The sequence below is a fragment of the Colwellia psychrerythraea genome, from assembly GCF_000764225.1.
Taxonomy (GTDB): Bacteria; Pseudomonadota; Gammaproteobacteria; order Enterobacterales; family Alteromonadaceae; genus Colwellia; species Colwellia psychrerythraea_D.
The window spans coordinates 230687-346029 of the sequence record NZ_JQED01000015.1; the positions used below are offsets into that span (position 1 = coordinate 230687).

A 115343-nucleotide genomic window follows, 5' to 3' on the forward strand; every position below is an offset into this window, starting at 1 on the left:
GTTCAAATAAATAATGCCGAGCAACTTTTTATTCGTGGCAGAGAAATTCAATTATCTAACGAGCAGCGACAATTACTGAGCAGCTTTAGTACCGGTATTCGCCAGCAAGTACCTGAAATTGTATCCATTGCTATCGAAGGCGTAGACATTGGATTGAAAGCAGTTAATGAAGTCGTTGCTGGCTTAACAGGTGAAAACAGTGCTTCACAACAAAAAGTACAAGCTAAATTTGAAGAGCTTAAATGGCGCATACGGGCACGTTTTAATCAAAGTGCTAATAATTATTACATCGCGCCACAAGACTTGAATAACTTAGATGAAATATTTACCGGGGAATTTGAACAAGAAATTGAAGCAATGATTTCAACATCTATCGGTTCAATATTAGAAGCAGTTGGCCAATCAATTTTAGCCAATGAGAATAACAGTGAATATGGCGGCGAAACCCGTATAACCACCTTTGATGAAAGACTAACAACACTTAGCAAAGATTTAGAGTCAGAAGTGGCAGAAAGAGCAAAAGCCTTAGATAAGAAAGCAGCACTTTTTTGTCAACAGTTAACCTATTTAGATGAACTAGAAACGCAACTTCACCAGTCTATACCAGCACTCAAAAATTATAACCTGATAGAATCTTCAAACTAAGCCCTTTACTATATTAACCTCTCCATAGCTTCAGTTAACCTAGTTACTTCTTAAAAGACATATTTTAAGCCAGCAATTAAAAACCCCAAAAACTGCGCAAAGCATTTGGGGTTTTAAAAGTAATATCAAATTAAATAACTTACCTTACATATTCGGGTAGTTTGGCCCACCCGTTCCCTCAGGCGTTACCCAAGTAATGTTTTGGCTTGGATCTTTGATATCACACGTTTTACAATGAATACAGTTTTGAGAATTAATGACAAACTTGTCACCTTCTTCCGTTTTTTCAACCTCATACACACCAGCAGGGCAGTACAGCTGTGCCGGCTCATTGTATTTAGATAAGTTAACCTTAATTGGAATATCTGCATCTTTTAGTTTTAAATGACACGGTTGTTCTTCTTCATGGTTAGTATTTGATAAAAACACAGAAGAAAGTTTATCAAAACTTAATTTGTTATCAGGCTTAGCATAATTAATCACTGGCATGTCTGCTGCCAGCTTTAATTGCTCATGATCTACGCTATCATCTTTAAAGTTAAACGGTAATTTACCACCAAAAAAGTTTTGGTCTAACGTATTATAAACACCCCCTAACATGGTACCAAACTTATGCATAGCTGGGCCAAAATTACGGGTATTGAATAACTCTTCGTATAACCAAGAGTCTTTATATAATTGTGTAAATTGTGTTAAGTCTTGCTTACCTTCCTCTGCGATGGCGTCATTTATAATTAAAGCTTGAGCAATGGCTTCAGAGGCAATCATGCCTGACTTCATTGCAGTGTGATTACCCTTAATTTTCGCAAAGTTAATGGTACCAGCATCACAACCTACCAATAAAGCACCTGGCATAGTCATTTTGGGTAACGAATTAAAGCCACCTTTTGCCATAGCTCGAGCACCATAGGAAACACGTTTGCCACCTTCTAGGTACTGGCTGATCTTAGGGTGATGTTTGTAGCGCTGAAACTCATCGAAAGGACTTAAATGCGGATTGCTATAATTTAAATCGATAATTAGACCAACGAAAACTTGATTGTTTTCTGCATGGTATAGGTAACCACCACCATTCGTTTTTTTATCTAATGGCCAACCTGCGGTATGAACAACTAGGCCTGGCTGATGTTTTGCAGGGTCAATATCCCAAATTTCTTTAAAACCTAAACCATAATGTTGGGGAGAGCTTTGCTCATCAAGGTTGAATTTTTCGATTAATTCTTTGCCTAAATGACCTCGACAGCCCTCAGCAAAAACCGTGTATTTAGCACGAAGTTCCATACCCGGCATAAATGAATCTTTTTCATTACCCTCAGCATCTAAGCCCATATCGCCTGTAATAACACCACCGACACTGCCATCGTCATTATAGATAATACTTTGCGCTGGAAATCCAGGAAAAATTTCAACTCCTAATTGTTCTGCTTGTTCAGCTAACCAACGACAAATATTACCCATGCTTACAATATAATTATCTTCATTGTGCATCGTTTTAGGCACAGCAAAATTAGGTAATTTGATACCTGAATTTTCATTATTCAATAGATAAATATCATCGCCTGTTACTTTAGTCGTTAATGGCGCATTTCGCTCTTGCCAATCAGGAAATAACTCATTTAAAGATCTTGGTTCAAACACAGCACCAGAAAGAATATGGGCTCCTACTTCTGATCCTTTCTCAACAACACAAACCATTAATTCTTGCTGTTTTTCTTGAGCTAGTTGCATCAACCTACAAGCCGTTGATAAACCTGCAGGGCCGGCGCCAACAATAACTACGTCAAACTCCATTGATTCGCGTTCCATAAGATCTCCCAGTATTATTATATATATAGATTTAAAAAATCGTAGTAAGTTTAAAACATGCGTTTGATATTCAAACAAGTGTTTGATAGTATCTTATAACAGATGCCCAAGCAAGACACTGTTATAAGCATTTCTTTAGATTGTATCTTAGTTTAAAAGTTTTCACCAAGATTACGTTGACGTTGACGTAAAGCAAGGGTATCTTTTAACTATTATTTATTTTGTAATTTAACAAACCTTTTCAGAGGCTACGATGAAAGTATTAGTTCCGATAAAACGTGTTATTGACTATAACGTCAAAGTTCGGGTTAAACCCGATCAATCAAATGTAGATCTTGCCAATACCAAAATGGCTATAAACCCTTTTTGTGAGATTGCCGTTGAAGAAGCTGTTCGTTTAAAAGAAGCAGGTACTGCAACTGAAGTTATTGCAATTTCAATCGGTGATAAATCTTGCCAAGAGCAATTGCGTACCGCATTAGCGTTAGGTGCAGATCGCGCCATTCAAATTGAAACTGATGAAAACTTAGACGCATTAAACATTGCCAAATTACTTAAAAAAGTTGTAGAAGAAGAACAACCGCAACTGGTCATTTTAGGTAAGCAATCTATTGATAGTGACAACAACCAAACGGGCCAAATGCTTGCTGCTTTAACCGGTATGCCTCAAGGTACATTCGCTTCTGTAGTAAAAGTAGAAGGCGAAAAAGTTAATGTAACTCGTGAGATTGATGGCGGTTTACAAACTGTCGCGCTTAACCTACCTGCAATTGTGACCACAGATTTACGTTTAAATGAACCACGTTATGCCTCATTACCTAATATTATGAAAGCTAAGCGTAAGCCATTAGCAGTAAAATCGGCAGCCGATTTTGGCATCGACCTGACAGCTCGCACTAAATTATTAAAAGTGACTCCGCCTGCACAACGCCAAGCTGGTATTGTGGTAGAGAGTGTTGATGAATTAGTAGAAAAATTAAAAAATGAAGCCAAGGTGATCTCATGAGTATTTTAGTAATTGCTGAACACGATAACAGCTCGTTAAAAGCTGAGACGCTTAAAACAGTTAATGCCGCACAAAAAATTGGTGGTGACATTACCTTACTAGTAGCGGGTTATAACTGTCAAAATGCTGTTGACGCGGCTTCAAAAGTAAATGGCGTAAGCAAAGTATTAGCATGTGATAATGCCGCTTATGAACATCAACTTGCTGAAAATGTTAGCTTACTGGTAACTGAATTAGCAGCAGACTATGAACATATCTTAGCAACAGCACTAACTACCGGCAAAAACTTTATGCCAAGAGTTGCTGCCTTATTAGATGTTTCACAAATTTCTGACATTATTGACGTTGAAAGTAGTGATACTTTTGTCCGTCCTATCTATGCTGGTAACGCGATTGCTACAGTGCAAAGTTTAGATAGCAAAAAGGTTATTACTGTACGTACTACAGGCTTTGATGCCGTTGCTACAGATGGTAATGCTGAAGTGGTTACCCTTGATACCGTAACCGATGCAGGTACCTCAAGCCATGTAAGCGATGAATTAACTGTATCTGAGCGACCTGACTTAGGCGCTGCAAGCGTGGTAATTTCTGGTGGTCGCGGTATGCAAAATGGCGATAACTTTAAATTACTTGATGGTATTGCCGACAAACTTGGTGCAGCCATTGGTGCATCTCGCGCTGCTGTTGATGCTGGTTTTGTTCCTAATGATATGCAAGTTGGTCAAACAGGTAAGATTGTTGCACCGGACTTATATATTGCAGTAGGTATCAGCGGTGCTATTCAGCATTTAGCGGGTATGAAAGATTCAAAAGTTATTGTAGCTATCAATAAAGATCCAGAGGCACCAATCTTCCAAGTTGCTGATTACGGTATCGTCACTGATTTATTTGATGCATTACCAGAGTTAGAAAGCAAACTATAATATAGCTCTCACTGCAAACAATACTTTGTGTGGTATTAAGCACAAAATAATATTGATATAATAAAACCACGCTTATGAAAATAAGACGTGGTTTTAATTTATCTAAAATTTGTCAAGCGAATTTGTACCAATCGAATTAATGCAAAGTGACTATTAAGAGTATTGAGTGATTTATGAAAAATAATTTATCGAGTTTAAGTGATTTAGCAGCTGCATTTGGCAAAGCACCAATAGCGCAAGATAAGTCTACGCCAGCGAGTGATGACTCATTAGTCTATTCAACAGACACGGGGCGAATCAGCCAACAAAAAGAAAAATCAATTACCCCAAGTGATGGTTTTGCTAGAGTAAGACGTGAAACTAAGGGGCGAAAAGGTAAGGGTGTTATTGTTATCAGTGGCTTAGGACTCGATAATAAAGCACTAAAAGAGTTAGCAAAAAAACTAAAAAAAACTTGTGGTAGCGGTGGCTCAGTCGTTGACGAAACCATAGAAGTCCAAGGCGATAAACGAGAGGTTATACAACAAGTATTAGAGAAAGCAGGCTTTAAAGTTAAGTTCACTGGCGGTTAGCAATGCACACAACTAAAGCCTACTCAAAACAAGTATAAAAAACACACTAAACCTGGTAATTTTTTCTACCAGATAACGCATGTGATAGTGTATTACCATCAACGTATTCTAATTCCCCACCAACGGGGACACCGTGAGCAATTCTAGAAACATTGACTTGGTGCTGCTGAGCAAGTTCGGCAACAAAGTGTGCTGTAGCCTCCCCTTCCACCGTCGGATTAGTTGCTAAAATAACTTCACTAAACTGACCCGTCGCAAATTGCTTGGCTAAAATATCTAAACCTAAATCGTCCGGCCCTATGCCATCAATGGGGGATAAATGTCCCATCAAAACGAAATACTTTCCAAAGAATTCACCCGTTTGTTCAATCGCAATGACATCCCCCGGAGTTTCCACAATACACAAAGTCGTTGAAAGTTGGCGTTTTGGACTCTGACATATTTCACATAGCTCTTCTTCAGTAAAGTTTCTACACTGTTGGCAATGACCAATATCCGTCATAGCTCTTGCTAGGGTATTAGCAAGTTTGCTGCCGCCACGGCGATTTCGTTCAAGTAACTGAAATGCCATGCGCTGTGCTGACTTCGCACCAACCCCAGGTAAACATTTTAATGAATCAATTAACTCTTGTACAAGTGGACTAAATTTCATGAATAGTAGCTACTTTAAAATATATGTGGCTAATTTTAATAAAATTAGCCACATAATAGTAGCAACTTAGTTAAATAAAAACTGCGTTTGTAAAATATATGCAGGTTCTAATATCACTGTGGTTATTAGCACTCTTTTTAACAACCTATTTGCTAATGCTAATTACTGTAGATATTTAAATGTCGCCTTGAGTTTTATATCGGTTAAGGCGGTTCCTAGTAGTACTTCAAACTCACCTGTTTCCGCTAACCAATCATTAGTGTCAATATCCCAAAAAGATAAATCACGTTTATTTAAGGAAATACTAACTTGTTTACTTTCTCCTGGCACTAAATAAACTTTGGCAAAACCTTTAAGCTCTTTTACCGGCCTATCAACACTTGATTCAACATCATGGAGGTATAATTGTAGAACTTCAGCGCCAGCTAATTTACCAGTATTTTTTATCATTGCCGTCACGGTAATTTCTTGCTCACCACTGATTTCTTTTGCTGATAAGTTGATATCAGTTAAAGAAAACTGGGTATATGAAAGACCATGACCAAAACTAAAGGTGGGCTTTATATTTTGTTGTTCGAACCAGCGATAACCAATAAATACACCTTCACTGTATAAACTCTCTGTGGCGTTGTAATCATTCAACGTAATAGGCGCTGTATCTTCGAGCCGAGCTGGTAATGTTATCGGCATTTTTCCGCTTGGGTTTATATCGCCAAACAAAATATCAGCAAAGGCATTACCTGCCTCCATGCCGCCATACCAGCCCCAAACAATAGCCTTAGCTTTTTCAGCCCATGGCATTTCAACGGCAGAGCCTGCAACCATGAAAACAATGGTATTTGGGTTCGCTGACAATAAATTAGTAATAATTTCATCTTGAGCATTTGGCAACTTCATATCATGACGATCAATCGCTTCTCTATCATCGCCATGGCTTAATCCGCCGAAATATACCACGGCATCAGCACTCTTCGCTGCCGCTAAATAACTCGCTTCATCGCTAAATAAATTCCCCGGTGCATCCCAACCCAAGACAAAATTATCATTGCCATCGTAATCAATAACAAATTGATAAACTTCACCAGCAACCAGCTCAATGTCATGACTACGCACAACATTATTCATGCCTTCGTGTGTTAATATTTTTTGGCCATTAACACTGAGTGTAAACTTCCCAAGGGCTTTAACTTTTAGCTGATGAGTGCCCGTTTGCAACGGTTTAATATCAGCCTTCATGGTAATGAAGTCAGTCGCTTTCGAGGGTGATGACTTTTCTGCTGAATCATCTATTGATGTCAGTTCTGACATCTTGTTAGGAGAAATATACTTGGCATCGACTATCCAAGACTCACTTATAAGCTGTGTTCTCGCTTGGTCAGAAAATGTTGATATATTCCATGCAGGAGTTCCTGTCCAATGGCGCGAATTAACATAATCACTAGCTATAGGCGCTAACACACTTGAGCGAGCCCGCATAACAGTAATCCTAACATCATCGCCTAACGCATTTTTCAATCCTTGTAAGGGGGTAATTTCATAAGCTGATTTAACCTCTGAAGAGCCGCCACCTTGTCCGTGTTTTTTATCTGCATTCGGGCCAATAACTAAGATATTTTTAATTAAGGGCTTAACAAGGGGTAAAATATTATTATCATTTTTTAATAACACTACACCTTGGTTCGCAATTTTTCGTGCAATCTGGCGATGTTCATCAGTATTGCGCTCACCCGGCAACCGGCTCTCATCCATCATACCTATTCGGTGCTGCAAACGTAAAACCCGCCTAACTTTATCGTCTAATACTGCTTCTGGTATCTTACCTGTTCGTATCTGTTTCAGTAACGGTTGCGCTAAGAAGTAGTCATCATAGCTTTCAACGTTAGTGCCCATCTCTAAATCCAGACCATTCATAGCGGCATCATAAGTATTGATATCAACATTCCAGTCAGTGAGTAGAACGCCATCAAAGCCCCACTCTCCTTTTAGAATATCCATCACCAAATGTTTACTTTGATTAACATTAGTGCCGTAATATTGATTATAAGCGCCCATAATACTGTAGACATTTGCTTCTTTAACCGCTGCTTCAAACACCGGTAAATACACCTCTCTCAAGGTGCGTTCATCTGGTTTAGCATTAACGCCAATGCGATTTAGCTCTTGGGTATTTAAGGCATAATGTTTTACGTTGGCCGCGACATCATTCTTTTGAATTGCGATGACTTCTGGCACGACTAACTTAGCTGCTAAAAATGGATCTTCTCCCATGTATTCGAAGTTACGGCCATATAATGGCAAGCGCGCTAGGTTCACTCCAGGGCCTAAAATAATGTCTTTTTTACGATGCCTTGCTTCACTGCCTAATACGCTACCATGTAATGTCGCCATTTCTACATCCCAACTAGCAGCAACTGACGTTAAATGTGGCAAATAGGTAGAGTCATCATCTGTCCAACCTGCGGAATCCCAGCTGAATTTTTCAATTTGATGCCTTACACCGTGTGGGCCATCAGAGAGCCATAATTCTGGTATATCAAAGCGTTCTATAGCGCTAACATGAAACTTACCACTGGCATGTACTCTTGATATTTTCTCCTCTAACGTCATTTGACTCAATAGTGACTCGACATTCTCTTCAACTTGCGCCAGCCTTTGCTGTTTATTTGTAAACTGATTTTGCGCTCTTGTCCCAGATTTCATTGAATCATCTGTTTGCTCTTTATTAGTACTCACTTCACAAGCGCATAGACTAAATACCACAATTGGTACGCTAAAGTATTTTACTGCTTTCTTCATGGCTAAACCTTATATTTGATAATATTGCAAATCGTTGAGCTGGTTAAATAAAATTCTCCCCTTCAAGAAACACTAAGGGAGGTAAAGGAGTAGATAAGTGTCGATGTCATCTGTGCTCCTTAAACTATTCTTCGTTATAATGGGAGATGTTCACTTCTCTAGCATTATTGAGCTAACTTATTAGTAAACAGCTCTAGACTATCGCTTCTTAATCGACGCTGATTTATCAGTGATTATCAATCAAAGTTAACTGGCTAAAAACATCAGCAGTGATATAACCTAAATTTTTATTGCCATTCACTGCTTTGATATCTATCGAACCGATAAAATGTTCACGCTCTTTACTGCCATCGTTATCACAATAAGCCAACATAAAGCCGAGCTTTTTCCCAACAAATAAATTAACGGGTTGTGATTCTTTATATTGGCTTGGCGTTCCCTTTTTCACAGGCAAAGCGAAATTATCGTCATACACCCGAACAGATACTTCCCAAATCACTTTATTGGGTGAGATTTCACTGCGCCGCCATACACTCGTAATATGATCATTTAATAGAACAAAGTTATCTGAGCCATCGATATTCTTCTCACCAATATCCACAGCCTGATTATCAAGCGCGATGTGATAGGCAAAAGCATTAAAGTTAAATTGATGATTACCGCCAGAGGCATCTTCATCTAGAAATATTTCTAAGCAATCATCGTCCCAATATAAATGCCGTGGGTCTGCGTGTTGATCGAATAAAACATCATCGGTTATTTCTACCAATAGATAGAGCTGCTGTTCATCCCACATGACTTTAAATTGTCCAGAAAAATCATCCGCACTTGGTTGTTCACCTAAAATTAAGCTATCGAGTGGCTGCCATTTGGCTTGCTGCCAACTAACTTCTTTTGCTACCCCATCAACAAGCATTTTTTCAGATGTTCTAAGAGCTTCAAGGGCAGAAACTTCAAGTGTTATCACTGCTAAGAATGTGCTGACAATCTGCAAAGGTGTAAAAACACTAAAATATTTGTTCATTATTCTTTTTCCTAATAATTTGTTTAGCGAGCTTAGTTAATTCATTAGCCACTAGCTCCAAAGGTCGTTCTATATCGATAACGCTAACATCTTGTTCACTAGGCAAGGGAGGTTCCATCGCTGCGAATTGGCTATCAAGAAGAGCCAATGGAAAGAAGTGATTTTTTCGCTGAGAAATTCGCTTAGCTATAACATCCTTACTCGCAACCAAAGAGAAGAAATGGCAATAAAATGGCAGTTCTCTAAATAAATTTCGCTGGGTGGATTTTAGCCCAGAATAAGCAAGTGCAACTGAATGACCTTGTAATGAAAGCAATACTAAGTGTTCGGTAATACTTAATAACCAAGGAGTTCTCATTTCATCTGTTAGCGGTTTATTTTCTGCCATATGCTTTTTAGCTTGTGGGCTATGAAAGTCATCTGCATCGACATAACACCATGAAAACTCATCAGATATGTGTTTTGCAACACTTGATTTTCCCGTGCCACTCACCCCCATAACAATAAACAAATACGGTCTTGTCTTTGATAATTGTGTCATTGAACGTTATCCTCACTGACCTTTGGCAGCCTCACTTGCAGTTGGTAGTGTTGACCTGCCTGTAGGCAAGTTAAGACATTGCCTGTAATAATATGTTTATCGAGTAAGAGTTCCATATTTAAAACTTCCTTCGTTTGCTCAATGTCAAAATTAACTATTGCTTCTCTAAAAATTCGTTGACCAGATAACTTTTGCAAACTTGCGGGTATTTTAGGTGCTACACGTAAACCACTAGCGCAACCTTTTAACCCGCATAACTCTTCAACCAAGCAACGATATAACCAAGAAGTAGTACCGGTATTAAATAAATGACTCGAACGGCCAGCTTGTTCAGGAAATTGGTAAAAAGCCCCGCGATAATAATTGGGAATATAGACAGGTAACTGTCCTGTAATTTCAGCATTATCAAGCGACGGTAACATTTTACAAAGTAACTCGAACGCTAAATTATTTTGTCCAACTTGGTAAAGTGCATAGATATAAAATATTGCCGCGTGATTATAAACCGAGCCATTTTCAGATACCCCAGGGTGTTTTTGCGTGATCCTACCAATGTCTTCCACCATGCGGGTATAACTCGGTGCCAACATCATGACACCTTGTGGAGTAATTAATTGCTCAGAGATTGCCTCAATCATATCAAGCTGCTGATGTTCATTTGCTGCACCACTGAGCATGGACCAACTTTGCGGATTAAGAAATATTTTTCCTTCTAAGTCTTTATCGGTACCAAACACTCGGCCATCATCGGTAATACCCCGAGCAAACCACTGCCCGTGCCATAAATATTTATTTACTGCAGCATTAATGGCCTTCGCAGCAAAACGATATTCATTATACTTTTGTTGATTAATGTCAATATTGTATTCATTACAAAGATCGCACCAAGTATTTAGCGCATAGGCTGTTGCTAAAGATAACCAAGTAGAAACGCCCTGGCCTTTATAACCAACCATATTCATTGGGTCACACCAATCTCCTTGCTCAATAAAACTCAAACCTCGACGATCGGTGGCATTAAGGAGGTAATCCAATGCTAATTCTATATGGCAGATAAAAGACTGTTCTTGGCTTGAGTCAGCAAAAGTGATCATTTCACTTAATAAACTGACATCAGCCGTTTCATTTAAATAGACAGACAAACAAATAGGCAGCCAAACACCATGATCGGCATGGGGTACTTGATTGATATATTTTAGCTTTGCATCACTATGTAACAGTACACCTTCTGGCATAGCACCATTTATTGCTTGCTGAGATACCGCTAAGATATAAGCTTCACGGGTCTGCTTTGAATTAATAAATGCCATGCCCATATTATCTTGAATATAATTACGAGTTTGTGGGTCGGTACTTAGACGATTAACATCTCCATGATAATACATTTGTCGTGGTAGCCAATGGTTAACAAAGTCGTCAAAACTGTCATTATTGCTATTTATGGTCAAGCAGGCTTCGCTCTGCGAAATATATTCATGGTAAGTTTTAATTGCTTTTTGTCTTTGTGAATGGCCGAGATACTTTTCTCTTAGTTCATCGATTTCACTAGTGTCCTTTACTGGGCCAAACAAAAACTGATACGTTTTATGTTCATTAGGTAACAACGGTTGCTGAAATTGCATTACCGCAACAGGTGTTTCATAGCGCGCTTCAACATTTCCCAAATTCTCTGCTACTAATGCACTGGGCTGATGTAGACCCCCCTCACCTTCAAAGTCTTTTTGGTTGGCATGCCAAGCCGTAGGAGGGGTATCACTTAAAAAAAAAGTTGTGTCTTTTAACTGCTTATTAGCAAAATAATCAGCCACTTTTTGATAAGGCGTCACAGAATGAGCGACAATAGCATTAAGTGATTTATCAAACGTTGCCGACTGGTTCATCCACGACATATAACCAATAGAAAAATAAGGGTAAACACTTATATTTTTCTTAGTTTCTGTTAAGTTTTTTACCGAAAAAAGCCAACATTCAATCAAGTCTTCTTTAGTTAAATTAACTTTTATTGTTATCTGCAAGCCAAAATGTTCAATTAACCAGGTAATATCGCTGTTACCTAGCTCAAAGGAAAATTTATCGAGTTGAACACGCTTAGGCTCATAAGGTAGTGAAATGATTTCACCACTATCTTCATCTTTTAAGTAAAAGAAACGACCAGGATGATGACTGAAATAGCTATGCTCTGGTTGAATAAAACTTTTAGCTTCCATGTTTGGCGCATAGGAATACTTAGCTGGCTCAGGCTGCATAAACTGTGAGTTAACATACCCTCGGCAATTTACTTGCATCACCATAGCCCGATTCCATAAATACCCCGTTGCATTAGGCAGTTTAATAGGACTAGATAGTTTTATTCTACTCAATCCATCAAGCTCAGTATCAATAGTGAACAAAGGTAACTCAGACATTAGTAACTCCTGTTGTACCTTTTTCCTGTAGAAGTAATTCCTCTTGAATGTTCTGTAACTGTTTATTATCTAACGGATAAAAATAAATTATAGGTACTGAAATTGCAGCAAAAACAGCAGGAATTAACGTCATCAACAATACAATGCCTTCTTGGGATGCACCTGATTGCACTTGATTTGCGACATAACCAAGTGAAGCAAGTAACCAACCAATCATAGCGCCTGCAAAAGCTCCACCAAGTTTTTGAGCAAATGCCGCAGCTGAAAAAATCATAGCCGTTGCTCGTCTTCCTGTTCGCCATTGAGAAAAATCTGCCGTATCAGCGTACATAGAAAAAACCAGTGGAGATTTAGGCCCTAATGCTAAGCCAATCATAATTTGCAAAATGAACATTAAAACAACATTGTCATTTGGCACAAAGTAAAGAATAAGTGAAAGTCCTGCCACACAAGCCATCAACAGCATCAGTAAACGTCGTTTATCAATAAACTTGGTAAGTAGTGGCGTAGAGGCTGCACCAACAGCCAACGCAATCATGTAAGCCATAGCAAAACGGCCAATTAAGTCAGGGCGTTCAACATAATATTTAAAATAAAAAGTACCACTGCTACCTCTTAAAGAAATGGTCATCATGATAATAAGCGCGAGCACAAACAAAACTTTCCAAGGTTTATTCTGTGTTAGGTCTTTTAAATCCTGCAGTAGCGGTGTCTTTTGCTCTAGCGGGGGAAAAACGCGCTCGCTAGTAGATAAAAAGGTGATAACAAAAAGAAGTGCGGCCACTAAACCATAGAGCAACATAGTATACTGCCAACCTAAAGCCTCATTGCCCTGCCCTAAATAGTTGACCAGTTCAGGTGTCATATAAGCAACTAGGCTACCTCCAGAAAATGCGCCAATAAAACGGAAGCTAGTAAGTATAGTTCTTTGCTGGCTATCAGGGGTGATGACACCGAGTAAGGCGCCATAGGGCACATTAATAAAGGTATAAGCTAACATCATGAAAATGTAGGTGACGTAAGCCCAAATAAGCTTATTACTATCACTCACATCAGGAACTGTGAAGGTTAGAACACCTGCAGCCACCATAGGGATTATTCCCCAGAGTAAATAGGGCCTAAACTTACCAAATTGTGTTTTGGTACGATCGGCTAATGCCCCCATCAATGGATCAGAAACAGCATCAATAAGCCTAGTTACTAACATCATAGTACCTACCGCAGCGGCAGGTAGGCCAAAAATATCGGTATAGAAGATGAAAAGAAATACATCAAAAACCCGCCAATAAAAATTTGAGGCTACATCACCACAGGCATACCCCACTTTTTCACCTAATGTCAGCTGATGTTTTGCTATTTTTTTTATCATTTTTTAACTCTTAATAATCACGAAAAGTTACATATTCACATCTAGTTCTCGATCACCATAATTACATTTCATCATATCAAACAAGATAAAATGTAAGCGCTTACAAATATACAAGCATTTCAGCTTTTATCAACAAGAAGTTATTACCACAATTATATAAATCAACATAACCACATAAATATCAGTTAGTTAATTAGATAAGATTAAATACCATCTTGGGTGATAATTGTACTTTTAGTGTATAAACTTTAATTTAATTTAAAATAATTATTGACCTACATTTATTATTAACTTACTTTTATGTAAGCGCTTACATAAAATAATGAATTACAACTTGTCATATTTTAGTGATTTGTTATATTTTTCTATGTTGCCATGTAAGCGCTTAACCAATACATATAACTATAAAGTGGTCCACTACACTGGGGATGTAACATGAGTCAGAAAATATTTACTAAAACAAGAATTGCAACTAGCCTATCATTGATATTAGGCGCAACTGCATTACCTGTATTATCAGCAGAAGAAGCTAGCTTAAAAGATAATGACGACATTGAAGTTATTGCAGTAACAGGTATTCGCGGTAGTTTAACTAAATCAATGGATATTAAACGGACCTCAAAAGGTGTTGTAGATGCGATATCAGCAGAAGATATGGGGAAATTTCCTGATACTAACTTAGCTGAGTCATTACAGCGTATCTCTGGTGTTTCTATTGATAGAGAAAATGGTGAAGGCTCTAAAGTCACAGTACGTGGTTTTGGTCCTGACTATAACTTAGTTACCCTAAATGGTCGCCAAATGCCATCTTCATCAATCGACTCAACGAAAGCTTCTGATTCACGGTCATTTGATTTTGGTAACATTGCCTCGGAAGGTATCAGCTCGGTTGAGGTTTATAAAACAGGCAGAGCAGCAATAGCAACAGGGGGTATCGGTTCTACTATTAATTTAGTTACCCTCAAACCGTTAAATCTTGGTGGTCAACAGGCATCAATTGGTGTTAAAGGCGTTCATGATACTTCCAGCCAAGATGGTGACAGCTTAACACCAGAGCTTTCAGGCCTATACAGTAATACCTATGCTGATGGTAAGTTTGGTGTTGCTCTTACAGGTAGTTATCAAAACCGCCAAAGTGGTTTAGCACGTGCTGGTGTCGATAATGGCTGGCGTCCACAAACAGGTGGGGTCGGTGGTTGGGGTGCTGTAGGTGACGGCCCTGAACATATCAATGCGCCAGCTGATGGTGTTATTTATGCTGTACCTCAAAATGCGCTTTATGGTTTTAGTGAAACAGAACGCACACGTACCAATGGCCAATTAACCCTACAGTATCGACCTGTTGATAACCTAACCGCAACTTTTGATTATACTTACTCTAAAAATGAAGTTGAAGTAAATCAAAATATCCACTCGGTATGGATGAACTTTGGCCATAATGCGAGTGAATGGACCGACCCTAATAGTTCTAATGTTGCTGCACCAATATTTATATCGGAAAATAATACCGGTGTTTCAAATGACTCCCCTCCTTTTGGACTTAACGAAAATGATTTAAACCATGCCGACTTAGTTAGTCAGGTAGAGCAAAGTGCGTCAGTAAGTGAAAATCAATCTGTTGGCTTAAATTTAGAGTACTTAGTTAATGATAATTTGTCATTTAGCTTTGATTACCACAATTCAAGTGCGGAATCTAAACCAGACAGTATTTATGGTAACAGTAATACCATTCAAATGGCGACTAACATTCGTGGCGAAACTGCTATAGATTTTTCGTCAAAATTCCCTGTTGTTTCCGTTAAATTTCCTAGCGAACTTAACGCTGCTGATTACGCGAATGCAGACTATCCAAACCCAAACAACTCATTATCAGGTACCAGTGGCTTAACACCTGATGGAGTAAGAACTACCGGTACTAGTTTCAGAAATAGCTATATGAAGTCTGAGATTGAACAAGTACAGTTTGATGGTAGTTATACCTTCGATGCTGGCGTTGTTGAGAGTATAGATTTTGGTATTGGCCATAATAAAGTTGAAAACCGTAACGCTTTTGCTATAGCTGAACGTGCTACTTGGGGTGGCGTTGGTGATTATGACGATGTTCCTAATGATATGTTATTAGCAAGTCAAAGTACTATGGTTGACCGCTTTGATAACCTGCCTGGTGATAAAAGCAATATGATTAATGCTTTTTGGGACGTAGACTTCCAAACAATGGCCGATATTGTTGGTAGTAATTACGGCGTGCCACTAAATGCAGATGGTTCTCCAGCTGATCCAGCTTGGCCTTGTGGTACAACAGTTTGTGCTCCGAGTACTTATGCAACCGATAGACGCACCGTAGAAGAAACCACCAGTGCTTTCGTGCAAGCGAATTTAACCTTTGAAGTTGCAGAAATGCCATTAAATGTAACGGTTGGCGTGCGTTATGAAAAAACGGATGTAACAGCCACCACATTGCTGCCTGATATTGAAGCTATTGGTTGGATTTCTGATAATGAGTTTGATATTCAACGTGGTGATGCAATTTTCTATGAGGGAACAGGGGATTACGATTACTTTTTGCCAAGTATGATGCAATTTTCTATGAGGGAACAGGGGATTACGATTACTTTTTGCCAAGTATAGACGTCGATTATGAGATTGTTGAAGATTTAATTGTTCGTGCCTCATTCAGCCAAACTTTAACCCGTCCGGGATATGGCAACTTAACCGCAGGTGGTCGATTAGATGGCGTAAACATTGAAGAAGCGACAGGTAGTCAAGGTAACCCTGGATTACTACCAATTGAATCGACTAACTATGATATTTCCTTTGAATATTATTATGGCGATGCGAGTTACGCTTCCATTGGCTACTTCAGAAAAGATGTCGACAACTTTATTGCGTCAACCTTCACTAACTCATCACCTTTTAATGTGACAAGTCCAGTACAAGGTCAACGTTTTGATGAGGCCGTTGCCGCTCTACCAGCAGCCGATGCGAATAACAGTGCTGCTATTCGTGGTGAAATCCAAAATCAAAATCCCAATGATGATTACATCACACCACCAAACGCAGAAACGGGTGAAGGTGCGAAAATATGGGGTCACCCGACTGAGAATGATATTGTTGACGTAAGGTTCTCACAACCAATTAACCAAGATGAAAACGAAGTAACAGGCTTTGAATTTGCCATTCAGCATTTATTCGGTGAATCTGGTTTTGGGACCATAGTTAACTACACTTATGTTGATAGTGATCTTGAATATGACAACGGGGATATTAGCGGAGAAGGCCAATCACCATTACTCGGCTTAAGTGACTCGGCTAACTTTGTTGGTTTCTATGATAAAGATGGCATTCAATTTCGAGTGGCTTATAACTGGCGTGATACCTTCTTAAACGCGACATCTGATGCTGTCGGCCCTAACCCGGTATATACCGAAGCATATGGCCAATGGGATGTTAATTTAAGTTATGAGTTTAACGAAAACCTTACGGTATTTGCTGAAGGCATCAACATAACTGATGAGACAACGAGAATGTTTGGTCGTCATGAATTGATGACTTTAAATATTCAACAAACCGGTCCTCGTTATAATATAGGGATGCGTTATAAGTTCTAAGCAATATCTGCTAATGAACATAACACTAAACTTAACCAACCAGTCGCTCTTAGTAGTGGTTGGTTGGTTAACCCAGAAGTTGTTGACCTGAAAAGGATCTTAGCCAATAGTAGAAAAGCCGTACAATACTAACCATTAACCATTACTGTGATTTTTGTTATGAATAAAGCCTTAAAAAATATAGTTATCGTTGGCGGTGGTACAGCTGGTTGGTTAACTGCTGCTATTATCGCAGCACAGCACAATAGTCATCACCCAGACGGTGTAAACATAACCTTAATTGAATCACCCGATATAAAACCTATTGGTGTTGGCGAAGGAACTTGGCCAACAATGAGAAATTCCTTGGAAAAGATAGGTATCTCTGAAGATGATTTTTTCCGCTGTACAGATGCATCTTTTAAACAAGGCTCACAATTTATTGGCTGGAATAATGGGCAAGTAAACGATAGCTATTATCATCCATTTATCGCTCCTCATGGCTTTGGTCAAACGAATATTTCGGCAAATTGGCAACAATTTAATAGCCATATACCCTTCGCTCATGCGATTAGCTTTCAACCCTACTTGTGTGATCACGGTTGTGCACCAAAACAACCGCAAACACCTGAATATGCTGGTGTCGCTAATTATGGTTATCATTTAAATGCAGGGAAGTTCGCTGCATTATTACAGCAACACTGCATCGCGAAACTCGGCATTAAACACATTAGTGACAATGTCATTAAAGTTAACGGCGAAGTAAAAGAAAATATAACCTCAGTTACCACCAAAAATAATGGCGATATTTCAGCACACTTATTTATCGACTGTTCAGGCAGTAACGCTTTATTATTGGGGCAGCATTATCAGGTTCCCTTTATCAATAAAAAAGATATTTTATTCAATGATACGGCATTAGCTGTGCAGGTACCTTATAGTAAACCTGATGCCCCAATTGCCTCACATACTATTTCAACTGCACAAAAAGCAGGTTGGATATGGGATATTGGCTTACCTACCAGAAGAGGTGTTGGTTATGTCTACGCAAGCGATTACCTAACTGACAGTGAAGCAGAAACAACGTTACGGGATTACTTGAAGCAAGACTTGCCCGCAGAAGCCGTTAAAGAGGCTGTCATTAGAAAAATCTCCTTTACGCCTGGACACAGAGAAAATTTTTGGCATAAAAACTGTGTTGCTGTTGGCATGGCGGCAGGTTTTTTAGAGCCTTTAGAAGCATCTGCTTTGGCACTAGTTGAGCTATCAGCCAACATGATCGCTAAAGAATTACCCGCTAATATGAGCATAATTGAGATCACGGCAAAGCGCTTTAACCAACGTTTTCATTATCGTTGGCAGCGTATTATCGAATTTTTAAAGTTGCATTATTTATTAAGTAAAAGAACGGATAGCCCGTATTGGCTAGATAATCAATCAGCTACATCTGTGCCACAACGTTTACAAGAACTTATCAAATTATGGCGCTTTCAAGCGCCCTCTTATAATGACTTTAGCGAAATAGAAGAAATCTTTCCGGCAGCTAGTTATCAATATATTTTGTATGGCATGGGTTTTATTACTGAGAAGAGAACGACCAGCAACCTTTATGATAATACGGCACTTGCAGAAAAATATGCCTTTGAAAATAGGCAACTTTGCGATAAATACTTAGCTGGCCTACCCAAAAATCGTCAACTAATCAACCATATACTTGCTCGTGGCAAAAACAAGAATATCCACAGCATCTAACAAACTGGAGTCCACATGGCTAATCACGTTTTATTAAATAATATTGATCATCACGATTTAAAAATCATCACAGATAAATCAGACCAATATGGTAATAACACTATGTATAGTGTGGTTTATCCATTCGAGTTTAAAGAACTACAAGCCGATTACCCGATTTTTTTCCATAAAGATAATACCTCTAATAACTATACAGCATTAGCATTATTTGGCTTTGACGAAAACGAGAACCTCTTTCTACAAAATGAAAAGTGGCACGCCAGCTATATTCCACTTATGATTCAAAGAGAACCTTTTTTAATTGGTCAACAAAATCAAATAGAACAAGGTGAGACGGTCAATAATCAGGTAATTCATCTGGACTTAGATAGCCCAAGAGTCAGTAAAGAGCATGGTACTGACATATTTTTACCTAACGGCGGGAACAGCGAATATATTAGTAAAATAAGCTCAATACTTAAGGCAATTCATGACAGCAAAATATCAACAAAATTATTTTTTGATACTTTAAAAGAGCATGATCTATTTGAGGCTTTTAATTTAGATATTCAATTAAAAGATGGCTCTAATAATCGCTTATCTGGTTTTTATACCATTAATGAGGATAAGCTTAGAGCGTTATCTGGTGACGTTTTAACACAATTAAACAAGTCAGGATTATTAATGCTGATTTACATGGTTATTGCCTCACATGCTAATCTCAATGCGATGATTCAGTTAAAAGACCAATAACGCTATCAAAGCTCAACCAAATAAGTAAATCATAAATAACTTGGGTTTTTGACAACTAGTTATTAACCCAAGCTATTAACTTAGCAGGTATTTGTTATCACCAAGATATTTAAAAAAATAATCAGCAACTGCGCTCAGGTCAAAGAGGTGTATGGTTGCACGCCAGATAATATCCCACCAGAAATATTATCTTCTCATGAGCCCTTAATACTTAAAAAGTTAGTCAGTCATTGGCCTTTGGTAAAGTTAACTGAAAGCTCAGTCAAAAGTAGTGTTGATTATCTAAAACAATTTTATCATGGACAGCCCATAGGCGCTTTTACTGCCGAGCCAGAGATCAATGGTAGATATTTTTATCGGCATGGCTTATCACAATTAAATTTTTGTAAACAATATAATCAACTGGATACCCTACTGGACGAACTGTTAGCACAGCTGTCTGAACAACTTAATGATAAAAAAGTACCAGGAATTTATGTTGGGTCGGCTAATGTTGATCAACTACTACCGGGCTTTCGAGTTGAAAATGATCTGAGTGCTTTAAGTAAATTTAAACCACTGATGAGTATTTGGCTGAGTAATCAAAGCCGTATTGCCGCTCACCATGATGTCCCCAATAACATAGCTTGCTGCATTGCCGGTAAAAGGCGCTTTACTTTATTTCCACCAGAGCAACTAGAGAATTTATATATAGGTCCACTGGATAATACCCCTGCAGGACAAGCTGTCAGTTTGGTTGATTTTCATCAGCCAGATTGGGTTATATACCCACGGTTTAAAACGGCTTTACAACATGCCCAGATCGCAGAACTTGAAACCGGTGACGCCTTATTCTTACCCAGTATGTGGTGGCACCATGTAGAAAGCCTGAGTCCGTATAATATTTTAGTTAATTACTGGTGGCAAACAACAAGCTCTCATATGGGAGCACCAATAGATGCAATGATGCACGCGCTGTTAAATATAAAAAACCTACCCATTGAGCAAAAAGAGGCATGGTTTGAAATGTTTAAATTTTACGTATTTAACAATGACTCTGCTGCATTGTCGCATATCCCTAAAGAACAGCTTGGTGTATTGAATCCTATGGATGATAAGTCATCCAGGCAAATTAGATCAATGTTGCTAAACAAGCTTAATAAATAGACTTAGTTTTAACTCAATCTTTTAGAGAAGCATTTTATTGAAAAGGTCATACGCTATGAATACAGATAAAATAAAAAAAGTGGTAATTGCTGGTGGTGGAACTGCAGGCTGGATGGCTGCGGCCGCAATTTCAAAATTGCTAGGAAAAAATTTAGAGATTACCTTGGTCGAATCTGATGAAATAGCCACTGTAGGCGTTGGTGAGGCAACCATCCCAACCTTACAATACTTTCATCAGCTACTTAACATCAAAGAAGCTGACTTCCTCAAAGCCACTCACGGCACCTTTAAACTCGGCATTAGTTTTGAAAACTGGCGCGATAAAAATGAAGATTACATTCATGCTTTTGGCACCACAGGAAAAGATTGCTGGGCGGCAGGTTTTCAGCACTTTTGGCTTAAAGGTCAACAAAAAGGCATTGCCGGCGAATATGGTGACTATTGCCTTGAAAAAGCCGCCGCAAGTGCTGAAAAATTTGCCCAACTCCCTAATAACGGTCTTAATTATGCCTATCATATTGATGCAACATTATATGGTCAGTTTCTACGAAAAATGAGTGAGCAACATGGCACTAAACGTATTGAAGGAAAAATAGATAAAGTTAATCTACACCCAGAGTCAGGCTATATCGACTCACTTACTTTAGCCTCAGGTAAAGTCATTGACGGAGATTTATTTCTTGATTGTACTGGGCAACGTGCATTATTGATTGAACAAGCTCTGCATACCGGCTTTGAGGATTGGTCGCATTGGTTACCTTGTGATTCAGCCATAGCAGTACAAACAAAATCTGTTGATAACCCTATCCCTTATACTCGCTCTATTGCTCATGATTTTGGCTGGCAATGGAAGATCCCTCTACAACATCGTGTTGGTAATGGTATCGTTTTTAGTAGCAAGTTTGTCACTGATGATGAAGCGAAAAGTACCTTGATGAATAATCTAGTTGGTGAAGCAATCACAGAGCCACGGGTGATAAAGTTTAGAACCGGCACTCGTCGCCAGCACTGGAACAAAAACTGTGTCGCAGTTGGCTTATCAAGTGGCTTTTTAGAACCATTAGAATCAACCAGTATCCATCTAATACAACAAGCAATAGTGCGCTTAATGAGAATGTTCCCTCACACGGGGATCCAGCAAAGTGATATCGATGAATTTAATAAGCAGACTAAATTTGATACCGCCAGCATTAGGGACTTTATCATTTTGCACTACAGTGTCACCAATAGACAAAATAGTAACTTTTGGCGACATTGCCGTAATATGCCAATACCCGAAACCCTAGCTAACAAAATTAAGTTATTTAAAGAAACAGGTCGATTTTTTAGAGAAAACAACGAATTGTTTGATGATTCATGGATGCAGGTGATGATTGGTCAAGGTTTACTACCTCGAAACTACCATCCCATTGTTGATAATATGTCTGATGATGAGCTAAAACGCTTTCTTGAGCATATCAAAGCCAATGTCGATGGCACCGTTAATCAGTTACCTAATCATGCCACTTTCATTGAACAATTTTGTCATGCCTAAGTTTTATTAAAGCTAGCCATAGAGGAATTTGAAGTGTGCTTAAAGCAATAAATATGTTGGTAACTGTTAATTTATCCTTAGTTATTTGCATCATTGTTACTTTAATTAACGCTTCTCATGCCCTGACTAATACTGAGCGTACTGACAATTCTGATAACAAATTTAGCTGGCCTAATGGCGCTAAAGCAGCTGTTAACTTATCCTATGATGACGCGCTAGCAAGTCAATTAGACCATGCTGTCCCTGCTCTTAATCACTATGGATTCAAGGGTTCTTTTTATCTGACCCTGAGCGCAAAGTCAGTCAACGAAAGACTCGAAGACTGGCGTGCAATTGCCAAACAAGGTCATGAATTAGGTAACCATACAATTAACCACGCCTGTCGTGCGTCTTTACCCAATCGACAATGGGTAGAAAACAATAATAACCTTGATAACAAAACAATGGCGCAGATGACAAAAGAAATTATCAAGGCCAATGAGTTATTAAATGCGATTGACGGTCAAAAAATCAGAACATTCACTCTTCCCTGTGGCGACAACATTGTTGAAGGCAGAGACTTACTTCCTGAAATAGCCCCTTACTTTGTCGGCATTAAAAGTCATGAAGGTGTTATCCCCGCCTCGATGGTATTTTTTAATCCAATGAATGCGCCCGTCATTGCACCTTCAAACGTAACTGGTCAAGCGTTGATAGCGCAAGTAAAACAAGCCGCTAAAAACAATAGTATTGTAAGCTTCACTTTTCATGGAATTGGCGCAGATCATCTCGCAATTTCAATTGATGCTCACCAACAACTTTTAGACTACCTAGCAAAAAATAAAGCAATTTACTGGGTTGATACTTTTAGGAATATTAGCTTGCATATCACTCAAAATAATTGATACTGCCTTTTAGGCAGATATTGTCACTATTCATTAAGGACGTAAGCAGTGAAAGTAGAGATAGAAACCTACGAGTTTAACAAAGAGCTTTTTTTCTACGATCTTGTTACAAGCTTCTCCATTTCACTTTGTGGCTGCCCAGTTATATTTGAGGAAGACTTGAATATTTATCACTCAGCTAATCAAGTATTAAGCTTTCCTGGAGCTTTCGCAGAGAGTAAGCATATGGTGCCCTTTAGGTTAAGGCAACAGGCAAGTAAAGGAGATTTAAACAAAAGTAGACATATTGCCTCCTGCTGTATGATGTTAGCCAATACCGCTTATGAGTCAGTGAAAAACTTCAATGATGGCTCTGAAATATTTGAGTTTTTTAGGCATATTCGAAATGCATCTTCACACCTAAATAGGTTCCAATTTAATCATAAAGAGCCCGCACACCCAGCTAAGTGGAGAGGTGCTGTTATTGATAATAGACAAAAAGGTGAAAACAACCCTCTATTTGGTCAATCTTGCTTTGGTCGCTTTATTGGTGTCGCCGACATTCTTGATTTGTTAATGGATATAGAAAGAAAGATCATTTTATCATTAGAAGATCCCCAGTAATTATTCACAATAACCTTTAACTTGATAATATAAAAAAATTAAAGGCTTGGGGCTTTGGGACCTTTGATTAACACTGCATCTTCACCAATAGCCTCACAACCTTCACCTGTTTCAGGGGACACAGAACATTCATACACTCTGACATAATCAATAGCTAAGGATTGAGGAAATATGCTTTCATCAATGCCCTTTTCATTCACATTAGCGGCCCAAGCACCACCCACAGCAAAATTTAACAGCAAATGAAAATCTTGGTCAAATGGCGCACTATTTTCGCCGTTAATTAAAGCCCCCTCACTATTCATATATTGTGAATACCAACCTGTATCACGTTGTGTAGCAAAATGGATATCATCAACATACCAACGAATTTCTCCTTCTTGCCACTCAACCGCATATTCATGAAAGTCATCTGTTGGATTTAAGCCAGCAGGTAAATGAAACGCTTTTCCTGCGTAAACATTCTCTGGCCAGGCTCGACCATAATGTAACGTACCATGGATTCTTGATTCTTCTTGCCCTTCGCTTGAGCCACTTTCATCAGACTTAGCTTTTAAGTTGACCGCTTCCATAATATCGATTTCACCGGAGCCTGCCCAACCACCATATGCCCACTCGGTAGGCAACATCCAAATAGCAGGCCAAGTCCCTTGTCCTTGCGGTAACTTTGCACGAATTTCAAATCGACCAAAGGTCCAATCTCCTTTGTTTTTGCTGCGCAGTCTAGCTGAGGTATAAGGTAGCGTGCGGGTATTATTCGTATTATAGTTTGGATCATCATCTTGCGTTGAAGGGCCCGTAAAGTTCTCCTTCAAAGCAACTATCTTTAAAATGCCTTGCTCAATAAAGGCATTCTCAGTTCGGTCGGTATAGCACTGTTGCTCATTATTACCACCACCAAAGCAGTTCACCTCAAACGTCCATTTAGCCAAATCAATGTTTTCGTCATCAAACTCATCTTGCCAAATTAGTTGCCATTGCTCGCTGATTAATACAGTTTTAATAGGGTCTTGAGAATGCAAAATATCAAGGTCCCTAGAAGTATCTATATCAGCAGTGGTAGATTCTGCAGGCACTTCTGATTCAGAGCTACTTCCATCACATGCAGATAAACTAAGAGCAACACACACTACAAAAAATCGTTTTGATAACCGTGTCATTGATGACCTTCCCTCTACACTATTTTAGTTATTATATTAAGGAGTTTAGAAGCATCCCGAAAGCTCCATAACAATTTGAATCTTAACACTTTCCATAAGTTTAATTTTTTTTAGAAAAGACTATCATTTCATATCAAACAAAATGACAGTCTTTACCTTCATTAAATTATGACTCAGAGCAAGTAATTTCACTGGTTAAGTCAACTTGACTCTCAGTTTTAATATAAATATTGCCAAGTGTTAAACTAAAGTCCCCTGCACTTGTCAGCTTGAATGGCGTAAATACTTTAGCCATATCTGTTCCCGATGTTTTAAAGCAAGATAAAGAAATGTTAATTGTGTGCCATTCTTTTAATGTGTGTTTTTTTAATACCTTAGTGATATCTACACTACCTTGGCATTCTTGCTCACAACTCATTTCAACCACTACAGCTTCACTCGGAAATTGCTTAATATTTACATCAAAACTTAACACGCCATTCGCTTCATTAAATGCGCGTAGATCTGAAGGAAATGCTGATGTTAAATGAATACTTCCTATACCTGCATTTTTCCAACTCACCATAAGTGAGTCTTCTTGAACGTTGCGATCTGTTGTTTTTACCGCAATAGTTTTTAAAGCTAAAACGCTAGAAGTTAATTCCGTACTGCCTTTTTCATCAGATAGAAACAGATGTAAAGGAGCTTTAGCACTTCGATTAAATAACGCTTTTTCCGTTAATTCACTCTTTGATTTCGACGAAGATTGCTCTGATAAATCATCAGTTAACACATTGTCTGCACCATATACCAAGCCAAATCCATAGGGTAATAATGGCGCATAATCTTCATCAAATCGATTAACTGTCGTTTGTTCTGAATCTGCAGGCCATGAGTAAGAAAGCTTGCCGACAAAGTCATAATTCACATTACCATTAGGATGCGTGAATAATACATCTGCAACCCCATTTCCTTCTGAACCCGGCAACCACGCAGCGATAAAAGCATCAGAGGAATTAAGTTCCGCATTCACCCACATTGGGCGACCACTAATAAATACAGAAACAACAGGAATACCTTGAGCTTTTAACCGCTTTAACAGCGCTAAATCTGATTTATTACCACGCTGATATTCGAGGTTGTCTAAATCACCATTACCCTCTGCATAAGGCTCTTCTCCAAAAACAACAATAGCAACGTCAGGTTTCTCCTTAAATTCACCTGCAACATTTAATTGTACTTTGCCCCCACCAGCATTCACGGCTTGTTTAATACCTGCATAGATTGAGCTGCCTCCAGGGAAATCAGTATTAGTATTACCTGTGCCTTGCCAAGTAATGCTCCAACCACCTGATTGTTTGCCTATATTATCTGCTCCGTCACCAGCAACTAATATATTTTTATTCGGTTTTAGTGGTAATAAATTATCTTTATTTTTAAGGAGAACTAAAGACTCTCTGACGGCTTGACGAGCAATGGTACGATGTGCGGAAGCACCAATTAATTCAGTTTTACCTGATAATGGCCGATTTTCAGGACTCGGTTTACTAAATAACCCCGCTCGAATTTTCACGCGTAAAATTCGACTTACCGCATCATCAATCCTCGATAGACTGATTTCCCCCTTGTTAACTTGCGCAATGGTGTTTTCATACAATGGTTTCCAAGCATTTGTTGGCACCATAAAAATATCTAGACCTGCATTAACCGCTTGTGGGCAACTTTCATTGCTACAACCTTTGACTTGTCCGTGACCATTCCAGTCACCAACAACAAACCCATCAAACCCCATACGCTCTTTTAACACGTCGGTCATTAAATATTTATTGCCATGACTTTTCACACCATGCCAGCTATTAAATGATGCCATAACTGATTGTGCGCCAGCCGTTAAGCCACCAACATAACCCTGGGCATGCAATTTAAATAAGTCTTCTTCACTTGCCAGGTTATTACCTTGGTCATCGCCACTTTCTGTGCCGCCATCACCAATAAAGTGCTTAACGGTACTAATAACTTGTTCATCCCCCAAAAAATCTTCGTCTACTGCGCCCTGAAGACCGTTAACAATAGCAGCCGCGTATGCTCTCACTATTTCTGGATCTTCAGAATAACCTTCATAAGTTCTACCCCAACGATCATCACGAACAACGGCAACGGTTGGTGCAAAAACCCAATCAATTCCGGTAACCATCACTTCTCTTGCGGTAATACTGGCAATACTTTCAATGAGCTCAGGATTATTAGCTGCACCTAAGCCTATATTATGAGGAAATAAGGTAGCACCGATAACATTGTTATGACCATGTACCGCATCAGTCCCCCACATAGTAGGAATTTTACTGCCATCAAGCGAGTCATCGATAGATGCTTGATAAAAATTTTCCGCTAACTTTATCCAATCAGCTGGTGTTGCATGTTTATTGTTTTCAGGAAATGCACCACCACCATTTAAATACGAACCAAATCCATACTTACGCATGTCTTCAACGCTAATATCTCTTATTTCAGGTTGGATCATTTGTGCGACTTTTTGCTCAAGTGTCATAGTTGCTAATAATGATCTTACTCTAGCTTCAATATCAGCATCAGTTTTCACGGCAATATCGAGTTCCGGCCATATTTCTAAGGAGAGTGATATTTGTGCTTGCTGTGATATTACAGCTGCCTTTTCATGTAATATGGTTGAGTCCACTTCTTGTTTATTACCGTTACACCCAACTAGCAGCGATGTGATAGTTAAACAAAGTATGCTCAAACAGGCCCTTGCATTAAAATTATTAATTTTTATTATGTGTTTCATATGATTGCTTCTTACTTTTGACAATTATTATCATTAATTATTAAAATTTATCGGATAAAAAAATAACAGTATTTAACGGGTAACTTCTTTTACTTTGCTGCCAGATAAGCCGTAATAAGCAATAAAGAAGTAACATAAAATGGGTAAGAAGAATGCAGGCTGAACACCTATACTGTCAGCAAGAAGGCCTTGAAATAGTGGAATAATCGCGCCCCCAACAATAGCTAAACATAAAATGCCTGAGCCTTGGCTGGTATGCTGACCTAAACCATTAATTGCCAGACTGAAAATTGTTGGAAACATAATAGAATTAAAGAGTCCAACCAGTAAAATTGCCACCATAGCAAGTGTACCAGAGGAAAATATAGCAATTAAAATTAACAAGATGGAGATAGTAGCATTGATGAATAGGACCTTACCTGCAGCTACTTTCTGCATTACGACCGCCCCAATAAACCGACCGACCATGGCCCCCCCCCAGTAATAAGCAATATACTTTGCTGCTTCTGGTTCATCTAAGGCTGCAATACTTGGTTCAGCTAAAAAACTTACCAAAAAACTACCAATGGCAACTTCAGCGCCAACATAAACAAAAATACCAACTGCACCTAGTACTAAGTGACTATATTGCCAAGCACTGCCTGTATCTTTAGTTAAGTCTTTTTGTTCTTGTTCTTCATTTACCGATAAGTTTGGCAGCTTTAACCAAGCAAAAATTGCTGCAAGCACTAGCAACATTGCAGCTAAAAAAATGTAAGGAAGCTGTACTGCTTCTGCCGAGGCTTGCGCAGACATTGACTCTGCCGCATGATCCAAAATTAAGAAAGCACCAAAAAATGGTGCTACCGTAGTGCCTAAAGCATTAAAAGCTTGAGTCATGGTTAAACGAGATGAAGCTGTTTTGGCATCGCCTAGCATACTAACATAAGGATTTGCGGATACTTGTAATAAGGTAATGCCGCTAGCCAAAATAAATAGTGCCATCAAGAAAACAGGATAACTGTGCATACTTGCCGCAGGATAAAAACATAAGCAACCAATAGCAGCAATAACCAAACCTAATACTATACCTTTTTGATAGCCAAGCCTTTTAACTAGCATACCTGCTGGCAGTGAAACCAGAAAATACGCCCCAAAAAAACAAAACTGTACCAACATGGCTTGGCTATATGATAAATCGAAAACCCCTTTTAAATGTGGAATTAAAATATCATTTAAACAGGTTATAAAGCCCCACATAAAAAACAAGGAGGTTAATGACGTTAGTGCAAAAGTATAGTTATTTTTTTGCGGTACATCACTCACCTGATTGAATGTACCTGTATTTGAATGCATTGCCATAATTTCCTCTTTAATATTTATTTGCTTTAGGTTTTAACTTTTAATGGTATGACTTACTTAACGACGGTAACGGTTAACACCCGTTATATCGCAAGACAATTAAAAGCTTATTTTTAAGCGACTTAACTAAGCAAAAGCTAAAAACCAATGAAAGTTGTTGACCTCACTCTTATAAAGCTCTAATCTAAATGTAAGCGCTTACATAATTACATTAAAGAACATCCTGATATTTTTATCAACCTTTTTATAAGTGCTTACTTAAAAATATAATCATAAAAATAAAACACAGATAATAGCCAAATTAACTTGGCTTAAAGAAAAAGGTATATCATTCATGACTGTCAAACTAACTCTACCCGCTCAATCTGAAATGTTATCAAAAGATTTCATTTATGGTGTAGCAACCGCTTCATTTCAAATTGAAGGTGGCAAAGACTCTCGACTTCCATGCATTTGGGATACTTTTTGTAATACCGCAAATAAAATTGCCGATGGTTCAAATGGTGAGATAGCATGTGATCATTTTACTCGCTGGCAAGATGACATTGAGTTAATTGATTCATTAGGCGTTGATGCATACCGATTGTCTATCTCTTGGCCACGTGTAATCAACGAATCAGGTGAAATAAACCAAACCGGCGTTAATTATTATCTCAATATTTTAAAACACTTAGAGTCCAATAATATCAAAGCATTTGTCACGCTCTACCACTGGGATTTACCACAACATTTAGAAGATAAAGGCGGTTGGTTAAACCGCGAAACGGCCTTTAAATTTAGGGACTATGTAGATTTAATTTCAAAGGCTTTTAGCAATAAAGTACATGCCTACGCAACACTAAATGAACCATTTTGTAGTGCTTTTTTAGGCTATGAAGTCGGTGTCCACGCGCCTGGTATTGTCGGTAAAGAATTTGGCAAAAAGGCAGCACATCACTTGTTACTTGCTCATGGCTTGGCTATGAAAGTATTAGCTATAAATAGTCCTAACTCGTTAAATGGTATCGTACTTAATTTTACTCCCTGTTACCCTGAGTCAAAGTCTTTAGAAGATATCAAGGCAACGACCTTCGCAGATGATTATTTTAATCAGTGGTACATCAAACCATTATTTGACGGAAAGTATCCTCATATTTTATCTCAGCTTCCCGCTGAACATCAGCCTGTTATACATGACGGAGATATGGAAATAATTGCCCACAAGATGGATTTCTTAGGAGTTAACTTTTATACCCGAGCAATTTATCGTGCCGATGCCGATGAGCACTTTATACAAATTACTCCACCAGAGCCACGTACCGATATTGGTTGGGAAATATATCCCAAGGCTTTCACCGAATTATTAGTTTCCCTTAATGAAAGGTACAGACTGCCTCCAATTTATATCACTGAAAATGGTGCGGCAATGGCTGATGAAATCATCGATGGTGTCGTAAACGATCAAGATCGAGTAGATTACTATCAACAACACCTAAATGCCGTTAATGATGCTATAGAACAGGGTGTATCAGTTAAAGGCTATTTTGCTTGGAGTTTAATGGACAACTTTGAATGGGCTGAAGGTTATTTAAAACGCTTTGGCATTGTGCACGTAGATTACGAAACTCAAATAAGAACAATTAAAAATAGCGGAATTGCCTATAAAGCTTTAATAACAAGTAGATAAAGCTAGTATTAAACCTAAATGATTGGAATTTATATGACTAAATTACCCTTTTATGAAAAAGTAGGTTACGCCATGGGCGATGCCGCAGCAAATCTAGTCTGGCGTGGCGCATTAGCCTACCTTGCTGTTTTTTATACTGACACTTTTGGCTTAACTGCTGCTGCAGCAGCAATGCTATTTTTAGTCGTACGTTTATCTGACGGTGTAACTGATATTATTATGGGGATGATAGCTGACAGAACAAATACTAAATGGGGGAGGTTTCGTCCTTGGATTTTATGGTCTACGCCTTTTTTAGCATTATTTATGATCTTAAGCTTCACCACACCAGAGTTAAGTTATACAGGCAAGCTTATATACGCTTACGTGACCTATATTGGCTTAACGATAGCATACACACTAAATAACGTCCCCTACTCAGCATTAATGGGGGTAATGACACCGAGTGATACAGAACGCACTAGTCTATCAGGTTTTCGTTTTGCAGGTGCATTCGCAGGCGGTTTGCTCGTGATGGGTTTTTTACCTGATTTAGTCGCATATTTTGGTAACGGCAATGATGCTATAGGGTATCAATATACCATGTATTTATTCGCTGCAATCTTGATAGTATTAATGGTTATAACATTTACTAGCACTAAAGAACGTATATCCCCAGAAGTAGACGAGTCAGTGAGCTTAAAATCAGAGTTAACTGATTTACTGAAGAATTTACCCTTTATTATTTTACCCTTGTTATCGGTAACATTATTTTTCTATTATCGCGATATTTATAGCGGCATATTTTTTGTAATTGTCATGTCTGCTATGTGGTTATTGATCAAAAAATTAACTAAAGAACCCGTTGATAACATGAGTGGTACACAAAGAGATATGCTTGATTTATTGACCAATAAACCTTGGTTAATTCTGCTAGGTATAGGTTTTTTAACCATGATGTTCAACGGTATAAAATATGGAACTATTGCTTATTACTTTAAATACCAAGTAGGCGATGAACTCATCGCAGGTAAATATTTTATAGCCTTGTTAGTGGTATCCATTTTAGGCGCACTATCAACAGATTATTTTTCAAAAAGGTTAGGCAAGCGTAAATTGTTCATCGTGTCACTTATTCTCAGTGGTTTACTCACCGTTGCCTTTTTTTGGGTACCTAAAGGTAACCTGAATGCAATATTTATTTTAGGCTGTAGTGCTGAATTTTTCGCAGCAATGATGCCAACATTATTCTTTACCATGCTGGGTGATTCTGCAGATTATTCAGAATGGAAGAATGGTCGTCGTGCAACAGGCCTTATCTACTCCGCAGGAACATTTGTTCAAAAAACAGGCGGAGGTTTTGCTGGTGCATTAGTGTTAGTGGTACTGGCTGGTTATGGCTATGACGGCATGGACAAGTCTACGATTGAAGCATCTTTACCGGGCATGCAACTGTTAATGAGTTGGATACCAGCAACCTTTGCTTTTGCTGGTGCGGCATTAATGTTTTTCTACCCATTAACCAGCAAAGAGAATCAACAAATTGGTGCTGAATTAATTCAGCGCAGAGCTCAGTTAATCACTGTTTAAGGATTATCAGCAGTTTACTGTTAAATATACATATTCAAATCTCATAACAACTGAGTAAACAATAGGTCAAATATTAATGATTAGTGTAAGAGAAAAAATTGCTTATGGCTTAGGTGATACCGCCAGTAATATCATATTCCAAACAGTAATGATGTTCTTGTTACTTTTTTATACTGATGTTGTTGGTTTATCTCCAGCAGTTGTTGGTACTATGTTTCTATTCGTACGGATCATTGATGCCGTTACTGACCCTATTATGGGAAACTTAGCTGACAAGACCAATACAAAATGGGGACAATTCCGCCCTTACTTATTATGGTTAGCATTGCCTTTCGCTTTGATCAGTATTTTAGCCTTTACCACACCTGACTTAACCGGTAACGATAAAGTTATCTATGCTTTTGTCACTTATACTCTTCTTATGATCGCTTATACGGCAATCAATATCCCTTACTGCGGTTTAGGCGGTGTTATCACTGCAGATGCAAAAGAGCGAGTCACAGTACAATCTTATCGTTTTGTTTTTGGTATGTTGGGAGGGGTTATTGTAGCTTCAGCCACTATGCCGATGGTGGAATGGTTCGGTGAGGGTGATGCCGCTAAGGGATATCAGTTAACCATGGTTGCCATGAGTACTTTCGGGGTCCTCTTATTTTTATTGTGCTTCTTAGGAACGAAAGAGCGAGTAAAGCGTCCAGAAAACCAGCATTCATCGATGAAAGAAAATCTGCAATCACTTTGGAAAAACGACCAATGGCGCATATTATGCCTAGCTTCCTTATTTTTACTCACAGGACAAGTATTACGCCTTACACTTGCCGTTTATTACGTTAAGTATTTCCTCGGTCGTGAAGATTTAATAACGCCATTTTTAACCTTAGGTGTCATAGCAAGTATGATAGGTTGTGCGGTCGCCCAGCCGCTTGCTAAGCGTGTTTGCAAAATAAAAGCCTATATAGCGCTGCAAACTATATCTGCAGTCATCTGTTTAGCAAGCTTTTTGATATCTCCCGACCAAATTATTCTTGCATTTGTCGCTTTTATCGCATGGAAATTCTTTCTTGATATGGCGACACCACTGTTGTGGGCAAAAATGGCAGATACCATTGACTATGGTCACAAAAAAACAGGCATTAGGGTTACGGGTTTAGTTTACTCAGGCGTAATATTTTTTATCAAGATGGGCATAGCTATCGGTGGTGCACTTGCTGGCTGGTTGTTAACTTTTTACGGTTATCAAGCCGATGTAGAGCAAAGCGTTGCCACTAAGCAGGGTTTATTATTATCTTTTACTGTGTTACCTGCTTTAGGCTCACTTGCCGTCGCTTGGGTAATGCGAAAGTACACCTTAACAGAGCACAGAATTATCCAAATCCAAGGGGAAATAAAGGCTACGTCTAGTTAAGATATTGGTAAACATGCTAGAATTTTGTCATTACAGTTCAATGCATTTACCACTAAATTGCTCAACTTAGGAATAACATGGCGACAATATACGAAGTTTCAAAACTAGCAGGTGTATCTTTAGCAACCGTCTCTCGTGTGATAAATAAAAACTCACGGGTCAGTGACAAAACCCGACAGAAAGTATTGGCTGCTATGAGTGAACTTGGATACAGACCAAATTCCATTGCACAGTCTCTAGCATCAAACAGAAGCAATAGTGTTGGCATATTAGTATCAGAATTACATGGTCCATTCTTTGGTCAAATGATGGCGGGTATTGAGTCCGAATTAAGGGCAGCAGGAAAACACGTTATTATCACCACAGGTCACAGTGAAGAAGATAAAGAAAAAGACGGCGTAGAATTTCTAATAAGTAGAAACTGTGATGCCATTATATTGCACGTTGAAGCGGTGAGCGATGAGTATATTATTGAACTAAGCAAGGGCAAAACGCCTATTTATTTGATGAGCCGTTTAGTAGAAGGTTTGGAAGAACAATGCATTAGCTTGAATAATGAATTAGGTGGCTACTTAGCAACCAACTCTATTATTCAGCAAGGACATTCAGCCATCGCTTACATTGCAGGCCCCCAATTTAAGGCCGATTCACAGGACCGTTTAGCGGGTCATAAACGTGCGCTTGCTGAAAATAATATTGCTTTTAGCGATACGCTGTATTTTGAAGGGGACTTTAAGGAAACAGGTGGCCGTGACGGCTTAAAGTACTTTCTCAGTAGTAAACAGACATTTAGTGCCTTAATTTGTGCCAATGATGAAATGGCTTCAGGCGCTATAACCTTCGCTCGAGAACAGGGTTTTTCCTTGCCTAAAAACCTATCAATAATAGGCTTTGATAATATTATTTTTGCACAACATACCTATCCTAAGCTTACGACTATAGATAACCCAGTAAATTTAATGGGTCACATGGCTGCAAAGTTAGTGTTAAAAAACATTTATCAACAAAAGAATATATCAATTACCCATTCTTTTGAGCCAACACTCATTACCAGAGATTCAGTTGTTTTCAATTCCTAAAACAGTTGAAGAATAAATACATTTGAACGAGAAGTAAGACAAAGATGATGAATTCACAAGATACCCAAGTTATTAATTTAGTTGCTGATATTGGTGGCACCAATATCAGACTAGCGATTACTGATAAAAATAATAATATCAACCAAATTGAAACTTATCAGTGCCAGAATTTTCCACATTTAACCAATGTAATTCATCACTACTTGAAAGAAAAGTCATTACTGAACGCGCGAGTTAACGCTTGCTTAGCCATAGCTTGCCCTGTAGATACAGATTCAATATCTATGACAAATTTACCCTGGAAGTTTTCACAAAAACAACTTAAAGAAGAGCTTAACTTAAATAGCCTGACACTAATAAATGATTACACGGCAATCGCCATGGCTATTCCCTTATTAAATGATCAGCAAAAAATAAAAATAGGTCGAGGTGAAACAGCAGAGAAACAACCGATTGCGGTCTGTGGTCCTGGCACTGGCCTAGGCGTTGCAAATTTAGTCAATATTAATAATCATTGGTATTGTCTAGGCGGTGAAGGCGGTCACACTGATTTTGCACCTGTGGATGACTTAGATATAAAAATATTCCAACAGTTAAAGACCACAAAAAAACGACTTTCTTATGAACAACTACTTTCTGGTTATGGTTTAGAACAAATATATCAAGCATTAGTTGTTATAACTAATCAAGAGTCAGTAAGTCCACAGCCAACGCAGCTATCAGCTAAAGAAATTAGTACTCAAGCAATAGCTGGGAATTGCCCTGTTTGCCAACAAGCATTATCACAATTTTGTAAAGTTTTAGGTAGCTTTGCCGGCAACTTAGCGTTAACTACCGGTTCATTTGGTGGAGTGTATATTGCCGGGGGTATAGTACCTAGATTCACCGAATATTTGGAAAATAGCGAATTTAGGAAGAGATTTGAAACTAAAGGTCGTATGTCTCATTTAAATGAGGAAATCCCAACTTATGTTATTACTGAAAGCCAGCCGGGCTTAATCGGTGCCGCCGCTTATCTAAATCAAATAGTCTAAAAAAAGAATATTGAGTACAGTTCAAAAACAAAAAAGCTCAAGATTATCTTGAGCTTTTTTATGGTTGAAAACCTCTCTAGAAAAAGAAGTTTAGAATGGCATTTTCATACCTGGTGGTAATTGCATACCACCAGTAAGCGCACCCATTTTATCTTTGTTTTGCTCTTCTACACGACGCACAGCATCATTTACTGCCGCAGCAAGTAGATCTTCAATCATGTCTTTATCATCGTCCATTAAGCTTTCATCTAGCTCTACACGGCGTACACTATGACTGCCTGTCATAGTTACTTTCACCATGCCTGCGCCAGCTTCACCAACAACTTCCATTTGCGCTAACTCTTCTTGCGCTTTCGCCATTTTGGCTTGCATTTGTTGGGCTTGCTTCATTAAGTTGCCCATTCCGCCTTTCATCATGATATTCTCCAATATTGCTAGGTTGACTATTTTATATATTATATTCAGCTATTTTACCTGAAATGCATTGTGTTTTGAATGCAAATGAAATGAATTTATCCCACGAGAATAAAACCAAGTACAAAACACGCGTCCACAGTAATGATTTCATTTTAACGTGGTGAAATACTCTCTTCATTCAGACTTGCCTGAAAATTTTCCTGTAAGGCAATCACCACAACATCCTCTTTCAATAAGTTTTTGGCATACTCAAGACGTTTGTCGTTAATTTGAGCTTGGATCTGGTAAGGATCGGCAACCGTTTCTTCCACGATATTCAGTGTAACGGTAACTTCTCTAGATAAAAACTCACAAATATAGCTCTGCAATTGTTGGTGAGCAACTTCAGTGCTTAAATGTCTAGTTGCCTGATCCAATTGAAGAATTAAATTATCATCAGTTGAGTTCTCACTAATAGTTGCATGTATTGCTAGTTGGCGAATACGTGCGGTAAGCTGCATTGAATCAATCATGTGCGCCCACTTATCGACTTGATTCGCTTTAGTTACTTTTGCGGGATCTATACTATCTTGATGAAATGGTACCTTAGGCTCAGGCGCATTGACTAAGCTTTCAGTTGATGCCGCTTCCTCTACTACAGGGCTATTCTCTTTATCAGTGTTAGTTGCATTAAGCTGACGCAGAGTTGCGTCACTGGACTTTTTTGTTTGCTTCTCCAACTCTTTCTTACGACTTCGCAACATATTTCGAGTTGCAAGAACAGAGCCTACGTGACTCTGGGGGCTAAGCTGCCCTTCTGACTCATTAGACACAGCGGCTGTTATATTATGTTGCTGTTTATGACTTTCTAAAGCAGCTGCTTTCTCAGGAATAATAACTTCTTGCGGATCTACTTTTTCCGGGGGTGCTTGATTTACGAGCTTGTTTGAACTTTGCACAAGCTCATCAGCTTGTTGTTCAATAGCGAGCATTTGCTCGTTTAACTCAGCGTGCTGAGCATTATCTGACAGAACAACAGAGTCGGCAATCTTAGCTTCCATTATATTGTCAGTAACGGCTTCTACTTGCACAGCATTAATCACATCAACATCATTAGAAAGGCTTTCCGTCGACTTTGATAAATCAACATCATCGAAGTTAATTGCTGCAACTTTTTCAACATATCCACTGGTTGATTGTTCAGTAAGTTGTGACTTTTGCATTGGTTTAAAAGCAAGTAGTCGCAATAGCGTCATATCAAAAGCGGCTTGTTCATCAAAAGCGTACGGTAAGTCTTTACGACCATTAATACTGATTTGGTAATAAAGCTGTACGTCTTCAGCAGACATCGCTTGACTGAACTTTTTCAATAAAGCTAATAAGTCTGCAGGTAAATCAAAATGTTGTTCAACTATTTGCATTAAAGCTATTTGATGAAATAACTGAATTAATTCCGCAAATAATCGGCTATAACTTGGCGCATATGAGGCTATCTCTTGAGATAGAGCCAGTAAAGCTTGGCTGTCTTGTTTTAGTAAGGCAATTAACAGTTGATAAACCCAGTTTTGATCTATGCCACCGAGCATTTGTTGCATATTAGTTAAACTAATACTTCCTTGCCCTTGAGCAATAGCCTGGTCAGTTAAGCTGAGTGAGTCTCGCATACTGCCGCGCGCTGCTTTAGCTAACAAAGTTAAACAACCTTGCTCATGGCTTACTTGCTCTTGGGACAATATCTCAGCAAGCTTATCTTCAATTTGTTTAACCGTTAGCGCCTTTAAGTGAAACTGTAAACAACGTGATAATACGGTAATAGGTAATTTTTGTGGATCGGTTGTCGCTAGAATAAACTTAACATGCTCAGGAGGCTCTTCTAACGTTTTTAATAATGCATTAAAGCTATGACGAGATAACATATGTACCTCATCTATCAGGTAAACCTTAAATCGACCTCTGCTAGGCGCATATTGAACGTTATCTAGAATCTCGCGAGTATCATCAACCTTGGTTTTTGACGCGGCATCTATTTCCAATAGATCAACAAAACGACCTTGGTCAATATCAATACAAGCGTCACACTGTCCGCAAGGCTTATCTGTAATACCCAGTTCACAGTTTAAGCTCTTAGCGAAAATCCGCGCTATAGTGGTTTTACCAACTCCTCGTGTCCCCGTAAAAAGGTAAGCATGATGCAAACGCTCTTGAGATAAAGCATTTGCGAGCACATTAACGACATGCTCTTGACCCATCAATTGTTGAAAGTTCTTAGGGCGCCATTTTCTTGCTAGGACTTGATAACTCATATTAAATTACTTTTCGATTCTCAGACAAACTACTCGCCTTGATATTGTATCAAAGAATAAGGAGTAATATTTAGCTCTGCAAGGCATTTTTCACCACCTAAGTCTGGTAAAGAGATAACAAAGCCTGCTTCCTGTACTTTTGCACCTAAACGACGAATTAGTTTTGTTGTTGCACCTATGGTGCCACCCGTTGCTAATAAGTCATCGATAATCAGAACATTATCGTCAGGGGTTAATGCATCTTGATGAATTTCTAAAATATCTTCACCATACTCCAACTGATAAGCTTGAGAGTGTGTAGGTCTAGGTAGCTTCCCTGGTTTTCTGACAGGAATAAAACCTATATTTAAGGCTAACGCTAACGGTGCACCAAAAAGGAAACCACGTGCTTCCGTACCAACGATTTTAGTGAAGCCTTTGTCTTTGAACTTGTTCTCTAAAAGCTCCATCACAAGCTTAAAAGCTTCTGCGTCTTCTAATAGGCTAGTAACATCACGAAACATGATGCCTTCAACAGGATAGTCAGGAATAGTATGGATTGCATTGATGAGTTGTTGTTGCTGTGTTTTATTCATAATACCAAGGTAAAACCATTATTTTTGGTTTCTAAAAGTAAGTTAATAGATAGATATGCTGAGCATAAAACAATTTCCCCATCTTTTATACCGATAAAATGGTTAGTTAGATAAAATTATGAGTTAGCTATCAGTGTATTGCTCTCAAAGTTAATATCTGAAAATTCGGATAAAATAGTAAGAAATCTTTCTTCATCGATAGGTTTATCAATAACTTTATCAAAAAGGTTATACTCTGCGAGCTCTTTGACGGTGTGTGAACCTTGCGTAGTCATGAAAAACACAGGGATTGCTGAGAATAACTGATTAGACTTAAGGTTTTTGGTAAGCTGTACACCATTCATCAACGGCATTAAATGGTCAATAACAAAGAGTTGATAATTTCCTTTTTGTGCTTTTCCTAATGCATCTAAACCATTAACGGCTAGATCAACATTGTGTCCTTGTGAAATAATAAGTGATGCAAGTTTTTCTTGAACAGACTTATTATCATCAACAACTAATATATTCATATACAACTTTTCAATTTTTGAAACTAATTTGCCGCGAATATTACCCTATAACAATTTCAGTATATAGGGCAAACATGCATATTTTACGTAACAAAATGATCCTAATGTAATGCTAAATTAGCACGAACGTATAGTTTAAGTGCCAAGGCGCTATTTACTTTGACAACTTAAGTTTTTGACGTTTAGAAGTGGAAGTACTATTTGGATTAACATAAACATTACTTGCATTAGGTCTTGCGCCTTCAACCCATGGTGATACAGGTGCGCCTTTGTCGACTTTCTTCTTAGCATAACCCTTTTTATTCTGGCTAGGTTTCGAATTAGCAGTAGTACCTTTCGAAATAGAAGAAGCTGGCTTAACAATTTTCCCGGTTCTTTCAACATGATATTTTTTATCAATAGCCTGTAAAAGATTTCGCAAGACTTGATCTTTGCATTCGCGATAGTGTTTATGATCAATTTTTCTTGAGAATGCACTTAGCTCTGGTTTACTGATTCGAAAGTCAACTTCTTCTAATAATGCAATGACTTGCTCTGCTTGCAAGTTCAGTGCGATTTTAAGTTTGGTTAAAATAATATTATTCGATAATCGCTTTTCTGGTACTGGCGGAGTTCCTGCTTTTTTACCACGCTTTTCATTGATAAAACCATTCAAAAAAACAGCTAATTTAGAATCAATTAATGCAACAAAATCACTATCATTGTCTTTTTTAAGCCATTGGCTTATCTGTTCACGAGTAACATCCTCGCCTGCGGAGGCAAAGATTGCCACCATTTTTTTATCATTAAAGTTAAAGGTATAACGCAAGCGGCGTAAAACATCATTATTGTTCAAAGTGATATCCCGTAGAAAAGCATGTGGTAGTTATTATACACACTAACCACATGCGCTAATACACTTGCTAATGAAATACTTGATGGCTAAAGTTCATGTGCTTACCTGAAGTCATAAGAGCATGAAACCCCTCCTGATCGACACAAAGTAATGTTTCATGATCACCGGCCTCAAGATATACATTTAACAGCTTATCAAGCTTTTCATCACAAACCATATTCATATTGTAGGCATCTGCTGCTGGAGGTATTGCGCCTAAATTACAGTCAGAAAATAGCTGGTAAACATCTTGTTCTTTCATCAGGCGATACTGTCCATGTAAACGCTCATTAAGAGCTGACAAACTAATTTTATGATCAGCGGGCAAAATTGCCATTAGCTTTCGGTCCTCATGGTTTTTCAGCAAAACGACTTTAGCAATTTCACTTAATGAAATATTTGATGAGATAGCGGTTCCAATAGAGCTATTTGAATGAAAATGGCCAATTTCTTGATAGGGAATATTTTTATCGATTAAATAGCGGGTCAGCCTTGTTGATATGTTCATAATAACCTCGATTACGTTAGAAACCCATATTACAGTATAGCTAACAAACCGTAATTCAGTAGCAAGTTAAAGGCTTTTATCAAAGTGTTTTGCCTCAATATAAAAAACGAGCCTGAAGCTCGTTTTTGTTAGTTAGTTAGTTAGTTAGTTAGTAAAGAGTGAATTAATTAGCCACCACATTTTTTACTTTTATCTTTTGACTTGCCTTCGCCACACTTTCCTTCACCACATTTACCTTTTGAGGTACTTTTCATTTTACCTTCGCCACATTTTCCTTCACCACATTTACCTTTTGTGGCACTTTTCATTTTACCTTCGCCACATTTTCCTTCACCACATTTGCCTTTTGTGGCACTTTTCATTTTACCTTCGCCACATTTTCCTTCTCCGCATTTACCTTTTGCGGCACTTTTCATTTTACCTTCGCCACATTTTCCTTCTCCGCATTTACCTTTTTTGGCGTCTTTCATTTTACCTTCGCCACACTTTCCTTCACCACACTTCCCTTCTTTATGGTCTGTGACTATAGTGACTAACTCACCAGTCGCGAATGGGTTTGACTCTGCTTTAGCAATATTACTAGTGAAAAGGCCAAAGGCAAGTAAACTCATTACCATTGCCATTGATGATTTCTTAACTATATTCATAATTTATTTCCTTTTATCAGTGCTTATCTTGAAGTTATCTCATTATTATTGAGATTTAGTTATATGACTTTTAACATAGACCTGCAAGTGTTAAAAAAAATTTCATATTTGTTGAATTATAAACAATAAAAAGCCAGCAATCTCCTTAAAAGATAACTGGCCTTTTTAATAACATTAATTTAGTCGATAAAAACTAAATTGTAACGTTTTTACGTCTAGCTGTGTCAACAATAAAGCTTTTCCAACCCTTTGCAGATTTACGTGCACTTGGATCTTTCATTGCTTTTTGAATTGCCGCATACGCTTTCTTATACTTTTCTAAATAGAAGTATGATTCTGCGATACTCATATGAATACGGCCTTGATTAGTAACACCAAGTTCAATGGCCTTATTCAAAGCAACAATTGCTTTAGCAAACTGTTCATCTTGTTTTAACAACATACCCTGTTTACGATAATGTTTAGGATCACTAGTCATTTTGGCTAATTCACCATAATAACTTGCTGCCTTATCAATATGTTGTGCAGAATGCCAAGCATTAGCTAATGTAGAGATATTTTTATCATCTCGCTTAACTAAACCAGAAGCAATATACTTCTCTAATAACTGAGCTGCCTTATAAGGAGCTTCAGCTTGAGAGTATAAACTCGCTAATGTCTTGATTTGACCTTCTTTATCCAAATGACCAAGTTTGTATGCTAAATCAAGTGTTTGAACTGCTTTATCATAGTCTTCGATCAGCAAATAAAACATTGGTAATTGTGTCCACCACTGCTTATTTTCTGGAAAGACCTGTATTACTGTTTCTAAAACATTTACAGCTTCTTTATACATTTTACGTTCATAGTAAGATGTAATTTTTAAAATGTAAGGGTTTTGATTCGGTTTATCACCAAAAGCAGCAATCGCTTTATCCGCAGGTTCAATCACCTTATCTAATTGCTTTAATGAGTAATACGCATTTGCAATCTTGACATAGGTTTGACCGTCATCTTTACCAGAGAAATCCATCCAAGCATAAAAACTTTTTAATGCACCTTTATAGTCTTTGGTTTGCATTTGCATGTCACCCAATAACTTTAAAGATTCACTGTGGTCGCCTTCATTAAGAAGGTCTGGTTCTATAGCTTTTTTTAGATATTCAATGGTTTTCTGATCATTTTCACCTAACGTTGCGTACATAACAGCGATCATACGTGCTACATAAGCTTTGTCATAAGGTTTTGAAGCTTCAATGTCCAACAAAATAGCTAAAGCCCCTTTGATATCATCAGCACTATAAGCTTCAAAAGCTTTTTGCACTTTTTTACCAACGCGAGGACCAACTAGTTGTGTAGGACGTTTCTTCTTCTTCTCAACCTTCTCAGCACCAGCAGCTTCAGCATAATTTGCGAAAGGTGCTTGCGCAACAAGAAGTGAGGCAACTACGACAAGAGATGTTGATAATTTTTTAAATTCTACATTTTTAAACATAACTATTAACCTCCCATTTTGAAGTCAAGTTGCACAGTTAACCCTGGACGTCGTTGAGCTTTACCTTCAACAACTTTCGGTTTGTACTTCCACTTTCTAAGTGCACGTTTGGCTTCTTTGTCAAATACACGCTTAGGTTGAGCTTCAATTACTTTAACATCTTCAACACCGCCGACTTCATTGATGGTAAATGAAAGAATAACAAAACCTTCTTTACCATCTCTAGCAGCCTGAATCGGGTACTTAGGCTCGATACGAACTATCGGTGTAGCGTCGCCATCTCTTCCCATACCAGCACCAGGAGCAGACAAACCTGTTGAAGCACCTGCCATCTGAACACCTGGCATATTGAAGTTTAAACCACCCGTATTATTGCTAGCTTCAGGCTCCGGTGTTTGCTGCTTTGGTGGAGCTTTCGGCGGCGGAGGTGGCGGCGGCGGTACACGTCGACGTTGTTCTGCTGCAGACTTTGGCGGAGTAGTATTCACTTCTACTATAATATTTTCTTGTTGCTCTTCTTTGTTTCTATCACCGCTAGAAACAAGAAAAGCCATAAAAGCAAATAAGCCAAAGGTAACTACAGCGCCTAGTAGTATTGATACTAAAAAGCGAACCATATATTACCCCTTCGCAGCCGCGATAGAAATACGATCTATACCAGCCTCTTTAATTGCATCCATTACTTTAACAACAATACCATGCTTGGCATCTTTGTCAGCTTGAATGATCACAACATCGGTAGGTTGCTCAGCAAGTAATTTTTCAATCCTTGCACCAACACGTTCAATATCTACTCGACCTTTATCTAACCAAATCTCACCATTATCTTTGATTGCAACAAAGATATTGGCATTTTTTTGCTTAGTTTGATTAGCCGCTTTAGGTTTATTTACTTCAATACCAGCTTCTTTTACAAATGAAGTGGTTACGATGAAGAAGATCAGCATGATGAACACGATATCTAACATCGGTGTCATATCAATTACTGCTTCTTCGTCCTCACGAATACGTTTACGTGCCATGAAAATATCTCTCTAGTGATGAGGTAAACTGTCAACCAGTTTAGCCTTTGCTAGTTTAACTTTAGCGTCTAATCTTGAACTAAAAAACACACCTGATAATGCAGCTACCATACCCGCCATAGTCGGAATAGTTGCTTGCGATATACCAGCGGCCATTAGACGCGGATTACCAGTACCTTGTTCAGCCATAACTTCAAATACGCCGATCATACCTGTTACTGTTCCCAGTAAGCCGATAAGAGGACACATTGCCACTAGGGTTCTAATGGTGATCATACGCTGTTCAAGTAACTCGTCTGCTTCGGAGATCCAAGTCTCTCTAATTCGATGTGCATACCAAGAGGTAGTATCTCGGCGTGCATCCCAACGAGCGATGATATCATCTCTCATAGTTGGGTAGACTGATGCTAAGAACCAATAGCGCTCTATCATCAATATCCACATCAATAAGAGTGCGAAGGCAACAACATAAAGTACGTTACCACCCGTCGCAATAAAACCCCTGACAGATTCCCAAAGCTCTATCAGGAATAACATTATTTAGACCCCTTCTCTGCGATAGCAGCGATTAAACCAGCGCTCTGCTCATCTAATTTTTGTAAAACTGACTTACTCTTACCAGCAACAACCGAGTGGATTAAGATAAGTGGAAGAGCACAAATTAGACCTAATGCTGTAGTTACAAGTGCAAGAGAGATGTTACCAGCCATAATTTTCGGGTCACCAGTACCAAACAAGGTAATTGTTTGGAAAGTCATGATCATACCGATAACTGTACCTAACAAGCCCATTAATGGTGCAATAGCAGCAAACATCTTGATTAAGTTTATACCACGGTCAACTTTCGGTGTTTCACGAAGGATAGCTTCATCGAGTTTAAGTTCTAATGTTTCAGCATCAACTGATTGGTTATCATAGAAAACTTTAAGTAAACGACCAAGAGGGTTGTTTTCGTTTGGCTTATCAAGGTTTTTCTCTTGAGATTTAATTTTAGAGCTCATACCACCTAAAACGATTAAACGTTCAAGCGCAATGAGACAACCTAAAATTAATAATACCGTGATTGCATAACCTACTTCTTTACCTTCGTGGAAAAACTCTTCTAAATCTTTCTTACGCGTTTCTAAAGATAAGATACCACCTCGAGAAGGATCTACGTAAACAGCTGCATAACCAGACGTTAATCCAGAGAAGTTAGCCGCAGTTTCAGTAATATATCCTGCTGGTTGCTTAGGTAAAGGTTGAACTTGAGAAACTTCATCGTTATACGTTAAGTAACCATTACCTGATACTAAGTTAAACGTACCAACACGTGTAATCGTTTCTGTAGATTTAGTGCCATCTAGGTTAGTAACATCAACGCTAAATTCCGAAATTTTACCTGACTCAGTCATTTCAGTTTGCAGGGCAAACCATAATTCTTCCAAATCAGCAATGCTTGGGATTTCTTTTGCATTGGCAATACGGTTAAGTGCTTCACCACGATTAGGGAATTCAGCACTTACGATTGAAGTACTGATTTGACCGAATGCATTGGCTGCTGCTGCACGTGAAACACCAAACATTTCACCTAAAGTACCAGTTGCATTATCTAACTCAACTTCTTTTTGCGCTAAAGTAATTTCATTAGCTGCATATTCTTTAGTTAAACGTTTGTTACGAACGTTTTGATCTGCTAAATCTTTTTTCGCTTTATTTAATAAAGCAGTCTTATCTGCGCGATCAGATAAAAATTCAGCTTCACGCTTTTTATCAAGTTTAGCTTCTGATACACGGTCAGCTTTAACTTGTTTAAGTAAATCATCTAATTGATTTGCTTGTGTTGTTGCTACAAAACCAGTCGTCAATGACGCTGCTAGCAATACAAAATTAATAACTTTTTTCATTATTTTGCTCCTGCTGCAAATACTGGTAATTTAGTTAGATCCATTGGAAGTTGTTTACGCGCCATACGAATAGCGTCGGTAACAGGCTTTAAGTATTCATCGCCTAGCTCTTCCCATGCACGTGTATTATTGTTCCATAACCAAGAATGCTTAGCATCTAGTGATTGTGCAACAAAGGCAATACGACCCATATGAACGAAATCAGCGGTAAGTGTACGACCACCTAAATCAATCTCACCTTGGTAAGCATCAAAAATAGTACCGTAACCCGCTTCTATCTCATAAGCTTCAAGTACTAAACGGAATTGCTCAGAAGTAGTAACGTTTGAATCGTCCATTACCGCGCGAAGGTTTTCAACACGAGCTTTACGACGATCAATGTTCATTGGAACATCTAACTTGATGAATGTCTCAAGCGTATCAATCATCTTGTACATTAATGGTACAACACCTTGCTTGAACTCATCGATGCTATCAATTTGTTTTTGTAATGAAGCAACATTGGCTTTTTGATCATTAACCATACGTTGTACATGATCGTTATAACCACGTAATACGTCAGCTTCGTCAACAGTGTTACGGTACTCAGCAAGAAGATCTTGCGTTTGTTCGTAAATGCTATTTATTTTAGCTTGTGACTTCGCTGATTGCTTGAAGATTTTTGCTTCAGCTTTTTGAAGGTCTGTTAATGCATCAGCAGCAGCAATATTGCTGCCCGCTAGTGCTAGTGCGCCAACCATCGCTGTGGCGATAAGGCTTTTCTTACTTACTTTGGACATAGTTCCCAACCATTGCTATTTTAATTTTGATAATCCGAATTAAACAAATTATGTTCACCCGTTAATTACCTCAAATATAAAAGTCTGTCGTTTTTATATGTAAATTTTTATGAATACAACAAATTAATAATCCCAAATGACAGCAGCGCTGTCAAGGTGAGACTTTAAAAGACGATATCATGCGTTTTTTATTAAACTACATCTCTCTAGAAGTAAGACAATAACCTAATGTTATAGACTGACAGCGAGTAATAGACTAATAAAAAACTATATCTTAAATTCTAACAAAATTACTTAAATTGAGACGAATTGAATCATAATTTAAGGGACAAAAATTTTGTAGAGTATGTTTTACTAACATCTTCGTAGTAAGTCAAATTTATTTGCGTTAAACGAGTAATAAACGAGCAATTCTATGCTTATTTACCAACTTGCTAATTTAAATATATGACTAAAAAATTCGAATAAATCACAAAAAAAAGCCCTACTATTGAGTAGGGCTTAGTAATTTATTGTGCTATTTAATGGTTAATAATACTAACTACAGATTAGAATCTAGCAGTAGCTTTAACATATAAATATTGACCAGCTAAATCATAAGAATAGTTTACAGTATTCGAATCATCATAGTTAGACAGGTAAGGAGGTTTAACATCAAATAAGTTACGTGCACCAGCTGAGATGGTGTATGTATCATTGATGTAATAAGTACCTTGAATGTCAGTGTAAACTACTGAATCAGCAACTGTGTCTAACGTAGTATCAGTAGCACTAATATCATCACCTTCAGACTGGTAACGGAAAGTCACATTAGCTGAATAATCGTCAGTAGAGAAAGTAAAACCTAAGTTAGTTCTCCATTCTGCGAATACGGCTGGGTTACCTTCCCATTGGTCAGCTGCAACCATTCCTGCAGCTTCAACAGTTTCACTACCTGCTGTAAGCGTGTAGTCGTAAGCCATTAAATATGTACCATTTAAGGTAGTTCTGAATTCACCACCAGCAACATCCATATTGTAGCTAAAGTCAAAATCTACACCTGAAGTTTCAAATGTTGACAAGTTAGCGTTAGTTACCAATACACCTGAAAGCACTTCACTTACATTACGACGAGGTGATGTAGGATGTGGAGGAGTATCTAAAGGACCGTATTTGCTACCTTTGATCAAGTCACATAATGGGCTTGAGAAATCAACACTGTTGTAACATTCATTAGCAATGTTATCTACACCAGCGGTACCGATACCTTGCTCAATTTTGATATCAAAGTAATCAAGAGCAACTGAGAAGTTTTCAATACCTGAGTATACAATACCTACCGTAATACTTTCTGATTCTTCTGCTTCTAGGTCTGGATTACCACCAACGATAGCGTTTGATTGCGTATCAGAGTTAAAGTCTGCTGGAAGGCCATCAGCTGCACAGTTAGCTTTAAGTGTTGCATTAGAGCTTAAGCCATAATCCCAACAAGGATCAGTATAGCTAAGTGCTGATTGTTCTTGAGGATCAAATAACTCAGTAATGCTTGGTGCTCTAAAGCCTTCAGCAAATGTTGCACGAGTTAATAAGCCATCAACAGGTTCCCACTCAAAACCAAATTTAGTGTTAGTAGCAGTATCTTCTAAGTTACTGTAATCAGATGCTCTTACCGCTGCAGTAAATGTTAAACGTTCTGCAAAAGGTACGCCTGCTAATAATGGGAAGTTAAATTCTGCATAAACTTCTTCTACAGAATAATCACCTTCAGTTCTTTCACCAGCTTGACCGTATACTTGGCCTAATGCTTCTGCACCATCTGGTTCATTTAAGTAATACTCAGTACGACGCTCGTAACCAGCAGCCCACTGAACAGCACCGCCTGGTAATTCCAGCTCACCAAGGTCACCAGATAAGTTAGCCATGAACTGAGTCGTTGTACCTTTACGTACTGGAGAGAAGGTTACAGTAGCAAAATCATTTTGCTCTTGTGTCATGGTGTTTTTAGCAAACGGGTTCCAGTAACCAACGGCTGCACAGCCATCATCAGCGGCACATGCCGTTGGGTCTAACAACAATTCAGTATTTGGACGGTTTAGCTCACCGGTGTTAACGCGGGTATCAACAAAGCGAGAGTAGTTGTATGAAACATCCCAACCCCAACCATTGTCAAATTCACCTTCTAAACCACCAACTACACGGTAATCATTGGTATCTTGTTCAAAACCACGACCACCACCTTCAGTGATACGACGGTTAATTGAAACATCTACACCATAAATATTGTCAGGGTGAGCAGCTGGTACTGGAGCACTCCAGAATGTTGCAGCTGGTGCCATTCTTTGACTTGATTGACGGTTTGAATAACCACCTTCAGCAAATGCTGTGATTGAGTCAGATATTTCATAAGTAGACGCAGCATTTACAGAGAATATTTTAACAGGAGTAACTAAGTAACTTGTTGCCGCATAGTTAAAACCATGATCAGCAGTATTAAATGGTACAGCTTTACCATCAAGAGTCACGTATCTACCAGCTTCAAGCCCCATAGGGTTTACTTCTGGAACGTTAACACGACCAAAATCAGAATGAGATGAACCACCACAATATGGTGTAGATCCTACGCCATCATCCCAAAGTGGACATTCTGAGTATTTTCTATCTGCTTGAGTAACTTCTTCACGGTCAGTGTAATCTACTGAGAATACAACATTACCTTTATCATTTGAAGCACCGGTTACGATTGAAAACTTAGCAGTATCACCATCGCCTTCACCCGTTACATCGTATTGTGCTGTAACTTCAAGACCTTCAAAATCTTTTTTGGTAATAAAGTTAATTACACCAGCGATAGCATCAGAACCATATACTGTAGATGCACCATCACGTACAACTTCTACACGTTCGATAAAAGAAGTTGGAATAGAGTTTAAATCGCCAGAGTTAAAACGACGACCATTGATAAGGATCAAAGTACGACCTGAACCTAAACCACGAAGTGATGCTGTTGCAAAACCAGCACTAGCGTTATTCACGTTAGAACCTAATTGTGCACCGTTAATTGCAGGAATTTGTTTGATGAAACCTTCTAATGAGGTAACACCTGATGCTTCTATATCAGCTGAAGAAAAAATACTTACAGGACTAGCTGCTTCCATATCTGTACGTTTGATACGTGAACCAGTTACTTCAATTTTCTCAACGTCTTCTACGCCTTCTTCTGCGGCAAAAGTTGGTGCTGAAATTGCTGCTGCAGCCCCTGCGCCGAACATCATTGCTACGCGGATAGCCTTAGCTACTTTACTATTGTTATACATGTTTACTCCCTGGATCACCTAAGTGATTGGTTGTTTATTTGTTTGTTTTTTCTTATATAAAGACTCAAAGCTATGCTGCCTTGTTAATCTTTTATCAAGTTGTATACCTGATCTGTCGGCTAAGATAGTAAACGGGAATTACAGGAATCGTCAACACCAATTGCAACCTAATGGTAATGTTTTTAACATCTGGACACATTATGACACAACAATCCATGTGTTTTACCATCAAAAAACAAACAAAAACAAACCATGTAACATGTTGTATTTATTACAATAAACACAATTGGATACAATATAAAAAACTAACTCAATCAATTTTAAAAAAAAATGTAAAAAAAATAGCCTATTAAAATTTACAAATCCATAACAATCATAAAAAATGATTATTTACAAGCACTTAATTATTTAGTTAAAACTAACCAACTGTTTAACATTTATAAAATTGCACAAATGAACAACCTGCTTTATTCTTAATAAACAATAGGATAAGTCACTAAAAAAAAACACCATGTACATTTATAATTACAAAGTTATCATTTTTCACATATGACAAATTTCATATATTTTTCACTTATCTGTATTTAGGTACTTCCCCGACATTATTTTTCTTCGATTGGAACTGCGCTATAATCATTTTTCACATAACTTTATTACTCTACCTATGACTCAAAATAGACATGAAATTGCTATTAAGCGTTTATCAGCACTGCTAGAGCATGTATCTGTTCAAGCCAAAAAAACTGATCACTTGAACAGCAATCAGAAATCTCATCGATTGATTGAAAATAACAATCTTTTCTCGCAACATTTATTTACCACTGAAAGTGATAAAACTTCCTTATACGTTGAAGAAGTTAAAAAGCGGCTAAATGAATTTTCACGCTTACACGCGTTAAGTAGAGATAATACTAATAAGGCTGAATTTGCCAAATCTGCGCTTCTACAAATAGAACAGCAAATTTCTGCACTCATGAACGCTATACAAGCTAACGAAACTATGCATCAAGCTGCGCAAGCAAGTTTTAATGCAAAGAAAAATATACGAATAAAATCGGCTCAAGCTTCTCAGTTAAAACAGACAGATAAATATAATAAAATGGCCAAATCTGTTTTGCTATCAAGCCACCAATTGTATCAACAGCTCGCAGAGCATCATGAGTTTGAAAGAAGACTAAAAAATATGATCACTGAACGAGAGCAACAACGAACTCGCTCCAAAAGTGCTAATATTGATAAACTTTCACAGGAGGTACTTGCGTTACATCAACGGTTAGGCAGATGCCGTAGAGCGATAACTGCTATTGAACGAAACATTGAGCAGGCAGAAAAAAGTAAACTCCGATAGCCAATTAATCATCAACTTATATATTAGCATTTTGTTTTAACTAAGGTTATTCTTCACCTAAGCTTTATATCATTTATTCCATTATTTAAATAAGAGGTTCAATGAAAATTTCAGAAGATATTCATAACTATTATGAAAAACTAGTTATGCAACATTTTGTTACGGCTAAGTTTGATGAAAAGTATGATCTAGATTTTATTGCTGATTTAACCTGCGTGGTTTTAAATCAGCTACCTACACGTTATATTCGCCATGAAGTTGATATGGCATTTTACTTACCTCCTTCAGAGCGTTTTGAAATGGAAAGCAAAGTAAAAAATGCCATTGCTAAGGCACTTGATTTTATGGATGTAATCAAAGATAACACCTAAGGAAACTCAGCTTAAGCAAACGTTGCCTCTGCTAAATCAGGTGCATTAGGCTAATTGAAAACCTTATGCGCTTGATATTATTATTATAGTTCCTATCGTAACTTAGTAATAGCTCCTTTGCTCCCTACCTCTCACATTTTTGAACTCTTCTTAACCTTTACCCGACATTCTACCTTTCCCCTTACTCCTACAGTATAGACTTTTCACCATTACAAATATTACCAATAATTCTATTTCATCCACACTGGTACCACCTGTCGAAAAACAAATCCTGATATTTATCTCATTTGTAGTTAAGTTTTTTAAAATAGACATATACCCCTCTAGTTTTAAAGTACAAAAAAAATCCCTAACTTTTTTAAAATTAGGGATTTTTACTCAGTAATAAAATTAGGCTAGCATTCTAATCTAATCTTCAAATTAACAAGAGACTTAGCCATTAACCTTAGCTAAATTTAATGCTAATTACTGTTAGAAGTTAACAGTTACACCAGCATATGCACGACGACCAACTAAGTCGTACATTGCATCATTAGTCCAACCTTTTGGTAATTTATCAAAAATATTACGAAGGCCAGCATTCACTTTTACATTTTCGCTAACAATGTAGTTAAATGATAAATCATGAGTAGTAACAGAAGGAATATAACCTTGCTCTAAATCTTCAGGTGAACCACCACCTGGTGATACATCGTAGGTTACAACACGGTCAATATAACGAGACTGCCAAGTAACAGATAAATCATCTATGCTGTAAGTTGCTGACATACGTGCTTGCCATTCTGGATCACCCGTTTCACCAACTTCAACATTAATTTCATCTGGTCTATCTTGGAACTCAAACTGTTCTAATTCAAGTAGCTTATTAACAAATAAACTTAAGTGTAATTCACCTGGAGCACCAAAACTATCAAGTGCAAAGTTATAGCGCATTTCAACATCAATACCTGAAGTATTGTAGGCTGAGGCATTTAAGAAACCAGAACGAACTAAGTCAATATCTTTTGTTGTTGGGTCACGATCAATCGCAGCACAATACACAGCATCAGGTCCACCCGTTGCATCGACACAGTTATCAGCAATATCTTGTGAATCTACTTCGATAATTGCATCTTCAATCTCAATATCATAAAAATCTAATGTTACTGAGAAACCTTCTAAGTAACTTGGCGTCCAGACAGTACCTACTGTTAGTGACGTCGACTCTTCTGGTGTTAACGCATCATTACCACCTGACATGGTATCGATACTTACATTATCATTTGCTTGGAAACCGACAGGAATACCTAGGGCAGCACAGTTAGCTACACGATCTGGATCGTCAAAGATGTTATCAGCATCACACGGATCGCTCACACGAGCAAACCCTGGTGATTGTGGGCTAAAGGCTTCTGAGATATTTGGCGCACGTACTGCTGAACCGTAAGTACCACGGAAACGCAACTCATCAATCGGGGCATATACCATACCTACTTTCCACGCATCAACTGAGCCAGCATGAGAGTAATCAGAGTAACGATATGCACCATCGATAGTTAACTCTTCAGCTAAAAATGCTCCAGCTATCAGTGGTAAGCTAACTTCAATAAACATTTCTGTTACATCATACTCACCAAACTCATCAGGTGTTGCTGAGTTAGTAGTAGCACCACTTTTCGTTAATTCATCAGTAATTGTTGACGATGACTCAGTGCGGTATTCAAAACCAGTAGCAATACCTATAGCACCACCGGGTAACTCGAAGAAAGCGCCAGTATCACCAGCTAAACTACCACCAATCACTTCTTGTTTGATAACATCCTTACGCGTTACATCAGCAGAAACCCAATCTAATGCTTCAGGAGATGATTGTGCAAAACCAAATGGGTTATATGCAACACAACTACCTGCATCTACTGTAGCAGGGTCTGAATAATCATCACCTTGTGCACTTTCTAACTGACTACGACATACTGCTTTTCCAGTATCAGGGTCGATAACTGAGTCAATACCGGCGGCTAAATTACCCGGAATTAAATCATTTTCACTTACTCGGTTGTTGCTAGTTTCGCCATAGACATAAAATAATTCATAATCTAAGTCTGTTTCACCTAAAGAGAAGAAGCCATCGAAGCCGCCAACAAAACGGAAAAGTTCACGATTATGGTTAGAAGAGCGATTACCAAGCTCTCCAAAAAACTTAGCCATTGAAGCGGTACCTGTACCACCAAGTTCAGCTCTTGCTTCATCACTTAAGAAGGCATTATCTGCTACATTAATGTCAATATTACCGAATCGGAAACTTGGTTGGAATTGTTGCTGTATATCGGCTCTGGTATATTTAAAGTCACCGAAGAAGTTGATATTCTCTGTGATTTCATAGTTTATGGTAGAACCAACTGTAGTACGTTGTACGCCAGGGATATAATTCTCGTATTGCTCAGTAAAGAAACCACGGTCACCACAACCAGCTTCCATCTCACCGAAAGCAAAGCTATTATCTAATCCACGTGTACAGGCATCTTGTCTATTGCCGTCTTTATCAAAGGTGAAACGATCACCACTAAACGGGTTCATCACACCAAAATCATTGATCATTTCTGAACCAACGTTAGGACGACGGAACTTATCGAAAACACCATCCTCTTCGCCTTCATTATCAGGGTTAATCACAGTGCCCCAATTATCCCATTGGCGAACGGCTGCTGACATTACTTCTGTAGTATCTTCAATGCCTGCAAAGAAGGTAATATTACCTCGACCATCAGCTATATCGGTACCGCCTAACACATTAAAAGTATAGTTTTCAGTGCCTACACTTTCAGTTGAATTAGCACCAGTTAAGTTAAACTCAAGACCATCAAAGTCTTTTTTCAAAATAACGTTGACAACACCTGAAACGGCATCTGAGCCATAGATAGCAGAAGCACCACCGGTAATAACCTCAACTCGATCAATTAGTGCAGCTGGGATTGTTGATAAATCAACCTGCGCAGAGCCAGGAGAGCCAGCAACATGGCGCTTGCCATTAATTAATACTAATGTACGTTTAGTTCCTAAACGACGTAAATCAACAGAGCTAACACCCGCTTCAGCACCATCATTGTTGTTACCAATAATAGTACTCGTTGCGCCAAGTGCTGGTAATTCCGCTAACATACTACCGAGATCAGGATTACCGAAACGCACTAGCTCTTGCGCATCGATAGTTAATGTAGGAGATGGTGTTGATAATTCTGCTCTTTTAATTCGAGAGCCAGTAACAGAAATTCGTTCTACTGATTCAAGCTCTTCAGTTTCAGCTTCAGCTGAAAAAGCTGGCGCTGAGATTGTTGCTGCAGCGCTAGCACTAACTATCATAGCTAACCTTATTGCCTTAGCTACTTTACTATTGTTATACATGTTTACTCCCTGAATCACTTAAGTGACTGGTTATTTTTGTTTATTTGTTTTGAAAAGACCCAAGGCTATGCTGCCTTGTTTATCTTTTATCAAGTCGTTAAACCTAATCTGCCGATTAGGATAGTAAACGGGGATTACCAGAATCGTCAACACTATTTGTTACATATTTGTAATATATTTACATTACATTACACATAACAAAATATAATCACATCTCATAATTCAGACAAGAAAACACAATAAACACCTGATATAAAACAATAAAAATTAAAATAGAAGCAAAGAAGCCAGAAACAATTAGAAACAACCAGAAATACCTGTAAATAAAAGATCACTAAGTTAACATTTGAATAACATTTGGTGCGTTTTTATTTTTTTCTCCATAAAAACATTGAGTTAAAAATTTTGCTAAATTATCGTTGGTTATTCACTGCAATTACAGGCTCACACATGGAAACAAAATAAATACAATAAAAACAATTACATAAAAACCAGCTCAACAAGAATGTAAACTTACAGTTACAAAATAGTATTTTAGTAAACAACGAAATTTCTGCATGTTAGCTTTAACTTAGCACTAAACCTGAAATTGTTAGCTTCTATCTACTAACAAGACATTAGTGCTTGTTAATAATTTCAAACAGATTTCATATTAAAGATAATACAGACATGAAGGAGTGAACCTGCTCATTTCAAGCACAGCAAATTACATCTAAGGAACTCAGACAGGAAAGCATCATAGAAGAGGAGTGTTTTACTCACCTTTGGACTTGTTAAGCAAATTTATTTGCTCAATTGAGCAATATATTAAGCGAGAGTAAAAACTGAATATCATCAGTTTACTTTGTTCAAATAAATATTGAATAACTTTGATTTATTATTGCTTTAAAAATTAGCACTGCAAATAATTTTTAATGGGGTTACTTACAGTATGGTAAACTAGTTATGATATATTCGCGTTATAATGAGTTTAGAAAAATAATCCAAATAATATGAATTTACTGCTAAACGTTAACTACGAAAAGTATAAAAGAAAAGTATTAGAAGACTAGATAAAAGTGATTAAATTTTTAGAGTCTCAGGGAGAGATTAAATTAAATTGGTGGTAACCCAATCAGCCAACACCTCGGCACATGAGTCGTCTGCTGCGGTTGCTTCCTTCCGGACCTGGCCGAGTTCACAGAGTATCATTGCGAGGGGACCGAAAGGGTCACCATAGAGGCTTTAACACATCACTGTCTTAAAGCGCGCAAATTATCGCTAATCATTTAAAAAGATGCAAGAAGAAGTTATAAAAAACAATTCGGTTGATTGTTTTTCACACGCATTGCCTAAATTAACCTTCATTATCAACTCGTTTAGCAAGCTTTTCATTAATTTCTAATAATACCGATTTAATAATTAACAGGTTTTCTTTGCCAATACGTAACAAAAGCTTATCACTATCATCTAGTGCTTCCAATTGAGGATCTTGGTATTTATACATAACACTGGTTCGAGTTACTTCCATTGCAGATTTAGGTAACTCCATATCGAGTACTCTGGTTATTGCATCTTGCAATGTATAAGTAAAGTCTTCTTCATACCCCAATTCTCGGTATGCTTCATCAACCAATGGCTTCATATCAATATACCAATTAACTAACGTAGTACTATCAACAGAACGAAGTAAGTCAACATATAAATCAAAACGTTTGCTTGTTTTACTATCCCATTGCCATACGTTTTTCTCTCCTTCAACATTCACTGATTGTTCATCAACAGAAAATTTATCTTTGGGCTGAACAAAAAGACTATGCTCATAAGCCAAAAGACCTTGAGAAAAGTTATCGGTAAAGACAACAAAGCGACGAATAATATCCTCAGTGACCAGCAGAGGAATCAACTCATTCCGCCAAGTTAAGTCAGGCAACTTTTTTTGCAACCAGTCATCACTCTCATTCAGTTCAGGTAACGTGATAACAATTTCTTGGACAGCAGGTTTATCTTCTTCTACAAGCTCTGTAGGCGGTCTTTCAACAGGTTCTTCTTCTATTACTGGCTCCTCAATAGGTTGAGGTTCAGGCACGACAGGTTCTTGCTTTAAAAGCTCACTTGAATCTATTGGGCGCTTTTCCGTTTTGCCGCCAGAAAACTGCCAAAAAGCTACAACCACTAATAGAAAAGTGACAATAAAAATAATAAGAGGACCTGAGTTTTTTTCGCCCTTGCCCTGATCAATTTGTTGTGTAGGTTCTGAATTTTCCATTGTAATCCGAATTATTGTGTTAATGCTAAGTAGGTATTATTGCAACGCTTTTTACCTTGCGATGCAACCATCAAAACGATTTTTTATTGCTTTTTATGTTCTATTTTGTATTTTCTACAATTTCATTATGAGTATTAACTTAAAAATAGCCGACTTCTTTCAAGAAGGCCATTTATATATCCGAAGAAAATAAAACAACATTACTGAGCATCAGATTGGTTTTCAGGTAATGCTTTAATAAAAGCAGGTAGTTCATTACAATTTTTGACTATTTGATTAATTAGTGGATAAGCACTCATGTCAACATTAAATCTATGAGCATTATACACTTGCGCTACTAAACAAATATCAGCGACAGTCACTGTATCAGCAAAGCAGTATTTCCCTGCACTGCTCGTTAATTGCTTTTCTATTGATGTAAAACCAACATTCATCCAGTATTCCACCCATAACTGTTTCGCCTCATCCGTAATAGTTAATGAATTAGTTAAATACTGTTGCACCCGTAAGTTATTGAGGGGATGAATTTCACAAGCTATATCTAGTGCTAACGCTTTAACTTTAGCTCTACTTTTTGCTTCAGTTGGATATAAAGCACTTTCGCTGGTAACTTGTTCTAAGTAATCAATAATAGCCAATGATTGATTTAAAGAAAAATCGCCATCAACTAAGGTAGGTACTAAGTGGTTTGGGTTAAGCTTACTATAAGCACTGTCGTGTTGTTCACCACCATTTTTAACAAGGTGTACTGAGATTGACTCAAAGGCAATACCTTTTAAGTGCATTGCAATTCTGACACGATACGCTGCTGTTGAGCGCCAATAGCCATATAGTTTCATAGTGTTTCCTTGATAGAATTCTTATTTTTTAAAGCAAAAATGCTAATTACCTGAGCAAGCTAACTACAATAGTTGACCTGTACTGATAATTAGCATTACTTGATCGCTAACAGGCTAGTTTAAAGCCAATTTCAAAGCTTACAACAACTCAATATTATTGTGCTTTATATTCAACTACTTTTTGATCAATTGCACCGAAAATACTTGCACCTTCGTTATCGAACATTTCAATACGAACAGTGTCACCAAAGCTCATAAAAGGGGTACTTGGCTTACCGTCGGCAATTATCTCCAACATACGGATTTCAGCTAAACAACTTGAGCCCACTGAACGATCATAGTTTGAAATTGTACCAGAACCTACCACACAACCCGTTGATAATGTCCTTGTTTTTGCGGCATGAGCGACTATCGTTGGAAAGTCAAATGTCATGTCAACCCCACAGTTAGGCTGACCAAATAACGTTTCATTCAAATGTGTAGTTAATGGTAAGTGTAGTTTTTTCCCATCCCAAGCATCACCTAACTCATCAGGTGTCACTGCTACAGGAGAAAATGCACTTGATGGTTTTGAAGCAAAAAAGCCAAAACCTTTCGCTAATTCACCCGGAATAAGATTGCGAAGAGAAACATCATTTACCAACATTAATAACTTAATATGACTTGAGGCTTGCTCGACTGAGACCCCCATTGGCACATCATCAGTAATGACAGCAACTTCTGATTCGAAATCAATGCCATACTCTTCACTCGCAATGGCAATGTCATCTTTTGGGCCAATAAATGCATCTGATCCGCCTTGATACATTAGAGGATCTGTCCAAAAAGTTTCAGGCATTTCAGCATTTCTTGCTTTACGAACTAATTCAACATGGTTTACATACGCACTACCATCAGCCCATTGATAAGCTCTAGGTAAAGGTGATTCACAAGCTGTCTGGTCAAAAACTAACGTATCAGTGATTTCATTGTTATTTAACGATTGGTAAACTTCATCTAGTTTTGGCGAAATCACACTCCAATTATCAAGAGCAGCTTGTAAAGTTGCTGCTATATGACTAACCACTACCGCTTTATCAAGAGCGCGATTAACAACAACTAGTTGACCATCGCGTGTATTATTCTTAAGTGTTGCTAGTTTCATTCTTAAACCTTTTTAATTAAAACTGTGTCAGTTTTCGAGACATTTAAAGCATTAAAGTATGTTACGAATTTTTTCACTGACAACCAAGCAATAAGCACAGCTTAGTAAAAACAATTCGGAAAATTATCTTTACGGCTTTTATTACACTGTCAATAGTTAGCTATTCAACACGCTTACGCTTTGATAATACCCGTTAAATTTTAACTGTCTTTTTATTAATATCGTATTCACGTAATTTATTGGCAATCGCAGTATGGCTAAGGCCAAGCTTTTTAGCGAGTTGTCTAGTACTTGGGTAAGCGGGATACAACTTACGTAATAAGTCGGCTTCAAAGCTTTTTACTGCGGCATCTAAAGTGCCTTCAAATTCTTGCTCTAAATAACCATGTTCACGGGTATAAGCAGGTAATTGTAAGTGAGTTGTTTCTATTTCATCACCTTCAAGTAAAGAAGCTGCACGAGTTAGTACATTTTCTAACTGACGAATATTACCAGGCCATGGGTAGTGCTCGATAAAATCACGACAATCATCACTTAGCTTTAAGTGAGTCCGACCTATTTGCTGTGCAGCTTTAACAATAAAGAATTCAGCAAGTGGCAAAATATCACTACGACGCTCTCTAAGGGCTGGCAATGTAAGGCCAAATACGTTTAACCGATAATAAAGGTCTTCTCTAAAATCACCTATTGAGACAAGATTTAGCAGATCTTTATTGGTGGAACTTATGATTCGTACATTCACAGTAACTTCTTGTTCAGAGTCAACACGTCTAAAACTTCCGTGTTGAATGACTCGCAATAGTTTACTTTGTAGTTTGGCTGACATTTCTCCAATCTCATCAAGAAACACAGTGCCACCATCGGCAAGTTCAAAGATACCGCGCTTACTGGAATCTTGTTCTTTTTCACCAACACCAAATAGCTCAGATTCGGCAACATCATCGGGCAACGCTGCACAGTTTAATGTCATAAAAGGATGTTCTGCTCGTTCACTAGCACCATGACATGCCCTTGCTAATAACTCTTTACCCGTCCCTGTTTCACCCATAATTAAAATTGATGAGTCGAGTGACGACATACGCTTAGCTTCTCGAATAACTTTTCGCATAGCACTTGAACTTGCTTGAATACCTGAGAAAGTATTTTCATTAGGTTGTTTAAACACATTCATTTGTTGACCAAGTCGTGCTTCAGATTTTAAAATGAGTACCGCGCCAGCAAGTACTTGTTTTTGTTCTTCATCAGCAACATGAATTGGCATAATATCAGCAACAAAGTCATCACCTTGAAATTTCAACCGTCGTGTTTGAGCGAGAACATCATTGGCATCTAACCAACGGTTAAAATTAAAACCTTTCAGCCACAAGCTTATATGTTGACCAACGAGAGAGACTTCTCTTTCACCAATAATACTAGAAGCAATTGTGTTAACAATACGGATATTGCCCTTTCTATCTATTGAGATAAAAGGGTCAGGGAAGGTTTTAATTAAGGTAGCAAGTTCGTTTCTTTCACGCTCAGAAGGCATGTAAGGTGCAGTTTTAACATCACCTACTCCTTCAAGTAAGCGTAATTGCGGCATAAAAGTTTGCAAATCAGAAAAATCTAAACTGGGAATATTGATGAATATACGCCCAGGCTGCATTAATTCAATACCACGTACATTAATGCCATGTTCGACAAATATACCTAATACTTTTTCACCCATGCCGACTCGGTCATGACAAGTAATTTCCAAACGCATTCAATAGCCCTTAATCAAGAATTTAACTCAAGAATTCAACTCAAGAAAATAAATCTAGAGTTTCAAGAAAAGACTATTGTAAACTAATTTTTACGATAATAAAGCACAACATTAACCAAGTTACATTTTGTATAACATGTTGCGCCTTAATTTAACTAATTAGACGAGTAAAATGGTTTAATCCCCTAACTGATCTGTTTTCGCCGCACAAATAAAGTCATTCTTATGTAAACCACCAATGGAGTGTGTCCACCAGGTCACTGTAACTTTACCCCATTCAAGCAATATTGATGGGTGATGGAACTCACTCTCCGCTAATTCAGAAACTTTATTTGCAAACGCCCACGCCAATTTATAATTTTTAAACTTATATTCACGTTCAAGCATCATGACATTATCACGAACTAGAGGCACCCAATCAGGAATTAAGCCCATTAGCTCTTTAAGCTCTTCATCACTTACTTTTGGTGCATCGACATGACAAGCTTCACAGACTTGGCTCGCTAATTTATTATTTGATTGTTCAGTCATTATTTATCCTTAATCAATTTTCTCTGTTTATTAGCAACAATTATTATTAATAATTGTTGAACTCATAATGAGTTAGTATGGTGTTTATTATTGCAGCATTAACTAGCTGCTTTCACCGGAAATTTAGCCTCATGTAAACCAAGCGATTTTGCTTCAGCGACCAGTGCCATAATATCCTCAACTTCAAATTTTCGAATTTCATCTAAGTCAGAAACTTTAGTTAACATATAATAAATTGGCTGCATGATATCAATGCGATAAGGGGTTCTTAAAACATCTAAGATATCAAAAGGCTTACGATCAACATCCTTATTATTCAGGGCATAATCTGTTTCACCAGGGGAAGAAAGCACCCCTCCTCCGTATATTCGCAGCCCTTTTGGTGTATCAAGTAAACCAAATTCAATAGTGAACCAATATAAGCGAGCTAAAAATACGCGCTGCTCTTTAGTCGCATTTAAGCCCATTTTCCCATAGGCTTCAGTATAATTGGCAAATGATGAGTTGGTCAGTAGTGGGCAATGACCAAATATTTCATGAAAAATATCAGGCTCTTGTAAATAGTCCATTTCTTCCCGACTGCGAATGAACGTTGCGACAGGGAATTTCTTTTCTGAGAGCAATCTAAAAAATTCACCAAAACCTATTAATGCAGGAACTGGGTAACATTCCCAACCCGTAGAGGTTTTTAAGACTTTACTTACTTCATCAAGCTGAGGTACTCGGTCAGCTGATAAGTTTAATTTCGCTAAACCCTCATGATATTCATCACATGCTTTATCTTTAATACACGCTATTTGACGAGTGAATAACTCTTGCCATATTAGATTTTCTTCTGCAGACCACTTTATGAAACCATGTTCATCAGGCACCTTTGAAGCATACTTTGTTCCTTTTGCCATGTTACTTACCTTTCTTCTTAAGCGATGTTGTTATCGTTTTATATAATAATTTTTATCGTTAACACCTTAACGTTAGGGCGATACGAGTTTAATTTTTATTTTGTTACTGCATTCATCTTAAGACATCTAGGGAGATAAAATAAAGCAACACGGAACGGTCAAAAAACAAACAAAAGTTTTTGTTGTACATGAAAGGTTACATGATTAATTACAGCACAATATTATTGTGCTGCTATTTCTTTGAAGAGCTGACTAAAGACTTAATTTGTTGAGCTATTTTTTTACGAACTTGCGTTAACTTTGGCTTTTCTTTAAAAGGGATTGGTCGGCATAGCTCCATAGTTTTGGCGCCTAGCCTTGCTGTAAGCATTCCGGCCCCCAGCCCTTGTGCAAATCGGGCTGATAATTTACCTAACAATTCAGCACCCAACATATCACTGCCAAAATCAGCAACTAACTCACTTGCGCCAGCATAAGCCATATTAACAAAGACTTGTTTTATTAACTTAATACGACTCCAATAGCCTAATTTCAAGCCGTAAAGTCCTGCTATTTTATTTATCATGCGTAAGTTTCGCGATAACATAATCAACATATCTATCAAAGCAACAGGGCTTAACGCAATTAATACCACCGCTTCGGTAGAAAATTTTGCCACCTCATTTATTGCTTTTTCATCAACCTTACTTAATACAACTCGAGAATAGAGGTGGACTAACTCACTAGAGCTGTAATCTGCTGTTAACGCATCATGCCAAACTTGCTGTTCTTTAGGGCAATCAAAAACCAAGTCGCAAGGTAAGTTAGCGCTAATGTTTTCACAGAACGCTTTCCCTCGCTCATTAGAATTTTCTGATAACGACTCAGACTCTATCAATAACAGCTCGGTTGCCTGTTGTTTCATTTTTTGACGGTTTTTAAATTGTCTTAGTCCTATAAACTCACGCCACAAATAATTTCCGCTGACCAAAGTCAATGAAGCTAACAGTAAGGCATAAAGGCTAGTGATTATTGGAGATTGTCCGAAGCCTACAATGAAAAAGTCAACAGCTTCAATAGTGAACAAAGTGACAAACAAAAGCCCAATTATACGCCATAACCATGAGCCCTTCCCGCCCCTGACAACATCAATTTCTTGATAAAGTTGTTCATCACTAAGCTCCGTTTTTATTAGCTCATCGAGTCCGTCGCCATCGTGCGTCGTAGGAAAATAGCTATCATTTTCAAAGATAACTTGCTCGGTAAAGGTAGAGTCACCATCTTTAAACAGGCTTTTATCTTGCTCGGTAACAGCGTCACTTTCGCTAAATAGAATTTGCTGTTGTTGTGAGTTTTCATTGTTTTTAGTGGTCATATCATTTTATCTGCTAGTAAAAACTGTAACACTTGATCCATTCGCACGTGTGGTAAACATTGCTGTTTATTAAGCCCACTCAAAGGTGCAAACTCCATAAAATTAAAGCTATTCGATTGCCAATAATCATCGTTAGGTAATTGACTAGGAACAGCCCCTGGAAATACAGTTATTTTTTGGCCGAATAGACCGGTCGACTCTTCCTCGTTAACATGATCCATACTTTGACCTTGAATAACGGGTACATCGAGCCCTTTATGCTTACTCATACCAGTTTGAGTCGCTTTTACTGAAGCAATAGCTAATGTTTTAACTTGCACTGATTCATAATTTAAATGTTGTTTATTTTGATGAATCAACTGATTAAGCAATGCGACTAGAGGCTTGTGTTGCTCAGGAGTAACGTGATCAGCTTTAGTTGCACCAAAAAGCAGTTTATCTATTTTGGGTGAAAATAGGCGAGAAAATATACCTGACTTACCATAATTGTAACTTTCTAAAATCATTGACATTGCTAACTCTAAATCAGCAAAACTCTCTTTACCTTGGTTCAATGACTTTAAACAATCAGCCAGAACTATTTGTCGGTCAAAACGGAGAAAATGCTCACGATAGAATTTACGTACTACTTGCTCTTTGTATTCTAAGTATCGTGACCTGAGCATGCCTATAAAGCTGTCATCAGGTGCATTTTGATAGTCATTACCATCAATGGTATCTAAACCTGGGAAAGGGAAAAACTCTAAAATAGGTGCACCAGCTAAGTCACCAGGCAATATAAAACGACCAGGTTGAATAACGGACAAACCGAGTTGATGACGAAAAGTGTGTAATAACACGGTATATTCTTGCGCTAATTCCGATAAGAGCTCTTCACTTGCGCAAGCAAAAGGGTCAATTTCACTTAATTTAGCTAAGAAAGATTGACTGTGCTCTGCTCTTGGTAAGCATGTCATTAATGAATGAGTCTGCTGTGACCATTCTTGATATGTTTGCTTAAGCATAGCTAAATCAAGTAGCCATTCACCTGGATAATCGGTGATATCTAATGTCAGTGTCGCCATATCAGTGGCATATTTAAGCAGTGAGTTTTTCGGCTGATACCGAATTGCTAAACGTAATTCGCTGATACCATGAGTCGGCTCAGGCCATGTTGCAGGCTCAGACGTTATCGCAGAAATAGCTGAGTCATAATCAAATCTTGGCACATGAAAATGTTTTTGTGGTACACGCTTAGCAGCAATAAAATTACCATTATGAACAGGATCAAAAAAACTAAGTTTACTACCATTACCTTCATTAATTAATTGATTAACCAGAGAAGTAATGAATGCCGTTTTTCCGCTACGACTTAAGCCCGTTACCGCTAATGTTATATGTTGATCTATAGTGCGATTAAGTAACTCATTTGCTTTTTGCTTTAGCTTATCTAAGCCACGATTTTTTAGAGTCGATTTACTTATTAATGCCATAAGGAATTGATAACTTATAAATTTTGATAGGGTTTATACGTAATTTTATCATAAGGTCTTTTAACTAGAATTTCACCTGATCGATTGATTTTTATTAGAAATAAACTACTTAGAGATAAAATAAAGAAGCACAAACTCTTTTAAATAGAAAAGCTGCCAATTGACAGCTTTTTTGATGTTTACAACTTATTAATTTCCCTAGAAACGGTAAATTCTGCCGAGGTAACATATTGCTCCATCGCTTGTACTTTTCCTTCTAGTGAACGAAACTTACGACGAATATCATAAAGTGCTTGTTTAGGGGGCTCACCTGCTTGCCAGATTCTAGCTTTTACCTTAATTGATTCATTGCTAACATCACCGTTTTCCTTTCCTGGTTGACGATGTCTCGCATACTGACTTTCACCTTGCTCATGATTTCCACTCATGGTTTTTTCTGGCTTTTTATCGAGAATAAACCAAGCTGCAACGTAACCTAAGATAAGAAATGGCATGCCAAACAATACGCCTGAAACAACAAGTATCCTAACTAACCACGTTTCCCAACCAAAGTAGTCTGCTATACCAGCACAAACCCCAGCTATTTTTCCTTGCTCGGCGTCACGATATAACTCACCTCTTTTTCGATTCATAATTTGGTTCTCCAGTTTGGGGTCTCCACATCTAAAATCGCTTCGAGGGTTTGAATCCTATCAGCCATGCTATCTGCAACTTCTGACAATTCCGATAATTGAATATACTCTTCTTGAGTCAAACCTTGGCTAACTTGCTTTTTACTGCGGTAATGCAAAACCAACCATATTGGAGCAACAATAATCATAAAAATAATGACGGGTGCGACAATGATCTCTTCCACAATAATTCTCCTTTATTCTACCGATAGTTTTATTTATATTTCTTGATGCAGTGATGCTACGTTTGATCGTTCTTCATTTTAGCTTTCAACTGAGCTAATTCATCATCAACTTTATCATCAGATTCAAGATCTGCTATCTCATCTGCTAGTGATTTACTGCCTAAATCATATGACTCAATTTCTGCTTCAATATCATCAACTTTACGTTCATAATGATCGAAACGATTTAAGGCATCGTTAACACGCGTACTGTGAATATTCTCTTTTACTTTTAAACGAGAACTTGCTGATTTTTCACGGATAACAATAGCTTTTTGGCGTGCCTTAGCATCGCTTAGCTTTTCTTGTAATTGCGAAATTTCATCTTGTAACTTACTGAGATGCTCATCGGTATGCGCTAACTCTTCAACTAACGCTTGGGCACTTTCACTACTTTTATTCTTTTCCATTAAAGCCGCACGAGCCAAATCTTCTCGGTCTTTATTTAAAGCCAATTCAGCTTTGGCTTGCCATTGCTCAGCATCCTGCTCTAACCGACTCACTTGACGAGCTAATTCTTTTTTATCTGCCAATGTTTTAGCTGAGCTGGAACGTACTTCAACTAAGGTATCTTCCATTTCTTGTATGATCAAGCGTACCATTTTCGCTGGATCTTCGGCTTTATCTAATAAATTATTAATATTAGAGTTAATAATATCGGTGAATCTTGAAAAAATACCCATAACAACTTCCTCAACTGATGGCTAAATCATGCCAAACTGTATTTACTTTGCTTAAACTAAGCATTAACTTAGCGCTGAATTACTTCTTGAAGACATTCATTATTCACGCCAACTTTCCATACAACAATAATCATTTGTTTTTTAAAGCTTTATTTTTATTAAAAAAAGGCTTTCAACCTATCAAGTTATAAAATACACTATTTGTTAGTGAAATAAACCAACATTTGAATTTATTATGGCGCGTTTTAACCAACAAGATAACCTTCTTGGCCAATCAAATAGCTTCTTAGAAGTACTAGAACAAATATCCCAAATTGCGGCTTTAAGTAAACCGGTGCTTATCATTGGTGAACGCGGTACAGGCAAGGAGCTAGTCGCCGCACGTTTACACTTCCTATCAAAACGATGGGAGCAGAACTATTTAAAACTTAATTGTGCCGCATTAAATGAAAACCTGCTTGAAACAGAGTTATTTGGTTACGATAGTGGTGCATTTACTGGGGCAAGTAAGCGTCACGAAGGCCGATTTGAGCGTGCAGATAAAGGTACACTCTTTTTAGATGAAATTGCCAATACTTCAGGACTAATTCAAGAAAAGTTACTACGTGTCGTTGAATATGGTGAATTTGAGCGCGTTGGTGGTTCTAGGACAATTAATAGCGATGTTCGTTTAATTGCTGCAACCAATGAAGACTTACCCACCTTAGCTGCCTCAGGACAATTTAGAGCAGATCTATTAGATCGCTTGGCTTTTGATGTTATTACTCTGCCGCCACTAAGAGAACGCTTAGATGATATTATTATGCTCGCAGAGCACTTTGCTATCAACATGGCCCGAGAACTAGAATTTGAATTATTCAGTGGTTTTACCGAAAAAGCTAAACGCAGCCTACTAGAGTATCACTGGCCTGGAAATATTCGTGAATTAAAAAATGTCGTAGAGCGAAGTGTCTATCGCTGTAACAACCCGCATTTACCCGTTCATGAATTGATCATTGACCCATTCGAGTCTCCCTTTAGGCCAAACCAACGAATTAAAACCCATGATAGAGTCAGTGAACTTGCTCAACAGAGTACTGCAATCAATAATAATGTAGTTGATGACTCTTTAGCACCAGCAACTGCAACAATGGATAATGCTAAAGTGACAGCCACAATTGTGGCTCAACAGTTCCCTCAGTCACTAAAAGCATTATCACAGGACTTTGAAATAGAATTAATACAATCAGCGTTGGCCCACTGCCAATTTAACCAAAAGAAAACCGCAGAGGCACTCGAATTAACTTATCATCAATTACGCGGTTATTTAAAAAAATATAACTTGCTTGATGGCAGTATTAACGATGAACTCTAATTCAATATTCTCGCTAACAATAGCGGCTTTCATTAGTCTTTTAATGGGTTGCAACGAAGGTAATAAGTTATCGTTAAGTGAGCGAAGCATAATCTACTGTTCTGAAGGCTCACCTGAAACATTTAATCCTCAGCTAAGTACATCAGGGACTACTTCCGATGCTACAGCTAAGCAACTGTATAATAGCCTCATCGTTTATAAAGGTAAAAATAATACCTTAGGACCATCATTAGCAAAATCTTGGCATGTAACCCGCGATGGCAAAAAAATAACCTTCTATTTACGCCAAGATGTTAGCTTTCATCAAACGCATTATTTTACCCCAACAAGGTTATTTAATGCCGATGACGTTTTATTTAGCTTTAATCGAATTTTAAATAAAGATCACCCCTTTCATCATGTGTCAGGTAACCAATATCCTTTTTTTCAAAGCGTAAAATTTTCAGAATTAGTTGAAAAGGTAGAAAAAATCAATGATTTTACTGTTCGTTTTATTTTAAAGCGTAACGATAGTTCTTTCTTAGCTAATCTGGCAACTGATTTTGCTGTCATTTTATCTGCAGAGTATGGGCAAATGCTCCAAGACAAAAGAGCAGAACATGAAATCGATATATCGCCTATCGGTACAGGGCCTTTTAAACTGGAAGATTATCGTGTTGGCTCACTAATTCGATTCTACCGCCACGAATCATATTGGCAGGAAAAAGCTAAAATAGAGCAGCTTGTCTATGATATATCACCCAGTAAAACAAGCCGACTAACTAAGCTACTAGCAAAAGAGTGTGATGTGAGTAGTTATCCTATCGCACATGCAAAAATAGCAGAAAGAAGTGATTTACAATTAGAATCAATTACGTCATTAAATGTTGGCTACTTTGCTTTTAATACAAAAAAAGAACCTTTCAATAATAAATTGGTTCGCCAAGCCATCAGTTTGGCTATTAACAAGCAGGCCTTGATTGAAACAGTTTACCAAGGGCAAGCCGCATGGGCTAAATCTATACTACCTGAAACATCATGGGCTTACGATAAAAACACGCCAGAGTTAGGTTATGATCCTGTTCGTGCTAAATCGTTATTAGAAGTCGCTGGTTATCCACAAGGATTCATCATGGACATATGGGCAATGCCCGTTCAGAGGCCATACAATCCAAATGCTGTAACGATGGCAAAGCTTATTCAAGCAGATCTAAAGAAAATTGGCGTGACTGTAAAAATTATTAGCTACGAATGGAGTACTTTTTTACGTCGATTGTCTCAAGGTGAACATCAAAGCTTTTTACTAGGCTGGACTGCCGATCACCCTGACCCAGATAACTTTTTTACCCCGATACTCAGTTGCTCAGCGAGTGAACTTGGTAATAATCGTACCTTTTGGTGTAATAAGGAATATGACCAATTACTGGAAAAAGCACTTCAAACAACGAATATGGATAAAAGAAAAGGCTATTATGCTAAGGCTATGGCAATAATTAATGAAGAAATGCCTTTATTACCTATCGCCCATTCAAAACGATTTCAAGCCCGCGGTTTTGATGTAGAAGGTGATATACTTTCAAACTTTGGCGGCATCAGTTTTTATAATGCAGCCAAAAATACAATAAATAATGAAGCTAAAAGTATAGTTCAATCTAAAATAGCAGAGGAGGCGAGTAACTAATATGCTTACCTTTACCTTACGCCGTTTAAGTTTATTCATTTTTACTATGTTGGTATTAACCTTATTATCTTTTAGTTTAAGCTTTTTATTCCCTGGTGATACCGTTATTAATCACTCAGGTCAAATCAATGCCTCTACCACAGAACTAGCTCATCTAAATCAAGTCTATCAGATGGACAAAAATATATTTCACCAATATCTTGCATATTTATCGCATATTCTTAATGGTGATTTTGGCCAATCTATGGCGAGTCAATCACCAATTAGCAATGAAATAAGAAAATTGTTGCCTGCTACCATAGAACTCAGTTTAGTTGCTTTACTTATCGCCATGTTAGTTGGTATCCCTTTAGGGTTTATTGCGGCAATTAAGCATAATAAAACCAGTGACAATGTTATTTTATCCCTCGCCATGCTGGGTTATTCCATTCCTGTTTTTTGGCTGGGCCTATTAGCAATCCTCGTATTTTCAATTGGTCTTGGCTGGTTGCCCTCAGCTGGCCAAATTAGCCTTTTATTTGAAATAGAGTTTGTAACCGGTATTCAATTTTTTGACATCTTACTTAGCGATAGTCCTTATAAATGGCAAGCATTTCGGGACGCTAGTGCCCATATGATCCTACCGGCCTGTGTTGTCGCCTTAGCACCTGCGACTATCTTTATCCGTTTATCACGTGCATCAATGATTGAAGTATTAGCCGCCAGTTATATTAGAGCAGCTCGCGCCAAGGGCTTAAGCTTTCAACAAATAATCTTTCGGCACGCTATACGCAACGCATTGATACAAATAATCCGCCATGTAGGTTTACAGTTTGCTAATTTAGTCACTATCGCTATGGTAACTGAAGTCATCTTCAGTTGGCCTGGAATTGGCCGTTGGCTTATAGATAGTATTTATCAACGTGATTACACTGCTATTCAAAGTGGTTTATTGGTGCTTTCATGCTTTATCTTTATTGTTCATATCTTAACCGACTTTATTTATGCCGCTCTCAACCCATTAGCGCGAGGAAATAAGCATGGCTCGTGAAAAGATTTACCTTGAGGAAGTATTTCCCTCTCCTTTCATGCAGTTGTGGGGGATTTTTCGTAAAACACCCGTCGCAATGATTGGTTTTTGTTGTTTTATCTTTTTGATTTTTTTAGCAATATTCGCTCCAGTGTTAGCCCCCTACACCCCAGTAGATGGCAATTTGGATATGATATTATTACCACCAGCTTGGCACGCAGATGGCAATGTAAGTTATTTATTGGGCACTGACGAGCTTGGCCGTGACATGTTATCTAGACTTATGTACGGTACTTCACTTACCTTTGGTTTAAGCTTTATTGTTGTTATTTTTTCTCTGGTTATTGGTGTTGTTATAGGCTCTTTATCGGCATTAACCAGAGGTATCAAGTCAAGTTTTTTAAATCATTTTCTCGATGTTGTATTGTCCATCCCTTCACTTTTACTCGCGATTATTATTGTCGCTATTCTAGGGCCAGGCATCAGTAACACGGTATGGGCAATAGCCATTGTTTTTATTCCACAATTTATTCATATTACTCGGTATGCTGTAAAAGAAGAGTTTAGAAAAGATTATGTGCTTGCATCTCGCCTAGATGGAGCCAGTAACTTTCGAATCCTATACTACTCAGTATTTCCTAATATAGTAGAGCGTTTAATGAGTCAGGCAACGTTAGCTCAATCTGCTGCGATATTAGATATAGCGACATTAGGTTTTTTAGGTTTGGGCGCACAAATCCCCTTACCTGAGTGGGGCGCTATTTTAGCCAATGGTCTTGAACGTTTTTATATAGCACCTTGGACTGTATATTTACCTGGCTTAGCCATTTTATTTGCCGTAGTTGCCACTAACTTAGTGGGTGAAGGTATTCGTCATGCACTCAAGTTGCGAAAGGAAAATTAATGGTATTATTAACCACTAAGATAACTGAAAATAGTGTTGATTTATCTTTCTTAACTTTTACTACACAATTTAAACAGAGCGCATAAGTAGAGCTTATGAATTTACTCGACATTCGAAATTTATCCATCGAACTTGATACACCCAGTGGTCGTGTCTTGGCCGTAGATAGGGTCAGCTTATCAATTAAAGAAGGAGAAGTGCGAGGGTTAGTGGGTGAATCTGGCTCTGGAAAGTCACTTCTAGCGCAAGCAATTATAGGCGTTTTAGAAGACAAGTGGCATGTCCATGCTGACCGATTTCATTGGCGAGGAATCGATTTATTACGGCTAAGTATTGATGAGCGTAAAGCCCTTTTATGCCGTGATATTGCGATGATATTCCAAGAGCCTATGAGTTGCCTTGACCCAACCACTTTAATAGGTGAACAACTAAGTGAAGCGATTAATACCTCTCAGCTAACAGGGTATTTTTGGCAACGTAAAAAACAACGCAAAGAAGCGGTCATAAAGTTACTACATAAAGTTGGGATTAAAAAGCATGATCAATGCATTAATAGTTATCCCCATCAACTGACCGAAGCTATTTGTCAGCGCGTTATGATAGCGATAGCCCTGGCAGGTAGACCTATATTACTGATTGCAGATGAGCCTACAGCGGCTATGGAGAGTACAACCCAAGGGCAAATTTTTAGGCTATTAGCTAATTTAAATCAATTAAAGAATATGTCTATTTTATTGATCAGCCATGACTTAGAAAACCTAACTCACTGGACAAATACCATCACCGTTATGTATAGCGGTCAATTTGTTGAAGCGGGTAGTACAGAACAGATATTCAACAAACCTATGCATCCTTATACGCGCGCTTTAGTTGATAGTAGTACCAAGGCCAATTTGCAGTTACCTAGTAAATCAAGACTCATGACTTTACCAGGTAGTATCCCTGTACTTCAACATTTACCAATAGGCTGTCGACTTGGTCCTAGGTGCCCAAGAGCACAACAAAGCTGTGTATCTGCACCCAAGGTGAGTAACTTTCATGGCCATAAAGTTAGCTGTCACTTTCCTTTGCTAAGAGAACCTGGAAAAAAAGAATCAATAAAACACAAAACTGTAAAGGGAAAAAGATAACATGAGTGTTTTATTAGATGTTAAAGACATCACAAAGTCATTCAAACTTAAAGGCCACTGGTATCATAAACGGAAGTTTAACGCTTTATCACCATTATCCTTTACAATTGAAGCCAAAAAAACCTTAGCAATAGTTGGCGAAACAGGCTCAGGTAAATCAACCTTAGCGAAGATATTAGTTGGTGCAGAAACTCCAACTACTGGTGAAATTTACCTCAATGGTCAGTTGTTACAGAACCAGCATTTTAAGCAAAGATGTCAGCATATCAGGATGATATTCCAAGACTCTGGTACCACATTAAACCCTAGCCTAACTATTAAAGAGTTACTTGATGAGCCGCTGATACTTAATACTGTATTAAACGAAAAGCAGCGCAATCAACTTATTCGTACTACTTTGCAAAAAGTAGGTTTGCTTGGCGATCATATGAATTTTTACCCTCATATGTTCTCAGGTGGGCAAAAACAAAGAATATCCCTTGCCAGAGCCATTATTTTACAACCTCAAGTTATCATCCTAGATGAAGCCCTTGCAGCCCTAGATCCTTCCTTACGCTCGCAAATGATTAATTTGCTACTCGATTTGCAGCAACAGATGGGGTTAGCGTATATTTTGATTTCTCACAACTTAGGTATTGTTCGACATTTCAGTGATGATGTAATGATAATGTCACAAGGTGAAGTGGTTGAATCAGGAAAAACCATAGAAGTCATGCGAAACCCTCGTCATAAAATGACACAGAAGTTAATGATGAGCCAGAATTTTCAGCTTAAATAACATACAAAGTCATACACTACACTTCTACAAAAATGCTGATTAACCAGAACTCGGTTTAAGATATATTTAGCCCATTGAAACATCCACATAAACTATTCCGATGAGTTTCTGGCTTGATAGTTTTCCTTAATTCAAGCTAAATTTCGCGTCAATAGCAAGTCTATTGCAAGTAAACTTAACGTAGAAGTTAGGAAAAATAGCTGCTAGATAAACATTTGTTAAGCCGAGTTCAGTTTGATTAACTTAATTTACACCTTTTAGCTTATGCTCTATTGATAAATAAGGCACAAAAAAACCAATAGTAGGTTACTACTATTGGTTTTTTAGTTGCCAAATGCGACTAATGGTATTACTTGTTAGTAAACAGCTACGGGCTCAGCAACTTGCTTACGGGTAATTTTAGCACCTACCTTTAATGAATTAACAAAACTTTGGTAAGCAGACTGCGCTAACTGAGAAGTCTGTTGTTGGGCTAAGTTAGGGTTAGCAGCAGTTTCATTTACACCTACAGCCGTAACTTCAACAAGGGCGAGATCGCCATTACTTAATGCAACAGTTGATGCGGAAATAACGCCACTAACAGGATGGGGTAGAACAAATGCTGCGCGGCTGATACTTTGATCAATTTCAGGGCTATAACGAGCAACATTCACTTTGCTAACAAAACTTGTATTAAGCGCTGTAAGTTGTGCTGAAATATCTGTTCCAGCATTATAGTCTGCTAATAATGAGTCAACTGTCTGTTGAGCTTTCTCAGTAGCCTTTTGATTAACTAAAATGTCTTTAATTTGCACTTCAACTTCAGATAAAGGCTTAACGCTAGCTTCTTGCAAAGTGTTAAGACGTAAAACAATAGCTACATCATCATTCACTTCAATCAAGTCAGAGTTCATATTATCTTGCAAAACTATATCTGAGAAAGCTGCTTCAATTACTTTAGCTTGATCAAAAGGAGCTGAGTTGCCAGCACGTAATAACCAAGGAGAGGTTTGAATAGTAGCATTTACCTCAGCTGCAGCGTCTTCTAAGCTATCAGGAAACTCAAAGCTGATGCGAGCCATTTCTTGCTGCAAAGCAAAGAATTTTTCTTGTGCTTGATCATTACTCAACTTAATACGTAAGTCAGCTTGTATGTCGGCTAAATCTTGTACAACTTCTTCTTTATAATCAGTTAACTTCAGAACATGATAACCAAAGCTAGTTTTAACCAATGGACTAATGTCACCAACTTTAGTCAATGCTAACGCAGCTTCATCAAAACTTTCTTCCATTACGCCCGGCTCTAACCATTCTAAATCACCACCATTCTCGCCACTAAAAGTATCATTTGACACTTCTTTAGCAAGTACTGCAAAATCTTCACCTTGTTCAAGGCGACTCAGTACTGCTTGGGCTTGAGTTTTCGCTGTTTCATCATCAGTATCTCCATCACTAAACTCAATAAGAATATGTGAAATACGACGTTGCGCTGCTTCAATATAACTAGCTGAGTTTTCTTGATAATAGTTAGCGATATCAGCATCAGTAACTTTAATGTCTTTAGCAAGATCAGCAACATTTAAACTAATATAGTCCACTTTTACCTGTTCTTTATTTTGAAAGCGAGCTTGATTTGCTAAGTAGTAACTATTTACTTCTTCTTCAGTCAATTCGATCGTTGCTTTAAATTGCTGTGCAGAAACGGTAGCAAATCGAATATCACGTGTTTGATTTTGTAACGCAAGCTGCAATTTCTCTTGGTAAGGCAAACTAAATTCAGTAGAAATCAATGCTTGGCTTAATTGACGACGTGTCATTTCTACACGAAGGTAATCTCGAAAGTCAGAAGATTGGAAAAAACCCGCTTGATTGATAATGGCTAAATAGCGATTATTATCAAAAGCGCCATCAACTTGAAATTCAGGCATCTTACGGATAGTTTCTTTCAAACGAAGGTCAGATACACGAATAGCAAGAGCTTCGCTATTTTGATCAATCAACTTTTCGTTAATTAAGTTATCTAAAACACCTTGGCGAAAGTTAGCCATGTAATTAGCATCATTTGACAAGGTATCAAACATTTCACCAAACTGCTGCGCCATACGACCACGCTGCGCTTGATAAGCTTTGTTAAATGCCTGTTGGCTAATAGCCTCACCATTTACCGTTGCTACTGACGTATCAACTGAATTGGTATAAGATCCAACACCAGCAACAGCAAAGGTTAGGATAATCAAACCAAGAATAATTTTGGCAGTTAATCCCTGCGATTTTTCACGAATATCTTCTAACATTTATTTCTCTTTTTTTATGCCTAAAATTACTAGACTTAAGTGTCTTTAAACTAACGTTGCTCGCGATTTTAACAGATGATTAGCATTGCTTGAAGCACAACATGAGCTAAAAGCAAATTTATTATAAAGTTTTACTTTTTACTTAAAGTCAAAAGTAAAAAACCACCTAATAAGGTGGTTTCTAATACGCGGTATAACTCAGTCCAAGTGAAGACTAGTTACATGCGTCTTTTAATGCTTTACCAGCTTTGAAAGATGGGATCTTTGCAGCTGCAATTTGGATAGTAGCACCCGTTTGTGGGTTACGACCAGTACGAGCAGCACGGTCACGTACAGAGAAAGTACCAAAACCAACAAGAGCAACTTGCTCGCCATCTTTTAATTCATCAGTTACAGCGCCAATAAATGAATCTAATGCACGACCCGCAGCAGCTTTTGAAATGTCTGCACCAGCAGCAATTTTCTCGATTAGTTGAGATTTATTCACAATGTATACCCCTTCAATTGTTATTATGCAACGCTATCCTTTTTAATAATGTATCCATTCAAAATTAGATTTTGTTTGATTACTTGAAGCGTTGAGTTTAGAAAATATTTTGCTCTCTAGTCCCCACCAATTCATCTATATAACATAGGGAGTAAGGGGTCTAGCGATATAAGCGTAGTTAACTTACCATAGTTTCAGCGTTTGAAAAGCGAAAATTGCTTTTTTTTGCAATATTTCTAGCTTTTTTGGCCTTTTTTGATACAAATCATCAAAATAGGCCAAGCTTTAAGCTAATTATTTTTCTACTTTCCATTGTTCTACAGGCTGTTCAAGCGCTAGAGCCAATACATCATCAATCCATTTTACAGGATGAATTGACAATTCGGCTTTAACATTTTCAGGAATTTCTTGTAAATCACGTTCATTTTCATGCGGTATAATAACTGTTTTTATTCCACCGCGATGTGCAGCAAGTAATTTCTCTTTTAAACCGCCTATAGCTAATACTTCACCTCGAAGAGTTATTTCACCTGTCATAGCAACATCTGCTTTGACCGGATTACCTGTTAGGCTTGACACTAATGCAGTACACATTCCAACCCCTGCACTAGGGCCATCTTTAGGAGTTGCGCCTTCTGGAACATGAACATGGATGTCTCGTTTTTCATAGAAATCTTCGTTAATACGAAGCTTCTCTGTACGACTACGAACGACAGTCATCGCTGCTTGGATTGACTCCTGCATAACATCACCTAGAGAACCGGTATAGGTTAGTTTACCTTTACCTGGCACTGAAGCGGTTTCTATAGTAAGTAATTCTCCGCCAACCTGGGTCCAAGCTAAACCGGTAACTAAACCTACTCGATTCTTATCATCTGCTTTACCGTAATCAAAACGTTGCACACCTAAAAACTCACTAAGGTTTTCTTGGTTAACTGTCACTTTACTTAATTTTTTATCAAGTAAAATAGACTTCACTGCTTTACGACATAACTTAGATATTTCGCGCTCTAAACTACGTACACCAGCTTCACGCGTGTAATAACGAATGATACCTACGATTGCACTGTCATCAATATCTATTTCTTTAGCTTTTAAGCCGTTTCGCTCAATTTGCTTATTAACAAGATGATTACGTGCAATATTAAGTTTTTCATCTTCTGTATAACCTGATAGACGTATAACTTCCATACGATCTAATAACGGCCCAGGAATATCCATACTATTTGACGTAGCGACAAACATGACGTCAGATAAATCGTAATCAACTTCTAAATAATGATCATTGAAAGTCGTATTTTGCTCTGGATCTAAAACTTCAAGTAATGCAGATGCCGGATCTCCGCGCATATCTGAAGCCATTTTGTCAATTTCATCTAGTAAGAAAAGTGGATTCTTAACACCTACTTTCGATATTTTTTGAATTAACTTACCCGGCAAGGATCCTATATAGGTGCGTCTATGCCCGCGAATTTCAGCTTCATCACGGACACCACCTAAGGCCATTCGAACATATTTACGCCCAGTAGATTTAGCTATTGATTGACCCAAAGAGGTTTTACCAACACCTGGAGGTCCTACTAAACACAAAATAGGGCCTTTTAGCTGGCTTACTCGTTGCTGTACGGCCAAGTACTCTAAAATGCGTTCTTTTACTTTATCTAATCCATAATGGTCTTTATCAAGCACTTCTTGAGCAAGCGAAAGGTTACGCTTTAATTTACTACGTTTTTTCCAAGGCACATTTATCATGCAATCTATGTAGCTACGTACTACAGTTGCCTCAGCAGACATAGGTGACATCATTTTGAGCTTTTGGAATTCGGCTAGTGTCTTTTCCTTTGCTTCAGCAGGCATTTGCGCATCTTCAATTCGCTTAGCCATTTGCTCAAGCTCATCAGGAGTTTCTTCACCTTCATTCAATTCTTTTTGAATGGCTTTCATTTGCTCATTCAAATAATAATCGCGTTGACTTTTTTCCATTTGCTTTTTAACACGAGTACGAATTTTCTTTTCAACTTGAAGTAAGTCGATCTCACCTTCCATTAATGCCATTAAATGCTCTAAACGAACATTAACATCTATAATTTCTAATATTTTTTGTTTGTCTGCCAATTTTAATGGCATGTGAGCAGCCATGGTATCTGCAAGTTGCTCTGCATCATCGATACCTGATACCGAAGTGAGTACTTCAGGTGGTATTTTTTTATTGAGTTTGACATACCCTTCAAACTGAGAAATAGCTGAACGAATTAATACTTCAATATCATCGGTAAGTTCTGCATTCACATCCACATATTCAATTTCAGCACTGAAGTACTCTTCCGTTTCAACAAATTTATTTATTGTTGCGCGTTGCGCCCCTTCCACCAGTACTTTTACAGTACCGTCGGGAAGTTTTAGCATTTGCAAAATAGTGGCAACAGTACCTGTACTGTATACATCTTCAGCAGAAGGGTCATCAATAGCAGCATCTTTTTGTGCGACAAGAAATACTTGTTTATCGTTTTCCATGGCTAAATCTAAACAACGGATTGACTTCTCACGACCAACAAAAAGTGGAATAACCATTTGCGGGTAAACAACAACATCTCTTAAGGCTAAAACGGGGATCTCAACGACACCAGATAATTCTTTACTCATTGGCTACTCTTTTTGGGAATTGTTTAAATTGATAGAAAAATAAAGCTATAGAATCTATATGGGGCTAGGCTGTTAACTTTCAACAAGAGATAAAAAATAAAGCACTAAACATACTCATTATTAAGTAATTAAGTGTAACTCATGGATCAAAAAAGCCTCAAACAGTAAGTCATTATTATCGGTAATAATGGCTTACTGTTTGAGGCTAATATACTTAAAGCCAAACTTTACATCAAGGTGTCATAGTTACTCAGAAGCAGCTTGTTCTTGCTTGCTATCATAAATAACAATCGGTTTACTCTCACCTTTGATTGTATTTTCATCTACAACTATTTTGCTAACATTTTCCATCGACGGTAATTCATACATGGTATCAAGCAAAACAGCTTCAACTATAGAACGCAAGCCGCGAGCACCTGTTTTTCGGTCCATTGCTTTACGAGCGATAGCATGTAAAGCATCAGCTCTAAACTCTAACTCTACATTTTCCATATCAAAAAGTGCAGTAAATTGTTTAGTTAATGCATTCTTGGGCTCTTGTAGTATTTGAATAAGAGCAGCTTCATCTAATTCACGTAATGTTGCTAACACAGGTAAACGACCGATGAATTCAGGAATTAAACCGTATTTAACTAAATCTTGTGGTTCAACATCAGCTAAACGATCAGTTAAAGATACTTCTTGATCTTTGCCACGCACTTCAGCACCAAAACCAATACCAGTACCGGTATGATTGCGTTGTTCAACAACTTTGTCTAATCCTGCAAATGCCCCACCACAAATAAAGAGTATTTTAGATGTATCTACCTGCAAAAACTCTTGTTGAGGGTGCTTACGACCACCTTGAGGTGGCACCGACGCGACAGTACCTTCAATAAGCTTTAATAATGCTTGTTGAACACCTTCACCTGATACATCACGGGTTATCGATGGATTGTCTGACTTGCGTGATATTTTATCGATTTCATCAATATAAACGATACCACGTTGTGCTTTTTCTACATCGTAGTCACATTTTTGCAATAATTTTTGAATGATGTTCTCAACATCTTCGCCCACATAGCCAGCTTCAGTTAATGTCGTTGCATCCGCCATAGTAAATGGCACATCTAATAAACGAGCAAGGGTCTGCGCTAATAATGTTTTACCACTACCTGTTGGGCCTATAAGTAAGATATTACTTTTACCAAGCTCAACGCCATTATGATTATCACCATTGCGCAAGCGTTTATAGTGATTATAAACAGCAACAGCTAACACTTTTTTAGCATGCTCTTGACCAATAACATAATCATCAAGACTTTCACGTATCTCGATAGGAGAAGGTAATGCTTCTTTACTTTCTTTTGGCGAAATTTCAGAAATTTCTTCGCGAATAATGTCATTACATAACTCTACACATTCATCACAAACAAAGACTGATGGGCCAGCAATTAATTTACGCACCTCATGTTGGCTTTTGCCACAAAATGAGCAGTAAAGTAATTTACCATTATCGCCACCACTTTTAATATCGGTCATGCCCTACCTCTAAACTTTTAATACCAATAAATCCATTTATTACTCAATCTATACCGCTAAGTATACACCGAAATCCTATTTATCGTTACGTTGTTCTAATATGGAGTCTACTAATCCATATTCAACCGCTGCTTCTGCACTTAAAAAATTATCTCTGTCTGTATCTTGAGATACTTGCTCTAAGGTCTGCCCTGTATGCTCAGCCATTAACTTATTCAGTTTTTCTTTTATGAATAATATCTCTTTCGCATGTATTTCAAAATCTGAAGCTTGGCCTTGAAAACCGCCTAAAGGCTGATGAATCATTACTCGAGCATTTGGCAAACAATAACGTTTACCTTTTTCACCACCTGACAATAAAAAAGCTCCCATGCTTGCTGCTTGGCCAATGCAAACAGTGCTAATGTTAGGCTTAATAAACTTCATTGTGTCATAAATCGCCATACCTGCAGTAACTGAACCACCCGGCGAGTTTATATATAAAAAAATATCCTTATCAGGGCTTTCAGATTCTAAGAATAGTAACTGAGCAATGATAAGATTAGCCATATGATCTTCAACTTGACCACAAAGGAAGATTACACGCTCTTTTAACAGCCTTGAATATATATCATATGAACGCTCACCTTTAGCTGTTTGCTCAACAACCATAGGTACTAACGCACTTTCGATACCGCTCGCACTGCTTTGCGATGAAACTTGAGATGATCTTTGTGATGTAATGTGAGAATTAAACAAGAGTATACCTTCCCTTTATAGATAAAAATGGCCTGTATGTTGCCATACAAGCCATTAAATTTAAGCGATTGCTTAGTTAGTTGTCAATGTAAAACTAATGAAAAGTAAGCTTTACTTAGCTTCTGGGTTCATTATCTCATTGAAACTAGCTTTTTTGTCTGAAACTTTAGCTTTTTCAACTAAAAGCTCAACAGCTTGCTCTTCTAAAGCAACATTTTGCATTTGTTGCATAAGCTCGTTGTTGTTAGCATAATATTCAATTACTTCTTTCGGGTCTTCGTAAGCAGAAGCAGCAGAAGCAATTAATTCGTTAACTTTAGCATCATCAACTTTAAGTTCGTTTACTTTAATCACTTCACCTAAAAGCAAGCCAACTTTAACACGGCGTTCGGCTTGCTCTGTGAACATTTCTGCAGGCAATTCTGGTAAGTTTTTAGGATCCATTTGACCTTGGAAACGTTGCATCGCTTGTTGACGTAAAACATCAACTTCTTGCGAAACAAGTGCCGCAGGTAAATCAATTTCATGTCCAGCTAATAAACCATCAATAACTTGAGTTTTAACTTTAGCTTTAACTGCTTGAGTTAATTCACGTGCCATATTTTTACTTACTTCAACACGTAATGCTTCAACGCCACCTTCTTCAATGCCAAAAAGTTTTGCAAACTCTTCATCAATTTCAGGTAAAATTGGACCTTCAGTTTTATGAACGACAATATCAAACTCTGCATCTTTACCTTTAAGGTTTTCTGCATGGTAATCGTCTGGGAAAGTTACCTTGATAGTTTTCTCTTCACCAACTTTCATGCCAGTAACTTCTTTCTCAAAACCAGGGATCATTCGACCAGCGCCTAGCTCTAATTCAAAACCTTCTGCTTTACCACCTTCAAACTCTTCACCGTCTACACGACCAGTGAAATCAAGTGTTAATTTATCACCTGATTTAGTTTTACGTTTATTTTCTTTCCACGTTTGGTGCTGTTTTTGAAGCGTAACAAACATTTCATCTAAATCAGCATCAGTCACGTCTACTTCTGGACGCTCAATAGCGATTTTTTCTAAATCTTTTAATTCAACAACAGGATAAACTTCAAAAGTTGCTTCAAATTCTAACGCTTTGCCATCTTCATTGCTTTTAGCAACAAATGACGGACGACCAGCTGGGTTGATTTTTTCTGCAACAATTGCATCAACAAAGTTACGCTGCATGATTTCACCAGCAACTTCTTGACGTACTGATTGACCATAGCGTTTTTGAATTACTGACGGTGGCACTTTACCTGGACGGAAACCGTTAATACGCTGTGTTTTACTAATTTGACGAAGACGATTTTTTACTTCTACATCTACTTTTTCGGCCGGAACAGAAATAGTCAGACGACGTTCCAAACCTTGTGTAGTCTCAACTGAAACTTGCATTTAAATACCTCAAAAACTTAGCGTATTACGCTTTTTACGCATCAATTAATAACCAACAAATTTGATAAAATTTATCAAATTGATGACAAAATGATGCCCTGTTACAAAAATTATGACGACGAATTATAGCGAGCCCCCAAAAAAGTTGCAAGGTGTAAGTTTTAACCTTGAGTATTTTATCTGTTATTCTGCGATACAAGTACACATATGCATAAAACACTATGTTATTTGGAGCTACAATTATTCAGAATAATTTATGCCCTTATGCATAAGACGTAACCCCACAGAGACTCTTCAAATTATTGCTGCGTGCAGTATGTTATAAGACAAAAAATGAACATGAGTATTAAAGAGTTAAATGATTTTTCTAAGGAGATGCAAAAAGTGATTATAGTGAGGTAATAAGATACTTTTAAGGAAGTTTAATGCTATGAAGAGAAGTGGTCGGTGATGCAAGATTCGAACTTGCGACCCCTTGGACCCAAACCAAGTGCGCTACCAAGCTGCGCTAATCACCGACATATTCTTTCTATATTCCATTAGTAGGCACTAATGAAGTAAAGATGGGGTGGCTAAAGGGACTTGAACCCTCGACAACCGGAATCACAATCCGGGGCTCTACCAACTGAGCTATAGCCACCATAACACTTTTTATTTTACCACACATAGGATGGCACGCCCTGTAGGATTCGAACCTACGACCCACGCCTTAGAAGGGCGTTGCTCTATCCAGCTGAGCTAAGGGCGCACATTACCTACAAAGCACATCCACTTTATTAAGTATTAAAGTGGTCGGTGATGCAAGATTCGAACTTGCGACCCCTTGGACCCAAACCAAGTGCGCTACCAAGCTGCGCTAATCACCGATTTATGCTGCTTCAACTAACAGTAAACTGCCTCGTTTCAACGGATGCGGATATTACCGAGTTGCTTACCCTCAGTCAAACCTTTTTTATAAATAAATAACTGTTCGGTCATTTTTAGCACAAGTCGTTGCATTCTTCTTCTAGTCACAGCCTTTGCTGTCCTTTATTTATGCGGGCTAGTTTACTTGCTGATTTTATCTCATAGCAAAGCTATTTAATCATTAAATAAAGTAAACCTACAATACAGGTGTCGTTTATGGCAAAATAACGGTGTTTTTTTTATCACTTAAAACCAAGGTCAGCAGTAGAGTTATGAGAGCATCATTGATCGATGGCAAAGCAATTGCCAAAAAGCTTAGAGATTCAGTAAAAGAAGAAGTTAATTTACGTATTAGTAACGGCAAAAGAGTACCAGGCTTGGCTGTAATTTTAGTAGGTTGCGATCCAGCCTCTCAAGTTTATGTTGGAAGTAAACGTAAAGCATGTGAAGAAGTTGGTTTTATTTCTCGCTCTTATGATTTACCGCGCACTACCTCTGAGCAAGAACTACTAACCTTAGTAAGTGAATTAAATAACGATGACTCTATCGACGGTATCTTAGTACAGCTACCTTTGCCTGAAAATTTAAATGCAGATTTAATTATAGAGCACATTAACCCTGTAAAAGATGTGGATGGCTTTCATCCCTCAAATGTTGGAAAACTAGTACTGAGACAACCAGGATTAAGACCTTGCACACCTAAGGGCATTGTGACGCTAATAGAGTCAACAGGTATAGATCCTAAAGGTTTAGACGCTTTAGTTATTGGTGCTTCAAACATTGTTGGTCGACCTATGGGGTTAGAGTTGTTATTAGCCAAGTGCACCGTAACGACAACACACCGTTTTACTAAAGATTTAGAGGGTAAAGTACGAAATGCCGACCTTATTGTGGTAGCCGTTGGTAAGCCTGGTTTCATTCCAGGTGAGTGGATTAAAGAAGGCGCCATAGTTATTGATGTGGGCATTAACCGATTAGATAATGGAAAATTGGTAGGTGATGTTGATTTTGGTGCAGCTAAAGAAAGGGCTTCGTTTATCACACCGGTTCCAGGCGGTGTTGGACCAATGACTGTTGCTAGCCTTATTGAAAACACGCTCATTGCTTGTCAACAATCTGATAAATAATACTGCGATAAATTATTATCTTATTAACGTTAAAGTTAATAAAAAAAGGGTGAACACTAAGAACAAGTGTTCACCCTTTTACATATCTAGACTTGTATTTAACAGTGTTTAAATCACTATTTACGCTTGACGCCACGTAGTCTTACCAGCGCTATCTTCCAAAACAATATTCATAGCATTTAGTTTATCACGTGCATCATCGGCTAGCGCCCAATCTTTATCTACTCGTGCTTGATTACGTTGTACAATAAGTGCTTCAATTATTGCCACTTCATCATTATCATTATCCCCTTGCAAGAAAGCAGCGGGGTCAAGCTGTAACAAACCTACAATCTCACCTAAAGCGACTAATGTTGACGCTAATTCTATCGCTAAATCAGTATTATTTGCGGCTTTAGCTACATTCAACTCTTTCGATATTTCAAATAATACCGCTAATGCCTGTGGTGTATTAAAGTCATCATCCATTGCTTGGCAAAATTGTTTAACAAAACTTGACTCTTTATCTAACACAAAATAACGCTCGACATTCACATCACGTAGAGAAGTATAAATTCGTTCTACAGAAGCTCTCGCTTGCGTTAAGTTATCAGTAGAATAATTTAACTGGCTGCGATAGTGACCTGTTGTTAAAAAGAACCTTACAGTTTCGGCATCATATTGCGCTAAGACATCTCGAATCGTAAAAAAATTGCCCAGTGATTTAGACATTTTTTCTTGGTCTACTTGCACCATACCTGTATGCATCCAGTAATTAACATATGGTGTATCTAGTGCACAACAACTCTGTGCTATTTCATTTTCATGATGGGGAAAAGTTAAATCTGAGCCACCGCCATGAATATCAAAATGATGTCCAAGCTCTTTAGCATTCATCGCTGAACATTCAATATGCCAACCCGGACGGCCTTCCCCCCAAGGAGATGACCAACTTGGCTCTCCTGGCTTAGCTGACTTCCAGAGTACGAAATCAAGGGGGTTACCTTTATTCTGATCTACTTCTACACGCGAACCTGCTTGCAATTGTTCTAAATTCTGTCCACTAAGTTTACCGTAGTTAGCATAACTAGAAACTTTAAAAAGAACATCACCCTGCCCTGAGTTTTCTGCATCATCACCGGCAACATAAGCATGTTTCTTAGCAACCAAGGTTTCAATCATTGCAATGATTTCATCCATGTGTGTAGTAACTCTCGGCTCTAAATCAGGCCTAGCCATATTAAGTGCATCAAAATCTTGATGCATTGCCGCAATTGTACGTTCAGTTAACGCTTCAGGGGTTTCATTATTTTCATTAGCTCTATTGATAATTTTATCTTCAACATCGGTGATGTTACGGACATAGTTAACATCGTAGCCAGAAAACCGTAAATAACGAGCAATATTATCAAAACTAATGTAAGTACGACCATGGCCTATATGGCATAAGTCATAAACGGTGCAACCACAAACATATAAGCCTACTTTACCTGCATTTATTGGTGTAAAGGTTTCTTTTTTACGACTTAACGTGTTGAAAATTTGCAACATGATATTTTATGACTCCTACTGAGTAGCTTTTATTAGATTAGGGGTAGATTGTACCTGAACATATCTAAAGGATCATCAAGACTCATACCAAATACATTAATTAATTGACAACATAGCGAGAATTAAAAGGCATATAGGCAAGGCATTAATTGAAGTGAATAGTTTTCCATTGTCAAAAATCAATAACGCAGTATAAAGCGTTTATAAACCAGCCCTTTGGGGAAAACTGAGCAAAACATACCCGTCGTTACATTTGTTTTTAAGGACACTACATGGATGTAGCTTATTAGATAATGCAGGAGCATATTCTCCTGAATAACCATTAACAAAAAATGTGCCTTGATTATAATTCGCTCTGGTTTCCTGAAACGAGCATCTTCAAGTAGAACGGGTATATTGATGCAATTGGTATAATGCACTTTATAGCAAGTTAGCGTACAATTATGGCAATTAATTTTTTGAGAACTTGAGTAGAGATAAATATGATTACACTAAAAACAAACCTTGGCGATATTAAAATTGAATTAGACTTTGAAAACGCCTCTGTTACTGCACAAAACTTCCAGCAATATGTTGAAGAAGGACACTACAACGGCACCATTTTTCACCGTGTTATTAAAGGCTTTATGGCACAGGGTGGTGGCTTTGCTCCAGGCTTAGAAGAAAAAGAAACTCGTGCTAGCATTAAAAATGAAGCGAACAATGGCCTAAGCAATAAGCGTGGCACTTTAGCAATGGCCCGTACTCAAGAGCCACATTCTGCTTCAGCACAATTCTTCATTAACTTAACGGATAATAATTTCTTAGATTTTACCAGTGAGTCTGTGCAAGGCTGGGGTTATTGTGTTTTTGGTGAAGTTGTTGAAGGCATGGACATAGTAGATAAAATGACTTTGGTTGAAACAGGCAACATGTATGGCCATGGCGACGTTCCAAAAGATGATATCTTAATAGAGTCAGCTATCGTTGAATAACGTTAGAAACCAGTAGTGATTGAAAATAATAAAACAGCAGTAACTTATTTTATTGCTGATTTACACCTTAGCGAAAACAGGCCTGATATCAGTGCCTGTTTTTTGCGATTTTTAGCAAATGATGCTATTGAGGCTGAAAAGCTTTATATCCTTGGTGACTTATTTGAAGCTTGGGTCGGTGATGATGATGACAGTCCTTTCCTTAAGACCATCGCTGACGCACTTACTAAGTTAAGCCAAACCGGAACAAAAATTTATTACATTCACGGTAATAGAGATTTTCTAATAGGTAAGCGTTACGCTAAACAAGCAAGTATGAAACTGCTTCCTGAAGTCGATACTATCGATCTTTATGGCCAACATGTGGTGATTATGCATGGCGATACCTTATGTACTCGCGATGTCGATTATCAAGTATTTAGGAAGAAGTCCCGTTCTTGGTGGTGGCAAGCAACGATTAAGAGTCTGCCATTATTTGTACGTAAAAAAATAGCAGCAAACTATAGAAAAAAAAGTGCCTCTGCTACCTCAGTGAAATCACAAGAAATCATGGATGTTACTGATAGCGAAGTGGTTAAATGTTTGCAAAAGTATCAAAGCCAATTGTTAATTCATGGCCATACGCATAGACCAGCAATACATGAAGTTACTGCAAATGATAAGCCTGCCAAACGTATCGTTTTAGGTGATTGGTATGAGCAAGGTGCATGGCTAAAGGTAACCACTTACTCTATTGAATTACTAAACAGACCGTTGACATGATGAGAACTGTGAGCATTACGGTTATTGATTTCTACAATATAACGGTCGTGGGAAATATAACGGACACAGAATTTGTCCGTTATATTTTTAAAATATTAAAGTTTACACCATAGTAATGAACAATTTTGTTAATTACTTAAACGGGTGTGCCAGAGTGGAATTTAAAGTCTTCATCTGGTGATGAAATTAACTCAGCTTCAACCTTAGCGAAATAAGCTACCCTGTCACTAATATCGTTCCCCGCGACCTGCCTAGCTAGAGTCAAATAATCTTGATAATGACGAGCTTCTGAGCGAAGTAAAGAGATATAAAATTTATTCAAATCATCATCTAAATGTGGCGCTAACTTAGCAAACCTTTCACACGATCTCGCCTCGATAAAGGCACCTATAATTAACTTATCAACCAAAGCATCTGGCTCGAAAGTCTTGACATGTTTTAACATCCCTTTAGCGTAACGACCTGCGGTGATGCCATCAAATGGAATATTTCGCTTTACCATAATCTCTAGCACTTGGTAAAAGTGATGTAACTCTTCTTTGATTAACAAGACCATCTTATCAATAAGATCTTGGCTAAAGGTCGACTTCCCCTGAGAGTCACTATTCTTAGGTAGAATAGCTTTTGATAAGTTGTTTTTATTTGCAAGTGATGCTAAATCACCTCGCTTTCGATATAAAAAGTCTTCATAAGGTTCGAACCATTCAAGCAACACCTTACTACTGTCTTTATCTACGGCATATTTTCGAATGAGGTACATAGCGGTTTGCCCAGCTTTTAGCTCGCACGCTAAATGATCTCTTAAAATAATGGGTAAGTTTTCTTTCTTCTTAGCTTCATTTATCCAAGCATCAGGCGTTTCACACGATAAAAATTTTAATATAGGTATAAGTAATGTTTCTGCTTCGGTCATCTGTTTATCTCTGTGCTGAAAGGCTAGGAAGTCCAATTTGAGTGAATTTCAATTATCGTGCTATTTTAAAAGTCTATTTCTTGAGATACTAGCATAATCTGTTTTTTCCCCTACATAGATCAAATTTATGCCTTCTTTAATTAAAAAAACGCTTACAAGTAAAAATGCAGCCCAGAAACTTGTTAAAAAACACGATAAGCTGACCCATAGTGAAAGTATGAAGGTAATTTCTCATGTACAACGCGAGTGTGATGATTGGATAATTAACACACTTATGCTGGATAATATTGACGTTCCCTTTAAGTACAAACGAAAAAAGCTATACCAGAGTTTACAAGGACAACGAGTGAATCTTACTTATTATCCTGAAACTGAAACTATTGCAGGTTTTACTATTGAGGTGATGTCTGTCGTCAGAATCAAAATTAGCTAGCTTTCATTAAGGCAGGAATTCCCTTATCGCATAAGATTATTAAAACCACTTTCTATAGAGCTTTATTGTTTATTTTTCCACCAACCCTTGACGAATCATCTTATATCTCTCATAAATAAGGGTGTAATAATAAGAGTACTAATGACTTAATCATTTATTGTTGTTGTTTTAGCCTAAAAAGTACTTTCCGAATACTTACGTGCGAGAGGATTGATTATGATACTAAATCACATATGGGGGCTTTACGCTCACCCTAAAGAAGAGTGGCATGTTATTGAAAAGCGCCACGAAAGTTTAAGTTACAGTTTAATGCACATTTTAACCATAGCGCTTATTCCTACGATTTGCTCTTACTATGCCACCGCCTATATTGGCTGGACTATTGGTGTAGGTAATCCAATTAAGATAAGCGTCGAAAGTGCACAGCTCATGGCCGTTAGCATGTATTTCGCTTTAGTTTTTGGTGTGTTCGCCTTAGCTTATTTGATTCAGTGGATGGCGAAGACATTCGACTCTAAACCTGATTTTGTTCAAGCATTAGAGCTGGCCGCATATACTGCAACACCTTTGCTTATGGTTGGCATCACAGCTTTATTTCCTGTTTTATGGTTTGTGGCTTTAGCAGGCATTGCGGCAGTAGCTTACTCCATCTACCTATTATATTCCGGCGTTCCTATCATGATGAATATTCCTGAGGAGAAAGGTTTCATCTACTCAAGTTCAGTGGTTACCTGTGGTTTAGTCTTATTAGTTGCTCTAATGGCATTTACTGCAATTATGTGGACTATGGGATTTGGCCCTGAATTTATTGCCTAATTTTGATTCAATAGGATAATAGGTTTAATAGTATAAACATCGTTAAATAAAAAGCCTTATTTCTAAACAGAAATAAGGCTTTTTTATTTAAATTAAATGCAGAAGAGACTAAGTTACTTCTCTAGTTTGTATGAGTACTACTCTGCGCCTTCATTATGCATATCAATAATAGAATCGGCATTTTTATCTGATTCTTCTTTAGTTGTATTATTACGAAGTGCGTCTAACCTTTCTAAATATGCTTGGTCAATATCATTTGTTACATAGTTTCCATCAAAGACAGAAGTATCAAACATATTGATTTCAGGATTACCAACACTTACTGCAGAGACGAGATCTTCAAGAGACTGAAATATTAGTTTATCTGCGCCAATTAAATTACAAATATCATCTAATTCACGACCATGTGCAATGAGTTCATTAGCACTTGGCATATCTATACCGTATACATTAGGGAACCTTACTTCTGGTGCTGCTGAAGCAAAGTAGACTTTATTTGCACCTGAAGTACGTGCCATATCGATTATTTGTTCAGAGGTAGTTCCTCGAACAACAGAATCATCAACAAGTAAAACATTTTTGCCTTTAAACTCTGCAGAAATGGCATTAAGTTTTTGACGAACAGATTTTTTACGTTGCTCTTGGCCAGGCATGATAAAAGTACGGCCAATGTAGCGGTTTTTAACAAAACCTTGTCGATAAGGTAAGTCAAGCTGCTTAGCTATTTGCAAAGCAATATCACATGAGGTCTCAGGGATAGGAATAACAACATCAATATCAACATCCTGCCATTCTTGAGCTATTTTATCACCTAGTTTAGCTCCCATTTCAACACGAGAAGCATAAACTGACATTTTATCCATGGTTGAATCTGGGCGAGCAAAGTATACAAACTCAAAAATACATGGGCGGTAAACAGGATTTTCAGCACATTGCTGGCTATGAATTTGGCCATCTTCAGAAAAGAAGATTGTTTCGCCTGGAGCTACATCACGTACAAATTCAAAAGAACATGCATCTAGCGCTACTGACTCAGAGGCAACCATATATTCAACACCTAGTTCAGTCTCTCTTTTACCAAAAACTAAAGGGCGAATTCCATTAGGGTCACGAAAAGCAATCATCCCATGACCAACAATGAGAGCGACGGTCGCATACGCGCCACGTACACGCTTATGGACTTTAGCAACGGCAGTAAAAATATCATCAGGTGTTAACGCAATATTTTCACTTTGTTGTAACTCATGGGCAAGAATGTTCAATAAAACTTCAGAATCTGAAGTCGTATTGACGTGACGACGAGCCTCATCAAATAACCATGTTCTTAATTCTTCAGCATTAGTTAAATTACCGTTATGCGCTAATGAAAGACCAAAAGGTGAGTTTGCATAAAAGGGTTGTGCTTCTGAAGAACTAGAAGTGCCCGCTGTTGGGTAACGTATATGGCCAATACCTATATTACCTTGCAAGCGAAGCATATGACGAGTGTGAAAAACATCTTTCACTAATCCATTGCCTTTTCTTAGCCTAAAAGTATTATTATGAATTGTTACAATACCTGCAGCATCTTGCCCACGATGCTGAAGTACAGTTAGTCCATCATATAAATACTGACTAACAGGAGTTTTACCGACAATACCAACAATACCACACATGAAATTCTCTCCACAAAAAAAATATTTGCAATACTTACTTCGCTAACTCATTAGCTTTGGATGGTATTAACCATCTAATAAATATTGAATTATAAGATATCGAAATAACACCTTATAAATTATCGTATACGGATTTATTCCGCTTGAACTTAGTCATTTTAAATAACAACTAAGTTATATAACTTGATGACCCTTTAAGGTATTCAAAAAACCATTCAACTACCAATTTAAACTCAGGAATTAATTGGGAGCTTTTCCACCACTGTGTATTTTCGGCTCCGGTAAAAGCATCGACAAAGAATATCACAGCACTGATAATGAGTACGCCTCTAAGTGCCCCAAAAACTAAGCCTAACACGCGATCTGTGCCAGAAAGGCCTGTTTTACTTACCAATTGCCCAATAAGGTAATTAACCAAAGCACCAAGTACTAAGGTTGAGATGAAAAGAATGGAAACAGCTGCGGCATTGCGCAAAAAGGGGTCTGAGATATTCGTTAACAAATTAGCAAGGTTTGCGTAAAACGTACTGGCTATGAAGAAGGCACTGATCCAAATAACTAAAGATACTGCTTCTTTTACAAAGCCACGTATTAAACTGACTAGTGTTGATACGCCTATAACGGCCATGATGGCGTAATCTATCCAAACCATAACTTGAATGTCTCGTTGAGTTTATCTAAATTAGAGGCGCGCATTCTATCAGAATTAGCGAAATAATGCCTAGCATTTTATAAAAGTTCGCTATTTATTTGGTTCAAAGTACGCGACTTTACCTTGAATTCCAGTTAGGTCCTTCAAAGCTGGGAGCTTTTTAACCATCGCTGTCTTAATTAATTCAGGGCCTATTATTACCTTAGTTAAAGTACCTTGCTTTGTTTTGATTGGCTTAGTAAAGGCGATATAGCCTTTTGACTTTAATTTCTTCAATAATTGGGCTACATTACTTTTATCTTTAAAGCTGCCTAAATGAATCACCCAAGCTTCTTTAGCAACGGCTTTTTCTGGTAATGTCTTCTTTGGTTTGCTCGCTACTTTAACAGGCGGAGCCACTACAGGTTTTGTTTCTTTCTTAACAACTTGCTTAACTTGCTTGGTTGGTTCAATAGCAGTTTTCTCTATAGCAGCATTATCAATTGCTTCTTCATTAGAAATAGGCGTCACTTTTTGTCGCACTAATTTTTCTTCAGGAAAAGGTTTGTTAGTTAATCTCCCAGAAAACACCTCGGCTTTGGGAATGGCTTCAAAATCATCTTGGTGTGATTTTTTTTCTCCGTCGAGTACATCTGGTAAGAAAATAATAACAACAGCTGCAACGATAATAGTTCCGACAAGGCGATTTTGAAACGGTGTAGACAAGAGACACTCCTAATTTATAAGACTCAACTACTCAATAGTTAGTTGAGTTCTAATTTTCGAAACAGTAAAAAATGAGCCAAACACAAGAATTAGGTCAGATGGTTGAGCCTGCTTATTCGCCATTTTAAATGCCTCATCAACATTGTCAAAACAATTAGCCGCATTTGTAAATAACGCAATCTCACTTGCCATGACTTCTTTTGTCGCAGCCCTTGGCACGTCTAATGCACCGGTATACCAGAAGTCGACTTCTTCTTTTAATGAGTCTAAACTCGCACTTATATCTTTATCGCCTAGCATGGCAACTACAGCATAAACGTTTTGGTAGTTAGCTTGCTCTTTTATTTGCTTTAGGTAACTGGCAAGATACCGAGTAGCTTGTGGGTTATGACCGACATCAAGAATAACATCACACAACCCCTTCTGCTTAATTAACTCAGTCCTTCCTGCTACCTTCGTTGTTGAAATAACGTCATTGACAAAATCAGAGGTTAATTTCAAATTAAGTTTTTCTAGCACCATGAGTGCTGTAGCGACATTATCACGTGGAACATATGTAGCATTGAGCTCTGTTAACTGAGTTTTTTTCGATTTCCAGTCCCAATGAGATTGAGCACATTGAATAGTAAAATCCTTTTCTCGTCTAAATACTCTTTCAACTTGGTTTTTCTGTACCTCGTTAGCATGTTTTACTACCGACTTAGGTGCATTAGTATCACCAATAACAATGTCTTGATCTTGTCGCATTATACCTGCTTTTTCAAAACCAATAGTTTCTCTGTCATTGCCCAAAAAGCTTTGATGGTCAAGGTCTATTGTCGTAATCACCGCTATATCAGCATCTATGATGTTGGTTGCATCAAGGCGACCACCAAGACCAACTTCAAGAATAATAAAACTTGGTCTAACATCCATCAAAACGAGCAATGCTGCTAACGTTGTATACTCATAGTAACTAAGAGAAATATTTTCTCGAGCATCTTCTATTCGTTTAAATGCATCAATAAGCGGTTGGTCACCTATATCCTGTTTATTTATTCGAAGACGCTCATTAAAGTGCTCAATATGAGGAGAAGAATAAACAGCAACACCTTGCTGTGAAAAACATTCTTCGCTATTGAGTAAGGCATTTTCAATAAAAGCACAAGTTGTACCTTTACCGTTAGTGCCTGCAACCGTTATGACCTTAGCAAAACTTAAATCAATTGCTAAAGATTCTGCGACTTTGCCAATACGAGATAAACCAAGATCTATTTCAGTACTATGCAAGTTTTCTAAATAATAAAGCCACTGATCGAGATTAGTGAAATCTTGATAGTGGCTTGAATTGTATTTTGACATGTATTCATCAACAAGTGATTAGAATTAAATAGCTAAGAATCGATATTCGCTAAAATTTATTACGAAACAACGCTAACTTGACCCATAAACTTACCTAACATACGCGCTAAAGTTGCTTTCATTTCTCGACGATCGATAATCATATCAATTGCACCTTTTTCTAATAAAAACTCACTGCGTTGGAAGCCTTCAGGTAATTTCTCTCTAACAGTTTGCTCTATTACACGTGGGCCAGCAAAACCAATTAATGCTTTTGGCTCAGCAACATTGATATCACCTAACATAGCCAAACTTGCTGATACTCCGCCCATAGTTGGGTCAGTAAGTACAGAAACATAAGGCAAACCTTTTTCACTCATTTTAGCGAGAGCGGCGCTAGTTTTTGCCATTTGCATTAAAGAGAAAAGCGCTTCTTGCATACGGGCTCCGCCACTAGCAGAGAAACAGATAAATGGTAAATTGTGCTCTAAACAGTACTCAACACCTTTGACAAAACGAGCGCCTACAACAGATGCCATTGACCCACCTAGAAATGAAAATTCAAATGCGGCAACAACAACTGGCATACCGTGCAATTCACCTTTCATTACAACAAGAGCATCTTTTTCACCGGTATTTTTTTGCGCAGTACTAAGGCGATCTTTATACCGTTTAGAATCTTTAAACTTTAAGACATCTTGTGCTTCAAATTCTTCACCTAATTCCATACGATTATTTTGGTCAAGGAAGCTATCAACACGCTTACGTGCACTGATTCGCATATGGTGGTCACATTTAGGACACACTGAAATTTGACGATCTAATTCAGCTTTATAAAGCACGGCGTTACATGAAGTACACTTACTCCATACACCTTCAGGAATGCTACTTTTTTGCGTCGTTTTTGCTTTCGGGAGAATTTTTTCTATCCAGCTCATAATATTATTTTGGCCTGTTGCATCGAAATTTCTGTCGGTTTATTGATGGAGACAGTCCATCAAACTCTATTCTAAACCGCACATTAGACCATAGTATAACCTATTGAATATAGAAAAAACTGGTCTGTTCAGTAATTAGTTGTTATTTAGCTAAATTTCTACCTATAAAAACAGAGGTCCTAGACGACTTTTAGGCAAATCAAAGTTTTCTGGGTAATCAACATCAACAAAGTATAACCCTTCTGGGGGGGCAGTTACACCTGCAACACAGCGGTTTTTAGCTAATAACACTTCTTTCATCCAATGTGTCGTTTCTTGCGATTGCCCCACCCGCATTAAGCTGCCAACAATGTTTCGCACCATATGATGCAAAAAAGCATTTGCTTTAATATCTACAACAATATAATCGCCCTGCCTAGTCACTCGACAATGTTTAATTGTACGAACTGCAGAGTGTGACTGGCAATGCACCGTTCTAAATGAAGTAAAGTCATGTTGACCAATAAGATAATCTGCGCCTTGCTGCATAAGTGTTTCATCTAACGCGTAGTGACAATGGCTGATGCCATGACTTAATATCGCAGAACGAAGCGGCTTATTATAAATGATATAGCGATAGTTCCTAGCAGTGGCACTAAAACGAGCATGAAAGTCTTCATCAACCTCTTTCACCCAAGCAACGGCTATATCAGAAGGTAAGTGAGTATTTACGCCTAAAGTCCAAGCAACATCTTTGCGTTTTTTTGAAGTATCAAAATGAATTACTTGATTAGTTGCATTAACCCCCGTATCAGTTCGACCGGCACAAACGACTTCAATTTTTTCGTCTGCAATTTTAGATAATGCTTTTTCTACTTTTTCTTGAACCGTAATAGCATTATTTTGCCGTTGCCAGCCACAATAATTTTTACCATCATATTCAATGCCTAACGCATAACGCATGCAACCCTACCTTTTAGTGGGAGATTATTTTCGCTGCGCATTATCCTTTATTTTATGCAGTTAGGCTATTGCTTGTTAATTTATCTTAATTCCTGATTAAAGAATCTAATAATGCTTGCGCTTCAAGTTGCTGAACTTCATCTCCTTTAGAAATCACTTCTTGCAAAATTACTTGGGCATTTTCTTCGTCATTCATTTCTATATACATTTTTGCTAAATCTAGTTTGCTTGACATTGAGCCATCTTTATCAACATCAACGCCACTCTCATTTTGTGCAAATTGACCTAATCCGACATCAATGTTGGTTTTTTCATAAGGCTCTGACACATCACTCTCATCTAAAGTATCAGAAATTAGCTCATCTACAGAAAGAAATTCATTTTTTTTCTCAACATTTTGAGAACTCTCAATACCATCTTCAATAAAGCTATCGTCAATTAAGTCATCACCAACCTCATCACCAAGGCCTCCATAGGTTAACTCAAAATCATCAGGCTCTGTTGGAGTAGTCGCTGATTCTTCTTCAATATTTGCTAATAGCTCATCAAAGTCAACATTTGCTAATTCTTCTATAGCGTCTAACTCTTCAACATCTTCTGGTTTTTCTTCTTCTGAATCAACAGTCTCAGCTAATAGCTCAGCTAAAACATCTTCATCGGTAAAGTCTGGTGATAATTCTATTACCTCACCTGAAGTGTCTGCTGCTTGATTAGGTTCGCTGTCTAAAGATTCATCAGCTAATAATCGGCTTAGTTCAGCTTCAGTAAAACCGCCATCAACTTGATTGTTGCTCATTTCATCAATAGATGAGCTGATTAAGTTATCCCCAACATCATCATTTTCACCATCATAAATGCTATTTTCTACTTCATCTTTACTGTTGGTCTCTGCAATTAATGCATCAATATCAAGGTCATCATCAAGAGCTTCAACTTCAGTCTGTGATGGTGTTTCACTCGCTAATTCAATAGCATTATCTTTCGCTATAATATCGGTAAAATCAGCCGTAAGAAACGGGGTGACATATTCAGCAGTGAAAGCGGAAATCTTATCTTCATTCTCAGCTTTTTCCTTTTGAATTTTCAGGTCTTCGGGGCTTAAAGTAGTATTTGTTTCTGCTTCAATAGTTGATTCAGCTAAATCTTGTTTGATCGTTTCCTGTGCTGCTGGAGCATTAGCAGACATTGATTCAAACAACGCATCAATATCATTTGGATCTGTTACGTCTGCACTGTCATCAACTGAATCAGTTACAGGAGCATTATCCGAATCGTTTATTGAATCTAATAGCGCATCAATATCATCTGGGTCTGAAACGACTGCACTGTCATCAACTGAATCCGTTACCGGATCATTTGCCGAATCGTTTATTGAATTTAATAACGCATCAATATCATCTGGGTCGGTTACATCTGCATTATCATCTATTGGATCAGTTACCTGCTCGGTTACCGGATCATTTTCCGAATCGTTTATTGAATTTAATAACGCATCAATATCATCTGGGTCGGTTACGTCTGCATTATCATCTATTGAATCAGTTACCTGCTCAGTTACCGGATCATTTTCCGCATCGTCTATTGAATTTAATAACGCATCAATATCATCTGGGTCGGTTACGTCTGCATTATCATCTATTGAATCAGTTACAGGATCATTTTCCGAATCGTTTATTGAATTTAATAACGCATCAATATCATCTGGGTCGGTTACGTCTGCATTATCATCTACTGGATCAGTTACCTGCTCAGTTACCGGATCATTTTCCGAATCGTTTATTGAATTTAATAACGCATCAATATCATCTGGGTCGGTTACGTCTGCATTATCATCTATTGAATCAGTTTCCTGCTCAGTTACCGGATCACTAACAGAATTTAATAATGCATCAATATCATCTGGATCTGTAACATCTGCATCGTCATCTATTGAATCAGTTACCGGATCACTGACAGAATTTAATAACGCATCAATATCATCTGGGTCTGTAACATCTGCATCGTCATCTATTGAATCAGTTACTTGCTCAGTTACCGGATCACTGACTGAATTTAATAACGCATCAATATCATCTGGGTCTGTAACATCTGCATCGTTATCTATTGAATCAGTTACCTGTTCAGTTACCGGATCACTAACAGAATTTAATAATGCATCAATATCATCTGGATCTGTAACATCTGCATCGTCATCTATTGAATCAGTTACCGGATCACTGACAGAATTTAATAACGAATCAATATCATCTGGATCTGTAACATCTGCATCGTCATCTATTGAACCAGTTACTTGCTCAGTTACCGGATCACTGACTGAATTTAATAACGCATCAATATCATCTGGGTCTGTAACATCTGCATCGTCATCTATTGAATCAGTTACCTGTTCAGTTACCGGATCACTGACTGAATTAAGTAATGCATCTATATCATCTGGGTCAGTAACTTCCGCAGATTCATCTTTTACCTCAACGGGCTCTTCATCAGCCATGTCTTCGTCAATAGAATCGTCTAGACCTCCAAGTAGATCGTTTAGATCCTCTTGACTGAGCTCTCCCCCTTCAAGTACTTCATTCTCTGATTCTTCACTCTTATCAACGTCATCATCTAAACCAGATAATAGAGAATCTAAATCATCTTGAGCTAACTCACCACCATCAAGAATCCCTTCATCACTATCATCATCTAATAGAATATCCTCAAGTTCATCCAACCCATCATCTTCATCTAAATGAATAACGTCATCTTCACTTTCTATTAAGTCTATCGACAGGTCTTCATCCAAATTCAATTCATCATCCAATGACAAATCAAGCTCATCATCTAATGACAAGTCGAGCTCATCATCCAAATCCAACTCATCATCAAGAGACAAATCAAGCTCATCGTCTAAGTTCAACTCATCATCTAGAGATAATTCTTCAGCTTCGCTTTCTTTTTTAGCTGCTGGTACTTGTTTTTTACTGTCTAACTCATTAAAGAAAACTTCATCTGAAGCTTGCTTACGTCGTTTAAACAAAAAGGCTAATAATGATAATATTAGAACCGCTGGCATTGTGCCCATAAGGATTTTAAACCACAAGCTTGAGGTGATGTCTTGTTCAGCCAACGCTGCTTGTTGCCTCTCTAATAATAGCTCTTGCTCTCTGGCTTCAGCTTTTGCTAATAAAGTCTGCTGCAACTTAATCATATCGTCCATTTGCAGCTTGATTTCTTTGCCTTTGGCTACTTCATCCTGCATAACTCCCAGCTTATCGTTAAACTTGCTGAGTCGCTGACGTAAATCATCATTTTCTTTTAGAATAGCTTGTAAACCATCAATAGAATCTGAAATATCGTTTTGGATAAGCTCTAATCGTTCTTGTTGCTGGCCGTCAATTTTTTGTAATTGATCATTAATCTCAGTTTTTACCGTCTCTAAATCTTTTTTCTTAACGATGGGCTCTACTACAACTACTTTTTTAGTTGATTTTGGCTGGGCTTTTTTCCAAGCCTTACTATCATTTTCAGATTTTTTCTTCGCACTATTCGTATTTATTGCCATCATGTTATTAAATGATGGAATTTTTAGGTATTGCCCTTCAACCAAATAATTAATATTACTATCGACAAACGCTTGCGGATTTTCTTGATATAACGCCTGCATGACTTGATAAACACTCAAGCGGCTATCTGGGCGGATCCGTGTGGCAATATTCCACAAGGTATCTTTTGAGGTGATTGGTCCATATTTGTCATAAGGAAATACATCACTGCTTTTAGGCCCTCGCATGCGAATACCGCGTTCTTCTTCAGCAGTAACAGGGAAGTGAGCCGAAAGTATGCCAATAATAATCGCCTGCCATAGGCACAGACGTAATAAATGTTGCATAAGGATGTCCTAATTAAACTAATTTAAGTTATGGCGTTGATCATTATATTTATTACGCCAAAAAAATATCGCATTACTTTATCTGACTAAGAATAAAGCTTTTCTGGAAGGTAAAATGCAATATTTATTCCATAAAAACCATTAACTAACAAGATAATAGCAAATTCAGTCAATAAGTCTCCAATTATTGTAACTCATCTGTCATCACGACTTTGATAAAGCGGAGATATATCAATATTACCCCACTAATACACTTTATTCCGATAATAAAGTCAATGCTGCAGTAAGGCGACTGATTTAGCAAAAGCTTAGGAGCTAAAACTAAAAAACTCGTCGATAACGGTATCACTACGGTTAACGACGAGTTTCTTTATCTAACGATTAAAGTAAAATTAGCTTAAATGATCTTTTGCCAATAGTTCAGCAATTTGAACACTATTCGTTGCCGCACCTTTGCGAACATTATCCGCAACAATCCACATATTTATGCCGCAATTATGGCTGATATCTTCGCGGATACGACCAACAAAGGTATCGTCTTTGCCGCTAGCATCACCAATTTGCGTAGGGAAGTCTTCATCATTACGACAAACAACCACACCTGGTGCCTGCTCTAATAAGTCTTTAACCTCTTCAGCTGAAATAGGAGAGTTTGTTTCAATATGCAAAGATTCACCATGACCATAAAACACTGGAACACGAACAGCTGTTGGATTAACAAGTACGTTTTCATCACCTAAAATCTTTTTAGTTTCCCACACCATTTTCATTTCTTCTTTGGTGTAACCATTATCTAAGAAAACATCAATTTGTGGGATAACATTAAACGCTATTTGACGTGAGAAGTTTTTACTTTCTACTGGCTTACCACTCAACAAATTAGCAGTTTGTTTCGCTAACTCATCCATAGACTCTTTACCACCGCCAGAAACTGACTGATAAGTACAAACATTCACACGGTTAATACCAACTGAATCATAAATTGGCTTTAGTGCCACCATCATTTGAATTGTTGAACAATTCGGGTTAGCGATGATATTGCGATTACGGTACTCAGCGAGTGCACCTGGATTAACTTCAGGCACAACAAGAGGAATATCGGCGTCGTAACGAAATTCAGACGTATTATCAATAACAATACAACCAGCTTCAGCAGCGATAGGGGCAAATTTAGCTGAGGTTGAACCACCGGCAGAAAAGAAACCAATTTGAGCTTGGCTAAAATCGAATTCACCAGCATTCAATACTTCAATGCTCTCGCCATTAAATTCAATAATTTCACCAGCAGAACGGGCACTTGCTAGAGGGTACAACTTATTAATTGGAAACTTTCGCTCTTCAAGAATTTCCATGATAGTTTTACCAACTAACCCTGTTGCGCCAAGTATGCATACATCAAATTTTTGTGCCATGTTCCTCTCTCTCTTCAATAGACTTTCTCATAAAAATGAGTTGTCTCGATAGTTTAAATTAATTTTTAGTAAAACCTAAGCGATGCGGTACATCACTATAAGCAGTAGATGATAAGTTGACCGTAACAGCAGAAAACTCCCGTCGAACAGGGTAATTTTTTCGCAAACTGTCAAAACCTTGTACCGATAACTGTTGACGAAATATTGCATCGTCTCGTCTAACATCGTAAACCATTTTAACTAGCTGGTTTAGTAATATTTGATCAAAAGTTTGATTAATATCAATTACAGGGATACTAGCCGACGGTAAAAAATTTGCTAACTGATATTTCGGCGCAATCGCCAATTGTTGACATAATGCCTGATAGAGCATTTCACTACCACGAGCTTTTCCTTCTAAGCTATAACCGGCAATATGTGCAGTGGCTATTTCAGTGAAAGGAATTAAAGCTTCAAGAACGTCAGGCTCTCCTTGCCAAACATCAAGGACAATTTTTACGCCATGACCTGCCACTTTAAGTGCCAATAAAGCGTCGTTATCAATAACATCACCTCGACAAGCACTCACTAAAATTTGATCTTCTCGTAATTTGGCAAGCTTATCTGCATTTATCAGCTTATCTGTAGGGTATTCTCCACCTACAATTTTTGGCACATGCAAAGAAATAACATCACAAGCTAAAGCGTCCTCTAGTGATACATAAACTCGATTATCAATAGGGATATGGCCATTAGCTTGCGCTTGTTTTATTTCTCTTTGCTTTCTTTCTAATAACGGGTCGCATATTTTATGCTCAATACCTAAAGCTGTGAGCTTTTCACTTAATCGGGTCCCTGTATTACCGCCACCAACAATACCAACGGTTAAGGAGGTCAATGTAAGCAAATAACGCTCTGCTAAAACGACTAATGCACTTAATACATATTCCGCAACGGATATCGCATTGCAACCTGGCGCTGAATGGAAGGTAATATTTCGTTTCGCGAGATAGCCTAAATCGATATGGTCGGTACCTATAGTGGCACTACCGACAAAAGAAATATTATCGTTCAAATGGAGTAACTGCTCATTAACTTGCGTAATTGAACGTACTAAGAGCACATCTGCGTCCGCAACTTGTTCTGCGGTTAACGTGCGACCAGAAAAAGGGATTAACTCACCTGATTCACCATCCTTAATACCTGTATTAAGGTGACAGAGTTCACTAAAAAACTCCTTGGCAAATGGCATATTTTCATCAAAATAAATCTTCATAAATGTTAACTATTTGACTAAGGGCATTAAAGTAGCCGATTATACGCTCATTTAGAGCATAAGTACTAAATTTAAACCTACAGCGCTAAAATTTTTCGTTGGGTATAAAAAAACCACACTAAAGACGATTTAGGTGGTTTAATATGACTGATAAAAAGAGCCTCAAACTGAAGCTTAACGCCCAAACAGACTTATTTATATTTTTTCATTACCAAAGTGGCGTTGGTGCCACCAAAGCCGAAACTGTTAGACATGATAAGATTTAAGTCAACATCACGTTTTTCAGTCACAATATCTAAGCCTTGTGCTTGCTCATCTAAATTATCAACATTAATTGATGGTGCAACAAAGTTATTTTCCATCATCAAAATTGAATAAATAGCTTCATGAACACCAGCAGCACCAAGTGCATGACCTGTCATTGCTTTTGTAGCACTAATTGCAGGAGAATCCTCACCAAATAGCTCTTGAATTGCGCCCAATTCTTTCACATCACCAACCGGGGTAGAAGTACCGTGAGTGTTTAAGTAATCAACTTTACCTTCAACACCTTGCATGGCTTGTTGCATACAACGAACAGCACCTTCACCACTTGGTGCTACCATATCATAACCGTCAGAAGTAGCACCGTAGCCTACTAGTTCAGCGTAAATATGAGCGCCACGAGCAAGGGCATGTTCTAATTCTTCAACAACAACCATACCGCCGCCGCCAGAAATAACAAAACCATCACGATCTGCATCATAAGTACGTGAAGCCAACTCAGGTGTATCATTACGACCTGCAGATAATGCTCCCATACCGTCAAACATCATAGCGAGAGACCAATGAACTTCTTCACCGCCACCAGCAAAAACAATATCTTGTTTGCCTAATTGAATAAGCTCCATTGCATTACCAATACAATGGGCACTGGTTGCACAAGCAGAGCTAATTGAGTAGTTAACACCTTTAATCTTAAAAGGGGTAGCTAAACAAGCGGAGACAGTACTGCCCATAGTTTTAGGCACTGCATAAGGACCAACACGGCGAATACCGCGATTACGAAGCGTATCGGTAGATGCAACAATATTCTCCGATGATGCCCCACCTGAACCAGCAACAATACCTGTACGTACGTTTGATACTTGGTCCTCTGTTAATTTTGCATCTTTAACAGCTTGGTCCATAGCTATATAGGCATAACCAGCAGCATCACCCATAAAACGAATGGCTTTACGGTCAATGTGGTCTTTGGTTTCAAGATCGGGTTTACCCCAAACTTGGCTACGTAGGCCTTGCTCTGCAAAACTTTCAGAATGAGAGATACCTGATTTACCAGCTTTTAATGAGGCCAATACTTCTTCAGCATTGTTACCGATACTTGAGACAATACCTAAGCCTGTTATTACGACACGTTTCATTTAACTAACCATCTATAATTATGAAATTTTGCGCTATTATACAAGTAATAGCCACTGAACTGGTATTACTTGTTGTTTATCACAACAAAAACCAGCGTACACTTGTACACTATAATATGATATCCATTCTAATATATCTATGACATTTTAACTTATCTATCGTTATTTTCTGATCTAAATCTATATTTCGCGTAAAATATTCAAGGTAAAATAACAATATCATCTTGTACATAGTCAAGCTACCTAAAGAATCTTCCATGAAAAAACTAGATAAAACAAATAATAGCAATAAATTATCCTACCATAAAGACGGTACACCCTATTGCCAGAATTTCGATGATATATATTTTGATAGTGAGTCAGGCTATTTACAAAGTGATTTTGTTTTCATTCAAAAAAATCAAATTTGTTCCCGTTTACAAGCAGCAAAAAAAACCTTTACAGTAGCCGAAACAGGTTTCGGAACTGGCTTAAATTTTTTGTTAACCTTACAAGCGTACCAAAAAGCTCAGCAAGCTTTATCACAGCCGCTGGCACCCTTGCATTTCATCAGTGTAGAAAAGTACCCGCTAACAAAAGCACAACTAATACAGTCTTTGTCTCTTTTTCCACAGCTGCAGCCTTTAACATCGGCATTGACTCATAATTATCCTGATTGTGCTACTGGAGAATTCCCACAAAGTTTTAAAGCGACTTTTCTAAATGGTCAGGTAAGTTTAACCCTGATATTCGAAGATGCCGCCCATGGTTTTTCTTCGTTGAAGTCTTTACAACATGGTTTAGTCGATGCTTGGTACTTAGATGGTTTTTCGCCTGCAAAAAATCCTGAAATGTGGAGTAAGGATTTATTTTCACAAATTGGCCGGTTATCGAAAGAGCAAGCGACTCTGACAACCTTTACTGTTGCTGGTTTTGTTAAAAGACAGCTGCGTGATATCGGCTTTCGTCTCGAAAAGATACCTGCGCAGGGTAAAAAGAAAGAAATGATGCTTGGAGTTATGCAAAGTAACCCTCTAACCAATAAGGGTTACCAATTAAGGCCTCGTATTATTAAGCCTCAGCATGTCAGCATTATTGGTGGCGGTATCGCTTCAGCATGTGCTGCTTATGCGCTAACTAAACAAGGAGTAAAAGTAACCTTGTACTGTAAAGATAGTTCGCTTGCTCAAGGCGGATCGAGCAATGCGATTGGTGCATTATACCCCTTATTACATCAGCAAAAAGACGATATAAGTTCCTTTTATCAGCAAGCTTTTTGGCGTGCTAAATCGCTATATTCTGAGATCGCCGAGCAAGGCTATTCATTCGCGCATCAATGGTGTGGACTGTTAGAGGTATCATATAAAGAAGCACTCATTAAGAGACAACAAGCATTTGAAGAGTTAAACACTTGGCCTACTAACCTCATCCATGGAGTTAACGCAAAACAAGCTAGCGATCTCGCTAATATAGATCTGCCATACGGTGGTCTTTTCATGCCTAAGGCAGGTTGGATATCACCGCAAGAATTGGTGAAACAAGTATTTAATGCTGCTAAAGCCACAAATCGATTAAAGGTAATGACAGACACCCATATCACTAAAATACGTCAGCTTGCCAGCACCAACGAAAATGGACCTTCTTGGTCGCTAACAAGTAACCAAGGTGAGTATAACGCCAGTGTATTAGTGATATGTGGTGGAGCTGATGCAATCTCAATTGAACAATTAAAGCCGTTACCGCTAACCGCTACACGTGGTCAAGTAACGAGCATGAAGAGTAATAAACAGATAAGTAAACTTTCTACCGTTATTTGTCACAAAGGGTATTTAACCCCTGAAAATAAGGGTATTCATTGCATTGGCGCAACCTTTCAGAAAAATGATACTAACATTACAACGGTCAAAGCTGATGATGGCTATAACTTAACTATGCTTGATAAGTGCTTACCTGCATTATCATCAACCATTAATTGGCAAGAACAAGATATTTCATCGAGTAAAGCAAGACTTCGTTGTATGTCACAAGACCACTTGCCCCTTGTCGGTGCCGTACCTAACGTGAAAGAGCATATAGCTGCTTACCCTCATCTAGCCAAAGATAAGAACTGGAAATATAAGCAAGCAGCTCCGTGTATTGATAACCTCTATCTTTTACTAGGACTCGGTGCTAGAGGATTGTGCTCAGCTCCTTTGGCTGCGGATATATTAGCAGCAGAATTATGTAATACCCCCTACCCTTTGGATAACCAAATGTTATTCAATCTAAGCCCTAACCGTTTTATTATCCGAGATATTATTAAAAGAAAAGTTACTGAAGAATAAGTAACTTTGCATTAAGTACAAGCTAAATAGTTTTATTGACTTAATCATTAACGTTTCAACGTATGCGGATAAAATAAAATACCTTTGCACTAAATGAGCTAGTTCATTTAGTGCTCACCAATCTACTATGATACTTAATAATATCAATTGAAACGTTTGTTATAAGTTTGTCGAAAACATCTTGGTTATCAATCACTAATTATTTAGCTAACAAGACAAAAAATAAACAAATAAGCTTGAGCTAAATCAACTTTCTTTATTCATTATTTCTCTATGGTACTACTACAATAGCCAAAAGGAATCTTTGACATGAAAGCCATTTTTTTACTCTACGTATCACTGGCATCATCCCTACTGTTAATAAGTGGTTCAAATACTGCCCATGCGCAACAATTAAACCTATCACAATCAATAAACCAAGCAGGTTTACAGCGTATGTTATCTCAACGCATGGCAAAAAATTACATTTTACTTAGCCAAGAAATTGATACTCAATCCGCTGCAAACGAACTTGATGAAAGCTCAGCATTGTTTGAAGAGAATTTATTCAAACTTAATGCATCGATTAGCAATACAGATTCCAAGCTTGCTTTGAAAAAACTAAAACAGAGTTGGTATGGTTTTAGGCAGTTTGTATTAAGTGACGCAAATGTACAACAAACGGCACAAGTAGTTCACAGAAGCACACTATTACTAAAATCAGCCCACGCATTAGTTTTGAGTCTTGAAAGAAGTTCTCGCGCTCAAAGTGATCATCTTATTAATGTTTCAGGTAGGCAACGTATGCTTTCACAACGCTTAGCCATGCTCTACTATGCGAGCAATTCTGGTATAGAAGAAAAAAAATTCCAACAAGAAATGCACAAAACCTCAAGACAATTTGGTCAAGCATTAACAAAACTATTGGCTGCAAAAGAAAATAACTCTGAAATTAATGAAGCCTTAGAAGAAGTAAATAATCAATGGAGTTTCTATAAAACAAAATTTAATGGTTCAAACAAGGGTCGCTTTTCACCGAAAACCATTCAAGTAGTTAGCGAATCGCTGTTAAAAGAAATGAACCGAATTACAAAATTATATGAAATAGAAAGTATGGCACAAGCTAAATATTCTACTTGGATAAAACCCGCCAATTAACACAGATGCCCGTTTACGTTTTAGCTGTCAAAATAGCTAAGATGAATATAGTGATTTTACTCAGGGAGAAATTTTAAACAAGGCAATCGCTCACCATATAGTGAACGATTGCAATATTTTCAGTTACTTAAATGTAACGTTTTGTTGGATAGCCAGCCAAAAGTTATTCACAATGGCGTAGTCTTGTGGCGCTAGTTCAGTTTTGGCTAAGATAATTTTTTCACTTACCCCGTCAATCAAATCTGCTGAAATAGCCTGGCTCTCATCGCCAAATTCGGTCGCAACTAAGGAAATCAATCCACGTAAATAGCTACTTGCAAATAAAGTATCGCTATCAATATCATCTAACTCGAATAAACCATCAAAATAAAGGTAAATGTCAGCAACGATTGTAAGTTGTTCTGTTGGCATAGTTGAATTTTTTGTCATGTATATCACTTTAAAAAATATTAAGTTTGAAGTTGAAAAAATCGAGTAAATTTATTGTGGGCTTGCCAGTGGATAAAGCACTTGATCTTTATAACCTGTAGTGACAGGTACAAATCCCGAAAGTTCTTGGTCTAGCAAAATATCACCAGTATCACTAATTAACGGCTTATTGTTCAACGCTTCTAATTTAGCCTTAGTTGCCAGAATAATAATATTATCACTGCCACCGGGTTGCGCTAAAATAGTACGGATAATACGTGGACTTAACTGCTGGTTTCCACGACCAAAGACATGTCCTTGCCCGCCAATCAAGGTAATAACAAGCTTGCTGATATTGTCGTAGGCAGTAATCGCTTGATAGAGTTCTTCTTCTGTCACATCAGAATCTATAAGTGATTGCTCGCTAACAATATCTACGCCTAAAAGAGTGTTATCTAAAGCTAATTCATTCATTAAAAAAGCAGTAGTAGAACCCGAGCCTATAATGAACTGCCTGTCATCATTATCATTCATTTCCTCAATAACATTAGCTGCAATATCTTGCAGCACAAGCTCGTCACTTTCTTTTCCACCTGATTTAACCGCCTGCACATAGCGCAGCTCACTTGGAATTTTCATCTCACTATAACGCTTTGCCTTAACGATACCTTCTCTAAACAAGCTTTCGTCAATGTCCATGACATCACCGGTAGTTAAAGTGACGAGTTCCTTGTTAACCATCAATTCGATTATTCTGCCTGCGGCTTTTGGCGTTATAGCATAAACACCAGAGTGAATTTTACAGCCCGCCGGTATGCCTAAAACAGGCACTTGCTGATAATCATCCTCTCGAGCAACCACATTGGCAATATCTCGAGCTGTTCCGTCACCACCGGCAAATAAAATAATGTCGACACCATGGGCTAATAAAGCTTCAACAGTTAACTGGCTATCATTACTTTCAGTATGCTTTTGCTCGGTTTGGTAAAGTACTTCGACTGTAAAGCCCAAATCACGAGCACATTGCTCACCCATAAGGTCGTTAGCGGTATAAATCACAATATCATTTTTGTATGGCAGTAGTACCTCAAGGGCTAAGGCGGCACGTGCATTTGCTTGTGGTTTTGCACCTAAGGCTAATGCATGCATTGCCATGCCATCACTTCCTTTAAGAGCAACACTTCCACCAATACCTGCAATAGGGTTGATGATAAACCCCAGTTTAAACTGTTTCATATTCATGTTCCTTTCCACTATTTTCTTTCTTTTCACCAAACTGCGCAGCTGTTAAAGGGTACGGTGTCTGGTAAAAACTAGTTAGTGCTTCAATAAATTGTTGTGCTCGAGGAGGGAAACCATTCTCGATGAACATTAACGCTTGCTGATGAACTTTTGCTTTAAAGCCGCTAAGATCTCCTTGATAGCCATTAAGGTTATCGGCAGAAGTATGAAATTTTCGCTTTGCTGCAACATTGAAAGCCCACTCAATTGCTTGAGGGATAACTTCCACTTGTTCAAATCTCTTTTGCTGTTTTTCATTGCGGCCATCTGGAATATACCAATAGCCAAAATCTTCTAGCAGTCGCCTTTTCGCACCCGCTTGGCACCAGTGGGCTATTTCATGAAATGCACTGGCATAATATCCATGAGCAAAAATTATTTGATGAAAAGCACATTTTTCATCTGCAGGAGCATACAATGGTTCATCACCACCTTTGATTAAACGTGTATTGTATTGTTTAAAAAAAAGGTTATCGAAAAGGGAAATAAGATCTTGATAGCAGTGCTGCATAGATTTAGCAAATTAGCTGTAATTAATGTCGGCTAGTATAACGAAAAATGGCGATTGTTACATTGCCATTTCCATTTTTTTACTATGATAGAGCCCATATCAAAAGCTTTATAGCACGTTATTAATAACAGCATCACCAAACTAAATTGCTATTAAACGAAGTTTCATAAAAGATTATGCTTCATCTTCGACATTATCTTTTCCTTGAGTTTTCTCTATACTATCAAGCTTATGATGAATAGCTGATTTAATCATCATATAAGCACTGATGGGTGCCGTGAGTAATAAAAACAGTGAAATAAGTATTTCTTTTACACTCACCCCTGCTTGTGTGGTGCTAAAAAATATCATAGCTGCAGTTAACAGGGCAGCCATACCAAGTGTTGTTGCTTTAGTTGGGCCATGAAGTCGCATAAAAAAGTCAGGCATTTTTACTAAGCCAATCGAACCAACAAGTACAAAAGTACCGCCAATTAATAATAATATTGAAATAATCCATTCAGTCATAACTTCCCCCTTATTCTATAATATCGCCACGAAGCAAGTATTTACATACTGCAACCGTACTTACAAAACCTAACATAGCGATTAACAGAGCTGCTTCATAATATAATGCGGTTCCCATACTCATGCCATACAAAATAATCAGTGCAATACTATTAATATACATTGTATCAAGCGCAAGTATCCTATCGGGTACAGAAGGACCTACGAGTAAACGCCATATATTTAATAACAATGACAAACCGATCATAGCGAACACAATTAAAATAACAGTTTCTAGCATTGAAATATCTCCTTTAAAGGGGTTTCATAACGTTGCTTAATTGTGTTTATTAAGGCCTGCTCATCTTTAAGGTCTAACACATGTATTAGTAAAAATCGTTGTTCACAACTTTCACCTTCAGTAAAACGCTCACTGCATGGATACACTTCAGCACTGACAGTTCCCGGTGTTAATGACACTGTACTTGCCAATATTGTAATTGGCATACTGTGTGTTAAATCCAGCGGCACTTTGATAAAGCCTGGAGTTAATTTTTTGGTCGGGCCTAAAATCAAAATTGCGACCTGAACATTCGCCGTAATGATGTCATATAACACTAGCAGTATATGACGTAGCGCTAAAACAGGTTTTATTACTAAGGGTTGTTTAGTGCTAAAGGGGCTAGTCGCCAACGGAATAACTATGGCTAAAATAACGGCCAATACAATATGTCCCAGCGAGACACTATTATTTAATAATAGCCATACAAAAAACAATAAAAGGCTCAATATAGGAGCAGGTAGCCATTTAAATCGTGTTTCTAACCGCATTACTGGCCTCCTGAAAGAATAACTTTAATGTGGTAATTAAAATCGTGCAATTGGGTCGCAGCACTTAGTGCATATTCACTTAATGGTCCGGCAAAAACACTCATTAAAGGCGCCCCCGAAATAAGAATGATCAGAGCCACTAGCTGCATTGGGTGGACACGTTCTTTTGCTACACTTTCTGTGACTTTACCCTGATGATGCCAAAAAACAGTACTACCTGCTTTTGAAACCCCAATTAATATAGCCAAACTTGCAAGTAAATAGAGCGGCCAAAATATAAAAGTATATTCAGCATTCAATGTGGCTTTAAGCAGCCAAACTTTACCAATAAAACCAGAAAGTGGTGGCATACCTATCACCGCAACACCTGCAATCAAAAAGCCAATACCAAGTAACCTTGGCTGAGAAACTGCCGGTCCTGCGATAATACGATCAGCAACATTACCACGTTGGCGACCAATTAAATCAGCCAAAATAAAGAGTGCTGCAGTGACCAATGTTGAATGAACTAAGTAATAAATAGCTGAAGAAGTAGCCTCAACAGATTGTACGGCCACTAAAGCCACTAAAGTTCCCACAGACACTATCACCAAATTGGCGGCTAGCTTTCTTATATCTTTACTGGCTATAACACCTAAAGTGCCCATTGCAATGGTGGCAAGCGCCAACCACCACAACCAAGTTTGTGCCATATGACTTAGCTCACCCGCTTCATCACCAAAAATTAGGGTATAAACGCGCATCATTGAATAGACCCCCACTTTGGTCATGATGGCAAATAATGCTGCAACAATTGGCATTGCCGTAGCATAAGTATTTGGTAGCCATAAATGTAGTGGTAATAAGGCGCTTTTTAAAGCAAATACGACCAACAATAACATACCACCGATTTTAGCGAGATAAACATCATCACCTTGCAAAACGGCTACTTTTTGAGCCATGTCCGCCATATTTAAGGTGCCTAAGACACCATATAATACTCCCAGAGAGATCAAGAACACCGCCGAACCCACAAGGTTCATAATCACATAATGTAATGCTGCTTGGGTATTCTTTTTATCCCCACCGTGCATTAACAATGAATACGAGGAAATCAGTAATACTTCGAAAAATACAAAGAGATTAAAAGCATCACCGGTTAAGAATGCGCCGTTAACCCCGAGAATCAAAAAGTGCACCAGTGGATGAAAAAAGCGGCCCTTTTCATCATCCCCTGCACACGCATATAAAACACATACGATGCCTAACAAAGCAGTTAAACAAGCTAATAATGTAGATAAGGGATCAGCAACGAGTACAATACCAAAAGGCGCACTCCAATCACCAATAGCATAAACTTGTGTCCCATCAACTTGCACTTTTAATAATAAAGCCACTGATGCAATAAATGTAATTATGCTTAAAACGACTGACGTTGCTCTTCTAATGGTTATGCTTTTACCACAAGGCGGCATCAATAAAATAACAGCTGCCAACATAGGTAGTAATACAGGTAAAGAGGTCAAATGCTGGATCATACTTTACCCTTTTTACGTTCGTCCGATAACTCGCCATCTACATGATCATTTCCTAAATCAGCTCGGCCTCTGATAGCTAAAATAACCACAAAGGCAGTCATAGCAAAGCCGATAACAATAGCGGTTAGTACAAAAGCTTGTGGCAGTGGATCGGCATATTCTGTTCCAGATCCAAGTACGGCAGCCTTGTTGAGGCTAAGTCGTCCCGAAGAAAACAGAAATAAATTAACCGCATAAGAAAGCATGGTTAGTCCTAATACGACGGGAAAAGTTCTTGAGCGCAATATTAAAAATACGCCACAAGACACTAAAAGCCCAACGCATGATGCGTATAGTATCTCCATTAAACATGTACCCCTTCTTTTGGCGCATTAGCCGTAAGTTGACCTAGACTAGCCAAAATCATTAACGTTGCTCCCACTACAGTTAAGTAAACACCTAAATCAAATACCAGAGCGCTGGCAAGTTCAATTTTTCCAATGAATGGAATATCAAAATAATCAAACCACGTAGTCAAAAACGGTCTTTCAAAGAACCAACTGCCAACCCCAGTAACTAGAGCAATCGTAATACCAGATGCAATAATCTTACGGTAATTGATAGGCAGTCGTTCGGCTATCCAGTTTGACCCATGAGCGATATACTGCAAAATGAACGCAATAGCAGTGACTAAGCCAGCAATAAAACCGCCACCAGGGAGGTTATGTCCACGCAAGAAGATATAAAATGACACCATCAACGCCAAAGGTAGTAATGACTGTGAAATACTAGCTAATAAAATAGGGTAACGCTCTTTTGCCCAAACCCGGCCTTCACTATCACTTCTCGGCATAATTAAAGGTAAGTTGGCTAATAATTTAGCAATACCTAGCGCGGCAATTCCCAACACGATGATCTCACCTAACGTATCAAAACCACGAAAATCTACCAAAATAACATTAACAACGTTCGTACCACCACCACCGGTTTTAGCATTTGCTAAGAAGAAATCAGAAATAGATTCAAGTGGACGTGTAAGTAAAGCGTAACAAACACTACTTACCACAATACCCAAAGCAGCTGAAACCCCTAAATCACGTAACACATGAATAGAACTAGACTCTTTTGGTGAGTGTTGCGGTAAGAAAAACAGTGCCAGCATAAGTAAAACAATAGTGACAACTTCAACCGTTAATTGAGTTAATGCTAAATCAGGCGCTGACAGTCGAGTAAATGCAACAGATACCATTAAGCCAACCACCGAGATCATCAGCAATGAGATAACGCGTGAACGATGCCAAATCACAGTACTAATGGCACCAATCATTAATAATGCTGCGCCAACTGCGTTATGAACATCAATTGGAGTAGGTTGTTTTTGACCACCTAACTGGCTCATTTCAAATAATGGCCCACCTGCAAGGATCAATACAATGGCAAACATCAACATTAAATAACGTTGTAAAGAACCATTTTCAATAGCGCTAATTTTACGCTGACACCATTTGGTCACAACATATATAGTGCTATCGAAGAGCTTTTTAGCATCCAATGTTGGCAGTGATGCTTGATATTGGTAGAGGTAACGACGTTGTGAATACAGCAATATACCACCGGTTACGGCAATAGCGCTCATCAATAGCGGTAGATTAAAACCATGCCATAGCGCAACTTTATACTCTGGCACATAGCCACCAATGACCGCGAAAGACGCGGCTTTTAAAATATCGTCGACGACAAAGTTTGGGAATATTCCCACGACTAAACATAAGGCAACAAGTATCTCGATTGGCACTCGCATATAGCGTGGAGGCTCACTGGGTTGTTTCGGTAAATCAATGGGGTCGCCATTAAAGAAAACATCATGAATAAAACGAGCCGAGTAAGCTACCGCTAAAGCGCCTGCTACGGTGGCAAGCACAGGAATAAGCCAAGACATAGACCCGAGCAATTGCTGATGCAGGGTTTCAGCAAAAAACATTTCTTTAGATAAGAAACCATTTAATAGTGGGACACCGGCCATCGCTGCCGCAGCCACCATAGCAAGTGTTGCCGTGTATGGCATAAATCGCCACATACCGTTGAGTTTTCGCATGTCACGGGTACCCGTTTCATGGTCAATAATACCCGTTGCCATAAATAATGAGGCTTTAAAGGTTGCGTGGT

General features: G+C 38.0%; 93 protein-coding genes, 4 tRNA genes, 1 other RNA gene and 2 pseudogenes (2 of these 100 running past the window's edge). 32 read left to right on the top strand and 68 right to left on the bottom strand.

Features of this window, described 5'->3' with window-relative positions; genetic code table 11:
* Nucleotides 1-645: the 3' portion of a YggN family protein gene (locus ND2E_RS13505; protein ID WP_033093324.1), read on the top strand. The gene continues 162 nt to the left of window position 1, outside the view; only the last 645 of its 807 coding nucleotides appear in the window; its start codon lies off the left edge, out of view; it ends in the stop codon at nucleotides 643-645.
* 144 nt (nucleotides 646-789) lie between these two features.
* Here the strand turns inward: ND2E_RS13505 and ND2E_RS13500 are convergent, their stop codons facing one another.
* Nucleotides 790-2451 carry an electron transfer flavoprotein-ubiquinone oxidoreductase gene (locus tag ND2E_RS13500; RefSeq protein ID WP_033093325.1) on the bottom strand — a complete coding sequence of 554 codons (1662 nt, stop codon included), beginning with the start codon at nucleotides 2449-2451 and terminating at the stop codon, nucleotides 790-792.
* Nucleotides 2452-2704: 253 nt separating this feature from the next.
* Here ND2E_RS13500 and ND2E_RS13495 point away from each other — a divergent pair, with 253 nt between their 5' ends.
* The 3 genes from ND2E_RS13495 to ND2E_RS13485 all read left to right on the top strand — a co-directional run bounded on the left by ND2E_RS13495 (nucleotide 2705) and on the right by ND2E_RS13485 (nucleotide 4952).
* The gene (locus ND2E_RS13495) at nucleotides 2705-3457 is read left to right on the top strand and encodes an electron transfer flavoprotein subunit beta/FixA family protein (RefSeq protein WP_033093326.1); all 753 of its coding nucleotides are present in this window, start codon (nucleotides 2705-2707) and stop codon (nucleotides 3455-3457) included.
* Nucleotides 3454-4380 carry an electron transfer flavoprotein subunit alpha/FixB family protein gene (locus ND2E_RS13490; protein ID WP_033093327.1) on the top strand — a complete coding sequence of 309 codons (927 nt, stop codon included), beginning with the start codon at nucleotides 3454-3456 and terminating at the stop codon, nucleotides 4378-4380. The genes ND2E_RS13495 and ND2E_RS13490 overlap by 4 nt, the downstream gene beginning before the upstream one ends.
* Nucleotides 4381-4553: 173 nt before the next feature.
* Entirely contained in the window at nucleotides 4554-4952 is a 399-nt protein-coding gene (locus ND2E_RS13485; RefSeq protein ID WP_150113729.1) for an SUI1 family translation initiation factor, read from the top strand.
* A gap of 46 nt (nucleotides 4953-4998) precedes the next feature.
* Here ND2E_RS13485 and recR read toward each other — a convergent pair whose 3' ends face one another.
* The 6 genes from recR to ND2E_RS13455 form a co-directional block, all read right to left on the bottom strand.
* Nucleotides 4999-5604: a recombination mediator RecR gene (gene recR / locus ND2E_RS13480; RefSeq protein WP_033093328.1), complete on the bottom strand. Its 606-nt coding sequence runs from the start codon at nucleotides 5602-5604 to the stop codon at nucleotides 4999-5001.
* Between the two features lie 162 nt (nucleotides 5605-5766).
* Nucleotides 5767-8400 (bottom strand): glycoside hydrolase family 3 C-terminal domain-containing protein, encoded by a 2634-nt coding sequence (locus ND2E_RS13475; RefSeq protein WP_033093329.1) that lies wholly within the window; start codon nucleotides 8398-8400, stop codon nucleotides 5767-5769.
* 226 nt (nucleotides 8401-8626) lie between these two features.
* Nucleotides 8627-9424 carry a sugar-binding protein gene (locus ND2E_RS13470; protein ID WP_052056407.1) on the bottom strand — a complete coding sequence of 266 codons (798 nt, stop codon included), beginning with the start codon at nucleotides 9422-9424 and terminating at the stop codon, nucleotides 8627-8629.
* Nucleotides 9408-9965, bottom strand: a complete 558-nt coding sequence (locus tag ND2E_RS13465; RefSeq protein ID WP_033093330.1) for a gluconokinase — start codon at nucleotides 9963-9965, stop codon at nucleotides 9408-9410. Before ND2E_RS13465 ends, ND2E_RS13470 begins: the two co-directional genes overlap by 17 nt.
* A complete protein-coding gene (locus ND2E_RS13460; protein ID WP_033093331.1) occupies nucleotides 9962-12370 on the bottom strand; it encodes a GH36-type glycosyl hydrolase domain-containing protein in 2409 nt (802 codons plus the stop codon). The genes ND2E_RS13465 and ND2E_RS13460 overlap by 4 nt, the downstream gene beginning before the upstream one ends.
* A complete protein-coding gene (locus ND2E_RS13455) occupies nucleotides 12363-13739 on the bottom strand; it encodes an MFS transporter (RefSeq protein ID WP_033093332.1) in 1377 nt (458 codons plus the stop codon). Before ND2E_RS13455 ends, ND2E_RS13460 begins: the two co-directional genes overlap by 8 nt.
* A 435-nt stretch (nucleotides 13740-14174) precedes the next feature.
* Between ND2E_RS13455 and ND2E_RS22160 the strand changes: the two genes are divergently transcribed.
* The 8 genes from ND2E_RS22160 to ND2E_RS13425 all read left to right on the top strand — a co-directional run bounded on the left by ND2E_RS22160 (nucleotide 14175) and on the right by ND2E_RS13425 (nucleotide 23977).
* Nucleotides 14175-16367 (top strand): TonB-dependent receptor, encoded by a 2193-nt coding sequence (locus ND2E_RS22160; RefSeq protein ID WP_223303575.1) that lies wholly within the window; start codon nucleotides 14175-14177, stop codon nucleotides 16365-16367.
* Nucleotides 16355-17347, top strand: a complete 993-nt coding sequence (locus ND2E_RS23295; protein WP_263281877.1) for a TonB-dependent receptor domain-containing protein — start codon at nucleotides 16355-16357, stop codon at nucleotides 17345-17347. The genes ND2E_RS22160 and ND2E_RS23295 overlap by 13 nt, the downstream gene beginning before the upstream one ends.
* Before the next feature lie 159 nt (nucleotides 17348-17506).
* The gene (locus tag ND2E_RS13450; protein ID WP_033093518.1) at nucleotides 17507-19078 is read left to right on the top strand and encodes a tryptophan halogenase family protein; all 1572 of its coding nucleotides are present in this window, start codon (nucleotides 17507-17509) and stop codon (nucleotides 19076-19078) included.
* A 15-nt stretch (nucleotides 19079-19093) separates the two neighbouring features.
* Nucleotides 19094-19810 (top strand): SapC family protein, encoded by a 717-nt coding sequence (locus ND2E_RS13445; RefSeq protein WP_033093333.1) that lies wholly within the window; start codon nucleotides 19094-19096, stop codon nucleotides 19808-19810.
* Nucleotides 19811-19957: 147 nt separating this feature from the next.
* Nucleotides 19958-20956 carry a cupin-like domain-containing protein gene (locus ND2E_RS13440; protein ID WP_052056409.1) on the top strand — a complete coding sequence of 333 codons (999 nt, stop codon included), beginning with the start codon at nucleotides 19958-19960 and terminating at the stop codon, nucleotides 20954-20956.
* Between the two features lie 55 nt (nucleotides 20957-21011).
* Nucleotides 21012-22490 carry a tryptophan halogenase family protein gene (locus ND2E_RS13435; RefSeq protein WP_033093335.1) on the top strand — a complete coding sequence of 493 codons (1479 nt, stop codon included), beginning with the start codon at nucleotides 21012-21014 and terminating at the stop codon, nucleotides 22488-22490.
* A gap of 35 nt (nucleotides 22491-22525) precedes the next feature.
* Nucleotides 22526-23374: a polysaccharide deacetylase family protein gene (locus ND2E_RS13430; RefSeq protein WP_223303576.1), complete on the top strand. Its 849-nt coding sequence runs from the start codon at nucleotides 22526-22528 to the stop codon at nucleotides 23372-23374.
* 48 nt (nucleotides 23375-23422) lie between these two features.
* Nucleotides 23423-23977: a hypothetical protein gene (locus ND2E_RS13425; protein WP_033093336.1), complete on the top strand. Its 555-nt coding sequence runs from the start codon at nucleotides 23423-23425 to the stop codon at nucleotides 23975-23977.
* Between the two features lie 86 nt (nucleotides 23978-24063).
* On the opposite strand, the pseudogene ND2E_RS0121405 reads toward ND2E_RS13425, so the two are convergent.
* The 3 genes and pseudogenes from ND2E_RS0121405 to ND2E_RS13415 all read right to left on the bottom strand — a co-directional run.
* Nucleotides 24064-24999, bottom strand: a pseudogene (locus tag ND2E_RS0121405) (glycoside hydrolase family 16 protein); the annotation flags it as partial.
* Between the two features lie 304 nt (nucleotides 25000-25303).
* Nucleotides 25304-27919 (bottom strand): glycoside hydrolase family 3 protein, encoded by a 2616-nt coding sequence (locus ND2E_RS13420; RefSeq protein ID WP_081962006.1) that lies wholly within the window; start codon nucleotides 27917-27919, stop codon nucleotides 25304-25306.
* 72 nt (nucleotides 27920-27991) lie between these two features.
* Nucleotides 27992-29260, bottom strand: a complete 1269-nt coding sequence (locus ND2E_RS13415; RefSeq protein ID WP_033093337.1) for a sugar MFS transporter — start codon at nucleotides 29258-29260, stop codon at nucleotides 27992-27994.
* Nucleotides 29261-29594: 334 nt separating this feature from the next.
* Here ND2E_RS13415 and ND2E_RS13410 point away from each other — a divergent pair, with 334 nt between their 5' ends.
* The 5 genes from ND2E_RS13410 (at nucleotide 29595) to ND2E_RS13390 (ending at nucleotide 36013) form a co-directional block, all read left to right on the top strand.
* Nucleotides 29595-30926 carry a GH1 family beta-glucosidase gene (locus tag ND2E_RS13410; RefSeq protein ID WP_033093338.1) on the top strand — a complete coding sequence of 444 codons (1332 nt, stop codon included), beginning with the start codon at nucleotides 29595-29597 and terminating at the stop codon, nucleotides 30924-30926.
* A gap of 33 nt (nucleotides 30927-30959) precedes the next feature.
* Nucleotides 30960-32495 (top strand): MFS transporter, encoded by a 1536-nt coding sequence (locus ND2E_RS13405; RefSeq protein WP_033093339.1) that lies wholly within the window; start codon nucleotides 30960-30962, stop codon nucleotides 32493-32495.
* Between the two features lie 76 nt (nucleotides 32496-32571).
* Nucleotides 32572-33900, top strand: coding sequence for a glycoside-pentoside-hexuronide (GPH):cation symporter (locus tag ND2E_RS13400; RefSeq protein WP_033093340.1), 1329 nt, complete (start codon nucleotides 32572-32574; stop codon nucleotides 33898-33900).
* 77 nt (nucleotides 33901-33977) lie between these two features.
* Complete coding sequence (locus ND2E_RS13395; RefSeq protein WP_033093341.1) at nucleotides 33978-34979, top strand: LacI family DNA-binding transcriptional regulator; 1002 nt, start codon at nucleotides 33978-33980, stop codon at nucleotides 34977-34979.
* Nucleotides 34980-35023: 44 nt separating this feature from the next.
* Entirely contained in the window at nucleotides 35024-36013 is a 990-nt protein-coding gene (locus tag ND2E_RS13390) for a glucokinase (protein ID WP_033093342.1), read from the top strand.
* Between the two features lie 90 nt (nucleotides 36014-36103).
* Here ND2E_RS13390 and ND2E_RS13385 read toward each other — a convergent pair whose 3' ends face one another.
* The 14 genes from ND2E_RS13385 to ND2E_RS13320 form a co-directional block, all read right to left on the bottom strand.
* Nucleotides 36104-36433 carry a YbaB/EbfC family nucleoid-associated protein gene (locus ND2E_RS13385; RefSeq protein WP_101345277.1) on the bottom strand — a complete coding sequence of 110 codons (330 nt, stop codon included), beginning with the start codon at nucleotides 36431-36433 and terminating at the stop codon, nucleotides 36104-36106.
* 149 nt (nucleotides 36434-36582) lie between these two features.
* Nucleotides 36583-38712: a DNA polymerase III subunit gamma/tau gene (gene dnaX / locus ND2E_RS13380; protein ID WP_033093344.1), complete on the bottom strand. Its 2130-nt coding sequence runs from the start codon at nucleotides 38710-38712 to the stop codon at nucleotides 36583-36585.
* 29 nt (nucleotides 38713-38741) lie between these two features.
* Nucleotides 38742-39287, bottom strand: coding sequence for an adenine phosphoribosyltransferase (apt, locus tag ND2E_RS13375; RefSeq protein WP_033093345.1), 546 nt, complete (start codon nucleotides 39285-39287; stop codon nucleotides 38742-38744).
* A gap of 116 nt (nucleotides 39288-39403) precedes the next feature.
* Entirely contained in the window at nucleotides 39404-39799 is a 396-nt protein-coding gene (locus tag ND2E_RS13370; protein WP_033093346.1) for a response regulator, read from the bottom strand.
* A 154-nt stretch (nucleotides 39800-39953) separates the two neighbouring features.
* A complete protein-coding gene (locus tag ND2E_RS23535; RefSeq protein WP_033093347.1) occupies nucleotides 39954-40634 on the bottom strand; it encodes a YehS family protein in 681 nt (226 codons plus the stop codon).
* 67 nt (nucleotides 40635-40701) lie between these two features.
* Nucleotides 40702-41181, bottom strand: coding sequence for an aminoacyl-tRNA deacylase (locus tag ND2E_RS13360; protein ID WP_033093348.1), 480 nt, complete (start codon nucleotides 41179-41181; stop codon nucleotides 40702-40704).
* A gap of 167 nt (nucleotides 41182-41348) precedes the next feature.
* Entirely contained in the window at nucleotides 41349-41828 is a 480-nt protein-coding gene (locus tag ND2E_RS13355; protein ID WP_033093349.1) for an HvfA family oxazolone/thioamide-modified RiPP metallophore, read from the bottom strand.
* A 193-nt stretch (nucleotides 41829-42021) separates the two neighbouring features.
* The gene (locus ND2E_RS13350; protein WP_033093350.1) at nucleotides 42022-43302 is read right to left on the bottom strand and encodes a tetratricopeptide repeat protein; all 1281 of its coding nucleotides are present in this window, start codon (nucleotides 43300-43302) and stop codon (nucleotides 42022-42024) included.
* A 5-nt stretch (nucleotides 43303-43307) separates the two neighbouring features.
* The gene (locus tag ND2E_RS13345; protein ID WP_033093351.1) at nucleotides 43308-43919 is read right to left on the bottom strand and encodes an energy transducer TonB; all 612 of its coding nucleotides are present in this window, start codon (nucleotides 43917-43919) and stop codon (nucleotides 43308-43310) included.
* Nucleotides 43920-43922: 3 nt separating this feature from the next.
* A complete protein-coding gene (locus ND2E_RS13340; protein ID WP_033093352.1) occupies nucleotides 43923-44324 on the bottom strand; it encodes an ExbD/TolR family protein in 402 nt (133 codons plus the stop codon).
* A gap of 12 nt (nucleotides 44325-44336) precedes the next feature.
* Nucleotides 44337-44861, bottom strand: coding sequence for a MotA/TolQ/ExbB proton channel family protein (locus ND2E_RS13335; protein WP_011044507.1), 525 nt, complete (start codon nucleotides 44859-44861; stop codon nucleotides 44337-44339).
* Nucleotides 44861-46210 carry a MotA/TolQ/ExbB proton channel family protein gene (locus ND2E_RS13330; RefSeq protein WP_033093353.1) on the bottom strand — a complete coding sequence of 450 codons (1350 nt, stop codon included), beginning with the start codon at nucleotides 46208-46210 and terminating at the stop codon, nucleotides 44861-44863. The genes ND2E_RS13335 and ND2E_RS13330 overlap by 1 nt, the downstream gene beginning before the upstream one ends.
* Nucleotides 46210-46989, bottom strand: a complete 780-nt coding sequence (locus ND2E_RS13325) for a DUF3450 domain-containing protein (RefSeq protein WP_033093354.1) — start codon at nucleotides 46987-46989, stop codon at nucleotides 46210-46212. The genes ND2E_RS13330 and ND2E_RS13325 overlap by 1 nt, the downstream gene beginning before the upstream one ends.
* A 548-nt stretch (nucleotides 46990-47537) precedes the next feature.
* Nucleotides 47538-50282, bottom strand: a complete 2745-nt coding sequence (locus tag ND2E_RS13320) for a TonB-dependent receptor plug domain-containing protein (protein WP_033093355.1) — start codon at nucleotides 50280-50282, stop codon at nucleotides 47538-47540.
* A 664-nt stretch (nucleotides 50283-50946) separates the two neighbouring features.
* Between ND2E_RS13320 and priC the strand changes: the two genes are divergently transcribed.
* Both priC and ND2E_RS13310 read left to right on the top strand, forming a co-directional pair.
* Nucleotides 50947-51630 (top strand): primosomal replication protein PriC, encoded by a 684-nt coding sequence (gene priC, locus ND2E_RS13315; RefSeq protein ID WP_033093522.1) that lies wholly within the window; start codon nucleotides 50947-50949, stop codon nucleotides 51628-51630.
* A 101-nt stretch (nucleotides 51631-51731) separates the two neighbouring features.
* Nucleotides 51732-52001, top strand: a complete 270-nt coding sequence (locus ND2E_RS13310) for a late competence development ComFB family protein (protein ID WP_033093356.1) — start codon at nucleotides 51732-51734, stop codon at nucleotides 51999-52001.
* 471 nt (nucleotides 52002-52472) lie between these two features.
* On the opposite strand, the gene ND2E_RS13305 is transcribed toward ND2E_RS13310, so the two are convergent.
* From ND2E_RS13305 to pspA, 13 genes and pseudogenes are all read right to left on the bottom strand, one after another.
* On the bottom strand, nucleotides 52473-55382 hold the full coding sequence (locus tag ND2E_RS13305) for a TonB-dependent receptor plug domain-containing protein (RefSeq protein WP_033093357.1): 2910 nt from the start codon (nucleotides 55380-55382) through the stop codon (nucleotides 52473-52475).
* 1109 nt (nucleotides 55383-56491) lie between these two features.
* Nucleotides 56492-56589, bottom strand: an RNA gene (ffs, locus tag ND2E_RS22660) — signal recognition particle sRNA small type.
* 129 nt (nucleotides 56590-56718) lie between these two features.
* On the bottom strand, nucleotides 56719-57630 hold the full coding sequence (locus ND2E_RS13300; RefSeq protein ID WP_033093358.1) for a DUF3014 domain-containing protein: 912 nt from the start codon (nucleotides 57628-57630) through the stop codon (nucleotides 56719-56721).
* Nucleotides 57631-57830: 200 nt separating this feature from the next.
* Nucleotides 57831-58469, bottom strand: a complete 639-nt coding sequence (gene maiA / locus ND2E_RS13295) for a maleylacetoacetate isomerase (RefSeq protein WP_033093359.1) — start codon at nucleotides 58467-58469, stop codon at nucleotides 57831-57833.
* A gap of 154 nt (nucleotides 58470-58623) precedes the next feature.
* On the bottom strand, nucleotides 58624-59613 hold the full coding sequence (locus tag ND2E_RS13290; RefSeq protein WP_033093360.1) for a fumarylacetoacetate hydrolase family protein: 990 nt from the start codon (nucleotides 59611-59613) through the stop codon (nucleotides 58624-58626).
* A 193-nt stretch (nucleotides 59614-59806) separates the two neighbouring features.
* The gene (gene tyrR, locus ND2E_RS13285) at nucleotides 59807-61357 is read right to left on the bottom strand and encodes a transcriptional regulator TyrR (protein WP_033093361.1); all 1551 of its coding nucleotides are present in this window, start codon (nucleotides 61355-61357) and stop codon (nucleotides 59807-59809) included.
* A 177-nt stretch (nucleotides 61358-61534) separates the two neighbouring features.
* On the bottom strand, nucleotides 61535-61888 hold the full coding sequence (locus tag ND2E_RS13280) for a 4a-hydroxytetrahydrobiopterin dehydratase (protein WP_033093362.1): 354 nt from the start codon (nucleotides 61886-61888) through the stop codon (nucleotides 61535-61537).
* A 98-nt stretch (nucleotides 61889-61986) separates the two neighbouring features.
* Nucleotides 61987-62796: pseudogene (gene phhA / locus ND2E_RS13275) on the bottom strand (phenylalanine 4-monooxygenase); the annotation flags it as partial.
* Nucleotides 62797-63022: 226 nt separating this feature from the next.
* Nucleotides 63023-64144 (bottom strand): YcjF family protein, encoded by a 1122-nt coding sequence (locus tag ND2E_RS13270; protein ID WP_033093364.1) that lies wholly within the window; start codon nucleotides 64142-64144, stop codon nucleotides 63023-63025.
* The gene (locus ND2E_RS13265; RefSeq protein WP_052056413.1) at nucleotides 64141-65616 is read right to left on the bottom strand and encodes a YcjX family GTP-binding protein; all 1476 of its coding nucleotides are present in this window, start codon (nucleotides 65614-65616) and stop codon (nucleotides 64141-64143) included. Before ND2E_RS13265 ends, ND2E_RS13270 begins: the two co-directional genes overlap by 4 nt.
* Nucleotides 65617-65795: 179 nt before the next feature.
* Nucleotides 65796-66248: an envelope stress response membrane protein PspC gene (pspC, locus tag ND2E_RS13260; protein ID WP_033093365.1), complete on the bottom strand. Its 453-nt coding sequence runs from the start codon at nucleotides 66246-66248 to the stop codon at nucleotides 65796-65798.
* On the bottom strand, nucleotides 66245-66472 hold the full coding sequence (gene pspB, locus ND2E_RS13255; protein WP_033093366.1) for an envelope stress response membrane protein PspB: 228 nt from the start codon (nucleotides 66470-66472) through the stop codon (nucleotides 66245-66247). Before pspB ends, pspC begins: the two co-directional genes overlap by 4 nt.
* A 56-nt stretch (nucleotides 66473-66528) precedes the next feature.
* A complete protein-coding gene (gene pspA / locus ND2E_RS13250; protein ID WP_033093367.1) occupies nucleotides 66529-67194 on the bottom strand; it encodes a phage shock protein PspA in 666 nt (221 codons plus the stop codon).
* 235 nt (nucleotides 67195-67429) lie between these two features.
* On the opposite strand from pspA, the gene pspF reads away from it, so the two are divergent.
* The 6 genes from pspF (at nucleotide 67430) to ND2E_RS13220 (ending at nucleotide 74029) form a co-directional block, all read left to right on the top strand.
* Nucleotides 67430-68548 (top strand): phage shock protein operon transcriptional activator, encoded by a 1119-nt coding sequence (gene pspF, locus ND2E_RS13245; protein WP_033093368.1) that lies wholly within the window; start codon nucleotides 67430-67432, stop codon nucleotides 68546-68548.
* The gene (locus ND2E_RS13240) at nucleotides 68538-70208 is read left to right on the top strand and encodes an ABC transporter substrate-binding protein (protein WP_033093369.1); all 1671 of its coding nucleotides are present in this window, start codon (nucleotides 68538-68540) and stop codon (nucleotides 70206-70208) included. The genes pspF and ND2E_RS13240 overlap by 11 nt, the downstream gene beginning before the upstream one ends.
* 1 nt (nucleotide 70209) lies before the next feature.
* Complete coding sequence (locus ND2E_RS13235) at nucleotides 70210-71238, top strand: ABC transporter permease (protein ID WP_033093370.1); 1029 nt, start codon at nucleotides 70210-70212, stop codon at nucleotides 71236-71238.
* Nucleotides 71228-72121, top strand: coding sequence for an ABC transporter permease subunit (locus ND2E_RS13230; RefSeq protein WP_033093371.1), 894 nt, complete (start codon nucleotides 71228-71230; stop codon nucleotides 72119-72121). Before ND2E_RS13235 ends, ND2E_RS13230 begins: the two co-directional genes overlap by 11 nt.
* A gap of 95 nt (nucleotides 72122-72216) precedes the next feature.
* Entirely contained in the window at nucleotides 72217-73251 is a 1035-nt protein-coding gene (locus ND2E_RS13225) for a peptide ABC transporter ATP-binding protein (RefSeq protein WP_033093372.1), read from the top strand.
* 1 nt (nucleotide 73252) lies between these two features.
* Entirely contained in the window at nucleotides 73253-74029 is a 777-nt protein-coding gene (locus ND2E_RS13220) for a peptide ABC transporter ATP-binding protein (protein WP_033093373.1), read from the top strand.
* Between the two features lie 356 nt (nucleotides 74030-74385).
* On the opposite strand, the gene ND2E_RS13215 is transcribed toward ND2E_RS13220, so the two are convergent.
* The 10 genes from ND2E_RS13215 to ND2E_RS13170 form a co-directional block, all read right to left on the bottom strand.
* On the bottom strand, nucleotides 74386-76302 hold the full coding sequence (locus ND2E_RS13215) for a SurA N-terminal domain-containing protein (RefSeq protein ID WP_033093374.1): 1917 nt from the start codon (nucleotides 76300-76302) through the stop codon (nucleotides 74386-74388).
* A gap of 214 nt (nucleotides 76303-76516) precedes the next feature.
* Entirely contained in the window at nucleotides 76517-76789 is a 273-nt protein-coding gene (hupB, locus tag ND2E_RS13210) for a nucleoid-associated protein HU-beta (protein WP_011044534.1), read from the bottom strand.
* 294 nt (nucleotides 76790-77083) lie between these two features.
* A complete protein-coding gene (gene lon / locus ND2E_RS13205; RefSeq protein ID WP_033093375.1) occupies nucleotides 77084-79432 on the bottom strand; it encodes an endopeptidase La in 2349 nt (782 codons plus the stop codon).
* 246 nt (nucleotides 79433-79678) lie between these two features.
* On the bottom strand, nucleotides 79679-80953 hold the full coding sequence (gene clpX, locus ND2E_RS13200; RefSeq protein ID WP_033093376.1) for an ATP-dependent protease ATP-binding subunit ClpX: 1275 nt from the start codon (nucleotides 80951-80953) through the stop codon (nucleotides 79679-79681).
* 75 nt (nucleotides 80954-81028) lie between these two features.
* Nucleotides 81029-81676, bottom strand: coding sequence for an ATP-dependent Clp endopeptidase proteolytic subunit ClpP (clpP, locus tag ND2E_RS13195; RefSeq protein ID WP_317628124.1), 648 nt, complete (start codon nucleotides 81674-81676; stop codon nucleotides 81029-81031).
* A 126-nt stretch (nucleotides 81677-81802) separates the two neighbouring features.
* On the bottom strand, nucleotides 81803-83110 hold the full coding sequence (gene tig, locus ND2E_RS13190; protein ID WP_033093377.1) for a trigger factor: 1308 nt from the start codon (nucleotides 83108-83110) through the stop codon (nucleotides 81803-81805).
* Nucleotides 83111-83551: 441 nt separating this feature from the next.
* Nucleotides 83552-83628: transfer RNA gene (locus tag ND2E_RS13185), tRNA-Pro, on the bottom strand.
* 46 nt (nucleotides 83629-83674) lie between these two features.
* Nucleotides 83675-83750 (bottom strand) — tRNA-His (locus ND2E_RS13180).
* A gap of 31 nt (nucleotides 83751-83781) precedes the next feature.
* Nucleotides 83782-83858 (bottom strand) — tRNA-Arg (locus ND2E_RS13175).
* A gap of 41 nt (nucleotides 83859-83899) precedes the next feature.
* Nucleotides 83900-83976: transfer RNA gene (locus ND2E_RS13170), tRNA-Pro, on the bottom strand.
* Nucleotides 83977-84288: 312 nt separating this feature from the next.
* Between ND2E_RS13170 and folD the strand changes: the two genes are divergently transcribed.
* Entirely contained in the window at nucleotides 84289-85143 is an 855-nt protein-coding gene (gene folD / locus ND2E_RS13165) for a bifunctional methylenetetrahydrofolate dehydrogenase/methenyltetrahydrofolate cyclohydrolase FolD (protein WP_033093525.1), read from the top strand.
* Between the two features lie 120 nt (nucleotides 85144-85263).
* Here the strand turns inward: folD and cysS are convergent, their stop codons facing one another.
* Entirely contained in the window at nucleotides 85264-86673 is a 1410-nt protein-coding gene (cysS, locus tag ND2E_RS13160) for a cysteine--tRNA ligase (protein WP_033093378.1), read from the bottom strand.
* Between the two features lie 482 nt (nucleotides 86674-87155).
* Here cysS and ND2E_RS13155 point away from each other — a divergent pair, with 482 nt between their 5' ends.
* Together ND2E_RS13155 and lpxH are read left to right on the top strand one after the other, a co-directional pair.
* On the top strand, nucleotides 87156-87647 hold the full coding sequence (locus ND2E_RS13155; protein ID WP_033093379.1) for a peptidylprolyl isomerase: 492 nt from the start codon (nucleotides 87156-87158) through the stop codon (nucleotides 87645-87647).
* Between the two features lie 15 nt (nucleotides 87648-87662).
* The gene (lpxH, locus tag ND2E_RS13150; protein ID WP_033093380.1) at nucleotides 87663-88409 is read left to right on the top strand and encodes a UDP-2,3-diacylglucosamine diphosphatase; all 747 of its coding nucleotides are present in this window, start codon (nucleotides 87663-87665) and stop codon (nucleotides 88407-88409) included.
* Nucleotides 88410-88545: 136 nt separating this feature from the next.
* Here lpxH and miaE read toward each other — a convergent pair whose 3' ends face one another.
* Nucleotides 88546-89322 carry a tRNA isopentenyl-2-thiomethyl-A-37 hydroxylase MiaE gene (gene miaE, locus ND2E_RS13145; RefSeq protein WP_033093381.1) on the bottom strand — a complete coding sequence of 259 codons (777 nt, stop codon included), beginning with the start codon at nucleotides 89320-89322 and terminating at the stop codon, nucleotides 88546-88548.
* A 127-nt stretch (nucleotides 89323-89449) separates the two neighbouring features.
* Between miaE and ND2E_RS13140 the strand changes: the two genes are divergently transcribed.
* Nucleotides 89450-89755, top strand: coding sequence for a hypothetical protein (locus ND2E_RS13140; protein ID WP_033093382.1), 306 nt, complete (start codon nucleotides 89450-89452; stop codon nucleotides 89753-89755).
* 216 nt (nucleotides 89756-89971) lie between these two features.
* A complete protein-coding gene (locus tag ND2E_RS13135) occupies nucleotides 89972-90571 on the top strand; it encodes a Yip1 family protein (protein WP_033093383.1) in 600 nt (199 codons plus the stop codon).
* A 137-nt stretch (nucleotides 90572-90708) separates the two neighbouring features.
* Here the strand turns inward: ND2E_RS13135 and purF are convergent, their stop codons facing one another.
* From purF to fabB, 10 genes are all read right to left on the bottom strand, one after another.
* Nucleotides 90709-92226, bottom strand: coding sequence for an amidophosphoribosyltransferase (gene purF / locus ND2E_RS13130; protein ID WP_033093384.1), 1518 nt, complete (start codon nucleotides 92224-92226; stop codon nucleotides 90709-90711).
* A gap of 169 nt (nucleotides 92227-92395) precedes the next feature.
* Nucleotides 92396-92878 carry a CvpA family protein gene (locus ND2E_RS13125; RefSeq protein WP_033093385.1) on the bottom strand — a complete coding sequence of 161 codons (483 nt, stop codon included), beginning with the start codon at nucleotides 92876-92878 and terminating at the stop codon, nucleotides 92396-92398.
* 90 nt (nucleotides 92879-92968) lie between these two features.
* Nucleotides 92969-93583 carry an SPOR domain-containing protein gene (locus tag ND2E_RS13120; protein WP_033093386.1) on the bottom strand — a complete coding sequence of 205 codons (615 nt, stop codon included), beginning with the start codon at nucleotides 93581-93583 and terminating at the stop codon, nucleotides 92969-92971.
* A gap of 27 nt (nucleotides 93584-93610) precedes the next feature.
* The gene (gene folC, locus ND2E_RS13115) at nucleotides 93611-94924 is read right to left on the bottom strand and encodes a bifunctional tetrahydrofolate synthase/dihydrofolate synthase (protein ID WP_033093387.1); all 1314 of its coding nucleotides are present in this window, start codon (nucleotides 94922-94924) and stop codon (nucleotides 93611-93613) included.
* 59 nt (nucleotides 94925-94983) lie between these two features.
* Nucleotides 94984-95841 (bottom strand): acetyl-CoA carboxylase, carboxyltransferase subunit beta, encoded by an 858-nt coding sequence (accD, locus tag ND2E_RS13110; RefSeq protein ID WP_033093388.1) that lies wholly within the window; start codon nucleotides 95839-95841, stop codon nucleotides 94984-94986.
* Between the two features lie 162 nt (nucleotides 95842-96003).
* A complete protein-coding gene (gene truA / locus ND2E_RS13105) occupies nucleotides 96004-96783 on the bottom strand; it encodes a tRNA pseudouridine(38-40) synthase TruA (protein WP_033093389.1) in 780 nt (259 codons plus the stop codon).
* Between the two features lie 85 nt (nucleotides 96784-96868).
* Nucleotides 96869-100654, bottom strand: coding sequence for a FimV/HubP family polar landmark protein (locus ND2E_RS13100; protein ID WP_033093390.1), 3786 nt, complete (start codon nucleotides 100652-100654; stop codon nucleotides 96869-96871).
* A 392-nt stretch (nucleotides 100655-101046) separates the two neighbouring features.
* On the bottom strand, nucleotides 101047-102066 hold the full coding sequence (locus ND2E_RS13095; protein WP_033093391.1) for an aspartate-semialdehyde dehydrogenase: 1020 nt from the start codon (nucleotides 102064-102066) through the stop codon (nucleotides 101047-101049).
* 58 nt (nucleotides 102067-102124) lie between these two features.
* Nucleotides 102125-103321: a 4-phosphoerythronate dehydrogenase gene (locus ND2E_RS13090; protein ID WP_033093392.1), complete on the bottom strand. Its 1197-nt coding sequence runs from the start codon at nucleotides 103319-103321 to the stop codon at nucleotides 102125-102127.
* 191 nt (nucleotides 103322-103512) lie between these two features.
* A complete protein-coding gene (gene fabB / locus ND2E_RS13085; protein WP_033093393.1) occupies nucleotides 103513-104724 on the bottom strand; it encodes a beta-ketoacyl-ACP synthase I in 1212 nt (403 codons plus the stop codon).
* Between the two features lie 257 nt (nucleotides 104725-104981).
* On the opposite strand from fabB, the gene mnmC reads away from it, so the two are divergent.
* Both mnmC and ND2E_RS13075 read left to right on the top strand, forming a co-directional pair.
* Entirely contained in the window at nucleotides 104982-107027 is a 2046-nt protein-coding gene (gene mnmC / locus ND2E_RS13080) for a bifunctional tRNA (5-methylaminomethyl-2-thiouridine)(34)-methyltransferase MnmD/FAD-dependent 5-carboxymethylaminomethyl-2-thiouridine(34) oxidoreductase MnmC (protein WP_033093394.1), read from the top strand.
* Nucleotides 107028-107336: 309 nt separating this feature from the next.
* The gene (locus tag ND2E_RS13075; RefSeq protein WP_033093395.1) at nucleotides 107337-108164 is read left to right on the top strand and encodes a type IV pili methyl-accepting chemotaxis transducer N-terminal domain-containing protein; all 828 of its coding nucleotides are present in this window, start codon (nucleotides 107337-107339) and stop codon (nucleotides 108162-108164) included.
* Nucleotides 108165-108287: 123 nt separating this feature from the next.
* Here the strand turns inward: ND2E_RS13075 and ND2E_RS13070 are convergent, their stop codons facing one another.
* The 9 genes from ND2E_RS13070 to ND2E_RS13035 all read right to left on the bottom strand — a co-directional run.
* The gene (locus tag ND2E_RS13070; protein WP_033093396.1) at nucleotides 108288-108593 is read right to left on the bottom strand and encodes a YfcL family protein; all 306 of its coding nucleotides are present in this window, start codon (nucleotides 108591-108593) and stop codon (nucleotides 108288-108290) included.
* Nucleotides 108594-108644: 51 nt separating this feature from the next.
* Nucleotides 108645-109808, bottom strand: coding sequence for an ATP-NAD kinase family protein (locus tag ND2E_RS13065; protein ID WP_033093397.1), 1164 nt, complete (start codon nucleotides 109806-109808; stop codon nucleotides 108645-108647).
* Nucleotides 109795-110364 (bottom strand): elongation factor P hydroxylase, encoded by a 570-nt coding sequence (locus ND2E_RS13060; RefSeq protein ID WP_033093398.1) that lies wholly within the window; start codon nucleotides 110362-110364, stop codon nucleotides 109795-109797. Before ND2E_RS13060 ends, ND2E_RS13065 begins: the two co-directional genes overlap by 14 nt.
* Nucleotides 110365-110538: 174 nt before the next feature.
* The gene (locus ND2E_RS13055) at nucleotides 110539-110871 is read right to left on the bottom strand and encodes a Na+/H+ antiporter subunit G (protein WP_033093399.1); all 333 of its coding nucleotides are present in this window, start codon (nucleotides 110869-110871) and stop codon (nucleotides 110539-110541) included.
* Between the two features lie 10 nt (nucleotides 110872-110881).
* Complete coding sequence (locus tag ND2E_RS13050) at nucleotides 110882-111151, bottom strand: K+/H+ antiporter subunit F (protein ID WP_011044563.1); 270 nt, start codon at nucleotides 111149-111151, stop codon at nucleotides 110882-110884.
* Nucleotides 111145-111681 carry a Na+/H+ antiporter subunit E gene (locus ND2E_RS13045; protein ID WP_033093400.1) on the bottom strand — a complete coding sequence of 179 codons (537 nt, stop codon included), beginning with the start codon at nucleotides 111679-111681 and terminating at the stop codon, nucleotides 111145-111147. The genes ND2E_RS13050 and ND2E_RS13045 overlap by 7 nt, the downstream gene beginning before the upstream one ends.
* Nucleotides 111681-113198, bottom strand: coding sequence for a monovalent cation/H+ antiporter subunit D (locus ND2E_RS13040; protein ID WP_033093401.1), 1518 nt, complete (start codon nucleotides 113196-113198; stop codon nucleotides 111681-111683). Before ND2E_RS13040 ends, ND2E_RS13045 begins: the two co-directional genes overlap by 1 nt.
* Complete coding sequence (locus ND2E_RS0121410; protein ID WP_033093402.1) at nucleotides 113195-113542, bottom strand: Na+/H+ antiporter subunit C; 348 nt, start codon at nucleotides 113540-113542, stop codon at nucleotides 113195-113197. The genes ND2E_RS13040 and ND2E_RS0121410 overlap by 4 nt, the downstream gene beginning before the upstream one ends.
* Nucleotides 113542-115343, bottom strand: the 3' portion of a protein-coding gene (locus tag ND2E_RS13035; RefSeq protein ID WP_033093403.1) for a monovalent cation/H+ antiporter subunit A. Its footprint extends 991 nt past the window's final position; only the last 1802 of its 2793 coding nucleotides appear in the window; its start codon lies off the right edge, out of view; the stop codon is at nucleotides 113542-113544. Before ND2E_RS13035 ends, ND2E_RS0121410 begins: the two co-directional genes overlap by 1 nt.

Bases quoted from the DNA above. Each gene is read 5' to 3' on its own strand.
- ND2E_RS13450 (WP_033093518.1), top strand. From the start codon at position 17,507: ATGAATAAAGCCTTAAAAAATATAGTTATCGTTGGCGGTGGTACAGCT.
- ND2E_RS13400 (WP_033093340.1), top strand. From the start codon at position 32,572: ATGATTAGTGTAAGAGAAAAAATTGCTTATGGCTTAGGTGATACCGCC.
- purF (WP_033093384.1), bottom strand. From the start codon at position 92,226: ATGTGTGGTATTGTTGGTATTGTCGGTAAAACTCCTGTTAGTCAGTAT.
- fabB (WP_033093393.1), bottom strand. From the start codon at position 104,724: ATGAAACGTGTCGTAATAACAGGCTTAGGTATTGTCTCAAGTATCGGT.
- ND2E_RS13095 (WP_033093391.1), bottom strand. From the start codon at position 102,066: ATGGCACAAAAATTTGATGTATGCATACTTGGCGCAACAGGGTTAGTT.
- ND2E_RS13445 (WP_033093333.1), top strand. From the start codon at position 19,094: ATGGCTAATCACGTTTTATTAAATAATATTGATCATCACGATTTAAAA.
- truA (WP_033093389.1), bottom strand. From the start codon at position 96,783: ATGCGTTATGCGTTAGGCATTGAATATGATGGTAAAAATTATTGTGGC.
- pspC (WP_033093365.1), bottom strand. From the start codon at position 66,248: ATGAATCGAAAAAGAGGTGAGTTATATCGTGACGCCGAGCAAGGAAAA.
- ND2E_RS22160 (WP_223303575.1), top strand. From the start codon at position 14,175: ATGAGTCAGAAAATATTTACTAAAACAAGAATTGCAACTAGCCTATCA.
- ND2E_RS13220 (WP_033093373.1), top strand. From the start codon at position 73,253: ATGAGTGTTTTATTAGATGTTAAAGACATCACAAAGTCATTCAAACTT.
- dnaX (WP_033093344.1), bottom strand. From the start codon at position 38,712: ATGAGTTATCAAGTCCTAGCAAGAAAATGGCGCCCTAAGAACTTTCAA.
- ND2E_RS13225 (WP_033093372.1), top strand. From the start codon at position 72,217: ATGAATTTACTCGACATTCGAAATTTATCCATCGAACTTGATACACCC.
- miaE (WP_033093381.1), bottom strand. From the start codon at position 89,322: ATGACCGAAGCAGAAACATTACTTATACCTATATTAAAATTTTTATCG.
- maiA (WP_033093359.1), bottom strand. From the start codon at position 58,469: ATGAAACTATATGGCTATTGGCGCTCAACAGCAGCGTATCGTGTCAGA.
- folC (WP_033093387.1), bottom strand. From the start codon at position 94,924: ATGTCAAAATACAATTCAAGCCACTATCAAGATTTCACTAATCTCGAT.
- mnmC (WP_033093394.1), top strand. From the start codon at position 104,982: ATGAAAAAACTAGATAAAACAAATAATAGCAATAAATTATCCTACCAT.
- ND2E_RS13345 (WP_033093351.1), bottom strand. From the start codon at position 43,919: ATGGTTCGCTTTTTAGTATCAATACTACTAGGCGCTGTAGTTACCTTT.
- ND2E_RS13395 (WP_033093341.1), top strand. From the start codon at position 33,978: ATGGCGACAATATACGAAGTTTCAAAACTAGCAGGTGTATCTTTAGCA.
- ND2E_RS13465 (WP_033093330.1), bottom strand. From the start codon at position 9,965: ATGACACAATTATCAAAGACAAGACCGTATTTGTTTATTGTTATGGGG.
- ND2E_RS13355 (WP_033093349.1), bottom strand. From the start codon at position 41,828: ATGAATATAGTTAAGAAATCATCAATGGCAATGGTAATGAGTTTACTT.
- ND2E_RS13475 (WP_033093329.1), bottom strand. From the start codon at position 8,400: ATGAAGAAAGCAGTAAAATACTTTAGCGTACCAATTGTGGTATTTAGT.
- ND2E_RS13435 (WP_033093335.1), top strand. From the start codon at position 21,012: ATGAATACAGATAAAATAAAAAAAGTGGTAATTGCTGGTGGTGGAACT.
- ND2E_RS13420 (WP_081962006.1), bottom strand. From the start codon at position 27,919: ATGAAACACATAATAAAAATTAATAATTTTAATGCAAGGGCCTGTTTG.
- ND2E_RS13390 (WP_033093342.1), top strand. From the start codon at position 35,024: ATGATGAATTCACAAGATACCCAAGTTATTAATTTAGTTGCTGATATT.
- ND2E_RS13290 (WP_033093360.1), bottom strand. From the start codon at position 59,613: ATGAAACTAGCAACACTTAAGAATAATACACGCGATGGTCAACTAGTT.
- ND2E_RS13360 (WP_033093348.1), bottom strand. From the start codon at position 41,181: ATGAACATATCAACAAGGCTGACCCGCTATTTAATCGATAAAAATATT.
- lon (WP_033093375.1), bottom strand. From the start codon at position 79,432: ATGAGTAAAGAATTATCTGGTGTCGTTGAGATCCCCGTTTTAGCCTTA.
- ND2E_RS13045 (WP_033093400.1), bottom strand. From the start codon at position 111,681: ATGCGGTTAGAAACACGATTTAAATGGCTACCTGCTCCTATATTGAGC.
- ND2E_RS13155 (WP_033093379.1), top strand. From the start codon at position 87,156: ATGATTACACTAAAAACAAACCTTGGCGATATTAAAATTGAATTAGAC.
- ND2E_RS13240 (WP_033093369.1), top strand. From the start codon at position 68,538: ATGAACTCTAATTCAATATTCTCGCTAACAATAGCGGCTTTCATTAGT.
- ND2E_RS13330 (WP_033093353.1), bottom strand. From the start codon at position 46,210: ATGAAAAAAGTTATTAATTTTGTATTGCTAGCAGCGTCATTGACGACT.
- accD (WP_033093388.1), bottom strand. From the start codon at position 95,841: ATGAGCTGGATAGAAAAAATTCTCCCGAAAGCAAAAACGACGCAAAAA.
- ND2E_RS13455 (WP_033093332.1), bottom strand. From the start codon at position 13,739: ATGATAAAAAAAATAGCAAAACATCAGCTGACATTAGGTGAAAAAGTG.
- ND2E_RS13135 (WP_033093383.1), top strand. From the start codon at position 89,972: ATGATACTAAATCACATATGGGGGCTTTACGCTCACCCTAAAGAAGAG.
- ND2E_RS13325 (WP_033093354.1), bottom strand. From the start codon at position 46,989: ATGTCCAAAGTAAGTAAGAAAAGCCTTATCGCCACAGCGATGGTTGGC.
- cysS (WP_033093378.1), bottom strand. From the start codon at position 86,673: ATGTTGCAAATTTTCAACACGTTAAGTCGTAAAAAAGAAACCTTTACA.
- ND2E_RS13405 (WP_033093339.1), top strand. From the start codon at position 30,960: ATGACTAAATTACCCTTTTATGAAAAAGTAGGTTACGCCATGGGCGAT.
- ND2E_RS13060 (WP_033093398.1), bottom strand. From the start codon at position 110,364: ATGCAGCACTGCTATCAAGATCTTATTTCCCTTTTCGATAACCTTTTT.
- ND2E_RS13460 (WP_033093331.1), bottom strand. From the start codon at position 12,370: ATGTCTGAGTTACCTTTGTTCACTATTGATACTGAGCTTGATGGATTG.
- priC (WP_033093522.1), top strand. From the start codon at position 50,947: ATGACTCAAAATAGACATGAAATTGCTATTAAGCGTTTATCAGCACTG.
- ND2E_RS13055 (WP_033093399.1), bottom strand. From the start codon at position 110,871: ATGACTGAATGGATTATTTCAATATTATTATTAATTGGCGGTACTTTT.
- recR (WP_033093328.1), bottom strand. From the start codon at position 5,604: ATGAAATTTAGTCCACTTGTACAAGAGTTAATTGATTCATTAAAATGT.
- ND2E_RS13335 (WP_011044507.1), bottom strand. From the start codon at position 44,861: ATGTTATTCCTGATAGAGCTTTGGGAATCTGTCAGGGGTTTTATTGCG.
- ND2E_RS13495 (WP_033093326.1), top strand. From the start codon at position 2,705: ATGAAAGTATTAGTTCCGATAAAACGTGTTATTGACTATAACGTCAAA.
- ND2E_RS13215 (WP_033093374.1), bottom strand. From the start codon at position 76,302: ATGTTAGAAGATATTCGTGAAAAATCGCAGGGATTAACTGCCAAAATT.
- ND2E_RS13070 (WP_033093396.1), bottom strand. From the start codon at position 108,593: ATGACAAAAAATTCAACTATGCCAACAGAACAACTTACAATCGTTGCT.
- ND2E_RS13265 (WP_052056413.1), bottom strand. From the start codon at position 65,616: ATGGCATTAATAAGTAAATCGACTCTAAAAAATCGTGGCTTAGATAAG.
- ND2E_RS13340 (WP_033093352.1), bottom strand. From the start codon at position 44,324: ATGGCACGTAAACGTATTCGTGAGGACGAAGAAGCAGTAATTGATATG.
- ND2E_RS13140 (WP_033093382.1), top strand. From the start codon at position 89,450: ATGCCTTCTTTAATTAAAAAAACGCTTACAAGTAAAAATGCAGCCCAG.
- folD (WP_033093525.1), top strand. From the start codon at position 84,289: ATGAGAGCATCATTGATCGATGGCAAAGCAATTGCCAAAAAGCTTAGA.
- ND2E_RS13230 (WP_033093371.1), top strand. From the start codon at position 71,228: ATGGCTCGTGAAAAGATTTACCTTGAGGAAGTATTTCCCTCTCCTTTC.
- ND2E_RS13415 (WP_033093337.1), bottom strand. From the start codon at position 29,260: ATGGCAATGCATTCAAATACAGGTACATTCAATCAGGTGAGTGATGTA.
- ND2E_RS13050 (WP_011044563.1), bottom strand. From the start codon at position 111,151: ATGCTAGAAACTGTTATTTTAATTGTGTTCGCTATGATCGGTTTGTCA.
- ND2E_RS13090 (WP_033093392.1), bottom strand. From the start codon at position 103,321: ATGAAGATTTATTTTGATGAAAATATGCCATTTGCCAAGGAGTTTTTT.
- ND2E_RS13310 (WP_033093356.1), top strand. From the start codon at position 51,732: ATGAAAATTTCAGAAGATATTCATAACTATTATGAAAAACTAGTTATG.
- clpX (WP_033093376.1), bottom strand. From the start codon at position 80,953: ATGACCGATATTAAAAGTGGTGGCGATAATGGTAAATTACTTTACTGC.
- ND2E_RS13075 (WP_033093395.1), top strand. From the start codon at position 107,337: ATGAAAGCCATTTTTTTACTCTACGTATCACTGGCATCATCCCTACTG.
- pspF (WP_033093368.1), top strand. From the start codon at position 67,430: ATGGCGCGTTTTAACCAACAAGATAACCTTCTTGGCCAATCAAATAGC.
- ND2E_RS13490 (WP_033093327.1), top strand. From the start codon at position 3,454: ATGAGTATTTTAGTAATTGCTGAACACGATAACAGCTCGTTAAAAGCT.
- ND2E_RS13300 (WP_033093358.1), bottom strand. From the start codon at position 57,630: ATGGAAAATTCAGAACCTACACAACAAATTGATCAGGGCAAGGGCGAA.
- ND2E_RS13270 (WP_033093364.1), bottom strand. From the start codon at position 64,144: ATGACCACTAAAAACAATGAAAACTCACAACAACAGCAAATTCTATTT.
- ND2E_RS13485 (WP_150113729.1), top strand. From the start codon at position 4,554: ATGAAAAATAATTTATCGAGTTTAAGTGATTTAGCAGCTGCATTTGGC.
- ND2E_RS13410 (WP_033093338.1), top strand. From the start codon at position 29,595: ATGACTGTCAAACTAACTCTACCCGCTCAATCTGAAATGTTATCAAAA.
- ND2E_RS13500 (WP_033093325.1), bottom strand. From the start codon at position 2,451: ATGGAACGCGAATCAATGGAGTTTGACGTAGTTATTGTTGGCGCCGGC.
- ND2E_RS13235 (WP_033093370.1), top strand. From the start codon at position 70,210: ATGCTTACCTTTACCTTACGCCGTTTAAGTTTATTCATTTTTACTATG.
- ND2E_RS0121410 (WP_033093402.1), bottom strand. From the start codon at position 113,542: ATGGAGATACTATACGCATCATGCGTTGGGCTTTTAGTGTCTTGTGGC.
- ND2E_RS13370 (WP_033093346.1), bottom strand. From the start codon at position 39,799: ATGAATATATTAGTTGTTGATGATAATAAGTCTGTTCAAGAAAAACTT.
- ND2E_RS13125 (WP_033093385.1), bottom strand. From the start codon at position 92,878: ATGGTTTGGATAGATTACGCCATCATGGCCGTTATAGGCGTATCAACA.
- ND2E_RS13350 (WP_033093350.1), bottom strand. From the start codon at position 43,302: ATGTTTAAAAATGTAGAATTTAAAAAATTATCAACATCTCTTGTCGTA.
- ND2E_RS13065 (WP_033093397.1), bottom strand. From the start codon at position 109,808: ATGAAACAGTTTAAACTGGGGTTTATCATCAACCCTATTGCAGGTATT.
- tig (WP_033093377.1), bottom strand. From the start codon at position 83,110: ATGCAAGTTTCAGTTGAGACTACACAAGGTTTGGAACGTCGTCTGACT.
- ND2E_RS13470 (WP_052056407.1), bottom strand. From the start codon at position 9,424: ATGAACAAATATTTTAGTGTTTTTACACCTTTGCAGATTGTCAGCACA.
- ND2E_RS13320 (WP_033093355.1), bottom strand. From the start codon at position 50,282: ATGTATAACAATAGTAAAGTAGCTAAGGCTATCCGCGTAGCAATGATG.
- ND2E_RS13305 (WP_033093357.1), bottom strand. From the start codon at position 55,382: ATGTATAACAATAGTAAAGTAGCTAAGGCAATAAGGTTAGCTATGATA.
- apt (WP_033093345.1), bottom strand. From the start codon at position 39,287: ATGAATAAAACACAGCAACAACAACTCATCAATGCAATCCATACTATT.
- ND2E_RS13280 (WP_033093362.1), bottom strand. From the start codon at position 61,888: ATGACTGAACAATCAAATAATAAATTAGCGAGCCAAGTCTGTGAAGCT.
- tyrR (WP_033093361.1), bottom strand. From the start codon at position 61,357: ATGCGTTTGGAAATTACTTGTCATGACCGAGTCGGCATGGGTGAAAAA.
- ND2E_RS13040 (WP_033093401.1), bottom strand. From the start codon at position 113,198: ATGATCCAGCATTTGACCTCTTTACCTGTATTACTACCTATGTTGGCA.
- ND2E_RS13100 (WP_033093390.1), bottom strand. From the start codon at position 100,654: ATGCAACATTTATTACGTCTGTGCCTATGGCAGGCGATTATTATTGGC.
- pspA (WP_033093367.1), bottom strand. From the start codon at position 67,194: ATGGGTATTTTTTCAAGATTCACCGATATTATTAACTCTAATATTAAT.